Origin of the sequence: Methylocella sp., from assembly GCF_044226135.1 — a bacterium.
Taxonomy (GTDB): Bacteria; Pseudomonadota; Alphaproteobacteria; order Rhizobiales; family Beijerinckiaceae; genus Methylocapsa.
Map to the genome: position 1 here is coordinate 1 of NZ_JBGAHM010000002.1, position 109,069 is coordinate 109,069.

General features: G+C 70.8%; 110 protein-coding genes, 1 tRNA gene, 1 pseudogene and 3 riboswitches (1 of these 115 cut by a window edge). Of the genes and pseudogenes, 34 read left to right on the forward strand and 78 right to left on the reverse strand.

Annotated elements, in window-relative coordinates; all coding sequences use genetic code 11:
- The 3 genes from ACILRB_RS01255 to cobO all read right to left on the reverse strand — a co-directional run.
- Positions 1-618, reverse strand: a 618-nt coding sequence (locus tag ACILRB_RS01255; protein WP_395664488.1) for a cobyric acid synthase, incomplete at its 3' end; no start/stop codon positions are given.
- 3 nt (positions 619-621) lie between these two features.
- A complete protein-coding gene (locus tag ACILRB_RS01260) occupies positions 622-1,509 on the reverse strand; it encodes a DUF1289 domain-containing protein (protein WP_395664489.1) in 888 nt (295 codons plus the stop codon).
- Complete coding sequence (gene cobO, locus ACILRB_RS01265) at positions 1,509-2,117, reverse strand: cob(I)yrinic acid a,c-diamide adenosyltransferase (RefSeq protein WP_395664490.1); 609 nt, start codon at positions 2,115-2,117, stop codon at positions 1,509-1,511. Before cobO ends, ACILRB_RS01260 begins: the two co-directional genes overlap by 1 nt.
- A 196-nt stretch (positions 2,118-2,313) precedes the next feature.
- On the opposite strand from cobO, the gene cobW reads away from it, so the two are divergent.
- From cobW to cobJ, 7 genes and pseudogenes are all read left to right on the forward strand, one after another.
- Positions 2,314-3,369, forward strand: coding sequence for a cobalamin biosynthesis protein CobW (gene cobW, locus ACILRB_RS01270; protein WP_395664491.1), 1,056 nt, complete (start codon positions 2,314-2,316; stop codon positions 3,367-3,369).
- A 131-nt stretch (positions 3,370-3,500) separates the two neighbouring features.
- Complete coding sequence (gene cobN, locus ACILRB_RS01275) at positions 3,501-6,710, forward strand: cobaltochelatase subunit CobN (protein WP_407070196.1); 3,210 nt, start codon at positions 3,501-3,503, stop codon at positions 6,708-6,710.
- Complete coding sequence (locus tag ACILRB_RS01280; RefSeq protein ID WP_395664492.1) at positions 6,707-7,528, forward strand: hypothetical protein; 822 nt, start codon at positions 6,707-6,709, stop codon at positions 7,526-7,528. The genes cobN and ACILRB_RS01280 overlap by 4 nt, the downstream gene beginning before the upstream one ends.
- Positions 7,525-7,902, forward strand: a complete 378-nt coding sequence (locus ACILRB_RS01285) for a hypothetical protein (RefSeq protein ID WP_395664493.1) — start codon at positions 7,525-7,527, stop codon at positions 7,900-7,902. The genes ACILRB_RS01280 and ACILRB_RS01285 overlap by 4 nt, the downstream gene beginning before the upstream one ends.
- Positions 7,886-8,515, forward strand: coding sequence for a precorrin-8X methylmutase (locus ACILRB_RS01290; protein WP_395664494.1), 630 nt, complete (start codon positions 7,886-7,888; stop codon positions 8,513-8,515). The genes ACILRB_RS01285 and ACILRB_RS01290 overlap by 17 nt, the downstream gene beginning before the upstream one ends.
- 32 nt (positions 8,516-8,547) lie before the next feature.
- A pseudogene (locus ACILRB_RS01295) lies at positions 8,548-9,247 on the forward strand (precorrin-2 C(20)-methyltransferase).
- A gap of 4 nt (positions 9,248-9,251) precedes the next feature.
- Positions 9,252-10,004 (forward strand): precorrin-3B C(17)-methyltransferase, encoded by a 753-nt coding sequence (gene cobJ, locus ACILRB_RS01300; RefSeq protein WP_395664495.1) that lies wholly within the window; start codon positions 9,252-9,254, stop codon positions 10,002-10,004.
- Here the strand turns inward: cobJ and ACILRB_RS01305 are convergent.
- Positions 9,977-10,732, reverse strand: a complete 756-nt coding sequence (locus ACILRB_RS01305) for a cobalt-precorrin-6A reductase (RefSeq protein WP_395664496.1) — start codon at positions 10,730-10,732, stop codon at positions 9,977-9,979. The genes cobJ and ACILRB_RS01305 overlap by 28 nt on opposite strands.
- Here ACILRB_RS01305 and cbiE point away from each other — a divergent pair.
- Genes cbiE through cobF form a run of 4 tightly spaced genes read left to right on the forward strand, consistent with a single transcriptional unit; the run spans position 10,731 to position 14,811 of the window.
- On the forward strand, positions 10,731-11,933 hold the full coding sequence (gene cbiE / locus ACILRB_RS01310; RefSeq protein WP_395664497.1) for a precorrin-6y C5,15-methyltransferase (decarboxylating) subunit CbiE: 1,203 nt from the start codon (positions 10,731-10,733) through the stop codon (positions 11,931-11,933). The genes ACILRB_RS01305 and cbiE overlap by 2 nt on opposite strands.
- A gap of 16 nt (positions 11,934-11,949) precedes the next feature.
- Positions 11,950-12,744: a precorrin-4 C(11)-methyltransferase gene (gene cobM / locus ACILRB_RS01315; RefSeq protein ID WP_395664498.1), complete on the forward strand. Its 795-nt coding sequence runs from the start codon at positions 11,950-11,952 to the stop codon at positions 12,742-12,744.
- A gap of 13 nt (positions 12,745-12,757) precedes the next feature.
- Positions 12,758-14,062 (forward strand): cobyrinate a,c-diamide synthase, encoded by a 1,305-nt coding sequence (locus tag ACILRB_RS01320; RefSeq protein WP_395664651.1) that lies wholly within the window; start codon positions 12,758-12,760, stop codon positions 14,060-14,062.
- Entirely contained in the window at positions 14,059-14,811 is a 753-nt protein-coding gene (cobF, locus tag ACILRB_RS01325) for a precorrin-6A synthase (deacetylating) (RefSeq protein WP_395664499.1), read from the forward strand. The genes ACILRB_RS01320 and cobF overlap by 4 nt, the downstream gene beginning before the upstream one ends.
- 67 nt (positions 14,812-14,878) lie before the next feature.
- Here the strand turns inward: cobF and ACILRB_RS01330 are convergent, their stop codons facing one another.
- The 8 genes from ACILRB_RS01330 to ACILRB_RS01365 all read right to left on the reverse strand — a co-directional run bounded on the left by ACILRB_RS01330 (position 14,879) and on the right by ACILRB_RS01365 (position 24,340).
- Entirely contained in the window at positions 14,879-15,619 is a 741-nt protein-coding gene (locus tag ACILRB_RS01330; protein WP_395664500.1) for a CbtA family protein, read from the reverse strand.
- 10 nt (positions 15,620-15,629) lie between these two features.
- The gene (locus ACILRB_RS01335; RefSeq protein WP_395664501.1) at positions 15,630-15,839 is read right to left on the reverse strand and encodes a CbtB-domain containing protein; all 210 of its coding nucleotides are present in this window, start codon (positions 15,837-15,839) and stop codon (positions 15,630-15,632) included.
- Between the two features lie 57 nt (positions 15,840-15,896).
- Positions 15,897-15,969: riboswitch (cobalamin riboswitch) on the reverse strand.
- Positions 15,970-16,030: 61 nt separating this feature from the next.
- Positions 16,031-16,567 carry a copper chaperone PCu(A)C gene (locus tag ACILRB_RS01340; RefSeq protein ID WP_395664502.1) on the reverse strand — a complete coding sequence of 179 codons (537 nt, stop codon included), beginning with the start codon at positions 16,565-16,567 and terminating at the stop codon, positions 16,031-16,033.
- A gap of 109 nt (positions 16,568-16,676) precedes the next feature.
- Positions 16,677-18,881: a TonB-dependent receptor gene (locus ACILRB_RS01345; protein ID WP_395664503.1), complete on the reverse strand. Its 2,205-nt coding sequence runs from the start codon at positions 18,879-18,881 to the stop codon at positions 16,677-16,679.
- Positions 18,882-19,000: 119 nt separating this feature from the next.
- On the reverse strand, positions 19,001-19,369 hold the full coding sequence (locus ACILRB_RS01350) for a hypothetical protein (RefSeq protein ID WP_395664504.1): 369 nt from the start codon (positions 19,367-19,369) through the stop codon (positions 19,001-19,003).
- 117 nt (positions 19,370-19,486) lie between these two features.
- Positions 19,487-20,605, reverse strand: a complete 1,119-nt coding sequence (locus ACILRB_RS01355; RefSeq protein ID WP_395664505.1) for a ribonucleotide-diphosphate reductase subunit beta — start codon at positions 20,603-20,605, stop codon at positions 19,487-19,489.
- 23 nt (positions 20,606-20,628) lie between these two features.
- Complete coding sequence (locus tag ACILRB_RS01360) at positions 20,629-23,463, reverse strand: ribonucleoside-diphosphate reductase subunit alpha (protein ID WP_395664506.1); 2,835 nt, start codon at positions 23,461-23,463, stop codon at positions 20,629-20,631.
- 115 nt (positions 23,464-23,578) lie between these two features.
- Positions 23,579-23,789, reverse strand: a riboswitch (cobalamin riboswitch).
- 38 nt (positions 23,790-23,827) lie between these two features.
- A complete protein-coding gene (locus tag ACILRB_RS01365) occupies positions 23,828-24,340 on the reverse strand; it encodes a methylated-DNA--[protein]-cysteine S-methyltransferase (RefSeq protein WP_395664507.1) in 513 nt (170 codons plus the stop codon).
- Positions 24,341-24,564: 224 nt separating this feature from the next.
- On the opposite strand from ACILRB_RS01365, the gene ACILRB_RS01370 reads away from it, so the two are divergent.
- On the forward strand, positions 24,565-25,377 hold the full coding sequence (locus tag ACILRB_RS01370; RefSeq protein ID WP_395664508.1) for a uridine kinase: 813 nt from the start codon (positions 24,565-24,567) through the stop codon (positions 25,375-25,377).
- An 11-nt stretch (positions 25,378-25,388) separates the two neighbouring features.
- The gene (locus ACILRB_RS01375) at positions 25,389-26,231 is read left to right on the forward strand and encodes a molybdenum storage protein subunit alpha (protein ID WP_395664509.1); all 843 of its coding nucleotides are present in this window, start codon (positions 25,389-25,391) and stop codon (positions 26,229-26,231) included.
- Between the two features lie 127 nt (positions 26,232-26,358).
- Here the strand turns inward: ACILRB_RS01375 and ACILRB_RS01380 are convergent, their stop codons facing one another.
- A complete protein-coding gene (locus ACILRB_RS01380) occupies positions 26,359-26,838 on the reverse strand; it encodes a helix-turn-helix domain-containing protein (protein ID WP_395664510.1) in 480 nt (159 codons plus the stop codon).
- A 106-nt stretch (positions 26,839-26,944) separates the two neighbouring features.
- The gene (locus ACILRB_RS01385; protein ID WP_395664511.1) at positions 26,945-27,163 is read right to left on the reverse strand and encodes a hypothetical protein; all 219 of its coding nucleotides are present in this window, start codon (positions 27,161-27,163) and stop codon (positions 26,945-26,947) included.
- 273 nt (positions 27,164-27,436) lie between these two features.
- Between ACILRB_RS01385 and ACILRB_RS01390 the strand changes: the two genes are divergently transcribed.
- The gene (locus ACILRB_RS01390; RefSeq protein ID WP_395664512.1) at positions 27,437-28,264 is read left to right on the forward strand and encodes a YoaK family protein; all 828 of its coding nucleotides are present in this window, start codon (positions 27,437-27,439) and stop codon (positions 28,262-28,264) included.
- Here ACILRB_RS01390 and ACILRB_RS01395 read toward each other — a convergent pair.
- Entirely contained in the window at positions 28,180-28,995 is an 816-nt protein-coding gene (locus tag ACILRB_RS01395) for a family 1 encapsulin nanocompartment shell protein (protein WP_395664513.1), read from the reverse strand. The genes ACILRB_RS01390 and ACILRB_RS01395 overlap by 85 nt on opposite strands.
- Positions 28,988-30,004, reverse strand: coding sequence for a Dyp-type peroxidase (locus tag ACILRB_RS01400; RefSeq protein WP_395664652.1), 1,017 nt, complete (start codon positions 30,002-30,004; stop codon positions 28,988-28,990). Before ACILRB_RS01400 ends, ACILRB_RS01395 begins: the two co-directional genes overlap by 8 nt.
- A 411-nt stretch (positions 30,005-30,415) precedes the next feature.
- Between ACILRB_RS01400 and ACILRB_RS01405 the strand changes: the two genes are divergently transcribed.
- Complete coding sequence (locus ACILRB_RS01405; protein WP_395664514.1) at positions 30,416-30,646, forward strand: hypothetical protein; 231 nt, start codon at positions 30,416-30,418, stop codon at positions 30,644-30,646.
- A 75-nt stretch (positions 30,647-30,721) separates the two neighbouring features.
- On the opposite strand, the gene ACILRB_RS01410 is transcribed toward ACILRB_RS01405, so the two are convergent.
- From ACILRB_RS01410 to ACILRB_RS01500, 19 genes are all read right to left on the reverse strand, one after another.
- Positions 30,722-31,348, reverse strand: coding sequence for a response regulator (locus ACILRB_RS01410; RefSeq protein WP_395664515.1), 627 nt, complete (start codon positions 31,346-31,348; stop codon positions 30,722-30,724).
- Entirely contained in the window at positions 31,345-32,799 is a 1,455-nt protein-coding gene (locus ACILRB_RS01415) for an ATP-binding protein (protein WP_395664516.1), read from the reverse strand. The genes ACILRB_RS01410 and ACILRB_RS01415 overlap by 4 nt, the downstream gene beginning before the upstream one ends.
- A gap of 22 nt (positions 32,800-32,821) precedes the next feature.
- On the reverse strand, positions 32,822-33,352 hold the full coding sequence (locus ACILRB_RS01420; protein ID WP_395664517.1) for a hypothetical protein: 531 nt from the start codon (positions 33,350-33,352) through the stop codon (positions 32,822-32,824).
- Entirely contained in the window at positions 33,349-34,314 is a 966-nt protein-coding gene (locus ACILRB_RS01425; RefSeq protein ID WP_395664518.1) for a YncE family protein, read from the reverse strand. The genes ACILRB_RS01420 and ACILRB_RS01425 overlap by 4 nt, the downstream gene beginning before the upstream one ends.
- A gap of 7 nt (positions 34,315-34,321) precedes the next feature.
- A complete protein-coding gene (locus ACILRB_RS01430) occupies positions 34,322-34,876 on the reverse strand; it encodes an SRPBCC family protein (RefSeq protein ID WP_395664519.1) in 555 nt (184 codons plus the stop codon).
- A gap of 6 nt (positions 34,877-34,882) precedes the next feature.
- On the reverse strand, positions 34,883-35,923 hold the full coding sequence (locus tag ACILRB_RS01435; protein WP_395664520.1) for a vWA domain-containing protein: 1,041 nt from the start codon (positions 35,921-35,923) through the stop codon (positions 34,883-34,885).
- Positions 35,920-36,513, reverse strand: a complete 594-nt coding sequence (locus ACILRB_RS01440; RefSeq protein WP_395664521.1) for a hypothetical protein — start codon at positions 36,511-36,513, stop codon at positions 35,920-35,922. Before ACILRB_RS01440 ends, ACILRB_RS01435 begins: the two co-directional genes overlap by 4 nt.
- Complete coding sequence (locus tag ACILRB_RS01445; RefSeq protein WP_395664522.1) at positions 36,510-37,541, reverse strand: vWA domain-containing protein; 1,032 nt, start codon at positions 37,539-37,541, stop codon at positions 36,510-36,512. Before ACILRB_RS01445 ends, ACILRB_RS01440 begins: the two co-directional genes overlap by 4 nt.
- Complete coding sequence (locus ACILRB_RS01450) at positions 37,538-38,449, reverse strand: nonribosomal peptide synthetase MxaA (protein WP_395664523.1); 912 nt, start codon at positions 38,447-38,449, stop codon at positions 37,538-37,540. The genes ACILRB_RS01445 and ACILRB_RS01450 overlap by 4 nt, the downstream gene beginning before the upstream one ends.
- A gap of 3 nt (positions 38,450-38,452) precedes the next feature.
- Positions 38,453-39,316, reverse strand: a complete 864-nt coding sequence (locus ACILRB_RS01455; RefSeq protein ID WP_395664524.1) for a DUF58 domain-containing protein — start codon at positions 39,314-39,316, stop codon at positions 38,453-38,455.
- On the reverse strand, positions 39,313-40,290 hold the full coding sequence (locus ACILRB_RS01460; protein WP_395664525.1) for an AAA family ATPase: 978 nt from the start codon (positions 40,288-40,290) through the stop codon (positions 39,313-39,315). The genes ACILRB_RS01455 and ACILRB_RS01460 overlap by 4 nt, the downstream gene beginning before the upstream one ends.
- Before the next feature lie 106 nt (positions 40,291-40,396).
- Positions 40,397-40,699, reverse strand: coding sequence for a methanol dehydrogenase [cytochrome c] subunit (locus ACILRB_RS01465; protein ID WP_395664526.1), 303 nt, complete (start codon positions 40,697-40,699; stop codon positions 40,397-40,399).
- A 107-nt stretch (positions 40,700-40,806) separates the two neighbouring features.
- Positions 40,807-41,466 carry a cytochrome c(L), periplasmic gene (gene moxG, locus ACILRB_RS01470; RefSeq protein WP_395664527.1) on the reverse strand — a complete coding sequence of 220 codons (660 nt, stop codon included), beginning with the start codon at positions 41,464-41,466 and terminating at the stop codon, positions 40,807-40,809.
- Between the two features lie 44 nt (positions 41,467-41,510).
- On the reverse strand, positions 41,511-42,359 hold the full coding sequence (gene moxJ, locus ACILRB_RS01475) for a methanol oxidation system protein MoxJ (protein WP_395664528.1): 849 nt from the start codon (positions 42,357-42,359) through the stop codon (positions 41,511-41,513).
- Between the two features lie 133 nt (positions 42,360-42,492).
- Positions 42,493-44,361 (reverse strand): methanol/ethanol family PQQ-dependent dehydrogenase, encoded by a 1,869-nt coding sequence (locus ACILRB_RS01480; protein ID WP_395664529.1) that lies wholly within the window; start codon positions 44,359-44,361, stop codon positions 42,493-42,495.
- 381 nt (positions 44,362-44,742) lie between these two features.
- Positions 44,743-45,660 (reverse strand): HlyD family secretion protein, encoded by a 918-nt coding sequence (locus ACILRB_RS01485; RefSeq protein WP_395664530.1) that lies wholly within the window; start codon positions 45,658-45,660, stop codon positions 44,743-44,745.
- A gap of 18 nt (positions 45,661-45,678) precedes the next feature.
- The gene (locus ACILRB_RS01490; RefSeq protein WP_395664531.1) at positions 45,679-45,888 is read right to left on the reverse strand and encodes a DUF1656 domain-containing protein; all 210 of its coding nucleotides are present in this window, start codon (positions 45,886-45,888) and stop codon (positions 45,679-45,681) included.
- Positions 45,885-46,967 (reverse strand): FUSC family protein, encoded by a 1,083-nt coding sequence (locus ACILRB_RS01495; protein ID WP_395664532.1) that lies wholly within the window; start codon positions 46,965-46,967, stop codon positions 45,885-45,887. Before ACILRB_RS01495 ends, ACILRB_RS01490 begins: the two co-directional genes overlap by 4 nt.
- 147 nt (positions 46,968-47,114) lie before the next feature.
- A complete protein-coding gene (locus ACILRB_RS01500) occupies positions 47,115-47,528 on the reverse strand; it encodes a hypothetical protein (protein WP_395664533.1) in 414 nt (137 codons plus the stop codon).
- 304 nt (positions 47,529-47,832) lie between these two features.
- Here ACILRB_RS01500 and ACILRB_RS01505 point away from each other — a divergent pair, with 304 nt between their 5' ends.
- From ACILRB_RS01505 to ACILRB_RS01525, 5 genes are all read left to right on the forward strand, one after another.
- Positions 47,833-48,672 (forward strand): hypothetical protein, encoded by an 840-nt coding sequence (locus tag ACILRB_RS01505; protein WP_395664534.1) that lies wholly within the window; start codon positions 47,833-47,835, stop codon positions 48,670-48,672.
- The gene (locus ACILRB_RS01510) at positions 48,669-49,253 is read left to right on the forward strand and encodes a chromate transporter (RefSeq protein WP_395664535.1); all 585 of its coding nucleotides are present in this window, start codon (positions 48,669-48,671) and stop codon (positions 49,251-49,253) included. Before ACILRB_RS01505 ends, ACILRB_RS01510 begins: the two co-directional genes overlap by 4 nt.
- 24 nt (positions 49,254-49,277) lie before the next feature.
- Positions 49,278-49,808: a chromate transporter gene (locus tag ACILRB_RS01515; RefSeq protein ID WP_395664536.1), complete on the forward strand. Its 531-nt coding sequence runs from the start codon at positions 49,278-49,280 to the stop codon at positions 49,806-49,808.
- 64 nt (positions 49,809-49,872) lie between these two features.
- Positions 49,873-50,088, forward strand: a riboswitch (cobalamin riboswitch).
- Positions 50,089-50,199: 111 nt separating this feature from the next.
- Positions 50,200-52,575: a 5-methyltetrahydropteroyltriglutamate--homocysteine S-methyltransferase gene (gene metE / locus ACILRB_RS01520; RefSeq protein WP_395664537.1), complete on the forward strand. Its 2,376-nt coding sequence runs from the start codon at positions 50,200-50,202 to the stop codon at positions 52,573-52,575.
- Positions 52,572-53,357, forward strand: a complete 786-nt coding sequence (locus tag ACILRB_RS01525) for an acyl-CoA thioesterase (protein ID WP_395664538.1) — start codon at positions 52,572-52,574, stop codon at positions 53,355-53,357. The genes metE and ACILRB_RS01525 overlap by 4 nt, the downstream gene beginning before the upstream one ends.
- A gap of 54 nt (positions 53,358-53,411) precedes the next feature.
- On the opposite strand, the gene ACILRB_RS01530 is transcribed toward ACILRB_RS01525, so the two are convergent.
- Positions 53,412-54,758 carry a TAXI family TRAP transporter solute-binding subunit gene (locus ACILRB_RS01530; protein WP_395664539.1) on the reverse strand — a complete coding sequence of 449 codons (1,347 nt, stop codon included), beginning with the start codon at positions 54,756-54,758 and terminating at the stop codon, positions 53,412-53,414.
- A 246-nt stretch (positions 54,759-55,004) separates the two neighbouring features.
- Here ACILRB_RS01530 and ACILRB_RS01535 point away from each other — a divergent pair, with 246 nt between their 5' ends.
- The gene (locus ACILRB_RS01535) at positions 55,005-55,673 is read left to right on the forward strand and encodes a VIT1/CCC1 transporter family protein (RefSeq protein WP_395664540.1); all 669 of its coding nucleotides are present in this window, start codon (positions 55,005-55,007) and stop codon (positions 55,671-55,673) included.
- 45 nt (positions 55,674-55,718) lie between these two features.
- Positions 55,719-56,159: a hypothetical protein gene (locus ACILRB_RS01540; protein ID WP_395664541.1), complete on the forward strand. Its 441-nt coding sequence runs from the start codon at positions 55,719-55,721 to the stop codon at positions 56,157-56,159.
- A gap of 16 nt (positions 56,160-56,175) precedes the next feature.
- Here the strand turns inward: ACILRB_RS01540 and ACILRB_RS01545 are convergent, their stop codons facing one another.
- Complete coding sequence (locus ACILRB_RS01545; protein ID WP_395664542.1) at positions 56,176-57,012, reverse strand: N-acyl homoserine lactonase family protein; 837 nt, start codon at positions 57,010-57,012, stop codon at positions 56,176-56,178.
- Between the two features lie 84 nt (positions 57,013-57,096).
- Here ACILRB_RS01545 and ACILRB_RS01550 point away from each other — a divergent pair, with 84 nt between their 5' ends.
- Entirely contained in the window at positions 57,097-57,708 is a 612-nt protein-coding gene (locus ACILRB_RS01550) for a TetR/AcrR family transcriptional regulator (RefSeq protein WP_395664543.1), read from the forward strand.
- Positions 57,698-58,180, forward strand: coding sequence for a hypothetical protein (locus ACILRB_RS01555; RefSeq protein WP_395664544.1), 483 nt, complete (start codon positions 57,698-57,700; stop codon positions 58,178-58,180). Before ACILRB_RS01550 ends, ACILRB_RS01555 begins: the two co-directional genes overlap by 11 nt.
- A gap of 71 nt (positions 58,181-58,251) precedes the next feature.
- Here the strand turns inward: ACILRB_RS01555 and ACILRB_RS01560 are convergent, their stop codons facing one another.
- The 32 genes from ACILRB_RS01560 to ACILRB_RS01715 form a co-directional block, all read right to left on the reverse strand.
- Positions 58,252-60,237, reverse strand: coding sequence for an alkyl/aryl-sulfatase (locus ACILRB_RS01560; RefSeq protein WP_395664545.1), 1,986 nt, complete (start codon positions 60,235-60,237; stop codon positions 58,252-58,254).
- Positions 60,238-60,972: 735 nt separating this feature from the next.
- A tRNA-Glu gene (locus ACILRB_RS01565) sits at positions 60,973-61,048 on the reverse strand.
- A gap of 262 nt (positions 61,049-61,310) precedes the next feature.
- Positions 61,311-63,110 carry a single-stranded-DNA-specific exonuclease RecJ gene (gene recJ / locus ACILRB_RS01570; protein ID WP_395664546.1) on the reverse strand — a complete coding sequence of 600 codons (1,800 nt, stop codon included), beginning with the start codon at positions 63,108-63,110 and terminating at the stop codon, positions 61,311-61,313.
- 48 nt (positions 63,111-63,158) lie between these two features.
- Entirely contained in the window at positions 63,159-63,614 is a 456-nt protein-coding gene (locus ACILRB_RS01575; protein ID WP_395664547.1) for a low molecular weight phosphatase family protein, read from the reverse strand.
- Between the two features lie 50 nt (positions 63,615-63,664).
- Positions 63,665-64,153, reverse strand: a complete 489-nt coding sequence (locus tag ACILRB_RS01580; protein ID WP_395664548.1) for a UPF0262 family protein — start codon at positions 64,151-64,153, stop codon at positions 63,665-63,667.
- Positions 64,150-65,451: a histidinol dehydrogenase gene (gene hisD / locus ACILRB_RS01585; protein WP_395664549.1), complete on the reverse strand. Its 1,302-nt coding sequence runs from the start codon at positions 65,449-65,451 to the stop codon at positions 64,150-64,152. The genes ACILRB_RS01580 and hisD overlap by 4 nt, the downstream gene beginning before the upstream one ends.
- Before the next feature lie 91 nt (positions 65,452-65,542).
- Positions 65,543-65,842 (reverse strand): hypothetical protein, encoded by a 300-nt coding sequence (locus ACILRB_RS01590; protein WP_395664550.1) that lies wholly within the window; start codon positions 65,840-65,842, stop codon positions 65,543-65,545.
- A 51-nt stretch (positions 65,843-65,893) separates the two neighbouring features.
- Positions 65,894-66,349: a hypothetical protein gene (locus ACILRB_RS01595; protein ID WP_395664551.1), complete on the reverse strand. Its 456-nt coding sequence runs from the start codon at positions 66,347-66,349 to the stop codon at positions 65,894-65,896.
- Positions 66,346-66,711, reverse strand: a complete 366-nt coding sequence (locus ACILRB_RS01600) for a hypothetical protein (protein WP_395664552.1) — start codon at positions 66,709-66,711, stop codon at positions 66,346-66,348. Before ACILRB_RS01600 ends, ACILRB_RS01595 begins: the two co-directional genes overlap by 4 nt.
- Before the next feature lie 24 nt (positions 66,712-66,735).
- The gene (locus tag ACILRB_RS01605; RefSeq protein WP_395664553.1) at positions 66,736-67,458 is read right to left on the reverse strand and encodes a glycoside hydrolase family 108 protein; all 723 of its coding nucleotides are present in this window, start codon (positions 67,456-67,458) and stop codon (positions 66,736-66,738) included.
- Between the two features lie 73 nt (positions 67,459-67,531).
- A complete protein-coding gene (locus tag ACILRB_RS01610; protein ID WP_395664554.1) occupies positions 67,532-68,827 on the reverse strand; it encodes an SGNH/GDSL hydrolase family protein in 1,296 nt (431 codons plus the stop codon).
- 2 nt (positions 68,828-68,829) lie between these two features.
- Positions 68,830-69,594 carry a hypothetical protein gene (locus ACILRB_RS01615; RefSeq protein ID WP_395664555.1) on the reverse strand — a complete coding sequence of 255 codons (765 nt, stop codon included), beginning with the start codon at positions 69,592-69,594 and terminating at the stop codon, positions 68,830-68,832.
- A gap of 19 nt (positions 69,595-69,613) precedes the next feature.
- On the reverse strand, positions 69,614-70,087 hold the full coding sequence (locus ACILRB_RS01620; protein WP_395664556.1) for a hypothetical protein: 474 nt from the start codon (positions 70,085-70,087) through the stop codon (positions 69,614-69,616).
- Positions 70,088-70,148: 61 nt separating this feature from the next.
- Positions 70,149-71,069: a hypothetical protein gene (locus ACILRB_RS01625; RefSeq protein ID WP_395664557.1), complete on the reverse strand. Its 921-nt coding sequence runs from the start codon at positions 71,067-71,069 to the stop codon at positions 70,149-70,151.
- Positions 71,066-73,180, reverse strand: coding sequence for a phage tail protein (locus ACILRB_RS01630; protein WP_395664558.1), 2,115 nt, complete (start codon positions 73,178-73,180; stop codon positions 71,066-71,068). Before ACILRB_RS01630 ends, ACILRB_RS01625 begins: the two co-directional genes overlap by 4 nt.
- On the reverse strand, positions 73,177-73,635 hold the full coding sequence (locus ACILRB_RS01635) for a hypothetical protein (RefSeq protein WP_395664559.1): 459 nt from the start codon (positions 73,633-73,635) through the stop codon (positions 73,177-73,179). Before ACILRB_RS01635 ends, ACILRB_RS01630 begins: the two co-directional genes overlap by 4 nt.
- Positions 73,636-73,637: 2 nt before the next feature.
- Positions 73,638-74,504, reverse strand: a complete 867-nt coding sequence (locus ACILRB_RS01640; RefSeq protein ID WP_395664560.1) for a DUF2163 domain-containing protein — start codon at positions 74,502-74,504, stop codon at positions 73,638-73,640.
- Positions 74,501-75,109 carry a DUF2460 domain-containing protein gene (locus ACILRB_RS01645; RefSeq protein ID WP_395664561.1) on the reverse strand — a complete coding sequence of 203 codons (609 nt, stop codon included), beginning with the start codon at positions 75,107-75,109 and terminating at the stop codon, positions 74,501-74,503. The genes ACILRB_RS01640 and ACILRB_RS01645 overlap by 4 nt, the downstream gene beginning before the upstream one ends.
- Positions 75,106-77,361 (reverse strand): glycoside hydrolase TIM-barrel-like domain-containing protein, encoded by a 2,256-nt coding sequence (locus tag ACILRB_RS01650; RefSeq protein WP_395664562.1) that lies wholly within the window; start codon positions 77,359-77,361, stop codon positions 75,106-75,108. Before ACILRB_RS01650 ends, ACILRB_RS01645 begins: the two co-directional genes overlap by 4 nt.
- A gap of 3 nt (positions 77,362-77,364) precedes the next feature.
- Positions 77,365-78,624, reverse strand: coding sequence for a hypothetical protein (locus tag ACILRB_RS01655; RefSeq protein WP_395664563.1), 1,260 nt, complete (start codon positions 78,622-78,624; stop codon positions 77,365-77,367).
- Between the two features lie 57 nt (positions 78,625-78,681).
- Positions 78,682-78,921 (reverse strand): hypothetical protein, encoded by a 240-nt coding sequence (locus tag ACILRB_RS01660; RefSeq protein ID WP_395664564.1) that lies wholly within the window; start codon positions 78,919-78,921, stop codon positions 78,682-78,684.
- A gap of 59 nt (positions 78,922-78,980) precedes the next feature.
- Positions 78,981-79,283 carry a hypothetical protein gene (locus tag ACILRB_RS01665; RefSeq protein WP_395664653.1) on the reverse strand — a complete coding sequence of 101 codons (303 nt, stop codon included), beginning with the start codon at positions 79,281-79,283 and terminating at the stop codon, positions 78,981-78,983.
- A complete protein-coding gene (locus ACILRB_RS01670) occupies positions 79,283-80,023 on the reverse strand; it encodes a hypothetical protein (RefSeq protein WP_395664565.1) in 741 nt (246 codons plus the stop codon). Before ACILRB_RS01670 ends, ACILRB_RS01665 begins: the two co-directional genes overlap by 1 nt.
- Positions 80,024-80,056: 33 nt before the next feature.
- A complete protein-coding gene (locus tag ACILRB_RS01675) occupies positions 80,057-80,503 on the reverse strand; it encodes a hypothetical protein (RefSeq protein WP_395664566.1) in 447 nt (148 codons plus the stop codon).
- Positions 80,504-80,869: 366 nt separating this feature from the next.
- Positions 80,870-81,658, reverse strand: a complete 789-nt coding sequence (locus ACILRB_RS01680; protein ID WP_395664567.1) for a phage head-tail connector protein — start codon at positions 81,656-81,658, stop codon at positions 80,870-80,872.
- Between the two features lie 89 nt (positions 81,659-81,747).
- Positions 81,748-83,262, reverse strand: coding sequence for a hypothetical protein (locus ACILRB_RS01685; RefSeq protein WP_395664568.1), 1,515 nt, complete (start codon positions 83,260-83,262; stop codon positions 81,748-81,750).
- A 145-nt stretch (positions 83,263-83,407) separates the two neighbouring features.
- Positions 83,408-84,346: a hypothetical protein gene (locus tag ACILRB_RS01690; protein ID WP_395664569.1), complete on the reverse strand. Its 939-nt coding sequence runs from the start codon at positions 84,344-84,346 to the stop codon at positions 83,408-83,410.
- Between the two features lie 37 nt (positions 84,347-84,383).
- Positions 84,384-85,724 carry a phage portal protein gene (locus ACILRB_RS01695; RefSeq protein WP_395664570.1) on the reverse strand — a complete coding sequence of 447 codons (1,341 nt, stop codon included), beginning with the start codon at positions 85,722-85,724 and terminating at the stop codon, positions 84,384-84,386.
- A gap of 33 nt (positions 85,725-85,757) precedes the next feature.
- Positions 85,758-87,008: a phage terminase large subunit gene (locus tag ACILRB_RS01700; RefSeq protein ID WP_395664571.1), complete on the reverse strand. Its 1,251-nt coding sequence runs from the start codon at positions 87,006-87,008 to the stop codon at positions 85,758-85,760.
- A gap of 159 nt (positions 87,009-87,167) precedes the next feature.
- The gene (locus tag ACILRB_RS01705; RefSeq protein WP_395664572.1) at positions 87,168-87,356 is read right to left on the reverse strand and encodes a hypothetical protein; all 189 of its coding nucleotides are present in this window, start codon (positions 87,354-87,356) and stop codon (positions 87,168-87,170) included.
- Between the two features lie 328 nt (positions 87,357-87,684).
- Positions 87,685-88,182: a hypothetical protein gene (locus ACILRB_RS01710; protein ID WP_395664573.1), complete on the reverse strand. Its 498-nt coding sequence runs from the start codon at positions 88,180-88,182 to the stop codon at positions 87,685-87,687.
- Positions 88,183-88,184: 2 nt separating this feature from the next.
- Complete coding sequence (locus ACILRB_RS01715; protein ID WP_395664574.1) at positions 88,185-88,526, reverse strand: hypothetical protein; 342 nt, start codon at positions 88,524-88,526, stop codon at positions 88,185-88,187.
- A gap of 132 nt (positions 88,527-88,658) precedes the next feature.
- On the opposite strand from ACILRB_RS01715, the gene ACILRB_RS01720 reads away from it, so the two are divergent.
- From ACILRB_RS01720 to ACILRB_RS01735, 4 genes are all read left to right on the forward strand, one after another.
- Complete coding sequence (locus ACILRB_RS01720) at positions 88,659-89,348, forward strand: helix-turn-helix transcriptional regulator (RefSeq protein WP_395664575.1); 690 nt, start codon at positions 88,659-88,661, stop codon at positions 89,346-89,348.
- 396 nt (positions 89,349-89,744) lie between these two features.
- Complete coding sequence (gene egtB / locus ACILRB_RS01725; RefSeq protein WP_395664576.1) at positions 89,745-91,040, forward strand: ergothioneine biosynthesis protein EgtB; 1,296 nt, start codon at positions 89,745-89,747, stop codon at positions 91,038-91,040.
- On the forward strand, positions 91,040-92,005 hold the full coding sequence (gene egtD / locus ACILRB_RS01730) for an L-histidine N(alpha)-methyltransferase (protein ID WP_395664577.1): 966 nt from the start codon (positions 91,040-91,042) through the stop codon (positions 92,003-92,005). The genes egtB and egtD overlap by 1 nt, the downstream gene beginning before the upstream one ends.
- Positions 92,006-92,300: 295 nt before the next feature.
- On the forward strand, positions 92,301-92,966 hold the full coding sequence (locus tag ACILRB_RS01735) for a sterol desaturase family protein (RefSeq protein ID WP_395664578.1): 666 nt from the start codon (positions 92,301-92,303) through the stop codon (positions 92,964-92,966).
- 106 nt (positions 92,967-93,072) lie between these two features.
- Here ACILRB_RS01735 and ACILRB_RS01740 read toward each other — a convergent pair whose 3' ends face one another.
- Positions 93,073-94,224 (reverse strand): glycosyltransferase, encoded by a 1,152-nt coding sequence (locus tag ACILRB_RS01740; protein WP_395664579.1) that lies wholly within the window; start codon positions 94,222-94,224, stop codon positions 93,073-93,075.
- Positions 94,225-94,435: 211 nt separating this feature from the next.
- On the opposite strand from ACILRB_RS01740, the gene mutM reads away from it, so the two are divergent.
- Complete coding sequence (mutM, locus tag ACILRB_RS01745; protein WP_395664580.1) at positions 94,436-95,326, forward strand: bifunctional DNA-formamidopyrimidine glycosylase/DNA-(apurinic or apyrimidinic site) lyase; 891 nt, start codon at positions 94,436-94,438, stop codon at positions 95,324-95,326.
- Positions 95,327-95,393: 67 nt separating this feature from the next.
- Here the strand turns inward: mutM and ACILRB_RS01750 are convergent, their stop codons facing one another.
- Positions 95,394-96,158 carry a L,D-transpeptidase gene (locus ACILRB_RS01750; protein ID WP_395664581.1) on the reverse strand — a complete coding sequence of 255 codons (765 nt, stop codon included), beginning with the start codon at positions 96,156-96,158 and terminating at the stop codon, positions 95,394-95,396.
- 195 nt (positions 96,159-96,353) lie between these two features.
- On the opposite strand from ACILRB_RS01750, the gene ACILRB_RS01755 reads away from it, so the two are divergent.
- Complete coding sequence (locus ACILRB_RS01755; protein WP_395664582.1) at positions 96,354-97,016, forward strand: PadR family transcriptional regulator; 663 nt, start codon at positions 96,354-96,356, stop codon at positions 97,014-97,016.
- Between the two features lie 25 nt (positions 97,017-97,041).
- Here the strand turns inward: ACILRB_RS01755 and ACILRB_RS01760 are convergent, their stop codons facing one another.
- The 4 genes from ACILRB_RS01760 to cysG all read right to left on the reverse strand — a co-directional run bounded on the left by ACILRB_RS01760 (position 97,042) and on the right by cysG (position 103,133).
- A complete protein-coding gene (locus ACILRB_RS01760; protein ID WP_395664583.1) occupies positions 97,042-98,034 on the reverse strand; it encodes a phosphoribosylaminoimidazolesuccinocarboxamide synthase in 993 nt (330 codons plus the stop codon).
- A 101-nt stretch (positions 98,035-98,135) separates the two neighbouring features.
- A complete protein-coding gene (typA, locus tag ACILRB_RS01765; protein WP_395664584.1) occupies positions 98,136-99,956 on the reverse strand; it encodes a translational GTPase TypA in 1,821 nt (606 codons plus the stop codon).
- Between the two features lie 208 nt (positions 99,957-100,164).
- On the reverse strand, positions 100,165-101,460 hold the full coding sequence (locus ACILRB_RS01770) for an ABC transporter substrate-binding protein (RefSeq protein ID WP_395664585.1): 1,296 nt from the start codon (positions 101,458-101,460) through the stop codon (positions 100,165-100,167).
- A gap of 161 nt (positions 101,461-101,621) precedes the next feature.
- Entirely contained in the window at positions 101,622-103,133 is a 1,512-nt protein-coding gene (gene cysG, locus ACILRB_RS01775; RefSeq protein ID WP_395664586.1) for a siroheme synthase CysG, read from the reverse strand.
- Here cysG and ACILRB_RS01780 point away from each other — a divergent pair.
- Positions 103,132-104,091: a transporter substrate-binding domain-containing protein gene (locus ACILRB_RS01780; RefSeq protein ID WP_395664587.1), complete on the forward strand. Its 960-nt coding sequence runs from the start codon at positions 103,132-103,134 to the stop codon at positions 104,089-104,091. The two genes, cysG and ACILRB_RS01780, sit on opposite strands and share 2 nt — an antisense overlap.
- Before the next feature lie 12 nt (positions 104,092-104,103).
- On the opposite strand, the gene ACILRB_RS01785 is transcribed toward ACILRB_RS01780, so the two are convergent.
- A complete protein-coding gene (locus ACILRB_RS01785) occupies positions 104,104-104,697 on the reverse strand; it encodes an SCO family protein (RefSeq protein WP_395664588.1) in 594 nt (197 codons plus the stop codon).
- A 283-nt stretch (positions 104,698-104,980) separates the two neighbouring features.
- On the opposite strand from ACILRB_RS01785, the gene ACILRB_RS01790 reads away from it, so the two are divergent.
- Genes ACILRB_RS01790 through ACILRB_RS01800 form a run of 3 tightly spaced genes read left to right on the forward strand, consistent with a single transcriptional unit; the run spans position 104,981 to position 108,330 of the window.
- Complete coding sequence (locus ACILRB_RS01790; RefSeq protein ID WP_395664589.1) at positions 104,981-106,087, forward strand: CobW family GTP-binding protein; 1,107 nt, start codon at positions 104,981-104,983, stop codon at positions 106,085-106,087.
- Between the two features lies 1 nt (position 106,088).
- Complete coding sequence (locus ACILRB_RS01795; RefSeq protein ID WP_395664590.1) at positions 106,089-107,108, forward strand: WD40 repeat domain-containing protein; 1,020 nt, start codon at positions 106,089-106,091, stop codon at positions 107,106-107,108.
- Between the two features lie 55 nt (positions 107,109-107,163).
- The gene (locus ACILRB_RS01800) at positions 107,164-108,330 is read left to right on the forward strand and encodes a patatin-like phospholipase family protein (RefSeq protein ID WP_395664591.1); all 1,167 of its coding nucleotides are present in this window, start codon (positions 107,164-107,166) and stop codon (positions 108,328-108,330) included.
- A gap of 209 nt (positions 108,331-108,539) precedes the next feature.
- Here the strand turns inward: ACILRB_RS01800 and ACILRB_RS01805 are convergent, their stop codons facing one another.
- Together ACILRB_RS01805 and pheT are read right to left on the reverse strand one after the other, a co-directional pair.
- Positions 108,540-108,950: a hypothetical protein gene (locus ACILRB_RS01805; RefSeq protein WP_395664592.1), complete on the reverse strand. Its 411-nt coding sequence runs from the start codon at positions 108,948-108,950 to the stop codon at positions 108,540-108,542.
- Between the two features lie 7 nt (positions 108,951-108,957).
- A protein-coding gene (gene pheT / locus ACILRB_RS01810) for a phenylalanine--tRNA ligase subunit beta (protein WP_395664593.1) crosses the window boundary here: on the reverse strand, positions 108,958-109,069 show its final stretch. It continues 2,321 nt past the right edge of the window; 112 of the gene's 2,433 nt are visible here — the last part of the coding sequence; the start codon falls outside the window, past its right edge; its stop codon occupies positions 108,958-108,960.

A 109,069-nucleotide genomic window follows, 5' to 3' on the forward strand; every position in this document is an offset into this window, starting at 1 on the left:
GGCGAACAAGGCCGGATCGCCCCGGAACTTGTTGACGATGTAGCCGCGCAGGAGGCTGCGCTCCTCGGGCTCCAGCAGCGCCACGGTGCCGACCAGCTGCGCGATCACCCCGCCGCGCTCGATGTCGCCGGCGAGCACGACCGGCACGGCGGCAGCCCGCGCGAAGCCCATGTTGGCGATGTCGCCCCGGCGCAGATTGACCTCGGCGGGGCTGCCCGCACCCTCGACCAGGACGAGATCGGCCGCGGCCGCGAGCCGCGCGAAGCTCTCCAGGACGCGCGGCAGCAGGGAGGGCTTGAGCGCGTGATAGTCGCGTGCAGCGCAGCTCGCGAGCACGCGGCCCTGCACCACCACCTGGGCGCCGGTCTCGCTCTGCGGCTTGAGCAGGACCGGGTTCATGTCGACCAGCGGGTCCACGCCGCAGGCCTGCGCCTGCAGCGCCTGCGCCCGGCCGATCTCGCCGCCGTCCGCCGTCACGGCGGCGTTGTTCGACATGTTCTGCGGCTTGAACGGCGCGACCGAAAACCCGCGCCGCCGCGCCGCGCGGCAGAGCCCCGCGACGAGGACAGATTTGCCGACATTGCTGCCGGTCCCCTGCAGCATCAGGGCGCGGCCCATGGCTCAGGCCGGATAGAAAATGGCGCAGACGGCGTAGCCCTTCGGCAGCGGCAGGGTCGGCGGCGCGTCGAAACCCTGCGCGACATGATCGGGCAGGAGATGGGTGTGCGGCCCCTCGGGCGAGGTCCCGCCGGGGGGCGGGATCGCGGCGTCGATCTCGGCGCGCAGGCCCGCGGTCTCGACGATCCGCACGGGGCTTTCCTCGACCATCGCCGCGCGGATGCGGTCGAGATGGTCGGGCCAGGCTTCCCCCACATGTTCAGCAAGGCGCGCGGCGAGCGGGGCCGGGCAGCGGATCGAGAACCGCGCGGCGCTGCGCCCGAGCCCGACGTCAAAGCGGACCCCGTCGGCGTCGCGCGCGAGCAGCGCGCCGGCGTCTTTCCCGAGCGGCGTCAGCGCGCCGGGGCCGGGCGCGCCGAGGCGCGACTCCGGCACGGCGAAGGCGATCAGCGGCGCATTGCCGGGGCGGACGAGCTCGAAGGCGGCGAGATGGTCGGGCGCCTCGATCCGCATCGCCGCGCGGCCCGTGCGTAGCGTCAGGGCGAGCCCCTCGCGCTGCGCCTCGAACGGCTCGTCAGGGTCGCGCAGCACTTCGGCGACCGCGCCATAGACGCCGACGACGAAGGTCCCGGCGGCCTCCGCAAAACGCCGCTCGACCTCGTCGAGCAGGGTTGCGCCGCGCCAGTCGAGGCGCCGCGCGGCGAGCCCGAGCGCCGCCGCCCGGGCCGGCAGCTCGGCCCAGACGCGGGCGCGAAACGCCTCGTCGGCGCTTCCCCACCGCGCGATCTCGTCGCGCGTGCGGGCGCAGCCGACGCAAAGGCCGCTCGCCTCGTCGAGCGCGCAGGCGCCGACGCAGGGGCTCGCGGGACGGGGGCGTGGCGCGACGCCCATCAGAACTCGACGCCCTTCTGCGCCTTCACGCCGTCCCGGAACGGGTGCTTCACAAGGCTCATCTCGGTCACGAGATCGGCGGCGGCGACGAGCTCGGGCGGGGCGTTGCGGCCGGTCAGGCAGACATGGGTCATGGGCGGCTTTCGGGTGAGAAGAAAATCGACCGTCCCGGCGGCGTCGAGATAGCCGTAGCGCAGCGCGACGTTGATCTCGTCGAGCAGCACGAAGCGGATCTGCGGGTCCAGGATCTGCTCCATGGCGAGGCGCCAGCCGGCCTGCGCCGCCGCGACGTCGCGGTCGCGGTCCTGCGTCTCCCAGGTGAAGCCCTCGCCCGACACGAAGAAGCGGCAGTCTTCGGCGAAGCGCTCGCGCAGCAGGGTCCGCTCGCCGGTCTCCCAGCCGCCCTTGATGAACTGGACCACGGCGCAGGGCATGCCATGGGCGACGCAGCGCAGGATCATGCCGAATCCGGCCGAAGACTTGCCCTTGCCCGCCCCGGTATGGACGATGATCAGGCCCTTCTCGCCGGTCTTCGACTTCATCAACTCGTCGCGCGCGGCTTTCACGACCTTCATCTTGGCGTTATGGCGCGCCGCCAGCTCGTCCATCGACCCTCCACGCTCCGTCCGCCCGTCGCGGCGCTTCGCCCGCCGGCCTTTCCTGTGTAAGCAGATGGCGGGCTCAGGCGCCAGCCCCGGGCGACGCTTACTTGCGTCCGCACGGGCGCCGCGCCAAGCTTGCAGGCGCGCCCCGCGCAAGAATCTCCGCGCGCCGCGCCCCGTTTCGCCAGAAAAGGCAGTCTGAATGGCCAGTCTCGAAAAGCTTCCCGTCACCGTCGTCACGGGCTTCCTCGGCGCCGGCAAGACCACGCTGATCTCGCATCTCATCCGCAATTCGGGCGGGCGGCGGCTCGCCGTGGTGGTCAATGAGTTCGGCGACATCGGCGTTGACGGCGACATCCTCAAGGGCTGCGCCCTGCCCGAATGCCCGGCCGAAAACATCATCGAGCTCGCCAACGGCTGCATCTGCTGCACCGTCGCCGATGATTTCATCCCCGCCATCGAGGCGCTGATGGCGCTCGACCCGCGCCCCGACCATATTCTCATCGAGACGAGCGGCCTCGCCCTGCCGAAGCCGCTGGTCAAAGCCTTCGACTGGCCGGCGATCCGCTCGCGCATCACGGTCGACGGGGTGATCGCGCTGGCCGACGCCGAGGCGGTCGCCGCCGGGCGCTTCGCCCCCGATCTCGCGGCGGTCGAGCGCCAGCGCCTCGCGGATGAAAACATCGACCACGAAACGCCGCTGAGCGAAGTGTTCGAGGACCAGATCGGCTGCGCCGACATCGTGCTTTTGACCAAATGCGACCTCGCCGGCCCCGAGGCCGTGGCGAAGGCGAAAGCCGTCATCGAGGCCGAGGCGCCGCGCCGGCCGCCGATCGTCGAGGTGACCGAGGGCGCGATCGACCCGCGCGTGATCCTCGGCCTCGGCGTCGCGGCCGAGGACGACCTCGCCGCACGGCCGAGCCATCATGACGACGAATCGGGCCATGACCACGATGATTTCGCCAGCGTCGTCGTCGACGCGCCCGAGATCGACGACCCCGCCGAATTCGCCGGACGGATCGCCGAGCTCGCCCGCGCGCGCGACATCCTGCGCGTGAAGGGCCATCTGGCGGTCGCGGGCAAGCCGATGCGCCTGCTCGTCCAGGCGGTCGGCGGGCGCGTGCGCTGGCAATATGACCGGCCATGGCGGCCGGACGAGGCGCGCGCCGGCCGGCTCGTGGTCATCGCCGAGCGCGACGACGTCGACGCCGACGCCATCCGCGCCGCCCTCGCGCCGCAGGCCGCCGCCGCCGGATAAGCCATGCACGTCATCTTCCGCGAGAGCCGCGGGCTCGAAGAAACGGAGACGCCGACCGACCTCGGCCAGAGCCCGGCCGATCTCGCCGTGCTGTCCTTCTCGGATTCGGACCTCGCGGCCTTCATGGCCGGATGGCGCCTCGCCGGCGGGCGCGAGGGCGGCGCGCCGGGGCTGCGCCTCGCCAGTCTCGCGGATCTGCGGCACCCGCTGTCGGTCGACGCCTATCTGGAGCGCACGCTCGGCGCGGCGAAAGGCGTGCTGGTGCGGCTCATCGGCGGCGCCTCCTACTGGCCCTATGGGCTCGGCCAGATCGAGGCGCAGGCGCGCCGGCGCGGCATGGCGCTCGCCGTGCTGCCGGCCGACGGCCGGCCGACGAGCGCCTCGACGCCGCCTCGACCCTGCCCCGCGCGACGCTGCGGCGGCTCGCGCGGCTCTGCGACATGGGCGGCCCCGGCGCGGCCCGGGCCGCGCTCGCCGAACTCGCCCGCGCGGCGGGTTTGCGCGAAGGAGGATTGGGCGAAGGCGGTCCGGGCGCGCCGGCCGGCGCCCTCGCCGACGTCGGCGCCTGGACGCCCGAGGACGGGGTCTGCTGCCCCGCGGCTTGCGCCCTCGACGCGGCCGGACCGCGGGCCGGCGCGCCGCTCGCGCTCATCGTGTTCTACCGGGCCTTCGTGGCGGCCGACGACCTCGCCCCCATGGCGGCGCTGGCTGAGGCGCTGCGGGCGCGGGGCTTTCGCGCGCTCGGCCTGTTCGCGCCCTCGCTCAAGGCGCCGGAGGCGGCGCTCTGGCTCGCCCGCCAGATCGCCGCGCTGAAGCCCGCGACGATCGTCAACGCGACGGCCTTTTCGGGCCGGGGCGAGGGATTCGCCTCGCCGCTCGACGCGACGCGCGCGCCGACGCTCCAGGCCGCGCTTTCGACCTCCACGCGGCGGGCCTGGGACAGCGCCGAGCGCGGCCTTTCGCCGGCCGACCTCGCCATGCATGTCGCCCTGCCCGAGGCCGACGGGCGCCTGTTCGCCGGCGTCGTCTCGTTCAAGGAGCCGCTGGCGCGCGACCCCGATCTCGAATTCGCGCGCTGCGCGCATGTCCCGCATGACGACGGCGTCGCCGCCGTCGCCGACCAGGCGGCGGCGTGGCGCCGGCTCGCGGCGCTTCCGCCCGGCGAGCGGCGGGTCGCGTTCGTGCTCTCGACCTATCCGGGCCGCGGCTGGAACATGGCCCATGCGGTCGGGCTCGACGCGCTCGCCTCGGCCGGGGCGATGCTTGAGGATCTCGCCGCCGAGGGCTATGACGCGCCGGCCGGCGCGGCCCTCGGGCCGGGCCTCGCGACGGCGCGGATCGCCTGGCCGCTCAAAACCTATCGCGCCGCGCTGGCGCGGCTTCCCGCGCCCCTGCGCGACGCGCTCGACGCCGCCTGGGGCCCTCCCGAGGCCGACCCCGACGCCGGGATACAGGGCTTTTCCTTCGCCGCGCTGCGGCGCGGGCGCATGATCGTGGCGCTCCAGCCCGAGCGCGGCCTCCCCGCGCGGCGCGACGGCGACTATCACGACCTCTCGCGCCCGCCGCGCCACGCCTATGTCGCCTTCTATCTCTGGCTGCGCGAAACGGCCGACGCGCTCGTCCATGTCGGCGCCCATGGCACGCTCGAATGGCTGCCGGGCAAGGCCGTGGCCCTGTCGCCGGCGTGCTGGCCGCAGGCGCTTTCGGGCGGCCTGCCGGTCATCTATCCCTTCATCGTCAACGATCCGGGCGAGGCGGCGCAGGCCAAGCGCCGCCTCGGCGCCGTGACCATCGGCCATATTCCGCCGCCGCCGCGCCGCGCCGGCCCGACCGGGCCGCTCGAACGGCTCGAAGCCCTGCTCGACGAATTCTCGAACGCCGACGGGCTCGATCCGAAGCGGCGCCTGCGCCTTGTCGCCGACATCCGCGACGAGGCGCAGGCGCAGGGCGTCGAGCGCGAGCTTGGCGTTTCGGCCGACGCGAGCCACGCCGAGGCGGTGACGCGCATCGACCGCTTCGTGTGCGACGTCAAGGCGAGCCAGTTCGGCGACGGGCTGCATGTGTTCGGCCGCGCGCCCGCCGCCGCCTGCCCGTTCGACGCCGCGGCCTGCGCGCAGGCCGAGCGCCGCGCGCTCATCGACGCGCTCGCCGGCCGGCGGATCGAGCCCGGCCCGTCGGGCTCGCCCTATCGCGGCCGCCCCGACGTGCTGCCCACCGGGCGCAACCTGTTCGCCGTCGATCCGCGCGCGACGCCCTCGCGCGCGGCCTGGCGGCAGGGCGTTCTGCTCGCCGACGAGCTCGTCCGCCGCCATCTGCAGGACGAGGGCGACTGGCCGCGCGCGCTCGTCGTCGATCTGTGGGGCTCGGCCACCATGCGCACGGCGGGCGAGGAATTCGCCATGGCGCTGGCCCTGCTTGGCGCGCGCCCGGTCTGGGACGACGCCTCGAACCGGGTCTGCGGCGTCGAGGCGCTCCCCCTCGCCGAGCTCGACCGGCCGCGCCTCGACGTGACGCTGCGCGTCTCGGGCCTGTTCCGCGACGTGTTCCCGACCCTCCCGGCCCTGTTCCAGCTCGCCGTGCGCACGCTCGCCGGCCGCGACGAGCCGCCCGACCAGAATCCTTTCGTGGGCCGCGACGGGCCGCGCGTCTACGGGCCCGCGCCGGGCCGCTTCGGGCTCGGCCTTGGCGCGAGCCTCGCCGACTATTCCGACGCAGGGCGGCGCGCCGCGGGCGCCGCCTGGATCGAGGCCAGCGCCTTCGCGCAGGAGGGCGGCGGCGCCGCGCGCCGCGACGAAGCGGGCCTGCGCCAGCGGCTCGCGCAGGCCGACGCCTTCGTGCATCTCCAGGACCTGCCCGAAACCGACCTGCTGCTCGCCGAGGACTACGCCAGCCACGAGGCGGGCTTCGCCGCCGCGCAAAAGCTCGCCGGCGGACAGGCCGCGCTCTACCATCTCGACGCCACGGACCCAAAGCTGCCCCGCGCGCGGCCCCTCGCCGAGGAGATCGCGCGCGTCGTGCGGGCGCGCGCCGCGCATCCGGGCTGGATCGCCGGCATGCGCCGCCACGGCTTCCGCGGCGCGGCCGAGATCGCCGCCACGCTCGAAAACATGGCGGCCTTCGCCCATCTCGCCGGCGCCGTGCCGGCGCATCTGTTCGACCTTTATCACGACGCGACCCTCGGCGACCCGGACGTCGCGGCCTTCCTCGAAGACGCCAATCCGCAGGCGCACGCGGCCATGCGCGCCCGCTTCGCCGCGCTTCACGCCGCGGGGCTGTGGCGCTCAAGGCGCAATTCGATCCTCGCCGCGCTCGACGCCGCGGCGCCCGGGCGCGCGTCGTGAGCGCCCCCGTGGTCAAGGGCTGGTGCCCCGGCCCGCGCCGGCCGATGCCGTCGGGCGACGGCCTCGTGGTCCGCGCCCGCGCGCCGCTCGGCGAGCTGACGCCCGGCGCCGCGCGCGGCCTCGCCGGGCTCGCGCAAGCCCATGCGAGCGGCGCGGTCGAGCTCACCAATCGCGGCAACCTCCAGCTGCGCGGCGTGAGCGAGGCCGCCTTTCCGGCGCTGGCGCAGGGGCTCGCCGCGCTCGGCCTCGCCGGCGCCGAGGGCGAGGCCGAGGCGCGCGTGAGCGTCGTGCTCGACCCGTTCCGCGGCCTTGGCGACGCCGACGCGCAGACGCTGTGCGCCGATACGCTGGCCCACGCCCTCGCCGCGCCGGAGTTTTCGGCCCTGCCCGTGAAATTCGGCTTCGTGGTCGACGCCGGCGCGCGGCGACGGCTCGACGGCGTCAGCGGCGACGTGCGCGTCGAGGGCGCGGACGGGGCGTTCGTCGTGCGCGCCGACGGCCTCGCCACGGGCCGGCGCGCGGCCGATGCGGCCGGAGCCGCGGCGCTGGCGCTCGATCTCGCCCGCTGGTTCCTCGCCTCGGGCGGCGTCGGGGCGGACGGGCGCGGCCGCATGCGCGCGCATGTGGCGGCGGGCGCCACGCCGCCGCCGGAGCTGTTTGGCGACGCCCGCCCTTCGCCCGCAGCGGCCAGGCCGCGGCCCGGCCCCGGGGCGCGGGGGTCAATGTCGCGGCGGCGTTCGGCGAGCTTGCCGCCGCCGCCCTGCGTCGCCTCGCCGACGCCGCCGCGACGACGCTGCGGGTCACGCCCTTCCGCATGATTCATCTGCCGGGCGTCGACCCGTCGCGCCTGCGCCCCGCCGCGGCGGCGGGCCTGATCCTCGACGCGAGCGACCCGCTGCTGCGCGTCGTCGCCTGCCCCGGCGCGCCGGCCTGCGCGCAGGCGCGCGCGTCCGTGCGCCCGCTCGCCCGCGCGCTCGCGCCGCGCCTGCCGGCGGGGCGCCTGCTGCATGTCTCCGGCTGCGCCAAGGGCTGCGCCCTGCCGGGGCCCGCCGATCTGACGCTCGTCGGGCGCGACGACGGCGGCTTCGATCTTGTCAGGGACGGCGCGCCATGGGATGAACCGGCGCGCCGCGCGATCCTGACGCGGGGCGACGGCGACCTGCGGCGGCTGACGGATGCCCTATCATTATGAGACCGACGGCGCGGCGATCTACGCCCGCTCCTTCGCCACGATCAGGGCCGAGGCGAGCCTTTCCGGCTTCACGCCCGACGAGGAGCAGGTGGCGGTGCGCATGATCCACGCCGCCGGCATGGTCGGGCTCGAGGCGCATCTGCGCTTCTCGCCCGGCATGGTCGGCGCGGCGCGGGCGGCGCTCGAGGCCGGCGCGCCGATTCTCTGCGACGCGCGCATGGTCGCCGAAGGCGTCACCCGCAGCCGCCTGCCGGCGCGCAACGACGTGATCTGCACGCTCGGCGCGCCAAAAGTCCCCGAGCTCGCCACGCGCCTCAACACCACGCGCTCGGCGGCGGCGGTCGAATTGTGGCGTCCGCATCTTGCGGGCGCGGTCGTCGCGATCGGCAACGCGCCGACCGCGCTGTTCCATCTGCTCGAACTGCTCGAAGCGCCCGACGGCCCGCGCCCGGCGGCGATCGTCGGCTGCCCCGTGGGCTTCGTCGGCGCGCGCGAATCGAAGGCGGCGCTGTGGGCCGCCGCGCCTGCGCCCTGCCTGATCGTCGAGGGGCGCCTTGGCGGCAGCGCGCTCGCCGTCGCCGCGGTCAACGCGATCGCGAGCCGCGCCGAATGAGCGCGGCGGCGGAGACGGCCGCGCGGCCGGCCATGGGCACGATCTATGGCGTCGGCCTCGGCCCGGGCGATCCCGAGCTCATGACCCTGCGCGCCGACCGGCTGGTGCGCGGCGCGGCCCATCTCGCCTATTTCCGCAAGGCCGGCCGCAGGGGCCATGCGCGCCGCATCGTCGACGGGCTCGTGCGCGCCGACGCGCGCGAATACCCCATGGACTATCCGGTCACGACCGAGATTCCGGCGTCCGACCCGCGCTACGGCGCGGCGCTCTCGGCCTTCTACGAACAGGCGACGGCGACGCTGCTCGCCCTCGCCCGGGCCGGCGAGGACGTGGTGGTGCTGTGCGAGGGCGACCCGTTCTTCTACGGCTCCTTCATGCATCTTCACATCCGCCTCAAGGACCATGCGCCGGTCGAGGTCGTGCCGGCCGTCACGTCGGCCGCCTGGACGGCGACGCGCCCCCGTCGCCTGGGGCGACGACACGCTGACGGTGCTCGCCGGCACGCTGCCCGAAGACGAGCTCGCCCGCCGCATGGCCGACGCCGACGCGCTGGTGGTGATGAAGATCGGCCGCAACCTCGGCCGCGTCCGCCGCGCGCTCGAGGCGGCCGGCAAGGCCGACCGCGCGGTCTTCGTCGAATACGCCAGCATGGCGCGGCAGCGCGTCGCGCCGCTGCGCGAGGCCGACGACGCCGACGCGCCCTATTTCTCCATCGTCGTCGTGCATGGCTAGCGCGATGGGCGGATGGCTCGCCGTCGCGGGGCTCGGCCCGGGAGACGAACGGCTCGTCACGCCCGAGGCCGCCGCGGCGATCGCGCGCGCGAGCGACCTCGTCGGCTATGGCCCCTATGTCCGGCGCGTCGCGCCGCGCCCGGGGCTGCGCCTGCATGAGAGCGGCAACGGCGACGAGATCGCGCGGGCGCGCCTTGCGCTCGCGCTCGCGGCCGAAGGGCGGCGGGTGGTGGTGGCGAGCTCGGGCGACCCCGGCGTGTTCGCCATGGCCGCGGCGGTGTTCGAGGCGATCGAGACGGGGGAGCCCGGCTGGCGCGGCCTCGACGTCCGCGTGCTGCCCGGCGTCACCGCCATGCTGGCCGCGGCGGCGCGGGCCGGCGCGCCGCTCGGGCATGATTTCTGCGCCCTCAACCTGTCCGACAATCTGAAGCCCCGGGCGCTGGTCGAGCGGCGGCTGCGGCTCGCGGTCGAGGCCGATTTCGCCATGGCGCTCTACAATCCGCGCTCGAAGGCGCGCCCCGACGGCTTCGCCCGCGCGCTCGAAATCCTGCGCGCGGTCTGCGAGCCCGGCCGGGTGCTGATTTTTGCGCGCGCCGTGTCGACCCCCGACGAAGAGATCGAGGTCGTCGCGCTGTCTGAGGCGCGGCCCGAACAGGCCGACATGCGGACGATCGTGCTCGTCGGCTCCTCCGCGACGCGCGTTCTCGCGCGCGAGGGGCGCCCGTTTGTTTATACGCCGAGGTCGGCGCCCGCATGAGCGGCCCAGTCGAGCGCCGCCGCCGCGTCATGGACCTCGGCCCGCGCCGGACGGGGCGGCCGGTCGATCATGATCACCGGCAGGCCGAGCGCGCGCGCCGCCGCGATCTTGGCGTAGGCGCCGGCGCCGCCCGAATTCTTCGAGACCACGAGCCCGACGCCGCGCGCCTGCATCAGGGCGCGGTCGGCGGCCTCGGTGAACGGGCCGCGGTCGACCACCACCTCATAATCCGGGAAGGGCTGGGGCGCGCGCGCCGGATCGACGAAGCGCAGCAGATAGAAATGCTGCGGATTGGCGGCGAACTCGACGAGCCGCGTGCGCCCGACCGCGAGCATGACGCGGGCGGGCGCGCGCCGCAGCGCCGCGACCGCGCCGGCGACGTCCGCGACCCTGGTCCAGCGGTCGCCCGGCGCCTCCTGCCAGGGGGCCCGCGTCAGCGCGAGCAGCGGGGTGCGCGTGGCGCGGCAGGCGGCGGCGGCGTTGGCGCTCATCTGCGCCGCGAAAGGATGGGTCGCGTCGATCACATGGGTGATTCCGGCCGCGCCCAGATAGGCGGCGAGGCCCGACGCCCCGCCAAAGCCGCCGACGCGCCGCTCGAGCGGATGCTCGGGCAGGCGCTCGACCCGCCCCGCGAAGGAGACGACGCCCGAAAGCCCCGCGCCCTGCGCCGCGCGCGCGAGCGCGAGCGCCTCCGGCGTGCCGGCGAGGATCAGAAGGTTCTGACGCATGGCTGAGGCCCCCTGGCTGACGATCGTCGGGATCGGCGAAGATGGCCTTGAAGGGCTCGCGCCGGCAAGCCGCGCCGCGCTCGAGGCGGCCGAAATCGTCATGGGCCCGGCGCGCCATCTGGCGCTCGCGCGGGGGCTTGCGGCCGAAACGCGCGTCTGGCCGGCGCCTTTTGCCGACGGCCTGCCGATCCTGCTCGGGCTCAGGGGACGCAGGACCGCCGTGCTGGCCTCGGGCGATCCGTTCTGGCATGGCGCGGGCGCGGTGATCGCCCGCGCGCTCGCCCGCAGCGAATGGCGCGCCCTGCCGGGGCCGTCGGCGTTCTCCCTCGCCGCCAGCCGCCTCGGCTGGCCGCTTGAGCGCACGCGCCGCCTCGGCCTCCATGCGGCGCCGCTGACGCGGCTGCGCCCGCATCTTGCGCCCAACGTCCGCATCGTCGCGCTGCTGCGCGACGGCGCGGCGGTCGCCGAGCTCGCCGGCTATCTTTGCGCGCAGGGGTTCGGCGCGAGCCGCCTCTTTGTCATGGAGGCGCTCGGCGGCCCGCGCGAGCGGGTGAGCGAGGCGCGCGCCGACGCCCTTCCGGCGGGCGACTTCGCGCATCCGCTCTGCGTCGCCATGGAGCTTGCCGGCGACGGCCCGGCCGTCCCGCGCGCGTCCGGGATCGACGACGCCTTTTTCGAGCATGACGGGCAGATCACCAAGCGGCCGATGCGCGCCCTCGCCCTGTCGGCGCTGGCGCCGCGGCCGGGCGAACTGCTGTGGGACATCGGCGCGGGCGCGGGCTCGATCGCGATCGAATGGCTGCTGAGCGACGCCGCAACGCAGGCGATCGGCGTCGAGGCGCGCCCCGACCGCGCCGCCCGCATCCGCGCCAACGCCGCGCGGCTCGGCGTCGACCGGCTGCGGGTGGTCGAGGGCGAGGCCCCGGCGGCGCTCGACGGCCTGCCGCCGCCGCAGGCCGTGTTCATCGGCGGCGGCCTCAGCGAGGCGCTGATCGCCGATCTCGAACGCCGCCTCGCGCCGGGGGCGCGCCTCGTCGCCAACGCCGTGACGCTCGAATCGGAAGCCCTGCTCGCGGCCTGTCAGGCGCGGCGCGGCGGCGAGCTGCTGCGCGTCGAGCTCGCCGAAGCTTCCCCGCTCGGCGGCCGGCGCGGCTGGAAGGCCGCCTATCCGGTCACGCAATGGCGCGCGGTCCTGCGATGAGCCGCGGAGTTTCGCCATGACCGTCCATTTCATCGGCGCCGGCCCCGGCGCGCCCGACCTTCTGACGCTGCGCGGGCGCGACCTGATCGCCGCCTGCCCGGTCTGCCTCTATGCCGGCTCGCTCGTGCCGAAGGCGGTGCTGGCGCATTGCCCGCCGGGCGCCCGCCTCGTCGACACCGCGCCGATGGACCTTGACGCGATCATCGCCGAGATCACGCGCGCCCATGCCGCCGGCGCGGACGTGGCGCGGCTGCATTCGGGCGACCTCTCCGTCTGGTCGGCCATGGGCGAGCAGATCCGCCGGCTCAGGGCGCTGAACATCCCCTACGCCGTCACGCCGGGCGTGCCCGCCTTCGCCGCGGCCGCGGCCGCGCTCGGCGTCGAACTGACGCTGCCGGGGATCGCCCAGTCGGTGGTGCTGACGCGCACGCCGGGCCGCGCCTCGGCCATGCCGCAGGGCGAGACGCTCGCGGCCTTCGGCGCGACCGGCGCGACGCTCGCCATTCATCTTTCGGTCCAGAACCTCGCCCGCGTCGTCGCCGACCTCATGCCCCATTACGGCCCCGGCTGCCCGGTCGCGGTGGTTTACCGGGCGAGCTGGCCCGACCAGAAGATCATCCGCTCGACGCTCATGGGCGTCGAGGCGGCGCTCGCGCCCGAAATCTCGCGCACGGCGCTCATTCTGGTCGGGCCGGCGCTCGCCGCCGAAGGCTTCGACGACAGCAGGCTCTACGCCGCCGACTACGACCGCCGCCACCGGCCGCAGTCGGACGCAAGCCCCTGGGCCAACTGGACGCCCGACGATGCGTGAGGCGCTGGGCGTCCTGCCGCCGGGGCTGCTCGTCTCGGCGCCCGCGTCGGGCTCGGGCAAGACCACGGTCGCGCTCGGCCTGCTGCGCGCCTTCGCCGAAGACGGGCTCGCCGTGCAGCCGTTCAAGTCGGGGCCGGACTACATCGACCCCGCCTTCCACCGCGCCGCCTGCGGCCGCGCGTCCTACAATCTCGACAGCTGGGCGATGGGCGAGGGCCTTTTCTCAGCCGTCGCGGCGACCGCGCTCGGCGCCGACCTCTGCGTCGCCGAGGGCTCCATGGGCCTTTACGACGGCGTGGCGACACAAGGGCTTTCGGGTTTCGGCTCGAGCGCCGAGACGGCCCGCGCCATGGGCTGGCCCGTGCTGCTCGTGCTCGACGTGGGCGGACAGGCGCAGTCGGCCGCCGCCGTCGCGCTCGGCTTTGCGGCCTACGCGCCCGACCTTCGCTTCATGGGCGTGATCTTGAACCGCGTCGCGAGCCCGCGCCATGAGCGGCTCGTGCGGCTCGGCATGGAGCGCGCCGGCCTCGCCGTGCTCGGGGCCCTGCCGCGCCGCGGCGAGCTGAAGCTGCCCGAGCGCCATCTGGGCCTCATCCAGGCGGTCGAGCATCCAGACCTCGACGCGGCGATTGCAGGCTACGCCGCCTTTCTGCGCGCCCATGTCGATCTCGCCGCGATCAGGACCGGCGCGCAGGGCGGCGTTCGCGCCCGGCCCGGCGCGCTGGCGCGTCCGCCGGCGCAGCGCGTCGCGCTCGCGCAGGACGAAGCCTTCTCCTTCGCCTATCCGCATCTTCTCGAAGGCTGGCGCGCGGCGGGCGCCGAGATCCTGCCCTTCTCGCCGCTCGCCGACGAGCCGCCCGACGCCGGCGCCGATCTCGTCTGGCTGCCCGGCGGCTATCCCGAACTCCACGCCGGCCGGCTCGCGCAGGCTTCGCGCTTCATGAACGGGCTGCGCGCCCATGCGCGAACCCGCCCCGTCCATGGCGAGTGCGGCGGCTATATGGCGCTCGGCGCGGCGCTCATCGACGCTGGCGGGGTCCGGCACCAGATGGCCGGGCTGCTCGGGCTCGCGACCTCTTATGAAGCGCGCCGGCTGCATCTCGGCTATCGCCGCGCGACGCTCGAACAGGCGATGCCCGGACATGCGGCGGGGACGGCGCTGCGCGGCCATGAATTCCATTATTCGACCATCCTCGAACAGCCCGACGCGCCGCTCGCCCGCGTCGCCGACGCCGACGGCGCGCCGACGCCCGAGACCGGCTCGCGCCGCGGCCATGCGACGGGGACCTTCTTTCACCTGATCGCGGAGGAGCCATGAACGCGACGGCGAAGCCCGTCGACCTCTGGCTGGTCGGCGTCGGCGCGGGCAATCCGGAGCATGTGACGCTCGAGGCGAGGCGCGCCCTGCGCGCGGCCGCGCTGGTGCTCGTGCCGCGCAAGGGGCCCGACAAATCGGACCTCGCCGAACTGCGCCTGTTCATTCTGAAGGCGTGCGAAAGCGCGGCGCGGATCGTCGAATTCGACATGCCCGTGCGCGACGAGCGCCTGCCCTATGAGGAGCGCGTGCGGCGCTGGCACGACGAGATCGCCGCCGTCTGGTCGCGGGAGATCGCGCGGGCCGCGCCCGACGGCCCCGTGGCGCTGATGGTCTGGGGCGACCCGGGGCTCTATGACGGCACGCTGCGCATCGCCGCGCGGCTTGAGCCGCGCCCGCGCCTGCGCGTCGCGCCGGGGATCACCGCCCTGCAGGCGCTGACCGCGGCCCACGCCATCCCGCTGAGCGCGGTCAATGGCGCCGTCACGATCACGACCGGACGCCGCCTGCGCGAATCCGGCTGGCCGCAGGGCGCGGAGACGGTCGCGGTGATGCTCGACGGCGACTGCGGCTTCGCGCGCCTCGACCCGGCGGGGATTCACATCTGGTGGGGCGCCTTCCTCGGCATGCCCGACGAGACGCTCGCCGAAGGGCCGCTCGCCGAGGCCGGCCCGCGCATCGTCGCGCTGCGCGCCGAGGCGCGGGCGCGGCGCGGCTGGATCATGGACATTTATCTGATGCGGCGGACGTAGGCGCGGGCCGTGGGCTCAAGACGCGCAAGGCCCGGACGGACCGGGCCTCGCGTCTTCGGGCCGGCGCTCAGCGCAGGGCGCGGGCGAGCCGGGGCGCCGCCGCGTGGGCGAGGCCGCGCTCCGCGACATAGCCGAAAAGCAGGCCAAGCGTCGTCCACAGGATCGCCTGGATCCCGAATGAAACGAGCCGGAAGCGCCACAGCAGCATCGCCGGAAACTGGTCGGGCACCTCGTTGACGGCCGGCAGGACGGTCTGCGCGACGATCATCAGGACCAGATAGAGCGCGACGCCGAGCAGGGCCGCGTTCCAGGCGCCAAGCCGCGTCCAGAGGCTGCGCGCCAGCGCCACGGCGGCGCCGAGCGAGACGAGCGAGAGCGCGATCATCGAGAAATAGAGCTGCGTCCTGAGCACGATGGTCTCGGGCTCGCCGATCGCCGGCGGATTGGGCGGATATTTCAGCGCCGGCAGCAGGGCGATCGCGACGAAGCCGGCGAGCGCCAGAAGGCCCGCGGTCGCGCGCGGCGACAGCGCGCCGAACCGGCCGAGGCAGAAGGCGAAGGCGAGCGCGAACAGGCCGCCGAGCGCCGCGCCATAGACGACGACGCCGGTGAACAGGCCGACGCCGGCCTGTTCGCCGCGGCTCACGAGTTCGGGCTCCGGGGGCTCGCCCTTCGCCTGGCTCACGGCCTCCTCGAAGGCGATGGCGCGATCGACCGAGGGCTCGCCGAAGACGCGCGCGAAGCCGAACGCGAGCAGCCCCGCGAGCACGCCGACGAGCATGCCGCGCAGCAGAAGTTGACCGACCATGCGGGCCTCCTCAGTGGCAGGGAAAGCCGAGGAGATGGCGTCCGTCATGCACGAATTCGTGGACGTAGGAGCCGGCGATCAGCGACGTCGCGCCTTCTTCGGCGCCCACGAAATAGATCGCGAGCAGGAGAATGAGGCCGCCGAACACGGCCCAGGGCAAAATCTCGCCGACCGGGATGGGGGCCGGCCGGGCGATGGGTTCAAGAACGATATCGGACATCATGCGCTCCCCGGGATGACGCGTCCCGCCAGATGAGACTCGCCGCGCATGGATCAGGTCTGGCTTCCGGCGCCGGGAGCGGCGGTCCGGTTCACAGTGGCGCGACCGCGCCGGATTTCCGCCGGCTTCCGATCCACGGGCGACGCCGTAGCTAGGCGCCGCCCGGCCGTCGTGTCAATGCGCGCGGCGCGTCAAGGCTTCATGTCCATATGGTCCATATGACCGCCCTGCTCCATGTGGCCGGACTGCGCGGCGCCGACGCCTTCGACATGATATTGCACGGAGACCGTCCCGGCTTTCTCGAAGGTGAGCGTGCCGTCGACGACCATGCCCTCCTTCAGCGGCTCCTTGATGTCGACGAACATCACATGATAGGAGCCGGGCTTGAGCGTCGCCGAGCCATGGGCCGGAATGACGAGCCCGCCGGTGACGGGGCGCATGGTCATGACCCCGTCCTTCATCTCGGTTTCATGGATCTCCGTCTTGGCGGAGAGGGTCGAGGTCGCCGCAATCAGCCGGTCCGGCGCGGCGCCCGCGTTCTTGACCTCGAAGAAGCCGGCCGCGACCTTGGAGCCGCCCGGCGTCGCGCGCGACCACGGGTGAAGGATCTCGAGCGCGCCGAGCTTGTATTCATGCGCGCGCGAGGCGCCGGCCGAAAGCCCGAGCGCGGCGAGAGCGCAGGCCGCGGCTGCGAAAAGCCCGCGGCGGCGTGAAAGAGCGTTGAACATGGCGAAGCTCCCGAATGGGCCGCGTTCGACGGCGGCCGGTTGCATGTTGCACGGCGCGGGCGACAGCGTCCTGACGCGCACGCCATTGTGAAGAAGCGCAGGCGTGACGTCAGAATTTCACCGACAGGCGCCCGTTGAAGGAGCGCCCGAGCCCGGCGACGGCGTAGCCATAGGCCGGCGACGTCCCCATCATCGTCGTCGTGGTGTAGTTGACGAGATTGGCGCCGCCGAGCGGCAGGAAATAATTGGCGTTGAGGATGTTGTCGACGCCGAAGTCGATCCGCAGCGCCTCCCATTGATAGCCGAGGCGGAAGTTGAGCAGCGCGTAGCTCGAGGTCGCAAGTTCGTTGCGCACCTGGCTCACCGCCGTTTTTGACCCGACGAGCTGAAGTTCAAGGCTCGAACTCCACGCGCCAAATGTCTGGTCGAGCGCGAGCGTCGCATTGACCGGCATCATGTGATAGAGATTGACGCCGTCGGTCCGCTCGCCCTTCACGAAGCTGAGGTTGCCGCGCACGCGGCCCTGGCCATATTCGCTCGTGTCCCACACGGTCAGTTTGCCGTCGAGATTGACGCCAAACAGCGAGGCGTCATGATTGGCGAACTGAAGATAGACGAAATTGTTCGTCGTCGTCAGATTGTTCGCCAGATTGGCGACGCAGCCGGCGAGGGCGCAGCGGTCGGCGTCGATGTAATCCTCGACATAGCTGTAATAGGGCGTCGCCCTGAGCTCCCACGCGCCCCTGTCGGGATCGCGCCAGGCGGCGGTGAAGCTCACCGTGTTGGCTTTTTCGGGCGCGAGACCGACATTGCCGACATAGCCGTTGCCGTCGCCGAACCAGCCGATCATCTTCATCGCCATGGCGTTGGTCGACCAGGCGTAGCGCTCGTAGAGATTGGGCGAGCGGGTTCTGTGCGCGAACGCCAGTTCGTAGCGGGAGCCGGGGTCGGCGTCGAAGCGGACCAGCGCCGAGCCGTCGAAATTGACGTCCGTGCGCGCGCGGTTGAGCGCGTTGAAGGCCGCGGCCTCCGCGCCATACATCATCGGATCGTAGCCCTGCACCTCGCCGGTGTTCATGGCCACCACGTCGTTGCGGCCGCCGATGACCGTGGTCCAGCCGGCGTCCCAGCGGCGCTCCCATTCGATGAAGGTTCCGACGCGCGTGCGCTGGCCGTTGTTGATGTTCTGGAACGTGTCCGGGCCCATCATCATCGAGCCTGCGACCGGCGGCCACCAGTCGTCGAGCTGGTTGTAGTAGAGCTCGTTGCCGACCCTGAGGAGATCCTGCGCGCTGACCGAGACGGTTCCCTTGACCGAATAGCCGGCGTCGAGGCTCTTCGTCTCCATCGGCATGTCGCCGGTCTTGTCCGGATAGATGAAGCCCATGGTGTGGCGGATGTAATTGCCGAAAGCGGTCGCCTCGAGCGCGCCCCAGTCGAACACGCCCTCATAGCGTCCGTTGAGATAGACGCTGTGATTGTTGGTCATGTCCATATATTGATTGACGAAGCCCTGATAGGGGATCGCCTGCCCGCCGATCTGCAGCGAAAACACGCCGTCCTGCACTTTCCTGGCCAGCGAAAGCGCGTAATTCTGCACATTGTAGAGCGTCGACTTGATCTTCGTGCCGTCGCCGGCCGTATAATCGCCGGCGCGCGCCCAGCCGCCCGTGAAGGCGAGACTGGTGTCATAATTGGCGACCGTCGTATTCATGTTGACGCCATAGGCGAGGCCGTTCGAGCGGATGAAGCCCGAGACCTCGCCGGCGGCGGCGACGGCGTCCCCCTGCGCGAAAACCGGCGGCGCGACTTTCGCGTCGATGCGCGCGCCGGTGAAGTCGCCGCCGACGCTGACCGGCGCCGAGCCCGTGTAGACGCGCGCGCCAGACAGCATGGCCGGATTGACGAAAGAGAGCGGCGGATTCATCTGGTTCGGACAGGCCGGGGCGAAGATCATGCCGTTGATCGACGTCTGCACCCGGTCGGCGCCCATGCCGTTGACGGAAGGAAGGCTCGACACGCCGCCCGCTCCCCAGGCCGCGCCGCCGGGAAGGTCCCTGATCAGCGAGGCGGAGTCGCTTGTCCAGAGCTCGGCGCCGCGCGCCTGCGCGCCAGAGACGGCGGCCGTGGAGGCGGGAAGAAAGGCGCCCGGCGGCGGCGCCTCGACGATGACGGCGGGCAGCGTGTCGGCCGCCTGGCCATACGCCTGCGCCGCGCAGAACGGGCCGAGGCAGATCGCCGGAAACAGCGGGCGGGCGACCGCGGTCGACGCCCGAAGCGCGTCACGGACGCGCGGAGACAACAGGAAGCGCATGAAGACTATCCATCGGCGCGGGCGCGCAGGCAGGCGACGCGGGCGTCGCGCGCGCGGCCTCGGGGCCGTGTTGACTGAAGGCTGAAGCGGATCGGATTCGCCGCAAGGCGGCGACGGCCTCAGGCGGCGGCGGGAGGCCCGCGCGCCCGCACGGGCGAGGCGGACGCGCCCGCATGCAGCGCCGTCCACAGCGCGATCTCGAAATGCAGCTCGATCGCGAAGCGGTCGATCACGGGGGCCGCCGGCGGCGGCGGGAGCGCGGCCGCGTCAAGGCGGCAAAGGCATGACAGGCAGTGCGGCCTTGACGGCGCATGTTCGCCGGAGTCCGCCGGCGCGTCGGCGGCGCACAGGCGCAAGCCCCCGCCCGCGTCCTGCGGCAGGCTGGCGGCGAGCGCGCCCGTGAGCACGATCTGCAGGACGAGCGCATAGGCGGCGGCGAAGGCCGCGACCGTTGCGAAATTTTTCGTCCACCTTGCCAGCCGCGACATGCCGAACCTTCCAGACTGACCGATAACATGACGGCGCGTCCGAAATAAAGGGCGCGCGCGGGCCGGCCGGGGCCGCGCGCGGATTTCGTCTCCCACTGTGGCGAAAACGTCCCGCCGTCAGTCCCAGGCCAGCGCGCCGCCGCTCTGATAGTCGATGACGCGCGTCTCGAAGAAGTTCTTCTCCTTTTTGAGATCCATCGTCTCGCTCATCCACGGGAACGGATTTTCGGCCGGCGCGAACGCCGGCGCGAGGCCGAGCTGGCCGCAGCGGCGGTTGGCGATGAAGCGCATATATTGATCGCACAGGGGCGCGTTGAGGCCGAGCAGGCCGCGCGGCATGACGTCCCGCGCATAGGCCGATTCGAGCGAAGCCGCCTCGCTCACCATGCCGCGCAGCTCGTCCTGGAACGCCTTCGTCCACAGATCGGGATTTTCGATGCGGATCTGGTTGATCACGTCGACGCCGAAATTGAGGTGAAGCGATTCGTCGCGCAGAATATACTGATACTGCTCGGCGACCCCGACCATCTTGTTGCGCCGCCCGAGCGAGAGAATCTGCGCGAAGCCCGTGTAGAACCACATGCCCTCGAACACGACGTAGAAGGCGACGAGATCGCGCAGGAACGCCTGATCGGCCCCGGGCGCGCCGGTCGCGAATGAATCGTCGGCGAGCGCGCGCGTATGCTCCAGCGCCCAGGCGGCCTTGTCGGTGATCGAGGGCGCCTCGCGATACATGTTGAACAGCTCGCCCTCGTCGAGGCCCAGGCTCTCGACGATATACTGGAAGGTGTGCGTATGCACCGCCTCCTCGAACGCCTGCCGCAGCAGATACTGCCGGCACTCCGGATTGGTCAGCCGGCGGTAGATGGCGAGCACGATATTGTTGGCGACGAGGCTTTCGGACGCCGCGAAGAAGCCGAGATTGCGCTTGACCATGCGCCGTTCGTCCTCGCTCAGCCCGTCGCGCGAGCGCCATAGCGCGATGTCGGCCTGCATCGAGACTTCGGTCGGCATCCAGTGGTTGTTGCAGGCGGAAAGATATTTCTCCCACGCCCATTTGTATTTGAGCGGCAGCAGCTGGTTGACGTCGGCGCGGGCGTTGATCATGCGCTTGTCGTCGACGCTGACGCGCGCCGCGCCGCGCTCGATGCGCCCGAGGCCCGAGCCGTCGGCGGACGGAGCGGGCGCGGACAGGGCGCGGCGCGGCGCGGAGTTGAGGTCAGACCAGTCGAGCATGGCCGCGTCTCCCTTTCGCGCAGTCACTGGCAGGCCTCGCAGGCCGGATCGTCGAGCGCGCAGGCCGCCGGCGCGGCGGCGACCGCGTTCAGCTTTCCGTCGACGCCCTTCAGCGTCGATTTCTCCACATGCGTCGCCGAGCGCGAACGCAGGTAATAGGTCGTCTTGAGGCCGCGCCGCCAGGCGAGACGGTAGGTCTCGTCGAGCTTGCGGCCCGAGGGCGTCGCCACATAGAGGTTGAGCGACTGCGCCTGGTCGATCCATTTCTGGCGGCGCGCCGCCGCCTCGATCAGCCACGCCGGCTCGATTTCGAACGCCGTGGCGTAGAGCGCCTTGATCTCGTCGGGAACGCGGTCGATCGCGCCGAGGCCGCCGTCGTAGTATTTGAGGTCCGACACCATCACCTCGTCCCACAGGCCGAGCGCCTTGAGGTCGCGCGCGAGCGCCGCGTTGACGATGGTGAAGTCGCCCGACATGTTGGATTTGACGAACAGGTTCTGGAACGCCGGCTCGATCGACTGCGACACGCCGCAGATGTTGGAGATGGTCGCGGTCGGCGCGATCGCCATGCAGTTGGAGTTGCGCATGCCGACGCGCCTCACCCGCTCGCGCAGGGCGTCCCAGTCGAGCGTCGAGGAGCGGTCGAAGTCGGCGCCGACGCCGGCGCGCTCCTCGCGCAGCAGCTCCTGCGAGTCGAGCGGCAGGATTCCCTGCGACCACAGCGAGCCGTCAAAGCTCGGATAGCGCCCGCGTTCGGCGGCGAGGTCGACCGAGGCCGAAATCGCCTCGAAGCTCAGGGCCTCCATGCTCTCGTCGGCGAAGCGCACGGCGGCGTCGCAGGCGTAGGGAACGCGCATCGCCTGCAGCGCGTCCTGAAAGCCCATGAGCCCGAGCCCGACCGGGCGATGGCGCAGGTTCGAGCGCCGCGCCTCGGGAATCGTGTAGAAATTGACGTCGACCACATTGTCGAGCATGCGCATCGCCGTCTTCACCGTGCGCGCCAGCCGCTCGCGGTCGAGGCCCCGCGCGCCCACATGGGCGGCGAGATTGACCGAGCCGAGATTGCACACCGCGACTTCGTCGTCCGAGGTGTTGAGCGTGATCTCGGCGCACAGGTTCGACGAATGCACGACGCCGGCGTGGCGCTGCGGCGAGCGGATGTTGCAGGCGTCCTTGAAGGCGATCCACGGATGTCCGGTCTCGAACAGCATGGTCAGCATGCGCCGCCACAGATCCGTCGCGCGCAGCTTGCGGAACACCTTGAGCTCGCCGCGCGCGGCCCTGGCCTCGCAGGCCTCATAGGCCTCTTTGAATTCGCGCCCGTAAAGCTCATGCAGATGCGGCGTCTCGTCAGGCGAAAACAGCGTCCACTGCCCGTCCGCCTCGACGCGCTCCATGAACAGGTCGGGAATCCAGTTCGCCGTGTTCATGTCATGCGTGCGGCGGCGGTCGTCGCCGGTGTTCTTGCGCAGGTCGAGAAACTCCTCGATGTCGACATGCCAGGTTTCGAGATAGGCGCAGACGGCGCCCTTGCGCTTGCCGCCCTGGTTGACGGCGATCGCCGTGTCGTTCGCCACTTTCAGGAACGGCACGACGCCCTGGCTCTCGCCGTTGGTGCCCCTGATATGCGCGCCGAGGCCGCGCACCCGCGTCCAGTCGTTGCCGAGGCCGCCGGAATATTTCGCGAGCAGCGCGTTGTCGCGGATCGACTTGAAGATGCCGTCGAGATCGTCCGGCACGGTGGTCAGGAAGCAGGACGAGAGCTGCGCGCGCGGCGTTCCGGCGTTGAACAGCGTCGGCGTCGAGGCCATGAAGTCGAACGACGACAGCAGGCGGTAGAACTCGACGGCGCGGGCCTCGCGGTCGACCTCGCGCAGCGCGATCCCCATGGCGACACGCATGAAGAAGGCCTGCGGCAGCTCGAAGCGCGCGCCGCCGACATGCAGGAAATAGCGGTCATAGAGAGTTTGCAGGCCGAGATAGTCGAAGGCGAGGTCGCGCGCGGGCTCGAGCGCCGCGACGATCCTGTCGACGTCGAAGCGGGCGAGCTCCGGGTCGATCAGCCCGCCGGCGATCCCCGCCTTGAGATAGGCGCGGAAATAATCGGCGTAGCGCGCCGCCATCTCGTCCTGCGTCGCGCCCTCGGGCCGGCCGGCGAGGAAGCTCAGCGCCTCGCGGCGCAGGCGGTCGAGCAGGAGGCGGGCCGAGGCGCGCGCATAGTTCGGCTCGGTCTCGATCAGCGTTCGCGCGGCGAGGATCGGCGCCTGCGACAGCTCGTCGAGCGTGACGCCGTCGTAGAGATTGCGGCGCGTCTCGTCGAGGATCGCCTCCGGGAAGACGCCGTCGAGGCCCTGCGCCGCGCTGCGCACGAGCGCGTCGAGCCGCGCCTCGTCGAGCGGCTCGAGCGCGCCGTCCGCCGTCTTGACGCGCAGCCGCGGCGCCAGCGGCTCGGCCTGCGCCGCGGCGCGCTCGCGCGCCCGCTCCTCGCGATAGAGCACATAGGCGCGCGCGACCTTGTGATGGCCGCCGCGCATCAGCGCGAGCTCGGCGCGGTCCTGGATGTCCTCGATATGGAAGGCGCGGCCGGCGTCGGCGCGGCGCGTCAGGCCGCCGACGATCTCGTCGGTCAGCTCGCGCACGATGTCATGCACGCGGCGCGAGGCGGCCGCGCCGCCGCCCTCGACGGCGAGGAACGCCTTGGTCAGGGCGAGCGCGATCTTGGCGGCGTCGAAGGGGGTGACCGCGCCATTGCGCCGGATCACCTGGCAGCCCGGCTCGGACGGCGCGCCCGCCGGGGCTGCGCGCCCGCCCGCATGGCTCCGGCCGGCCGGCCGTTCGAGCTCCACGATCTGCGACATCGGCTTCAGACTCCAGACGTTGAAGCAGAGGCCGCGCGGACGCATGGAGCAGGGGCGCGGCGGAGCGTCCGCCGGCCCGAAATCCAGACGCTCCGTCGGGACGCCCCGCCCGAGGAAGATTCTTTCAGGTCGCGGCAGGTCTCCTGGCTCGCGGGTCGCCGCCTTCGCCCGGCCTTCCCGAAGCCTTGCGGCTTCAGTGGCGCGAAATGGGCGAAGGCTCGCCGCTCACAGTTGCGGGGACAGCCCCGGAGTCGCCGCAAGGCTCACCGGATTCCCTCTTAGCTTTCGCCCCTGAGGGACGAAAGACCGCGATCTCCAGATATAGTGGGGCGATCGCCCGGCACGGTCAACATATCGCCGGCCGTCATCCACAGCGGGCTTTGCGGCCAGGCGCCGGCAGGACGCCTTCGAGCCCCAGCAGGAACGCCTTCGCCTCAAGGCCGCCCGCGAATCCCGTGAGGCGGCCCGAGGCCCCGACGACGCGATGGCACGGCGCGATGATCGAGATCGGGTTGCGCCCGTTGGCGGCGCCGACCGCGCGCGCGGCGCGCGGATCGCCGAGCGCGCGCGCGAGGTCGCCGTAGCTGCGCGTCTCGCCATGGGGGATGTTCAGAAGCTCGGCCCAGACCCGCTTCTGGAACGCGGTCCCCTGCGGATCGAGCGGAAGGTCGAAGCGCCGCCGCCTCCCGCCGAAATATTCGTCGAGCTGGCGCCTCGTCTCGACCAGCGTCGGGCTGTCAGGGTCGGGGCGGCTCGGGCCGAGCGGCACGCGGCGCGGATCGTCGCCCGGCCACAGCACGGCGACAAGGCCGGCGCGGCCGGCGACAAGGGTCAGCTCGCCGACCGGCGACGCCATCGTCGTCCGCGTCAGATTCATTTCGACTCCTTTCCGGCGGACGCCTCGCCGGCGGCCCGGGCGACGTCAAAACCTCAGGCCGCGTCAGGCCCGGGCCGGCGCGACGCGCGAAATTGCGCGTTTTGCGCCGTTTTTTCCGGGCCATGTAAAAGAAGCATATTTTCCAGTCGTTGCCACGTAGTTGCTTAAGAAGTATTGATCTCCTCGAAACTTAAGCCGCGCGCTCCAACGCAGAAAGGCCCCCCATGAACACCACGACTTCGGAGCTCGAAACGCTCCTCATGCAGAGGTCGCTGACCGACGCGCAGCTGCTCGCCGCGGCCGAGGCCGCGCCGGACTTCAGAATCCTGCCCGACGCGACGGTGATCAAGATCGGCGGCCAGAGCGTGATCGACCGCGGCCGCGCCGCGCTCTATCCGCTGGTCGAGGAGATCGTCGCCGTCCGCAAGAACCACAAGCTCCTGATCGGCACCGGCGCGGGCACGCGGGCGCGGCATCTTTACTCCATCGCCGCCGGGCTCAACCTGCCGGCGGGCGTGCTCTCGCAGCTCGGCGCCTCGGTCGCCGACCAGAACGCGGCCATGCTGGGGCAGCTCCTCGCCAAGCACGGCATCTCGCAGGTCGAGGGCGCGGGCCTCTCGGCGGTGCCGCTCTACCTCGCCGAGGTCAACGCCGTCGTGTTCAGCGGCATGCCGCCTTACGGCCTGTGGATGCGTCCCGCCGCCGACGGCGTCATCCCGCCCTACCGCACCGACGCCGGATGCTTCCTGCTCGCCGAGCAGTTCGGCTGCAAGGCGATGATCTTCGTCAAGGACGAGGACGGGCTGTTCACCGCCAACCCCAAGACCTCGACCGACGCGAAGTTCATTCCGAAGATTTCGGTCGACGAGATGATGGCGCGGGGCCTGCATGATTCGATTCTCGAATTTCCGATGCTCGACCTGCTCAAGGCGGCGCGTCACGTCCGGGAGGTGCAGGTCGTGAACGGCCTCGTCCCCGGCAATCTGACCCGCGCGCTCGCCGGCGAGCACGTCGGCACCATCATCACCGCGAGCTAAGGGAGAATCCAATGTCCGACGCGGACGCCATCAAGCACGTCGCCTCGCCGCTCGCGCGCCAGACGCTCCTCGATTCGAGCCTGACCCGCCCCGTCGCCGGCCGGCGCCCCATCCGGCTCCTGCCCTGGCTGCAGGTCGTCAAGATCGGCGGGCGCTCGATCATGGACCGCGGCGCGGAGGCGATCCTTCCCGTCGTGGAGGAGCTGCGCAGGCTCCTGCCCGAGCATCGCATGCTGATCCTGACCGGCGCCGGCGTGCGCGCGCGCCATCTCTACGGCGTCGGCCTCGACCTCGGCCTGCCGGTCGGCTCGCTCGCCCCGCTCGCCGCGAGCGAGGCCGGCCAGAACGGCCACATCCTCGCCGCGCTGCTCGCGCCCGAGGGCGTCTCCTATGTCGAGCGCCCAACCGTCGCAAACCAGCTCGCGATCCATCTCGCCGCCGCCCGCGCGGTGGTCGGCAGCGCCTTCCCGCCCTATCATCATCACGAGTTTCCGAACTCGCGCATTCCGATCCACCGGGCCGACGCGGGCGCCTTCCTCGTCGCCGACGCGCTTGGCGCGGCGGGCCTCACCATCGTCGAGGACGTCGACGGGATCTATGACGCCGACCCCAGGGGCGAGGGCGGCGACAGGGCGAAGCTCATCTCCAAAACGAGCGCCGCCGACCTCGCCAGAACCACGGGCACGCTGCCGCTCGACCGCGTGCTGCTCGACCTGATGCCGACCGCCCGCCACCTCGAGCATGTGCAGGTGGTGAACGGCCTCGTCCCCGGCCGGATCACCGCCGCCCTGCGCGGCGAGCATGTGGGCACCATCATCCATTCGGGTGCCATGGCCGACGCGAACGCGGCCTGACGTTTTCGCCCGGAGCCCGCGCCAAGCCTCACGCCCCCGACGCCGCCCGCGCCGGGGGCGTTTGCGTAGACGGGCGGCGGCGCGAGAGACGCCGGCGGTTTCCCGAAGCCGCATGACGACGCCCTGTTCAGCGCGCGGCGCGCCGGTTGGCGCAGCGCCAGCGATGCGGCGTCTCGCCGACGAGACGGCGGAACGCCGTGGTGAAATGCGGCTGGGTCTGGAAGCCGACGGCGAGCGCCACATCCACGAGCGGCGCCTGCGTGTCGCGCAGCATCGACTGCGCGCGCTCGATGCGCCGGCGCAGCAGGAAGTCATGCGGACGCAGGCCGGCGGCCCGGCGGAACTGCGCCGCGAAATGCATGCGGCTCAACCCGGCGGCCGAGGCCATGCCGGCGAGCGAAACGCGTCCGCCAAGATTATCCTCGACATAGGCGACGACGCGCCTCATGCGCCATTTCGGCAAGGCCGCCATGGGGCGCTGCGGCGCGGCCTCCCCGCTTTCGGGCGGATCCGGACGACGCGACGCGGCGGGCGCGCGCGCGAGGATTTTCGCGGCGAGACAGCCGTCCGGACAATCGTCGAACGGCGAGACGGACTGGAACGACATGACGAACATCCTGTGGAACGGCGCCGCGGCGACGGCCGCGCGGCTCCCCGGCGATCCGGCGGCGCCCCGACGGGCCGCGCCGGCCCGGCCTGTTGTCCGCACGCGCCTATCGCAGCGCGGCGGCGTCGCCCCAGCCTTCCCTGACGCCATGGACCTCAAGCTCCTCGCGCACGGCGCTCAGCGCCGCCTGCAGCGCGGCGAGGCGGGCCAGCGCGTCGCCGCTCAGCTCCGCGGAGGACGCGCCCGCCGCGAGGCCTTCGACGGCGGCGAGACGCTCGGTTTCGAGCCTGTCGCGCAGGGAATGAATCGGCGCATGATCGGTCATGGAAAGCTCCTGTGGCGGGTTGCGCTTCGGCGCCTCCCGATGACGCGCCGACGCAGGCGAAGTCGTCTTCGCCTTCTCCGATCCTTACCGAACTTCGCGCCGGCGCCGAGCCATACGTTGGTATGGCAAATCCCGCGCCCGTCATACGCATGTATGATTTCGCGCGGTCCGCGCCGCGCCTATGGATGTCGCGTCAATGGCTCGTCGGCTTCCTGCGCCCGGCGCCCGTGCGCGGCGCGCCAGGAGCCGCCGTCCTGCTTCGGGAAGACGACCATGCCTCAGGCGACGAATCCGGCGACGGCCGACAGGACGCGCGGCGACGATCCCCGCGCCTGCGAGAGCCGCGCGCCAGGCCTTTGCGCCAATGTCCGCCGCATCCTCGCGCTCGGGCTCGTCGCGGGCTATGTCGACGCCGTCGGCTTCCTGGACCTCGGCGGCGTCCATATTGCGGCGATGACCGGCGACACCATCGAGCTCGGCATATCCGCCGCGCGCGACGACAGGGCCCGGCTCGTCGGCGTCGCGGCGACGATCGCCGCCTTCTTCGCCGGGGGTCTCGCCGCGGGCTGCCTGCGCCGCCGCGCGCCCTGCCCGGCCGTCGCGCTGACCGTCATGATCGGGCTCATCCTGTCGGCGCAGCTCGTCCGTTCGATCAGGCCCGATCCCGTCGCGGTCGAGCTGCCGCTGCTGGCGCTCGCCATGGCGACGCAGGGCCAGGCCCTGTCGCGTTTTGGCGGCGCGAGGGTCCAGACGGTGGTGGTGACGAGCAATCTGCTCAATTTCGCCGATGCGGCCGTCGGCCGGCGTTTCGCGCCGCGCGCGGCCGGGGCGGCGCGGCCGGACGCGGCCGAGGTCGTGCTGCCCGCCTGCGTCTGGCTCGGCCATGCGTTCGGCGCCGTGGGCGGCGCGCTGGCGGTCATGCGCCTGCCGCTGCCGCTCATTGCGCCCGCGCTCGCGCTGCTCGTCGTCGCCGCCGACTTTTTCCTCGCCGACGGCGCGGGGTCACGGCCGCGCTGTCAGCGCGACGCCGCGCCCGAAGGGGCGAGCGCCACGGCCGCCTCGGCGGTCAGCAGCCGGAAGGTGAAGCTTTCCTCGAGGTAGAGCCGCACGACGTCGTCGGTGTGCCCGAGATAGCCGATCGACACGTCCTGGCCGAGGCTCAGTTCAAAATCGCCGCCGCGCGTCGTCATCACGAAGGCGCCGTCGATGGCCGGGGCCCAGATGATGTCGTCATTGACCAGCCGCCGGACATGGTCGAGCACCGGGAAGCCGTGGTCGCTGGTCTCGGCGAGGGCGGTATAGGCGTCGGCGCCGAACAGCGCCACATAGGGGCCGTTGACGCCGACGAGGCGCAGCTGGCTCAGCGCCTGGGCGATCGCGTCCGGGTAGTCGCGGACGTCGGCCGGAAGCGTCATGACCGGATTGCTCGTCCCCTCGCGCACGCCCTCGATCTTCGCCCCGGCGTAGCCCTCGAAGATCGCCCTGTCTTCGGCGAAGGCGATGGTCTTGGCCGCGTCCTTGGCCGGCTGCCAGTCGGAATCCGTCGCGCCGCGCTCGACGTCGTCGATGGCCTCGCGCGAGAGCTCGAAGGGAACGCGCAGTTCGACCAGCGTCTTCACCTCGCGCCGGCGCGCCAGCACGCCCTCGGCCGGCGCGGCGATGGCGCGCAGATGGCCCGTGCCGACGGCCGAGAGCGCGAGGCCGCCGGCGGGCGGCATGTCGACGACCCGCCGGCCCGCCAGATAGCGTTTCAGCGTGCGGGCGGTCTCTTCTTCGATCTCGGCCCAGGCGGCGTCGGAGACGGGCGCGAGCTCGCGATGAAGATTATTCATGACGGATGTCTCCTTTGAGAGAACCAATGGCGAGCGAGCGGTCGCGCGGCCGCGCGGCGGCCGGATCGGGCGAACCGTCGGGCGCGTCCATGTCGGGCCCGTCCATGTCAGGCGCGGCGTCGAGGAAGCTTGCGGACGGCGCGAAAAACAGGCCGCCGGTGACGGGCGTGGTGAAGTCGAGCAGCCGGTCGTAATTGCCGGGCGGGCGGCCGACGACCATGTTCTCGAGCATCAGCTCGGTGGTCGCGGGCGAGCGGCTGTAGCCGATGAAGTAGGTGCCGGATTCGCCGCGCCCCGGGCGCCCGAACGGCATGTTGGCGCGCAGGATCTTGATCTCCCTTCCGCCCTCCTCGACGATGGTCAGGGCGGCGTGCGCGCAGGTCGGCTTGACCGCGTCGTCGAGCTCGACGTCGGACAGTTTCTTGCGGCCGATGATCAGCTCCTGCGTCTGCGTGGGCACGGCGTTCCAGGCCTTCATGTCGTGCACGTATTTCTGGACGAGGACATAGCTGCCGCCCATGAAGGCGCGGTCCTCGGCGCCGACGAAGACGGCCTCGTCGGCCGCGGCGCCCGCCGGATTCTCGGTTCCGTCGACGAAGCCGGTGAGGTCGCGGTCGTCGAAATAGCGGAAGCCGTGGACTTCGTCGGCCGTCGTGACGAGAGCGCCGAGGCGCTCCATGACGAGCGTGGCGAGCTCGAAGCAGAGATCCATGCGGTTGGCGCGGATGTGAAGCAGGATGTCGCCCGGCGTCGCGATGGCGTGGCGCCCGTCGGCGTGGAATTCGCGGAAGGGGTGCAGTTCGGCCGGGCGCGGCGCGCCAAACAGGACGTCCCAGGCCTGCGACCCGAAGCCGACGACGCAGGACAGGCCGCCCTGGTGGTCGCGGGCGGCGACGGCGCGCACGAGCCCGGCGAGATCGCCGCAGAACGCCCTGAACTCGGCGGCGGCCGCGCCGGGATTGATCGTGGCCACGAGAAAGATCGCGGCGGAGGCCGACGGCGCCGTCACGGGCTGCGGGAGAGGCCCGCGGACGGCTTCGCCCTCGGCCTGCGCGGGCGAAGCGTCCGGCTGACTGTCTTTGAACACGAAGCGCCTTCTCCTCGCGAGGCCGGCCGCGCCGGAACGATCGACCCTCCGGCGGCGCGGCGTCCCCGCCGTCGGCGGCCGCGCGGCAGGATCGGCGCCGGCCGCGTGGCCGGCGGGATCAGTTATTCCCCGACGCCGGCCAAGGTCAAGGCGCGTCCTCGCGCTCCGCCCCGGGCGGTTTTCGAATCCGCACGCCGGCGCGCCCGCCGGGCGTCGCCCGCGGGGCGCGGGCGCGATAGAGTGACGCGGTCTTTCGCGCCCCGTCCCCTCGTGCGCGCGGGCGCGCGAGGTTCATGTCCCGGGCCGGATTTTCCGGCCAAACAGGAGAAGCTGATGAACGCCATGGTCAAGACCGCCGCCGCGGCCAGCATGTTTTCCGCCATGTTCGGCGCCCCCGCATGGGCGGAGGAGAAGAATCGCGACGCCGCGATCGAAAAATGCTGGATGGAGGCCCACAAGGAATATCCGACCGACAGCGGCAACGACGTCAACACCAGCGGCCTGGCCAGGGACGCCTATTTCCATTACGCCGCGTGCATGCAGGACATGGGCTTCAAACCGTAAGGCGCGGGCGCCGGCGGGACGATTTTCGCGTTCCGCCGCCGCCGTCCCGCGCGTCGCCGCGTTCGGCCGGCGCGCCTATTTCAGGTTGCGCACGGCGGCGGCGATGAGTTCGGCGAGACTGCCGACGCCGAGCTTGCGGCGCAGCAGCGACGTCACATTGACCACCGTCTTGTAGCTGACGTTCATCTGCTCCGCGATCGCGCGGTACGAATGGCCTTCGGCCAGCAGGGAGAGCGTCTGGATCTCGCGCCGCGACAGGTCGGCGAGCGGGTTGGGCGCGACATGCGCGGCGAGCAGCGCGACCTGGGTGGCGACCGCGCCGCTGAGATAGGGCCTGCCCGCGCACACCGTCTTCACCGCCTCGACGAATTCCTCGACGCCGGCGTCCTTGACCACATAGCCGACCGCGCCGGCCTCGAGCGAACGGCGGATGATGACCGGGTCGGCGTGCATGCTGAAGACGAGGATGCGCACGCCGGGATCGCGGCGGCTCATGCGCCGGATGAGGTCGAGCCCGGCGAGCCCCGACCCCTTCAGCACGAGGTCGACCACGACGAGCTGGGGCTTCGTCTTGAGAAAAAGCCGGTAGGCCGAGACGATGTCGCTCGCCGCCGCGACCTCCGCCACGCCAAGCTCCTCGAGCAGGCGGCGCGAGGCCTGCAGCAGGATCGGATGGTCTTCGATGATGAGCGCGGTCTTCATGGCTGCTGCTTCCGTTCGGCGCCGTCCGGCGGCGCGGCGCCCGGCCCGACCGGCAGGGTCATGCTCAGGCGCGCCCCGCCGCCCTCGCGCGCGCCGATCGACCAGACGCCGCCCAGGGCCTCGATGCGCTCCTTCATGCCCCTGAGGCCGAAGCCCGCCTGCGCGTCGACCGGGACGCCCCTGCCCTCATCCTCGACGACGAGGCGAAGCCGGCGCCCGCCCGCGCCGTCCTCCTCGCCGACGCGAAGCCGGATCGCCGCCGCGCCTGAATGCCGCACCGCGTTGGTGAGGCTTTCCTGGACGCAGCGATAGACCGTCAAATCGACCGCCTCGCCATAGCCGGGGCCGAGCGCCTCGGCCTCGAGCGATATCGACACCGCCGGATTGAGCCGCGAAAAATCCCGCGCCAGCAGCAGCAGGATCTCGGCCAGCGGCACATGCCCCATGGCCATGGGGCGCAGGCTGTGCAGCATGGCGCGGTTGGCGACGCGCATGCGCTCGACGATCTCCTCGACGAGCCCGACCTGCTCGGCGGCCCGCGCCAGGGCGGCGGGATCGTCGCGCGCGATCCCGGCGAGCGCCCCCCTGAGGCCGCGCAGGCTCGCGTTGAGGCCGAAGAAGCAGGGCCCGAACTCGTCATGCAGGTCGAGCGCGATGCGCCGGCGCTCCTCGTCCTGGAGGCCGACGAGACGCTGGCCGAGCCTCCTGTTCTCGGCGTAGGCCTCGCCGAGCGTCGCGGCGAGATGGTTGAAGCGGTCGACGATCTCGGCGAACTCGCGCGCCGGCGGGGCGGCGATCCGCGTCGAGAAATCGCCGCGCTCGAGCTCGCCGAAGCCGTCGGCGAGGCGGGTCAGCGGCTTCAGGATGCGGCCGAAGGCGAAATACAGCGTCGCGATGACCGCGAGATTGGCGAGAAGCGCGATGCTGGCGAGCGCCAGCGTGTCCTCCCAGACCTCGGCGACCTCGTCCTGCGGCGCGCCGACGATGTGCACCGCGCCGATCTTGCGGCGGCGCGCGATGACCGGCATGGCGCTGCGCTCGGGGTTTGGCGCGACGAGCGCCATGAACCAGCCGGGCGCGGCCTCGCGCTCGAAAAGCTCGTCCATCAGCGGGCGGCGCGTCTCGATCGCGCGGCCCGCCTCGTCATAGACGGCGAAGCGGACGTGACGCACGAAGCCGAGCTGCTGCGCGAGCGTCGCGAGCAGGACGTCGGGCGGGGTTCGCGGCTCGTTGAGGCGGATCGTCTCGCCGACCAGCGTCTCGGCGAGGCGCATCGACCCCTTCATTTCGACGAGGGCGGCGCGGCGCGCCTTGACGATGACGACGGCGGCGCAGACCGCCGCCGCGGCGATGTCGATCGCCACGAAGCCGACGATGAGCTGCGCGCGCAGCGACGACATCCATCGCGGGCGCGCGAGGAGCGTCGGCCTTCCGTCTGCGGCGGCGTTCATGCGCGGCGGGTCTTCCGGCGTTTCAGGGATGCGGATAGGCGCGGCGGAGGTCTTCGAGCGCCTGCGCCCGCGTTTCGCCCCGCTGTCGCAGATTGAGGTAGTGTTGGCAAATCTGGCCGAAGATCATCTTGCGGCCGCTGAAGTCGGCGAGGCTCGTGAAGCCGTCGAGAATCGAGTCGTAGGTCTCCGGCTCGCCGCGCTCGGCCAGCGCCTGCGCGGTCTGGTCGACGCGGTTGGCGATCATGCGCCGGTCCTCCTGGAACTGCCGCTCGGCCTGGACGAGAAAGGCCCGGTAGATCTCGATCATGTGGTCGTCCTTCGGCGCGGGAGCGCCGACGCGGCGGCTCGCGAGCCACCAGGCGGGGTCGATCGCCGTCCCCAGCGGGAGCCAGTCCGGAACCTCCCCGGGCGTCTGCGTATCGAGCTTGCGGCGCGCGGGCTGCGGGGCCTCGTCGCAGCCCGAAAGCGTCGCCGCCAGCGCCAGCGCCAGCCCGGCGAGCGCCGCCGCCGCGATTTTTGCGCGCGTGTCGCGCTTTCCGCCCGCGCGGCTCATGCGGGAACGCCGAGGCAGAGGCCGGCGCGCGGCCCGCCGCCGACCCTGATGCGGCCGACCTCGGCGAAAGCTTCAAGATCGATCACCGAAATGTCGCCGGAGAACCAGTTCATGACATAGGCCCGGGCCGTGTGCGGCGCGACGACGACGCCTTCCGGGTAGCGCCCGACGCGGATGCGGCGCGCCGTGTCGAGACGCCCCGCAGCCAGCCGGGTGAGCGCGCCGCTCTGCTGGCTCGCCACGAGCAGCGCCCGGCCGTCAGGGGTCGCGGCGAGGCCGTAGGGCGCGCCGCCGCAGGCGGCCTCGCCGACCCGCTCGAGCCGCTCCGCGTCGAGGATCGAGACGGTTCCGGCGCGCACGCTCGCGACATAGACCGTCGCGCCGTCGGGCGAGGCGGCGATCGCGAACGGCCCCTCGCCGACGGCGATCCCCGCGACGCGGGTCATGCCGTCGAGATCGACGACGCCGACGGTCGCGTCGTCGCGCTCCACGACATAGAGCCGCCGCCGCGCCAAGTCGCGCAGCAGCGCCGGCGCGGCCGACGGCGATCTTGCCGCGCGGCGCGCCGTCGGCGCGGCCAAGGCGCGCGTCAGCGCCGCGCCGCTCCAGTCGCCGAGGATCACCTCGTCCTCCGTGACGGCGAGGCCGAACGGCTCGCCCCCGGCATAGAGCGGTTCGAGAAGCCTGCCCGCCGCGACGTCGAACACGGCGGCCTGCCCGGTCTCGGGCAGGCTCATGTAAATCGTCCGGCCGTCCGGCGAGGCGGCGAGCGCCGCCGGCCCCGAGGGCAGCTCATAGGCCGCCGCAACGGTCTCGCGCTCTATGTCGATCTTCAGGAGGCGGGCGCCGCCCTGGTCGACGACGAACAGCGCGAAGCGGCCCTCGGCGCGCGCCGGCCGCGCGAAAGGGCCGCAGGCGGCGGCGGCGAGCGAAGCTGCGACCAGGGCGCGACGCGTCAGCATGGCGGCGCTATTTCGCCTCGGTCTTGTTCGCCTCGACCCTGGCCTTGAGCCCGGCGAGGCCCGTCTTCATAAAGGCGGTCATGGCCTTGACGGCGGCTTCGTCGTTGAGTTCGTCGGGCGGGAAATTGCCGGTGTCGCCGCGATAGAAGCGGCCGAACCATTCGACCGTCGACCCGCCGTCGGCGCCGGGCTTCACGTCGATGGTGGCGGAATAGAAGCTCACCGGCAGCACGTCGAGTTTGGCGTCCTTGAGGCGGTAGGAATAGGTCATGTTGGCGTCGTCATGCTCGTCGAGGCTTTCCTCGAGCTCGCCCCCCTTGCGGAAGACGAGGGTGCGGATCGCGTCGGACTTGTCGCCGTCGCTCGATTTGCTCGACGCGAGCTCGGGATGCCAGGCGGCGATGTCGCCGAAGGATTTGAGCGCGTCCCAGACCCGCGCCGGAGGCGCCGCGATCGCGACGGTCTCCTCGACCTTCTGCGGGGTCGGCCCATGCGCCGCGGCGGCGGTCGCGAGGAAGGCGAGCGGGATGAACAGGGCTTTCAGGACGGCGATCGATTTCATGGGCTTTTACTGGCTCCGGCGCGTGAAGATGGGGAAAGGTCCGAGCGCCGCCGCCCGGCGCGCCGCAGGCGCCGCATAGGCGAGGACGAGCAGCGCGAGGGCGAGGGCGATCGTGAACGGGCGAAGATCCTGCGGCCGCGCCGCCGGACGCGGGCGGCTCGCGGCGCGGATCGCGGCCTCGAGCGAGGCCGCGTCGGTCAGGCGCGCATAGGAGAGGCCGGTCTTCGCCGCGAGCGCCCTGAGATAGGTCTCGCGCAGCGACGACAGATGCTCCTCGCCCGAGGCGGCCGCCGCGCCGAAGGGGGCGTTGCGCGGATTGTAGCCTTCGCGGCTCTCGGCGTCGGCGGGCGGCGGGCCGAAGCGGTTCTCCTGCGTCACGTCGCTCATGCCGAGGAAGCCGATCTCGCGCCCGTCGTCGTCATATTTCGGGATGGGCGAGAGCGACAGCCCGCCGACGCCCATGACGACGCCGTGGCTGGCGTTCGGGTCGCCCTCGAAGGGCGGCCCGCCCGAGGCCGGCAGCGGCGGCGCCTCCTGCCCGTCGGTGAAGAAGACGAGGTCGGCGTCGAGGCTGTTCGCCAGGTCGATCGAGCGGTCAAGGCCCGCCGCGATATGGCTGTCGCCCTCCCAGGCCATGCGCCAGTCGAGCGCCGCGATCGCGCCGTCGACCGCGGCGAAAGCCGCGCAGACGTCGATCGGCTCGAACAGCAGGAACGGGCGCCGTTCGGAAAAGATGGCGAGCCCCACGCGGGCGGGGCACGGCAGCCGCGGAAGCGTCGCGCGCAAATCCGCCTTGACCGCGTCGAGCCGCGCCTGCGGAACGCCGCCGCTCGCATAGTCGCGCACGTTCATGCTGCCGGTGACGTCGACGACGGCGAGCAGGGTCACGCCGTTCGTCTCGGCGGCGCGGCGCAGCGGCAGAAAGCTCGCCGCGAGCGCCAGCGCCGCGCCGGCGAGGAGCCAGACGCGCCGGTCGCCCCGGACGGCCTTTTCGCGCGCCGCCAGGGCGGCGGCGAGAGACGCGGCGAAAGACCGGGCGCGGCTCATGGCAGGCCCTTGGGGCGCCCGGGCGCGTCGGACCACATCCGCTCGCGCCCCTGCGGCGCGTCGTCGCCGCGCGTCTCGCCAAGGGAAGGAAAATCGCGCACGAGCCGCGACGCGACGTCGAGATTGTAGCGCGCGTCCCACAGCTCCGGGTCGAGCGTCAGCGCCGCGCGATAGTCGGCGCGGGCGAGGTTGACCAGGGGCCCGGCCTCTTCGAGCCTGCCGGCCTCGAGCATCGTGAAGGCGGCGCGCATGCGGGCGTTGGCGAGGGCGTCGCGCGCCGGCGCGAGGAGGGGCGAGCCGCGCCGGTCGAGCGCTTCGACGAGCGCCTGCGCCTCGTCGACGCGGCCGCGCTTCGCAAAGAACAGCACGCGGGCCATGACCCGCGCGTCGGCCGCGTCGGGCGGAATCGCGAGGTCGCGGCCGGCGTTCAGCGCGGCGACGGCGCGCGCGTCGGCCGCGGCCAGGATCCAGCGCGCGGCGAACAGGGCGCAGGCGGCGAGCGCAAGCGCGAGCAGCGCGACGAGGAGCGGCGACTTCGCCCGCAGGGCGAGGCGCCGCAGCGCCGCGAGGGACTGGCCCGCGCGCGTCACGCCGCGGTCTCCGGCCGGCGGGTCCGCGCGCCCGGCGCGGCCCGCGCCGTTCTGGCGAGATCGGTTTCGGCGAGCTTCGCGCCAAGAAGCAGCAGCACGCAGGTCAGGGCGACGGCGAGGGCGCGCCCGGTCTCGTCGCGCACGGGCAGGCGCTCCTGATAGACGACGGGCCGCGTCTCGAGCCGGCCGATGGCCGCGACGGCGGCTTCGACCGCGCCCGGATTTTCGACCTCGAAAGCGCGATAGGGAACGCCGAGGCTCTTGAAGAACAGGTCGAGGTGGCGCTCGGGCATCGCCTGCGGCGTGTCGGCGCCGGCCTTCGGGAGGTCATGAAGGCCCGGCGCATTGGCCGTGCGCAGGAACAGCCAGTAGAGGTTGACCGGCGAGCGGGCGATCGCCATGCGCAGGCGGTCCTGCACCTTGGGATCGATCACGGCGGCGCCGTCCGACACGAGCAGCAGCACGCGCGCGTCGCGCGCCTCGCCCTCGAGCAGGGAGAGCGCGGCGGCGAGGCCGCGGCCGATGTCCGTATAGGCGAGGCCCGGACGGTCGATGGCGGCGACCGCCGCCGCGGCCGCCTCGACGTCGCCGGTCATCGGCAGCATGGGCATGGGCGAGGTCGAGAAGCCGATGACGCCGAAGCGGTCGTGCGGGCGCCGGCGCAGATAGTCCTGAAGCACATGGCGCGCCGCCTGCGCCTTCGATTCCTCGCCGCCGCTCGGCTCAGCGCCGGCGAAGGTGTCGTTCATGCTCGCGCTGCGGTCGATGAGCAGCGCGGTCTCGGCCCCCTCGCCGACGCGCGTCACGGAGCCGCCGCCGCTGCGCGGCCCGGCGAGCGCGAGGATCGTGGCGGCGACGGCGAAGGCGCCGGCGAGCCGGATCGCGCCCGAGACGAGCCGCGACAGGGGATCGGCCGGCGCGCCGGCGAGCGACGGATAGGCGCGCCGCCGCGTCAGCCCCGAAAACAGCGGCAGAAGGGCGAGCGGCAGCAGCCACAGGGCCCAGGGCCTCGCAAGGACGTCCGTCATGGCGACGTCCTTTCGAGGCGCGCCAGACGGCCCGCGAAGGCGCCGAGCTCGGCCGGCGGGAACAGCCCGCGCGCGGCCTCCGCGTCGCCCGCGTAGAACAGCCGCCGCGACGCCGCGAAGAAGCGGCGGAAATCGGCCCCCTCGGGCGCAAAGGCGGTTCGGACGCCGAGGAAGCCGTCAAGATCCTCCTCGAAAACCCGGCCGCCTGCGGTCTCGTCGATCGCCTGATGCAGCCGCCTGAAGGCGGCCGACGGGTCGCCCTGCGCCGCGCCGCGCGCCAGCGCCGGGCTGCGCGCGGCCTTCGAGAACGGGCGCGCGCGGCGCGTGTGGAACGGCGGCCAGGCGCGGTCATGGGCGAGAAGGGCGAGCGCCAGCGCCGCCGCCGCGAGCGCGCCGAGAAAGGCGCGGCGCGGCGACGCGACGTCGGGCGCGGGCGCTATGGGGTCGGGACGCAGGAAATCGGCCGGATCGTCGGCCGTGGGCTGGATCTCGCGCAGCGCCGAGACGCCGAAGGAGAACGGCGGGATCTGCGCCGTCACGCGCCTGTCGTCGCCCGCGCGAAAGATCAGGTCGAAGCCCGGGATGACCAGCTGGCGCGCGTCGAGCGCGGCGTAGAAATTCTGGTACGACAGGCGCAGGCGCAGGCGGCGCGGGTCGCCGCCGAGATCGTCGACCGCGACCGAGCGCAGGTCGAGCCAGTAGGCGACGGGCCCCGGCCGCGGCGTCGAGGCGGGATCGAGCCTGAACGCCGGATCGACCGAGACGAGCACGTCGAAATCGAGCACGTCGCCGAGGAAATGGCCGTAGGGGCGCGGCTCGGCCCGCTCGATCGAGACGATCTGGGCCGGCGCCGGCGTCGCCGCGAAAGCCAGCGCGAGAGCGACGAAAACGGGGGCGCGCCGGCGCATGGCTCAGCGCTCCGTCAGCGCGCGGGAGAGCTCTTCGAGATCGAGCCTGTCGACGACGCGCACGGGCGCCGCGCCATGGCGCAGGAACAGCCGGTCGAGCGCCGCGTCATGCGCCCGCGCCTCGTCGAGCCAGCGCCGCCGCAGCGAGGGCCGCATGAAATAAAGGCGGCCGCGGCCGGTTTCGAGGTCGCGCAGCTCGATCAGGCCGAACGTCGGCAGGCCCTCCTCGCTCGCCGTGTCCCTGAACACGATCGGCGTGACGTCATGCGCGGCGAGGCTCGTCATCAGCGCCTCGGCCCTGTCGAGAGAAAAAAGGAAGTCCGACAGCACGAACACGAGCTTGCGCCGGCCGCCGAGCCGCGCCGCCGCCTCGATGAGGCCGTCGCCGCCGGCGCCGTCGGGCTTGTGGCGCGCGAACAGCGCGTCGACGTCCTGCTCGACGCCGCGCCGCCGCGTCGCGCGGATGTAAAAGTCCTCGCGCGGACGCTCGCCCGCGCCGACGATCCCGAAGGCGTCGCCGTAGCGGGCGGCGGCGCGGGCGAGCGCCGTCGCGACGCGGCGCGAAAGCGCGAAGGCCGAGCCCGCGCCCTGAAACCCGAGCGAGGCCGAAAGATCGACGAGCGCATAGACGTCGACCGCGCCCGGCGGCTCGAAGCGCCGCACCTGGAGTTCGCCGAACACGTCCTTCAGCGTGGCGCGCAGGTCGATGTGGCGCGGCTCGGGATGGCGCGAGAACGGCGCGTGGGCGCGAAAATGGCCGAGCCCGCCGTCCTCGCGGCTGCGGTGCGCGCCGGGCCGCCCGCCGCGCGGGCGAAGGCGCGGGCGATAGGCGATCAGCGCCCCGTCGTCGATCGGGCGCTCGCTCACGGCGCGGGAACGACGTCGAAGGCGCGGCGGCACAGTTCGGCCACGAGCGGCTCGCGCCGCAGCTCATAGATCGGATCAAGGAAGATGCGGTGCGCCATGACGGGGACGAACATGTCGCGGATGTCTTCGGGCGCAAGAAAATCGCGCGCCGCGAGAAAGGCGCGCACGCGCGCCGCGCGGATGAGATAGCTGAGGCCGCGCGCGCTGCCGCCGCCCTGCACGAGGCGCGTCATGTCGACGCCCTCGATCTCGATGCCGGCCGAACGCGGGTCGGTCACGGCCTGCGCCAGCGCCGCGACATAGGCTTCGATCGCGTCGCTCGCGCGCACATGCTCCTGAATCGCGACCGCCGTCGCATTGAGGCCGCGGAAGTCGACGAGCCCCTCGGGGAGGGTCTCGATCAGCGCGTCGACGTCGTGGAAGCGGGTGTCGAAGATGAGCCTGCGGCGCGTCGCGGCGTCGGCCGGCGGCGCGATGGCGATCTCCATGAAGAAACGGTCGCGGGCCGCCGCCGGCAGCTCGAACGTTTCTTCGCGCTCGACGCGGTTGCGGTCGGCGAACACCTGCAGATGCGGAAAGGCGTAGTCGCGGTTGAAGGCCTTGAGCCTGCGCTCGGCCATCAGGCGCAACAGCAGCGCATGGGCCTGCGGCCGCGCCCTGTTGATCTCGTTGAAGAAGAACACGGCGAGATCCTCGCCGTGGCGCAGCGCCGGCCCCGGATCGACGCGCGGGCGCCCGTCCTCGTCGACATAGGCGCTGTAGACGAGATCGCCCGGCGCGAGGTCGATCGCGCCCTCGACGCGCTCGAACGGGCCGCCGACCGCGCGCGCGACGGCGCGCAGCAGCGTGGTCTTGCCCGAGCCGACGTCGCCTTCGAGCAGCACATGCCCACGTGCGAAAACGGCGATGACGAGGAGCGCGACGGCGCGCTCCTGTCCGAGCACGACCTTGCCGATCGCCTCCTGCATCAACATCGCCGAGCTTCGGGCGGCGGAGAGAGACGGCGCTGTTGTTGTCATTTTTTTGCTGTCGTCTTCATGGACCGGGCGAGAGGCCGCGGCCGCCGCCCTGCTCACGCGTTCAGTTCGAAATCTTGTCGATTTCGTAGACGAATTTGCCGCTCTTCTTGAAATTGGCGACGCGCTTGGCGTTGCGCTCCTCCATCATCTTGATGGAGTCGCCCTGCTTGGCGAGCTCCTTGGGCTCGTGCTTGGGGTCAAACTTCGTGCCGGCGATTTTCGCCGGAAAGCCCGGCTTCGGCTCCCAGCAATTGCCGGGCGCGACGCAGGTCTGTCCGTCATAGGCGAAGGCCGGCGCGAGCGCGCAGACGATGAACGCGCCCGCGGCCAGGGCCGGAAGCGTGAAGGCGATCTTCTTAAGCATTATTTCCTCCTGCCTTATCCTCGCGCCTGGCGCGACTGGTTTGGGCGCCGGGGCGCCTGACGGAGACGGCGGCCTGCCTCAGCCCGCCTCCGCATCTCTCGAAATTCTCATTCCTCGGGCTTCCCGGCGTCGATCGCGACCTGCTTCTTGATGGCGGCGGTCGCCGCCTCGGTCGCCGCCGCGGCGGTCTTCGGATTGCACATGCCGGGCGAATCCTCGGGCAGGGGCGGCTCGTTGTGGTCATAGGGCTTGAAGGTCGTCTTCTGCGCGTCGGTCAGCCACACCGCGCCGCTGGCGCCGTCCTTGTAGAGATAGCGCACCCAGGCCATGATCTGGAGAAGCTCGTCGAGCGTCAGCTCGCCGCTGTGCGGCCCCATCTGCGCCTGCGCGCCGCCGAAGATCGTCTCGAACAGGCCCTGGTCGTGCTGGTTCTTCGGATAGGTCCAGTAGTCGTCGTTGAGGCCGGGGCCGATCTTGCCTTCGCCGAGATGGCCGTGACAGCCCGAGCAGGCGGTCAGGAACAGCGAGCCCCCCTTGGCGAGGCAGCTCTTGTCATTGTTGTAGGGATTGTGGCCTGTCGAGAGGAACAGCTTGACCCCGGGCGTGTCGCGCCCTTCGGGCAGCGCGTCGGCGAGGGAAAGCGGCTCTCCAGTGACCGTGCTGCGCAGATCGAGCGTGGTGGCGGGGGTCTGCGCGATTGCGGCGCCGCCCAGCGCGGCCGCGAAAAGGCCGAACACGACGTTCCGGCGAAAACCGTTGAACTTCATATCTTGTCCCAAACCGTGTTGTAGATCGAAAAAGCCGCCCGGCCTCACATGCCCTTGTCGAGCACGGCGACGCCTTCCTGCTTGAGGATCGCCGCGATCTGGCCGCGGGCCTTGACGAGCCCTTCGTCGACCTGCTTGAGAAGCGCCGGATCGTCCTTGCGGACGCCGACCGACTGGTCGAAGTGCATCGGCGTCGCCCGCCCGTCGGACCGCTTCACGTCGTCGTCGATGACGGTCATGCGCAGCGGCACGGTCGAGGCCGCGACATAGCGGGCGACTTCGGGCGCGAAGCCGACGCCGAGGCCGGCGCGGCCCGAGGCGACCTCGTCGACGATGCGTTCCGGCGGAATCTGTGTGTACTGGTTGCGCGGCGCCTTGAAGTTCACAAGCGAGTAGAGATAGGCCATGTTGTCTTCGTAAAGGCCCTTCTCCTTCAGCATCTGCTCGCCCGGCGTGCCGAAGCCGACGACGACATGCCCGAGGCCGGCGATGCGCGGATCGCTCCAGGACCTGACGTCGAGATTCTGGTCGGCGCGCGTGATGAACACATAGGCCGAGCGATAATAGGGCGCGCTGGCGAGGACGCGGTCGTCGCCCTTGTCGAGGCCGATCACGACGTCGCACCGGTTCTTGTCGAGATAGTCGCGCACGAGATAGATCGCGGGCTTCTCGGACCACACGAAGACCGGCTTGCGGCCCATGCCCTCGGCGAGCGCGACGCCGATCCTGTTCTCGAAGCCGGAGCCGTCCTTCATCGAGAACGGCGGCTCGTTCTGCGCGGCGCAGATCCTGAGATCCTGGGCTCCCGCCTCCGCGGCCGGCGCGGATTTCGCGCCCGAGGCGCCCATGCACAGGAGGAGCGAAGCGGACAGCAGCGCGGCTTGATGGCGCATGAGTTTGGTCCTTGCGGAAATCGGAAAAAAGCGCGGAGCGCCGCAGCCGCCGGTCCGGGAGGGACGACGCTCCGCCCTGCCCGCTTCGCGGCCGGTCGGGGCGGCCGCGAAGCGCAGGTTCACAAAGGCCGGCTCAGTGCGCCGAGACGAACTCGCCGACGTTCGGATCGTCGTAGGGGCCCTTGCCGTCGAGCGAGAACACCATGGTCCCGCCGCCCATCTGGGTGTAGTTCGCGAGCTTCTTGAAGGCGCCGACGGCGCCGAGGCCGGCAGTCGGATCCTGCAGGTCGAACACGAGGCCGACGCCCGGCCAGCCGCCGACGCCATAGTTGATGGCGACGTACTGCGTGCCCTTGTGAGTGTAGGTGATCGGGTAGCCGATCACGCCGGACGGCAGCTTGAACTTCCAGAGAAGCTCGCCGGTGTCACTGTTGCGGGCCTTGATGAAGCCGTCAAGCGTGCCGTAGAACACCACGTCGCCGGCCGTCGCGAGCGTGCCGCCCCAGACGGCGAAGCGCTCCATCTTCTCCCACTTGAACTTGCCGGTGATGGCGTTGTAGGCCTTGACTTGGCCAAGGCCCTCGTAGTTCTGCCGGTCGCCCTTGGGTCCGGGATACATGTTCAGCGTCGCGCCGACGAAGAACTGGCCCGCCCGGTAGGGCAGCATGAAGGGCTCCCAGTCCATGCAGATGTGGTTGATGCCCATGTAGAACAGCTGGCGCTGCGGATCGTAGGAGTCATGGCCCTGGTTGTGGTAGCCCATGGCCGACGGGCAGACGTCGCGCGCCAGATGGTCCATCCGGGTGCCGAACTCCGGATCGCGCACGGGCGTGCCGGACTTCAGGTTGACTTCCTTGAACACATTGACCGTGTCGTCGATCTTGTCGGCGCTGACGAGGTCGCCGTTGGTCCGGTCGAGCGTGTAGACGATGCCGTTGCGGTCAGGATGGGTCAGAAGCTTGCGCATCTTGCCCTCCTTGTCCTTCTGCTCGGAGAGCATCATGACGTTGACGCCGGCGAAGTCCCATTCGTCGTGCGGGGTCTTCTGGTAGCCGAAATGCGCCTTGCCGGTGTCGGCGTCGCGCCCGAAGATGGTCATCGTCCACTTGTTGTCGCCCGGGCGCATGGTCTCGTTCCACGGCGCCGGGTTGCCGGTGCCGAAGTAGATCATGTTCACGTCGGGGTCATAGGCGTACCAGCCCCAGTTCGTGCCGCCGCCGATCTTCCAGGCGTCGCCTTCCCAGGTCGAGGTGCCGAGGCCCTTCTGGCCATATTGGGGGTTCTTGATGTTGAAGTCGTCGGCGAGCAGCAGGTCGCTGTCCGGGCCGGTCGCGTAGGCGCGCCATTTCTGCTCGCCGGTGCGCACGTCGTAGCCGGTCACGTAGCCGCGCACGCCGAGCTCGGCGCCCGACGAGCCGATGATGACGAGGTCCTTCACGACATAAGGGGCGATCGTCAGGGTCGAGCCGACCTTGATGTCCGAGTTCTCGATCTTCCAGTAGCTCTCGCCCGTGTCGGCGTTGAGCGCCTCGACATGGCCGTCGAGCAGCGTCTTGAAGATCAGGGGCGGGGTTTTGCCGTCGCCCGGCCAGTAGGCGAGGCCGCGGTTGACGACGTCGCAGCAGGCCACGGCGCGGGCCGCCGGATTCTGCTTGGGCTTCGACTGCCACAGGATGCGGCCCGGGTCGTCGAGGCCGAGGGCGAAGGTGGTGTTGGGGAACGGCGTCGAGATGTACATCTTGCCGTCGACGACGAGGGGGGCGCCCTCATGGCCGTTCAGCACGCCGGTCGAGAAGGACCACGCCGGACGCAGGCGCTTGACGTTCTCCGCGTTGATCTGGGTGAGCTTGCTGTAATTGTCGGAGTGGTAGTTCTTGCCGGGCATCACCCAGTTTTCGTCGCTTTTCGACAGCTCGTTCAGTTTGTCGTTGGCGAGAGTGAGACTGGGCGCCGCGGTGCAGATGAGCGCGGCCGTGGATACAGACGTCAATAATTTACGCATGCTCGCCTTCCCTGATTTCCCGCCCGTTCGGGCTTCGCCATGTCCTCCGGCGAGCGCCCGTCGCGTATGCATCCGTCTTCGGATGTTGTTTTGTTGAGCGCGTGCAGCGCCGAATTGCGTAGTCGTCCGCGTCGTCCGGGCGCCGCATGCGGTGGTATTAAGCACTCCATTGGTATTAGCGGAAGTGGGACAAGTGCCATTTCGCTCGGGACAAAATGGCAAACGCTTTGAGCGGATCGCCCCGTTCTGCTCGGGCGCAAGGCGCGCGAGACGTCGCCCGCGGCGCAAATGTGAATGAGGCGCCGGCGTCTCACGCCCCAAAACGCGCCTTTTGCGCCGGATGAGCGCAGCGATTCGCGCGGCCGAGCTGTTGATTCGGCGTCAGGGCAGGACGCGCACCGTGGCCGTCATGCCGGCGACGAGGCGCACGCCGGCGGGGCGCGCGCCGATCGCGACGCGCACCGGGATGCGCTGCGCGAGGCGCACCCAGGTGAACACCGGGTTGACCGACGGCAGCCCGGCGACGCCCGGCGCGGCGTTCGGGTCCATCACGCCATGGGCGAGGCTTTCGACCCGGCCCCCGATGGGCTGGTCGGGATAGCCCATGAGGATGATCTCGACCGCGTCGCCGATGCGGATGCGCCGCAGCTGCGTCTCCTCGAAATAGGCCGTGACCCAGTAGCTGTCCGAATCGACGAGCGTCATCGCCGCGCGTCCGGTCAGGGCGTAGGTTCCGGCCTGGAGCAGGAGATTGGCCACGAAGCCGTTGACGGGCGAGCGGACTTCGGTCCTCCCGAGATTGAGCTTCGCGTCGTCGAGGCTGACGAGCGCGCCGTCATAGGCGGCCTTTGCGATCGCGGCCCGGCTTTCGAAGCTCTGGCGGCTTTCCGGGCTGACCGCGTCGTCGCCGAGCGATTCGCGCCGCGCGGCCTCCGCCTGCGCGTTGGCGAGCTGGGCCTGCGCCTGGGCGAGCGCCGCCTGCGCCCGCCGCACGGCGATGACATAGTCGCGGTCGTCGATGCGGAACAGGAGATCGCCCTTGCGGACCTGCTGGTTGTCGGCGACGAGCACCGCCGTGACCTCGCCCGAAACCTGCGGCGCGACCTGGGCCGTATAGACGCGCACGGTTCCGTCGCGCGTCCATGGCGTGCCGAGATAATAGCCCCAGGCGAGCCAGGCGAGCGCAAGCGATCCGGCGAAGACCGCAAGCGTCGTGAACAGGCCGAAGGCCGAGGGCCCGGCCGGCGCGGCGGCCGGCGCGGCGGGGGCGGAAGCGGCGTGTGATGCCTCGTTCGTCATGCGTGCGGCGTCCAACAATCAGCGTCCGAGCAGAAGGGTCAGGCCCGACAGCAGCGCGACGAACAGGCCGAGTTCGAGCGCGGGCGTGCGCGCGGCGACGGCGAGGCCCGGCGCGCGGCGCAGGAGCGCGAGCGCGGCGCATGTCGCCGCAAAGGCGATCGGCAGGCAGAGCGCGAAGGGCGCGACATAGACGCCGAGAAGGTCGACTTCGCGCAGGGGAAAACTCATGGCGCGCTCCGCCACACGAGCCGGGGCAGGATGAAGCGGTAGGCCGCGATCCCGCCGGCGACGCCGGCGAAGATGGCGAAGGTCTCGTTGATCGACGCGACCGGGTCGAACTGCATCGGGTTGGCGGGATCGGCCGCCAGCAGGAAGGAAAGATTGAAGCCGATCGCCGTGTCGGCGCTGCGCGGGTCCTTCATGCCGGCCGCGCCGACGAAGATGAAGGGCGCGAGCGTCGCGGCGAGCATGGGGAAGGAGGTCGGCGCGGCGAGCAGGACGAATTTGACGAACAGCCCGAGCCCCTGGCCGATGGCGACGCCGCGCAGATAGGCGGGCGTGCGGCGGTCGGCGTCGGGCGCGGCGCCGAACACGACCACGATGACGGCGACGAAGACGACGAAGACCCCGCCGTCGGTCCAGGCCGTCGCCAGCCACAGGGCCCAGGAGAGGGCGACCGCGACGAAGGCGCGGACGCCGCCGGCGGCGACCTCGGCCGGCCCGGGCCGCGGCCCCGCCGCAACGTTCGCCGGCTGCTGGGCGCTCAGGAATTCGGAGAGCGCGCTCGCGACATAGGCGCAGGCGACGCCGAGAAAGATGTCGGCGCCGCGCGCGGTCGCGACCGAGAAGGCCGACAGCGGATCGGGCGCGCTCAGGATCACGAGCAGGCTCGCCGTCAGCGCGGCGAGCGCCGCGCCATAGGCGGCGTTGCCCGAGAACCGTCCGCCGCACCAGGCGCAGAACGCGCACCACGCGGCGAGAAAAAGCCCCATCGCGACCGGGCTCTGCGCCAGCAGCGCCACCCCGGCCATGCCCGCCACAAGGCCGAGAACGGTGCCCCCCGCCCGCCACGCGCCTTTCGTCGCCACGAGGCCGTGGGTCGGCAGGGAGAGCGACATGACGGTCCACGCCGCCCAGCGCGGCGTTTCGAACTGAAGCTGCATGGCGAGCCAGAGCGCGGCCAGGGTCGCGGCCGTCGCGCGCAGGCCAAACAGCGCGCCCGAGGCGTCGAGCGGCGACAGCCGGCGCGCCGCCGCCGCCGGCGCCGCGGCAATGAGTCGGACGCCGGAGCGGGGCGCGGCTGGCATCTTCCGGTTCTCCTGGCTCGGGTTCCTCTGGCGTCAGAGGGGCGCCCGGCGCGCGAAGCGGGCGCCGCCAGACTATCGCCGATCCGGCCGCTCACGCCAATCATACGAAGGCATGCGGGCGCCCGCGCGGCGCGGCCCCCGAGAGGGTCAGTCGACGCACAGGCAGCGCGCGTCCTCGCGGCACCGGCCCCGGCGCGCCGCGTCGCGAACGGCGGGGAGGCACGCCGCGCGCTCGTCCGGCGCGCAGGCGACGCGGCAGCCGCGGCAGGGACCGTCGTCGGGCGTCGAGCAGGCGTTTCGACCGGGCGCGCCGCCGGCGCCGCGCCGGCGCGCCGGCGGCTTTTGCGGCGCCGTTTCAAGGACGACGCATTCGCACAGATTGGGCGCCCAACAAGTCGCCCCGGTCTGTTCGCCTTCCTGGCAGAACGCCTGCCGTCCCTCGGGACAAATGACGGAGCAGCCCGGGCAGACCATGTCGCCCTTCACGCCGCAGGCGGTTTCGGACCGCGCCGGCGACGCGCACAGGATCAGGAGGGCGAGGGCGATTCGTCGATGGGGCATGGCGGCCTGTCGTCTCGCGGCGCGGCGTCGGGGCGCCGGCGCCTCGATCAAACCGCGTTTTTCGCGGCGCGGCAATTTTCTGAAGGCGCCGGCTTGTGAAAGAATCGGACGCGTTTCAGGAAGAACCTGGCCTCGATGGCGCTTTGAAGATCCCGCCTCGGGCGCGGGCGCGCCCGCGCAGGTTTCAACGCAGGATTGCAGCCTCGCCGAAAGCGCCGCGACAGGCCCAAAAAACGGCGCGGCGCGCTTGCCTCGCCCGCGCCCGCCGGCCATGATCGCGCGCCAGTCAGACGGCGGAGCCGCCATGGACGACGTCCATTACCGCGAATACAAGATCCTGCTGCGGCCCGAACGCTTCTTCGCCCCAAGCCAGTTCGAAGCCTTCTGGAAGAAGGTCCGCGCCGTCGCCGAAAAGACCGGCGTCGACGTCGAAACGGCGAAGCGCGCCTTCGACCGCGAGGTGCGCGAGATCCAGTTCTACGACACTGACGGCGCCGACCTCTACCGCAACGCCTTCATCCTGCGCAAACGCACGTTCTATGTCGACGGCTGGCCCGCCGCCGAGCATGAGCTCACGCTGAAATTCCGCCATCCGGAGCTTCCCGTCGCCGCCGCGACGGACGTGACGCCGCATCTCGCCGTCGACGCCGACATCAAGTTCAAGGAAGAGATCCTGCCGCTCAAGGCCAGCGTCGGCGGCCTGCGGCGGCTCTATTCGCACAATTGCGTCCTCGCCACGCCGCAGCTCGAGATCGAGCAGGGCCTCGCCCATATCGCCAGCGTGTTTCCCTGCCTCGACGCGCTCGTGAAATCCTCGAACGGGGCGCCGCTGCGCCTCGTCAACGACCTTCCCGTCGAGGAGATCATGGTCGAGCCCGGCCGCCTCGACTTCGGCCACAGGCTCGACGCCAAGGCGACCATCGCGCTGTGGCGCAACCGCTCGACCGAAACCTCGCTCATCGGCGAATTCGCCTTCCAGGCGAAGTTCGAGAGCTATGACGGGCTGAGCGACAAGGCGAAGGCGCGCTCGGAGGCGTTCTTCATGGAGCTGCAGCGCGACGCGCCCGAATGGGTCGCGCTCGGGACCACCAAGACGGCCGTCGTCTACCAGTTCGGCGGCCGCCCGGAGTGCGGCCGCGAATGACGGACCGCCCCGCCCCGGCCCCCGCTCGCGCCGCGCCGCCCGCCGCCGCGCCCTCGCTTGGAAAAATCTTCGCGGTCTTTTTCGTGATCGGCGCGACGAGCTTCGGCGGCGGCGTCGTCGCCTATCTGCGCGCGGCGCTGGTCGAGCGCGAAGGCTGGCTCGACGACGAAAGCTTCCTCGCCGCGCTCGAGGTCGCGCAGGCGCTGCCGGGCCTCAACGCCACCAACATGAGCGTCATCGTCGGCGAGCGGCTGCGCGGCGTCCCCGGCGCGGCGGCGGCCTTCGCCGGCATGACCCTGCCGGGCGCGACGCTGCTCATGACGCTCGGCGCGCTCTACGCCGCGCATATGGGAAATCCGGTGGTGAACGCCGCGCTCGCCGGAATCGGCGCCGCCGCCGTCGGCCTGCTCGCGGCGACCACGCTGCAGATCGGCCGCAAGCAGCTTTCGGGCGCGCTCGACGTGGCCATCGCGCTCCTCACCCTGTTCATGGTGAGCGGCCTGCATCTCTCCCTGATGATCGTCATCCTTACGGTCGGGCCCCTCGCCGTGCTGCTGCGCCGGCCGCGCGGCGGGGCGTGACGCGAAGGCCCCCGGAAAGCAGCCATGAACTTCGGACTGAATTTCGCTGTGCTCAGCGTGTTCTCGCTGCTCTCGGTGCTCGCCGTCGGCGGCGGCGCGGCCGTGCTGCCCGAGATGAAGACGCTCATCGTCGAGCAGCGCCACTGGCTGACGGAAAGCGAATTCCGCGACGTGTTCGGCCTCGGCCAGATGGCGCCGGGGCCGAACATGCTGATGGTGCTCGTCATCGGCTATCGCGTGTCGGGCCTTTTCGGCGCGCTTCTCGCCTTCGTCGGCTTCTTTTTGCCGGCGAGCGTCATCGCCTTCTGCGCCTCGCGCCTGTGGGACCGTTTCGAGGGCTCGCCCTGGCGCGCCGCGCTGCAGAAGGGCATGGCCCCGCTCGTCGTCGGGCTGATGGCCGCGGGCGTCGTCTCGATCGGCCGCACGGCGGTCACGGACGCGACCCAGGCGGCGCTGGCGTCTGCGACCTGCGCCGCCATGCTGCTCCTGACGCGCGTCAACCCCGCCCTGTTCGTGCTCGCCGGCGGCGTGATCTGCGTGCTCCTCAGGCCGTGACGCATATTCGGCATGGCGACATAAAGATATCGTTATATCGACTTGACGCGGCCGCGTTTTACGGCCAGTCTTGCGCCGTCGTGGTTCTCCGGGCCTGCCTCAGGCGCCGGAGCTAAGAGGGAATCCGGTGAGCCGCAAGGCGAGGCCGGAGCTGCCCCCGCAACTGTAAGCGGCGAGCCTGTCGTCCATCTCGCGCCACTGAAGCCGCACGGCTTCGGGAAGGCCGGACGCAGGCCGTGACCCGTGAGCCAGGAGACCTGCCGCGACAGCATAGTCGTCCCTGGGCGGGGTGTCCCAGCGGCGCGCTTGCGCGTCCGCCGGCGGCCCGCCGCGCGGAATCTCGCCTGCGTCCGCTCGGTCTTCGCCCCCAATGTTCATTGGGGTTGAGCCGATGTCTTCCGTTTCTCCTGTCTCCGTTTCTTCCGTCGCCGAACGTCTTCTGCCCGTGAGCGCGCTCGGCGCGCCGCGGATCGGCCCGCGCCGCGAGCTCAAGGCCGCGCTCGAAGCCTACTGGTCCGGCAAATCCGGCGCCGACGCCCTGCTCGCGGCCGCGGCCGGGCTTCGCGCCGCGAACTGGGCGCGCCAGCAGGCGCTCGGCGTCGACGTCATTCCGTCGAACGACTTCTCGCTCTACGACCATGTGCTCGACGTCAGCGCCATGGTCGGCGCCGTGCCCGAGGCCTATGGCTGGACCGGCGGGCCGGTGCCGCTCGACGTCTATTTCGCCATGGCGCGCGGCCGCGGCGAGAGCGCCTGCGGCCATGGCGCGCACGCCCATGGGCCGGGCGCGCCGGCGCTCGAAATGACCAAATGGTTCGACACCAACTATCATTATCTCGCGCCGGAATTTTCGCGCGGGCAGGCGTTCGCGCTGACCTCGGCGAAGCCCGTCGACGAATATCTCGAGGCGAAGGCGCTCGGCGTCGAGACCCGGCCCGTGCTGCTCGGGCCCGTGACCTATCTCAAGCTCGGCAAGTCGAAGGACGCCGCGCTCGATCCGCTGTCGCTGCTCGACGGGCTTCTGCCGGTTTACGCCGAAATCCTGCGCCGCCTCGAGGACGCCGGCGCGCGCTGGGTCCAGATCGACGAGCCCTGTCTCGTGCTCGACCTCGACGACGCGACGCGGGCCGCGTTCGCCCGCGCCTATGAAACCCTCGCCGCCGCCGCGCCGACGCTGAAGATCATGCTCGCGACCTATTTCGGCGGCCTTGGCGACAATCTCGACCTCGCCCTCGGCCTGCCCGTCGCCGGGCTGCATCTCGATCTCGTCCGCGCGCCCGAGCAGCTCGCGCCGGCGCTGGAGAAGGCCCCGCCCGCGCTCACGCTTTCGCTCGGCGCGATCGACGGGCGCAACGTGTGGCGCGCCAGCCTGCCGAACATCCTCGACCTGATCGAGCCCGCGGTCGCCGCGCGCGGCGCGGACCGGCTTGAGATCGCGCCCTCCTGCTCGCTGCTGCATGTTCCGCTCGACCTCGAGCTTGAGGCCGACCTCGACCGCGACCTCAAGGAGTGGCTCGCCTTCGCGATCCAGAAGATGGCGGAGCTTTGCGTGCTGCGCCTCGCGCTGGTCGAAGGCCGCGCCGCCGCGGTCCGGCCGCTCGCCGAATCGGCCGCCGCCGTCGCCCGCCGCGCGGCGTCGGGCAAGGTTCACGACCGCGACGTGCAGAGGCGCGCGGCGGCGGCCGACGCCGCCATGACGCGCCGGCGCGGCGCGTTTGCGGCGCGCAAGCCGGTCCAGGACGCGACGCTCGGCCTGCCGCTCTTCCCGACGACGACGATCGGCTCCTTCCCGCAGACGGTCGAGGTGCGCAAGGCCCGGGCGGCCCATGCGAAGGGGACGCTCGATGACGCCGGCTACGAGGCCTTCCTGCGCGAGGAGACGGCGCGCGCGGTCGCCCTCCAGGAAGAGCTCGGCCTCGACGTGCTGGTCCATGGCGAGTTCGAACGCAACGACATGGTGCAGTATTTCGGAGAGCGGCTCTCGGGCTTCGCCTTCACGAAGCATGGCTGGGTGCAGAGCTACGGCTCGCGCTGCGTGCGCCCGCCGATCCTTTTCGGCGACGTCTCGCGCCCGAAGCCGATGACGGTCGAATGGTGGAGCTACGCCCAGTCGCTCACGAAAAAGCCGATGAAGGGCATGCTGACGGGGCCCGTCACGATCCTCAACTGGTCCTTCGTGCGCGACGACGTTCCGCGCGCCGAGGCCTGCCGGCAGATCGCGCTCGCGATCCGCGACGAGGTTCTGGACCTTGAGGCCGCCGGCGCGAAAATGATCCAGATCGACGAGGCCGCCCTGCGCGAGGGGCTGCCGCTGCGCCAGGCCGACCGGGCGGCCTATCTCGAGTGGGCCGTCGAATGTTTCCGGCTTGCGGCCTCGGGCGTCGCCGACGCGACTCAGATCCACACCCACATGTGCTACTCGGAGTTCAACGACGTCATCGACTCGATCGCGCGGATGGACGCCGACGTCATCTCGATCGAAACCTCGCGCTCGAAGATGGAGCTGCTCGACGCCTTCAAGACTTTTCGCTATCCAAACGAGATCGGCCCCGGCGTCTATGACATCCATTCGCCGCGCGTTCCCGAGGCCGACGAGATGACGCGCCTCCTTGCGCTCGCGCGCGAGCGGCTCTCCGACGGCCAGCTCTGGGTCAACCCGGACTGCGGCCTCAAGACCCGCGGCTGGGCCGAGGCGAAGCCCGCGCTCGCCAACATGGTCGAGGCCGCGCGCCGGCTGCGCGCGCTCGCCGCGGAGGCCGCGGAATGAGCGCGGCGCAGGCCGCGAAGGGGTCTGTGACGCGGCTCGTCGACATCGTCTTTCCGGGCGACGCGAACCATCACGGCACGCTGTTTGGCGGCGCCGGCCTCGCCCATATGGACAAGCTCGCCTTCATCGTCGCCTCGCGCCACGGCCATGTCGATTTCGTCACCGCCTCCTGCGAGCGGATCGACTTCAAGGCGCCGGCGCATATCGGCGAGATTGTCGAGCTTTCGGGTCGCGTGACGCGGGTCGGGATGCGCTCGCTCGCCGTCGAGGTCGCGCTCGTCGCGGAGGCCCCGCTGTCGGGCGAGCGGCGCCTTTGCGCGCGCGGCGCCTTCAACATGGTCGCGGTCGGCGAAGGCGTCGAGCGGATCTGCGGCCGCCTGCCGCCGCTCGCGCCGGCGACGGAGGACGAAGACGACGCCCTGCGCATGACGGAGCTCGTCTTTCCGGGCGACACGAGCCATTACGGCAGCCTCTATGGCGGCGTCGCCCTCGCCGCGATGGGCCGCGCCGCCTTCGTGGCGGCGACGCGCCATTGCCGCAAGGCGGTGGTCATGGCCTCGTCGCGGCGGGTCGACTTTGAAAGCCAGGTGGCGACCGGCGAGATCGTCGAGCTCGTGGCGCGGATCGTCGCCACGGGGCGCAGCTCCATGACGGCGGAGATCGATCTCTTCGCCGAAAGCCTGCGTTCGGGCGAACGGCGCCGGTGCGCGCGCGGCGCCTTCGTCATGGTGGCGGTCGACGCGCGCCAGCGGCCGGTCGGGCTCGGCGCCTCGGCCGCCTGACGCGCCCTGCGGACGCGCCCGGGGTCCCGCCTTCCCCGGGCGCCGACGCCAAAATCAGGCCAGCGCGGCGCTTCTGGCCGACGTCTCGCCGGGCGGGGCGTGGCCCGGCCCCTCGCCGGGCCCTCCCGGGCGCAGCATCTGGCGGCGGATGTCGATCGCGTGGCGCGCATGGGAGATGGCGATCTCGAAAGCGGCGGCGTTGGAGGCGTCGACCGACTGCGTCGTGACGAACCAGGCGACGACGCCCTTGAGGTCCGTTTCGAGCGTCTTGAGATCCTCCTCCTGCGCCGACAGCGCGTCGTCGGCGAGCTGCAGCAGACGGTCGATCTGGCGGCGCTCGCCCAGCGACTTGCGGCGGTTGAGGCTCGACACGAGCACCGCGGCGAGCGAGCCGGCGATGCTGAGGCCGAGGCCGCCGAGATAGAGATATTGCTGGATTTCGTCGAAAAAGCTCTGGTCGCCTTCGTTCAGATAGGAGGCGACGCCCGGGTGCACCGGCAGCACGGGATTCTTGGCGTCGGGATCGGGCGCCTCGATCTGCGCCGCGAGCGGCGTCATCGCCTCGAGCCGCGCCTTGGTGCGGAACAGGGAGCGCGCGATCGCCCCGGCGACGGCGTCGGGCATCACGTCGGGCGAGACGAGGCGATAGGTGACGGCGAGCGTCGTCACCGTGTCGCCCGGCACTTCGGGCCGGCCGCGGAAGGCGCCGGCCGGGGCGTCGAGCGATTCGAAGCCCGGGAACCGCTGGTTGATGGCGTCGGCCTCGTCGATCGCGAGCAGCGTCGGCGCGCCGCCGCCCCTGGCCGTCATCGACCGCACGACGTCGACCACGGGGCCCGGGCCGACCGGGCCCACGGCGAAGGCGGCCGCCGCATGATGCGCGCGAATGGCCTCGCCGATCTCGTTCGCCGGCAGAAAGATCCGCTTCACCGAGGCCGGCGACACGTCGAAATAGCTGAGAATCGTGTCGAGCGCCTGCGAATCGAAGCTTTCGAGCGGGCCTGCCGGAATGGCGACCGTGCGCCCCGAAAGGGCGCCGACCGAATCGACCGGCGATTTCGGCGGCGTCAGGAAGGCGACGGCGTCGCGGCGCAGGATGGCGATGGTTTCGCCGTTCGACGGCGTCGCCGCGTCGCTGCGCACGATGGCGAGCTCCGCCGTGCCGGTCTCGACCGCCTTTGAGGACGCCGCGAGATCCGCGACCGGCACGAGCTCGACGCGCACGCGCGGGTGATCCTTTTGCGCGAGCTCGGCGAAAGCCTCCATGAAGCGGTAGGCGACCGAGCCCTTCGGCCCCGTCGCGACGCGCAGGTCGGCCTTCAGCGACCAGAAATGAAACGCCGCGAGAACCGCCAGCGCCACAACGGCGAGACCGATCGCCCAAAGCCATGTCCTGCGCATCTGGAGCTTCTCCGGCATCCTCCTGCGGCCGCCTCGCGAGACTCATGACATGATTTCAGACCGCGCGACAGGCCGCGTGTCGTCGCGGGCCGACGCCTAGCATGACGGCGGCGGACGGACTTGACCGCAGCGGACGGGATCTTGACGATGGGCGGGCGCAGGGCGCCGCTTGCCCGGATTTTTGAGATGTCCGGCCTGCGGCCCAAGGCGCCCTGAAGAACGAGACCTTCCAAAGGACGAGATGGCATGTCTGCGGCCGCGCGTGTTCTGTCGTCGTTCAGGGCCTCGATCGGCGACGTGGTGTTCGGCATGGAGGATGGAGCCGTCTCCATCTTCGGCCTCGTGTTCGGCGTCGCCGTCAGCACCGACGACCCGCGCACGGTGCTGATCGCCGGCGCGACCGGCGCGGCCGCCGCCGCCGTCTCGATGATGGCCGGAAGCTATCTCGACGCGGAATCGGTGCGCGACGCCCGGCGGGCGCGGCGCGACGGGCCGGCCGACCCGGCGGCGGCGCGGCGCGAGGCCGAAGCCGTCGCGGCGGCGCTCGCGCGCGGCGGCATGGCCGAACAGGACGTGCGCCAGGTGGCCGACGCGCTCGCCCGCGCGCCGCGCGCCGCGGCGGGGCTGCGCGCCGAACTCGCCGACGCCGAGGGCGCGAGCCCCGTCGCGCAGGCGTCATGGATGTTCGCCTCAGACCTCGTCGCGGGCTTCACGCCGGTGCTGCCCTTCGCGTTTTTGCCCATGGCGAGCGCCCGCCTCGTCTCGCTCGCCCTGACCGCGACGCTGCTGGCGGCGCTCGGCGTCGGCCGCGGCCTCGTGGCGAAGCGCTCCACGCCGCGCGCCGTGGCCGAGACCATGGCCATCGCCGTCTCGGCCGCCCTCGCCGGCGTGGTCATGGGCCGGCTTTTGTCATGAGGCGAGGGCTGGCGCGCGCGCCGGCGGGCGTGGTAGATCGGCGCGATGCGTCAGATGCAGGCGAACGAGCGCGCGGACGGGACGGGCCGGCCCGCGACCAACTGGCGCGAGATCGGCTGGATTACGGCCGCGCTCGCAGGGTTCTTCGTCGCCGACCGCTGGTTCGACGTCCCGGTGGTCATCTCGGCGCCGATCGCCTTTCTGGGGGCGATCGTCTACGGCTATTTCGCGCATGAGCGCTCGGCGCGCCGCAGGGCCGAACTGACCGAGGCCGCCGCGGCGGCCTGGGCCGAGGTCGAGGCCGCGGGACAAAGCCTGCGCGAGGCCGAGCTTGGCGGCGCGCCCGCCGCGCTGGTCGCCACGCGCGGCGAAGCCTACGCCGCCGCGCTCGACCGCTCCGCCATCGTCGCGAAGCTGCTCGCCGACCACGCCGCGCTGCATGGCGAAGGCGCCCGGCGCGGGCGGGCCTGGCGCCTTGGCCGCTGACCGCGCGGTCCGGCGCTCAGACGAACGCCTCTTTCGCCGCCAGCCGGCGAACGCCGTCCGGGTCGTGCGCCGGCAGGATGACGGTCGGCCGCAGCGCCGCGAACGCCCTGACGGCGCGCAGCGTCGCGAGCGAGGTCGCGGGATCGTTGGTGACGCCGTCGACGCGCCCGGCGCGCAGGTCGTCCTGCGAATAGGTCGCGTCCCCCGCGATGAAATAAGAGACGTCGTCGTCGCGCACGATCACCGAGCAATGTCCCGTCACATGGCCGGGCGTCGGCACGAGCGCGATCCGCCCGTCGCGGGTGAGCGGATACGAGCCCTCGAACGGGCCGATCGGCGGGCCGTCCGTCGTGACCAGCTCGGGCTTCAGCCAGACGGGCCAGCGCTGCGGCAGGCAGCCCGTCATCATGCCCCTGAGACCCGTCGAGACGGCGTAGTTCTCGCGCGGGCCGATGATCCGGTTATGCGGAAAATGGTCGAGCCCGCCGGTGTGGTCGTGATGGAAATGGGTGAGGACCACCGCCGCGAGATCGCGCGCGGGATCAAGCCCCATGGCGCTCAGGCGCGGCCCGACTTCCTCTCCGGGCGCGACGCGGATCGACACCTGTCTGTAGAACGGGTTCCAGCGCGGCAGATAGCCCGGCGCCGAATTGCGCCAGGTGTCGCCCGTGTCGATGAGGAAACGCCCCTCCGGATGCTCGATCAGGAAGCAGAGAATCGGCAGCGGCGCGACCCAGTTCGGATCGCGGAAGATGTCGATCTTGCGGCCAAGGGCGCCGCGCCCGTCGCGGCCGACGCGCTGCGCGGTCTTCATGCGGGCCTTGCCGGTTTCGATGGCGGTGACCTTGATCATGGCGGCCTCCATAAAACGAATATTCATTCTTTTAACGTCGCCGCCCGCCCTTGTAAAGAACGGATATTCGTTTTATTAAAAAGCATGCCGAAAATTTCCGACGAGAAGCGCGCCGCCCGCAGGACGCAGATCCTCGAAGCCGCCTGGAGCTGCTTCCAGGCGCAGGGCCTGCACGCCACGACGATGGACGACATCATCAAGGCGTCCGGGCTCTCCGCCGGCGCGGTCTATTCCTATTTTTCGGGCAAGGACGCGCTCATTCTCGCGGCGGTGAAGACGTCCCTCGGCGATTTGCAGGCGCTGCTCGAACCGCTCCTGCGGGAGCCGCCGCCCTCGCCCGGCGTGTTCGTCGAGCGGGTCGCGGCGGCGGTCGCGCGCTTTTCCGCGCGGGACGGCTACGATCTGAGGCGCGTCGCCCTGCTCGGCTGGAGCGAGGCGCAGCGCAATGCGCAGCTGCGCGAGACGATGCGGGGCTTCTATCTGGCGTTTCGCGACAGGCTCGCCGACGCCGCGGCGCTCTGGAAAAAGGCGGGCGCATTGGGAGCGGACGCGTCGGCGCGCGACGTCGCCAAGACCCTGCTGTCGGCGATTCTGGGCTTCGTCGTCCAGTCCGCGATCATGGACGACGTCGAGCCGAAGGATCTCGCGCGGGGCCTGCGGGATCTTGGAAAAGGGGGGAACGCCGATGCGGGGTGAGGCCGGCGCGCCGCGCCTGAGAGTCTACGCCGTCCTGCTCGGGCTCCAGACGATCGCCTCCGGCGCGCTGGTCGCCGTGGTCTTTCCCCTGTTCCAGCAGATCGTTTCGCAGTCCGGTCAGCCCCAGTCGCTCGAAACGTCGACCGTGGTCGCGGCCCTCTGCGCGGCGCTGGCGATGCAGGCCTGCTACTGGACGCGGTACCGCCGCACGCCGATCCGGGCGCCGTTCCACAACGCGCTGGCCGGCCACGCGCTGATGTTCGCAAGCCGCGTCAGCTTCTTTTTCTCGGCCGCGCTGTTTTCGGCGATCTTCTTCCGCCATGTGCCGCAGCTCGAGGCCCTGCCCCCGCCCGGGCAGGGCTTCGCCAAGGCCGTCGGCGTCATGATCCTTCTGTTCGCGTCCTTCTGCTATGCGCTGGAGCTGGAGCGCCTCGGCCGCGCCGTCGAAGAGCCCGCGCCGCACGCGAAATGACGCCGGGGCCGACGGCGGGGGACAGGGACCGAGGCGGCCCGCCGGCTACAGACGCCGTCGCCCACGCACGGCTAGGGCGTCACGATATTGAACCAGAACTCGAAAGTGTCCAGATTCGACACGACGCTCTGGAGCTTCGCCCGGTCTCCCGCGATCTTCACGTCGCCCGCGGCGATCGCGTCCTGCAGCCTGACCTGCTGGAGGATGATGTTGTTCAGCGTGTCCCGTGAAAGCGTCACCGTCGCGTCGGCGTCGGCCGCCTTCCTGCCGGCCGTATGATTGAGGACGCCGTTCTCAAGCTCGACGAAGTAGAGTCCGTCCTTGCCGAGATCGAAATTGAGCTTCGCCTTCGCATCGCCGGCCTTTTGCGCGTTGAGGCGGACGCCGAGGTAGTCGAGGAACATCTCCACCGACATCGCCCGGACTGTGTCGGGGCTCGCGGTGTTGGGCGTCGGCAGCTTCGCCACGCCCTTCCTCAGCTCCTGCGCGCCGGTGAGATAGAAATTGCGCCACGGGCCGGATTCGGCCTGATAGCCGAGCTGTTCAAGAGCGTCGGCCTCAAGGTTCCTGGCGGCCTGATTGCCCGGGTCGGCGAACACGACATGGTAGGCGACTTGCGCGACCCAGCGATAATCGCCCTTGTCGTAGGAGCTTCTGGCTTTCTTCAGAACCTCGTCCGCGCCGCCCATGAACTCGACATATTTCTTGCTCGCCTCGACCGGCGGCAATTCGTGCAGCGTCGCCGGGTTGCCGTCGAACCAGCCGAGATAGAGGACATAGGTCGCCGCCACGTCGTGATAGACAGAGCCGTAATAGCCGCGGTTCGCCCAGACGTTGGCGAGGCTGTCGGGCATCTTGAACGCGTCGGCGATCTCGCGCATCGTCATGCCCTGATTGAGCATGCGCAAGGTCTCGTCGTTGATGAAGCGGTAGAGGTCGCGCTGGCTCTTCAGCAGGGCGACGGCCTTGCCGTTGCTCCACGTCGGCCAGTGGTGCTGCGCGAAGACGACATCGACCCTGTCGCCCCACATCGACAGCGCCTCGTTCAGATATTTCGACCACGGAAGCGGTTCGCGGATCTTGGCGCCGCGCAGCGAATACGTGTTGTGCAGGGTGTGGGTCGCGTCTTCGGCGGCCTCCATCGCCTTTTTTTCCTCGATGAACCACATCATCTCGGCCGGCGCCTCGGAGCCCGGCGCCATCAGGAATTCATAGGTCAGCCCGTCGATGACATGCGTCTCGCCGGTCCGGGTCACCGTGTCGGTCGGCGGAATGAGCGTGACCGTGCCGGCCGAAGTCGTCGTGCCGAGGCCGGCGCCGACCTGCCCTTTCGGGTCCGGCGGCAGCAGATTGCCGTACATGTAGCTCGCTCGGCGGCTCATGGCGTTGCCGGCCATGACGTTCTCGGCCACCGCGGCCTCGAGGAAGCCTTCGGGAGCGTAAATCTTGACCTTTCCGGCCGCCACGTCCGCTTCGTCGACGACGCCCTTGACGCCGCCGTAATGGTCGACGTGACTGTGGGTGTAGATCACCGCCTTGACCGGCTTCGCGCCGCGGTTGGCGTAGTAAAGATCCATCCCCGCCTTGGCGGTTTCGGCGGAAATGAGAGGATCGACGACCGTTATCCCCTCGGCGCCCTCGATGATCGTCATGTTGGACAGATCGGCGTTGCGCACCTGATAGATGCCGGGAACGACTTCGAACAGGCCGCTCAGGGTGATGAGCTGCGCCTGGCGCCACAGGCTGGGGTTGACCGTGTCGGGCGCGGCGGCGTCCTGCCTGATGAAGTCATATTGGCGCGGATTCCAGATCATGTTTCCGGACGCGCCCTTGATCGCCTCCTGGGGCAGCGGGGCGATCAAGCCGCGGCGCGCGTCGTCGAAATCGGATTTGTCCGAGAACGGCAGCACGCGGAGCAGCGCGTCGTTCGCCGCTTTCGTGGCGGGCGTCGCGTCCTTTCGCGCGTCCTGGCTTTGCGCAGGAGAGGTCGACGCCAGAAACGCGCCGACGAGAAACGCGGAGGCGGAGAACGGGAGATTGGCAAAAGCTGTTCTCATGAAGTCCCTGCCCCCATGCGCTCCGCGGCCGAAAGCGGCCCGCGACGTCCTGGCCGACGCGCTGGCGCAATCTTGGGCCAGTGCGCTGTGTTAATCGCGACAGCCCATATCCGTTCCCGTCGCGTCCTGACAAGACCGGCCGGGCCACGCGCGCGGAAAGCCGGCGCGGCGCCCGTCGTCCGTCCTTCCGGCCGTCGCCCGCCTGTTGACGAGCTTCGCCGTCCGGCTCTCGACCGGCGCGGTCTTCATCTGGTTCGGCCCCCCCCCCCCGGCGCGGGCGCGGCGCGCAGGCGGCTTCGAGGTTTGCGGCCCTGGCGTCGGGCGCCTCGATCTTTTCGTCGAGATCGGCGGGCCGCAGGGTGTGGCGCTCGTCCGGCCCGTCTTCGGGCGCGACCCTGACGGCTTCGGGCCACGCCGGCCGTGGCTTGCGGCGGGCGGCGTTTTACGCGTCGAGAGGGTCGAGGAGGCGCGGCAGGAGGCGCGTCTGAATTTGCGCGCCAAGGCCAATCGCGGGACGACGGCCGCCGCTCTCTTGACCGTGAGCCGCCGCCGTTCGGCGCGGCGGCGAAACGACGGCGCAGCCCTGCCAGACGGACAGGCGCCGCGATGCGGCGCGCCTTGGCGACGAGGGCGCCACCCCGCAAAACTGCGTGGAAACCCACGGCGCTTCAGACCGATATATTGGCCAAAACTTGGACAGGGATGCGCGCCAGCCGTCCAACGCATTGATTTTATTGGCGCGCCCAAGGGGAATCGAACCCCTGTTTTCGCCGTGAAAGGGCGACGTCCTGGACCGCTAGACGATGGGCGCGGCCTGGCGTGCTTTGGAGCGGACGCCAGCGGCGCGAGATATAATCGGGGATTTCCCGGCTGGCAAGCGCGGCGCGCGGGGCGCCGGGCGCAAAAGGCGGAACCCCAGCCCGAAACGTCCGCCAGCCCAAGACCTGGCTTCGCCAAAAGACCCGGATTCGCCAAAGCCTTGCGTTCGCCAAAGCCTTGGAGTCGTCCAGGACTTCCGTTCATCCAGGACTTCCGTTCATCCAGGACTTCCGTTCGTCCAGGACTTGCGTCGTCTAAGGCGCCCGCCCGCCCGCCGGGGCGAGATCGACGAGGCGCAGCTTGACGCGCTCGCGCCCGCCCCAGCGGTCGAGCGTCAGGCAGCCGGCGAGATGGGCCGGGCGCCCTTCTTCGCGCGTCATGGCCGCGCCGAGCGGCTGTCCGGCCGCGCGAAACGCGATCCCGTCGAGCCGCGAGCCGTCGCCCGCCTCGGCGCAGAAGCGCAGATGCCCGGCGCCGACCTCGGCGACGCGGGTCAGGCGATGCGCCGGAAAGGCGAAGACGGGCTCGGGATTGCCCGCGCCGAACGGACCGGCCCGCTCGAGCGACTTCAACATTTCGACGCTCGCTCCGGACGCCGTCGTCGCCGCGTCGATGAGCAGCGCGCGCGCGGCGCGGCGCGCCGACACCTGCTGCGCCAGATCGTTTTCGAGAAAGGCCCGGAAGTCGTCGATCCGGTCGGCGGCGAGGGTGACGCCCGCCGCCATCGCATGGCCGCCGCCCTTGACGATCAGGCCGGCCTCCGCCGCGGCCCGCACCGCCGCGCCAAGATCGACGCCGGGGATCGAGCGCCCCGACCCCGTGCCCGTCGCGCCCGCGAGCGCGACGGCGAAGGCCGGAAGGCCGAGCCGCTCCTTGAGCCTTGACGCGATCAGGCCGACGACGCCGGGGTGCCAGTCCCGCCCGGCGACGACCACGACCCCCTGCGCGTTCTCCTGCGCGAGGGCGAGCGCCTCGGCCTCTTCAAGCGTCGCGCTTTCGATCGCCTGACGCTCGCGGTTCAGCCGGTCGAGCTCCTGCGCGAGCCGCGCCGCCTCGACCGGATCGGCGAGGCTCAAAAGACGCGCCCCGAGCGCGGCGTCGCCGATGCGCCCGCCGGCGTTGACGCGCGGGCCGATCAGAAAGCCAAGATGATAGGGGGACGGCGGCCCGTCGAGCTTTGCCGCGTCGAACAGGGCGTTGAGGCCGGGGCGCAGCCGCGCGCGCATCAGGGCGAGGCCCTTGACCGTCAGGGCGCGGTTGAGGCCGACGAGCGGGGCGACGTCGGCGATCGTGGCGAGCGCCACGAGATCGAGCCCGGCGAGGAGGTCTGGCTCCGGGCGGGCCGAAAAGAAGCCGCGCCGCCGCAGCGTGCGCTGGAGCGCGACGAGGGCCAGAAAGACGACGCCGGCGGCGCAGAGCGCGCCGAGGCCTGAAAGGTCGTCCTGCCGGTTGGGATTGACGACGATCGCCGGCGGCAGGTCCGCGCCGGTCTGGTGGTGGTCGAGGACGATCGGGTCGAGCCCGAGCCGCGCCGCCTCCCCGAGCGCCTCATGGCTCGTCGTGCCGCAGTCGACGGCGACGAAGAGCCGGCATCCGGCTTCGGCGAGCGCCCTGATCGCCGCGACATTGGGGCCATAGCCCTCGAAGATCCGGTCGGGAATATGCACGACGGCCTCGCCGCCGCAGGCCCTGACATAGTCGAAAAGCAGGGCCGACGACGCCGCGCCGTCGACGTCGTAATCGCCGAAGACGGCGATTTTCTCGCCGCGCCCGATCGCGTCGGCGAGCCGCGCGGCGGCGGCCTCCATGTCGGTCAGCCGGCCCGGATCGGGCATGAGGCGGCGCAGCGTGGGGTCGAGATAGTCGTCGCAGTCCTGCGGCCCGAGGCCGCGTCCGGCGAGCACGCGCGACAGCGCGTCGCCATGGCCGCGCGTCTGGGCGATCGCCAGCGCGCGCGCCTGCCCCGCCGCGTCGAGCCGGTCGCGCCAGGGGGTTCCGAGCGCGGAGCGCTCGACGCCGAGAAAGGCGCGGGGCGCCGGGGCTGGCTGCGTCATGAAAGGGCCGGGCGGCGAGAGGGAGGGCGGCGCGGGAGCGGGCGGCGGCTAGAGATTGCCCATGGGCCTGTAGTCGAGCAGCTTCTCGATGCGGTCGAGCAGGCCGTCGCGCACGCCGCGATAGGCGTCGAGGCGGCGCTCGCGCGAGCCTTCGACCGCGGACGGGTCGATCGTCGGCCAGTAGAGCACTTCGATCGCAAGGGTGCGCGTGAGCTCCAGCGCCTTGTGATGGGCTTCGGGCGAGAGGGTGACGATGAGGTCGAAGGCGAGATCCTCGAGGTCCTCGAACGTATGGGGCTTGTGCTTCGAGATGTCGGCGCCGAGCTCCTCGAGCGCGGCGATGGCGAAGCCGTCAGGCTCGCCCTGCTTGAGCCCGGCGGAGGCGAAATAGATCTCCTTGCCGAAATAATGTTTCCCCAGCCCTTCCGCCATGGGGGAGCGCACCGAGTTCTGCGTGCAGGCGAAGAGGATCGATTGCGGGCGGTCCTTGACCCATGCCTTCATCCCGTCGGCGCCGTGACGCCCCCTCTCGCCGGTTGCGCGCGCATCGACGCCTAGCCTTTCCAGTGGAGGGCGGCGACCAGCGTGAAGATGCGCCGGGCGGTGTCGATGTCGCAGTCGATCTTGCCCTTGAGCCGCTCGATCAGCATCTGCGCGCCTTCGTTATGCAGGGCGCGCCGCCCCATGTCGATGGCTTCGATCTGCCCCGGCATGGCGGTGCGGATCGCGGCGTAATAGCTTTCGCAGACGAAGAAATAATCCTTGAGCAGGCCGCGCAGCGGCGTCAGCGACAGGATATGGGTGATGAGCGGGGCGCTGCGCTCGTCGAGGATCTCGAGCACGAGCTTGGCGTCCTGCAGCGCGATCTTGAGCCCATAGGGGCCGGCGTCGTGCCCCGGCACGCCAAAAGTGTTTTCCTCGATGAGGTCATAGATCGCGATCTGCCGCTCGTGCTCCTTGTCGGGCGTGGAGCGGCCGATCGAGGCTTCGTCGAGCGTGACGGAGACGAGCCGATTGCGGGCGACGGGATCCGTTCCGCTCATGGCGTTCCTTTTTCGAGGCGAAGCGCGACCGAGCGCGCGTGGGCGTCAAGGCCTTCCGCGCGGCCGAGCGCGATCGCCGCGGGTCCGAGCGCCGCGACGCTTTCCGGCGCGCATTTCAGGATGGACGTCTTCTTCATGAAATCCAGCACGTTGAGGCCCGACGAGAACCGCGCCGAGCGCGCCGTCGGCAGCACGTGGTTCGAGCCGCCGACATAGTCGCCGATCGCCTCCGGCGTGTAGCCGCCGAGGAAGATCGCCCCGGCGTTGCGAATCCGCGCGGCGAGGGCGTCTTCGTCCCGCGCCGCGATCTCAAGATGCTCGGCCGCGAGCCGGTCGGCAAGAGGAATGGCGTCGGCGAGGCTCTTCACGAGGATCACGGCGCCGAAGTCGCGCCAGCTCGCGGCGGCGATGTCGCGGCGCGACAGCGTTTCGAGCTGGGTCTCGACCGCCGCGACGACGGCGTCGGCGAAACCTGCGTCGTCGGTGACGAGAATCGACTGCGCCGCCGCGTCATGCTCGGCCTGGGCGAGGAGATCGGCCGCGACCCAGGCCGGATTGGCGCTGGAGTCGGCGAGAATCAGCACTTCCGACGGGCCGGCGATCATGTCGATGCCGACCGCGCCGAACACGCGGCGCTTGGCGGCGGCGACATAGGCGTTGCCAGGCCCGACGATCTTGGCCACCGGCCGGATCGTCTTCGTGCCATAGGCGAGAGCCGCGATCGCCTGCGCGCCGCCGACGCGGTAAACCTCGTCGACGCCCGCGAGCGCGGCCGCCGCGAGAACCAGCGGATTGAGCTTTCCGTCGGGCGCCGGCGCGACCATCACGACGCGCTCGACGCCCGCGACCTTGGCCGGGGCGGCGTTCATCAGCACGGAGGATGGATAGCTCGCCGTGCCGCCCGGCACATAGAGGCCGACCGACTGGATCGGCGTCCAGCGCCAGCCGAGCCTGACGCCGAGCGCGTCGACGAACAGCTCGTCCTGCGGAAACTGGCGTTCATGGAAGCGCACGATCCGCTCATGGGCGAACCTCAAAGCGTCGAGCGCGCCGGGGTCGCAGGCGGCGGCGGCGGCGGCGATCTCCTCCTGAGAGACGCGCAGGCCGAGCGCGTCGAGGTCGACGCGGTCGAACCGCTTCGAGGCGCGAACGAGCGCCGCGTCGCCGTCGGCGACGACTTCGGCGATGATCGCGCGGACCGCCTGGTCGACGTCCTCGGCGGTTTCCCTCTTCGCGCCGAGCAGCGCCTCGAAGGCGGCGCTGAACCCGGCGTCCGTCGCATCCAGCCGCAGGGGCATGGCCGTCTCCACCATCGGGCGAGGCGCAAGCCTCTCCGGCCAGGCCCCAGAATCGAACCCTGTAACGGTCCGCGCCCCGGGTGGCAATCTTTCAGGCGGCCGGCGGCGGAACGAAGGCCGAACCGCCGGGCGCCTTCCGCTTCGCGGCGGCGTCGAGCTCCTTCTTCAGCACGTCGACGCGCGTCTCGAGCCGGGCGATCTGCCCGCGCAGGTCGCCGATATGGCGCTCATAGCTTTCGATCAGGGTGCGGATGCGGGCGTCGACGAGCGCGGCCATCGGCGGCTGGCGGTTCACGAGGGCGACGAGGACCGTCCCGACGACGCCGAGCGCGGCGCCAAGGCCGCCGGCGAGCGCCTGCGGCCAGAATTCCGCGGATTCAGAAACGGCCATGCGCGTCGTCCCCGGCGCTGCGAAAAGGAGAAGCTTCAGCTCTCGACATCCTCATGCGCCCTTTCGGCCGAGCCAGGCCGTGACGTTCGAGACGCCGAGCGAGGCCGCATGGACAAGGAAGAAGCTCGACACGATCGCCCATTCAAACGTGTCATAGGGCCGCGGCAGGCGCGGGACGCCGAGCGGCCCGGGCGCGCCGAACAGGAATCGCGACGCCAGGATGGTGTCGAGGAAAACGAGCCCGAAATGGACCGCCGGCGGCACGCCGGCGACGAGCATGATCAGCCGGTTCAGCGGCTCGCCGCGGCTCTCCGCCTTCAGCGCGTTGACGGCGGCGTCATTGGCGAAGGCCGCCTGCATGATTTTCGCGTCCGCCTCGGCCGCGGCCGAAAACCCTTCGACGTTCGCGGCGAGCTTCGCCCGCTCGAAATCCGTCCAGGCTTTCACGAAAGGACGGATGAGGCCGCCAAACAGCGCGTTCAGCGCCGGAAGCAGGAGCGCGATCATTCGTCCTCCTTCCTCGGCTCGATCCGGGCGGCGTCGACGAGCCCGAGAATATGGGTGACCGTCATCGCCAGCATGATCGCGCTCGAGATCTTCAGCGCCGTGTCGGCCGAAAAGAAGGCGCTGAAATCGACGAGCCGGAGCTGTTCGAGCGCCCCGGGCAGAGCGGCGGTCAGCACGCCCGCGGCGCCGAACAGGCAGGTCTTGAGGCCAAGAAGCCGCAGACGCAGCCGCGCCCAGCCGGAGGAAGCGGCCGACGCCGCCTCGGCGACGCCCGCCGTCGCCCGGAATTCGCGCAGCTTCGGGCGAATGACAAACATATAGACGGCGACGCCCGCCGCCAGAACGAGAGCGAACCAGGTCATGGACAAACCCCTGTGCGGAAAGGTTCAGGCGGCGGCCGCGCCCGCGCCGGCCCGCGTCGCCTCCTCGAGCGCGGCGGCGCGCTGGCGCTGGCGACAGGCGCGATAGGCGGCGAGCAGGGCCAGCGTCAGCAGCGCCGCCGCCGCGAGACCCGCCCCTGCGCCGCCGAAGCCGTGATGCGCGGAGAGCCCGCCGGCAGAGGCGGCGAGCGCGCCGCCCTTCGCCTGCGCGGCCGCGGCGCGGCCCCGCGCCGCGGCGGCCTTCGCCGCCGCGGCGACCGGCGCGCCGGCCATCCTGAGGCTCGCCGCCTCGATCCGGGCGACGCGCGCCCCCCAGCCGCGCCCGAAGGCGCGCCAGGTCGAAAGGCCGTGCAGGAAACCGAGCCGCCGCTCGGCGACGCGCGAGATCGCCTGCGCCGGCGAGAGGCCCGCCGCCTGCGCGAGCGCCTTTTTCGCCCGCGCGGGGCCGGAGTTGACCGCGAAATCGAACACCGAGAGATCGACGCCGGCGGGCAGCGACTCCGCGCCGACGGCGTTCCAGTAGCCAAGACGATAGATCGCGCTCACCTCGCCTTCGGCGATGTCGCGCACGTCGCGCGGCGCGGCGCCGGCGCGGCGCCGGAGCTCGTCATAGGTCTTCTGCGTGATCCCGCGCATGGTGCGTCCGCCGGGATCGCGCGGATCGTTTGAAAAGCCGCCTTCTTCTTTCAGCGTGTACGGCAGACAGGCGGAAAAGCGTCCAACGGCCATGGGCCGGCCTCCCCAAAAGGAAAAGGCCCGCGCGAGGCGGGCCGTCATGACGCGCGTCGCGCGGAAGGGCGGGTCAGGCCTTGCCGGCGATCGCGGCGAGCGCGCCGGCGGCGAGCCTCAGGCCGATATGCTGATGGCCCTTTGTGTTGGGATGCGGTCCGGCCTGATCGTAGAGAACGTCCCGGTTGCCGTTGTTGGCGAGCGCCGTCGAATTGCCGGAGCCTGCGACCCACGGCGCTTCGCTGGTCGTGATCGGGACGTAGAACAGGTTCGGATCGCTCTGAGCGAACGCCTGAACGTCGGCCTTCTGCGCCGTCTCATAGGGCACGGCATAAGTGTCCAGGGCCGAATTGTAGCTCGCCAGAACGCCGATCTGGAAGATCGGCACGGTCGGCCGCCACGCCCTGATCTGGCTATAGACGCTGAGAAAGCCCGGCCGCGCGACATTGGCCCAGCTCAGCGCGCCTGTGGCCGCCTGCTGGTAGCTGTTGACATTGTGGGTCAGGAACACAACGTCGGGCTGGCAGTTCTGGGTGATGTCGAAAACATGGGCTTCAGCCGCGTAGCTCGTGTTGGCGACGCCGACGCCATAGCCGGTCGAGCCGACGCCGATCTGCCAGTTGTCCGGAATGCCGAGCGCGTCGCCGCAGACATGGGCGAAGCAGTCCCCGACGTAGGTCGCCGCCGTCCCCGTGGTGATCGAATCTCCATAATAGGCCGCGCGGATCGGATCGGCCCAGCTCTTCTTCTCAAACGAGTCGACCGGCTTCAGCCAAACGCCGTAGAAAGAGGACGCCGCCCACATTTCGATGGCGACGTCGCGCATGGCGCGGCCGCCGACGCTCGAAAAATCAAGCGTGGCGAAGGCCGGCGTCGAAGCGCCCATCGTCGACGACGCCAGGCTCACATACTGGCCGTTGACGAGCAGCCGGAACGGCGTGTTTCCCACCGCCGCGATGACGACGATCGGCGCGTCGGTGCGGAAATGGACGCGCCAGGCCATCGCGTTGAGCGGCGGATTGTTGGCCGCAGACCCGTTGCCGGTCGAATATTGCGTCACGCTCGGCACACGGACATAGGACGACGCGTAGACGATCGGCCAGCCGCCCGTGTAGGCGAATTTGGAGCTGACGACGCCCGACGACGCAGCCGGAATCGCCTGGCTATAGCCCGCAGCCACGACCGCCGCCGTATTGGCGTAGCCGGGCGCGAGATTGATCGTCGGCGCCTGCGCGGCCGGCAGAAGCGCCGGCAGCCCGGTGGTCGGGTCGATGAGATGCGGGTTGCCCCGCCGCGCGTCCGCCGCCATGCGGCGAAGCTTCGCGTAAATGGTTTCGCCGGCTTTCGCCGCCGGGACGAAATCGCCCATGTTCAGCCCTCCCAGATCGTGAAGAGCTGGAACGCGGCCTGCCCGATCACGCTCGCCGCGTTGCTCGGCACGCGCGCGCCGGCCCATTCATAGCCGCCCCCGCCGGGTGCGAAGCTCGCCGTCCCGGCGACGCCGAGCGAGGCCGTCCCGGTGAGGGAAAGGCCGAGCGCCTGCGCCGCGCTCTCGTTGCGCACGGCGAGATATTGGCGCGAAGCGTTGGCCGCCGCGGCCTGGGTCGCGAGCGCCGCGAAGACGAGCGACACGGTCGCCCCGGTCCCCGCGCCCGAAGTCGACGCCGGCGCCACGGGATTTGCCGGCGCGGCCGAATAGTCGCCGCCGTTCTGCACCGAAAGCGCCGTGATCGCGCCCGCCGAAACGGCGGTCACGACGAGCGTGGCGGGCGTCGTCACATTGGCGCCGCCCGGAAGGGTGACCACGTCGTTGACGGCGTAGCCAGTTCCGCCCGCAGAAACCGACGCGCTCGAAACGGTCCCATGGACCGCCCCCGATTTGCTGACGACGACGAACGCCGCGTCCGCCGTCTGGATCGCGGCGAGGATCGCCGCGAGCGCCGTCAATTCCTGCGCCTGGTTGGCGGCGGAGGCTGCGCCGGCCGGCAGCGGCAGCGCGCTCGCGCTGACGGGGACCGCGGCGTGGTCGGTGGCGAGCGCCACGGCGACGCTGTTCGCGGTCGGCTGCGGGGCGTTGGGCAGCGTGTTGATCGTCGCGCCGGCGCCAGGCGTGACGGAAAGAGTCGGCAAGGCCATTCATGTCCTCCTTGAAAGTTCAGGCGGCGAGCGCCGCGACGAGCCCGCTGTTTGCGGGGTCGCTGAAGTCCATCGCGCCGCCGGCGCTTCCGCCGCCGCCGACCACGAAGACGCCGGCGGTTTCGTCGATCTCCACGCTGAAGCCGTGCGCGCCCGGCGAAAGCGCGCCGGTCGCGATCGACCAGGCGCCGCCGGCGTCGGTCGTCGCGACGCCCGCGGGCGTCCCCGCGCCGTCGAGGTAAAGCCGCACGCCGAGCCCCGCCGCGCCGCCCGGCGCGAAGACGACGCCGCTCACCACGCCCGACGCGTAGACGGCCGTGCTGGCGGGGGCCGGCGGCGCGGCGAGTATGGCCCAGCCGTTCGCCTCGAGCACGGGCGCGTCGAAATCGGGAATGTGAAGGGCGTCGCCAGGCGCGCCCTCATAGACGCGTCCATGAATCGCGAGAAAGGCCCGCCCCGCCTCGCCGGGAGGCGACATCAGGACCGTTTTCATACGCAATCTCCTGTATGTTTCATGACGTCGGTCATGACATGTCGGCCGTCGCCCTGCGCGTCTAGTTCAGAGCCTCGACGACGAGCTGGCTCAGCCGCGCCTCGACGCCCGGCGCCGCCGCGCCCCAGAGCGTCGCGACCCGGAGCGTCAGACCGCCGTTCGTCGCCGCCGACACGGGCATGGCGAGCGCGTTCTGGGAGGCCTGCGCGCCAAGGCCCGCCGAGGCCGCGACGACCGCGCATTCGAGGCCGCTCGCCGCGCCCGGCGGATCGAGCGCCTGCAGCGTCCAGGTCACGCACATCTGCTGGTTGGCGAGAGAGGCGGCCGGCGCCGCCGGCGCATGGGCGGCGAGCGTCGCCGCGCCGAGCTTCAGCTTGGTGACGAGCGTCGGCGGCGCGGCTCCGGTCGCGAGCCGCAACGCCGCGGTGACCCGCAACGCCTGTCCGGCGCTCAGGAAACCGGCCGGCAGCGACAGCGACAGCGTGTGGTCATGATCGGCGCCGGCGCCGGACGACGCGGAATTGACGTCGCCCCCGGCAAGGACGCAGAGGGTCCGCTGCACGAGGCCGTCGACCCAGGACGCGCCGTCGGCCGACGTCTTCAAATGGAACCTGTCGTCGCCGCAAAGCCCCGCCTCGGCCCGGCCCGAATAGCCCGTCTGGTAGAGAAGCGAGGCGGTGTCGGCGGCGCCCGCCTTGTTGACCTTGAGCTGCACGCCCGCGCCCGTGTGGTCGAACAGCGCCGCCGCCGATTTGACGGCCACTCTGTTGACGGCGTCATATGTCGTCATGACGCCGAGGCCCGCGACCGACTGCAGCGAGGGCGCGTCGGAGGCGAGCGCCACAGCGTGGCCGCCGGGCGTCACGCCGTCGTGGACCTGCAGGCGCCAGGCGGTGGAGTCGACGAGCAGTTCGCCCGCCGCCCCGACATAGGTCGAAAGAAATTGCGCCGTGTCGCGGCGCTGCTTGACTTGAACGCTCATGTGGAGACGCCTCCGAGGTCGATCGTCGTGACATAGGGGTCGGACGCCGCCCCGAAATCCTCGGCCTCGTTCGCGGCCACGCTCGCGAGGCCGTAGTCGAGACCGGATCCGATCGCGAGCGCGCGGGCGATCGGGCCGAAGGCGCCGCCGCCGCGCGGCGTGTAGCTGTAGGCGACGCAGTCCGCGAGGTCCTGGGCCTGTTCGCCGAAGATGTTGAAGCTCTGGAATTTCAGATAGAGCGGCCGGCCGACGTAGGACGCGGGCAGGTCGTATCTGAACGTCGCGTCGTCAAGCCGCGCGAAGCGCTCCCCGGCGGCATGGGCCCCGGCCGCCGAACCGTGGAGCCCGCGCCGCAGGGGCGCGAGCGCATAGGCGTCGGGGCCGGTCAGCGTCGCGCCGGCGTAGGCGACAAGCTCGTCGCCGGCGAGGCACAGCGTGAGGCCCGCCTCGGCCTCCGCCTCGCTCGCCGAGACGAGCGCGCCCCGGCTCATCGCCATGTCGACGGCAAGCGCGGACGCGTCCGGGGCGGCCGCGAGCGGCGCCGCCAGCACGCCCTGCCGCGCCGGCCCGTCGACCTGTCCGATCTCGCCATAGCTGACGTCGTCGAGCGAGGCGTGGACGATCGCGCCGCCCCAGTTCGGGTCGGCCGCACCGCCGCTCCCGCCCGACACGATCGCCCAGATCTGCGGCGCGCCGGCCGTCAAAGCCGGCGGCGGCTCGAAGACGATCGGCGGATTGACCGGAGACGGCGCCACGTTGCGGTTGACGGAGCGGCCGGCGCCCGCCTGCGTCGGATAGGCCGCGGCGACGCCCGAGCCGCCTGAAATCTCCTCGGCCGTGACGCTGAGGAGCCCGTCCTCGTCCTCCTCGATCGCGACGACGCGCACAAGCGTGCGGTCGAGGCCGAGCAGCGGGTCGGTCAGCTCGACGAGGTCCATCGGTTCGAGCAGGCAATATTCGAACGACAGCCTGAAGGCGTAGCTGTTGCGCGCATAGAGCCCGCGCTGCAACAGGAGCTGCGCGGAACGCTGCGCGACCTCGCGGTCGCAGATCTCATGCGCCGTGACCGGGCTCGCCTTGCGCAGGCCGAAGGCTTCGATCTGGCTCTGGTCGAAAACCTCGACCGGCGTCGCGTCATAATTGTTGGAGCGGTCGAGGATCTCGATCGACAGCCAGTTCTTGAGGTCGCTCGGATCGACGCGCGAGGCCTCGACGGGATCGCGGTCGGCGTGGGCCACGAAATCATCGTCGTCGAGGCTGTAGACGGGCGTAAGGTCCGGCATGAAGGACACGCCGCCGGGCCCATTGAGCCAGCCATAGACGGGCGCGTCGGCGTAGGGCGTGATCTTCAGCCGGCCGCCCGACCACACCGCGGCGGCGTTGGTGAGCTGCAGCCAGCGCGTCAGAATCGCCGCCGCGCTTTCCTGGTTCGACAACACCGGCGAGAGCGCGAGCCCGGCGGCCTTGCAATAGGCCTGGTAGGACGCGCCGCCGGACGGCCCGAACATCGACGCGGCGTCGAGGCTTTCGGCCGGAAAGCCGACGCCATATTGCGGATTGGTCAGAAAATCCTGCGCCACAAGCGCCGGATCGCAGTCAAAGGGCGTCACCCCCGAATGAAAATCGAGCCGCCCATAGACCTCGAACGAGAGCGCCGGCAGGCTCGCGCCCGAGCCGAGGTCGAACGCCGGCGCCGCCGCATAGGCGAGGCCGCCATAGGGCAAAGACTCGTCCGGATAGGCCGCCGCGACATAGCCCCACGGCGCCTGCGGGCTCGACCCATACATGAGGCCGAGGCCGAGCCAGCCGAGATCGGTCTGGCCCTGTCCCTGCCACACGCGCTCGACCGCATGGATCGGCCCTTCGCACAGGCCAAGGATGAAGGCCGCGCGATATTCATAGCCGCTGAGGCTTTTGCCGCCGCCCTTGCCGGCTTTTTTCGTATATTGCGGAATCGACTGGAAGCCGCCGGTCCATACGATGTTGGGCGCAAGCCTGTTGACGCCCCACATCACCTGGATCGGCACCGAGCTCGACGAGGTCTGCACCTGCAGGCCGGTGTAATTCGGAATCGCGGCCGCCGCGGCCGTCTTCGATCGAAGCAGGCTCAAGACGTCTCCTCCGGCCACAGACTGTAGAATTTCGCGCGCCGTCGCGGGCGCGCGAGCTCGGCGTTCGCAGCGACAGGCTCCTCGAACACGATCGAGGCCGGCTGGAACGCGTGAACGATCGTCAGCGGGTCCGCCGCCGTCACGATGCCGCCGTGGCTGTAGCATCGCCCGTAGCGGAACACCGCGACGTCGCCCGGCCGCGGACGCTCCACCTCGACGCAGCGCGCCGCGACGAAGGACAGATAGCGCTCCTCGCCGCGATGCAGATGCCAGTCCTCGGGATAGGGGCGCGGATCGAACGGCGCCAGAAGCCCGAGGTCGACGAAGACGCGCACGAGCAGCATGCCGCAGTCGACGCCGGCGCCGCGCACGTCGGCGCAGCTGTGATAAGGCGTGCCGATCCAGCGGCGCGCCTCGGCGACGACGCGCGCCCGGTCGAAATCCGCGCGGCCCATGTTCAAAGCGCCGTCGTCGGCGCGGGCACATACGGAAAGCCGCGAAACCGCGCGAGATTGCCGAATTTCGCCTGGCACGTCTCGCGCGTGTGGTCGCAGCCCTGATAGACCGTGAACAGATCGCCCTCGGCCGGGGCGCGCTCAAGCGGCGCCGAGAGCGTCAGGGCGCCGCCTCCCGCGGCCTTCACATTCGCGCGCGCGCCCGTGTTGACGCCCGACGCGAAGGCGATCACCCCCTGGGCGAAACGCGCGTCGGCGCCGCTCCACATGACGACGAGGCTCGTCGAGCCGGCGCCCGCCGCGCCCTCGGCGCCGAAGGCGTTCCTGACGAGGCCGCACCCCGAGTCGTAAAGCACATGCTGGCAACTCGGCGCGTAGAGATTGCGCGGCATGTCGGCGTCGAGCAGGATCATGTCCGAATTCACCGTGATCTGCGCGCGCGTGCGCCCCACTCCGTCGATCGAACCGACGCGCCCTTTGAACAAAACCACCGAGCCGACCGGCGGCTCGTCCCATGACGCCAGAAAGGCCCGCTCCCGCGTCACCCGCGCGCCGTCGAGCAGGCCGTTGCGGACGGCGTGCAGAAAGGGAACGCCGCCGATCGTGTCGGTCGGCCTCGCCGCGATCGTGATCTGCTGCTGGTCGACGTCGAGGCCCGTTTCGCAGCGGAACCGCAATCCGTCGACGAGAACCGAATCGGCGGAAAACAACACGCCGTTCAATCGGACCGGCCGCTCCGCGCTGGTGTAGGCGAGCGTCAGGCCGCTGCGCAGCGCGAAGGAGAAGCAGTCGGCGACAAGCGCCTTCGCGTCGCGCTGCGCGCGCAACGCCGCGAGATGGGCGACGAGCGCGGGAGACGCCGGCCTCATGGCTTCACCGACTGGAACTTGACGGACTGCGCGCGCCACAGCCCGGCCATGAAATTCTCAAACTCCGCCTGGTCGTCGCTGAAGCGGCATTCATAGGCGAAGGCGAAATCGGCGCAGACGGCGACGCCAGCCGCGGGCGGCGTCGTGAAGACGAGGCGGTTCGGCGCCTCGAGCGTCCAGCCGGCGGGCTGCGCCGCTCCGTCGAGATAGACGGCGGACACGCTCGTCGCCCAGTTCACGGGCTCGGCGTAGCCGCCGATGGCGCGCGTCAGGACGAAGCTTGTGGTCTCCCCGTCCCCGGCGCCGACCGGTTCGGCGACGGCGTCATGATCGCCCGGGTCGACATAGAGAAAGGTGCCGTGGCGGCCCTGACACTGCAGATAAAGCCCGAGCAGGCTCTGCAGCGATCCGGCGCCAACGCCCGGCGCCGAGCCGTCCGAGCACAAGGCGTCGAAGGTCGCCTCGAACTCATAGACCGGCGCGGCATAGAGCGCGAGACGCGCCTCCCGCCCCGAGACATGCGTCGCGACGCGCGTCGAGAAGGTCGGGCGCTTGTAGACCGACCAGCCCTGTCCGGGCAGCGACGGAAACATGAGCGCCGTCATGGCTTGACCGAAACGAGCGTGAGCGGTTCGGCCTTCCAGAGCCTCGTCATGAATTCCTCCAGATCCAGCCTGTCGTCGGCGAAGCGGCACAACAGCTCGCTCCCCACGCCAAGCGCCTCGGGGACGGGAAAAAGAAAGACGCCGGCGCGGGCGCGCATGGCGTCGAAGAAGCCGGCGAGCGCGGCGAGCCCGCGCTCGCCGTCTCCCGCGAGCCGATCGTAGACGAGTTCGATTTCAAGGCGCGGCGCGGAAAAGCGCGCGAGGCTGCTCGCGCGGCCCGAAACATGCTCCGCAAGCGCGGTCTCGAATCCCGGCCTGTAGCGAACCGACCAGGCCGTCGCGTCGAGCTCAGGAAAGCGCGGCGCGGGCTCGGCCGGCGCAGGCGGATCGGGCTGCGCCGGCGCGATGAACGGCCCCTTGCCGCCAATCCAGTTGCCGGCCGACCAATTGCCAGCGTCTCCCCACACGTCGCCGCGCGACGGAAACGTGGGAAAGGGGCGCGCGTCCCAGCACCACGCCGACATGAAAGCCGGTTCGATCAGACGCACGCCCTGACCCGAGGTTTCATTATGTGCGTCCGTCATCCAGTATTCATGCACGGCCTGGAGCGCGAGCAGCGCCAGCCCGGCGTCTTCGACAGGCGCGTATCCGCCGCCCTCGACCGGTCTCCAGCGCGACCAGTAAGGCGTCGCGCTTTCGCTCGATTTCGCGTCGAAGAAGACGTTCGGCTGATTGGTCGCGCGATCGCAGGTCGGAAACCCATATTCCGTGAACGTCACGGATTTCGACTTCGGCGCCCATGCCGTCGCCGCGCCCTGCGGGGTCCAGCCGCGCCCGTCGCCGGCGTCATAGACGGCGCGATGCGCGTTCTTCCACCACCAGCGCGCCTGCTTCTGCGCGAGAATTTCCTGACCGGCGTAATAGGGCTTTCGCGCCTGCGCCAGGCGATCGCCCTGCGGGCGCGAGACGACGAGCCCCGTGCCGCCCGGGTCCGCGCCGCGTGTCGCCGCGCCATCTTCATAATACCAGTGGAAACGTTCTCCGCCCTCGATGTTCGCCTTGAAATAATCCTTGGAACGCAGCGTCGGCTCGCCCGGAAGGCCAAGGCCCGCCGGAAGGGCCGGCGGCCACGCCGAAGGCGCCGGAGCCGACCAGTCGAGCGCGTCCTGCCCGCCGCTCGCCTCCGTCGTCCAGTCGCTGAGCGGCAGATAATTGTCGAAGCACACGAGATCGACGTTGGCGTCGCCCCACAGCGCGTCGAGATGCGGCCAGAATCCGGCGTCGTCCGCGTGCCCGGCGCCGGTCCAGCTCGACCAGTCGGCGGCGTAGGAGACGAGATTCCTGAGCGCGCCCGTATCCCGCGCGAGCCCGGCGCCGTCGAAGATCGACCGCACGTCGGCCGCGAGCGTCCTGAGGCCCGCGACGAACGGATAATCCCACGTCGCCGCGCCGGAGACGTCCGTCGTTCCGGCTCTCGTCCATGCCGGGCCGCGGATCGCCTCGAGCCCGCGCAGCTCCGAGCCGAGAAGAAACAGGTCGACGCCGCCAGCGACCACGCACAGATGCGCGTAATGCAGGATCATGCGACGATAGCTGAAGTCGTCTGTCGCGCCCGCATAGTCGACGCGCAGCGCCTGAGCGTCGCGCGAGAAAGCCGAAGGCGCAGCCCCGCCGAAAAACCGCGCGACCGCGTCAGCCGCCGCCTGAGACTTGTCGGCGCCCGAAAATCCGATGCGTCCGCGCCAGGGAAAGCCCGGCGCGTCCATCAGCAGGAACGGATAGAACACCACCCTGAAGCCGCGCGCCTTGAGCGCCGTCAGGCAGCGCGCGATCGACGCGTCGGACGGCGTGCCGCCATAGACATAGGCGCCGCCCGACGAGCTGATCGGGACGACGTCAGGCGAAAGCTGCGTCAGGCCTGAGCAGCGCCATTCGTCGGCGGCCCAGCCGGAGCCGTCCCAGCTTTCAAAGGCGCCGCCGACATAGGTCGTCGACGGATAGACGCGGCAGCTCCCGGCGTCGGTCGAATCCGCGAACCAGGCGACGACCAGAGCGATCGTGCCGCAGCCGGGAAAGCGCGCCTGAAGCTGGTCGATCGAGAATTCGAGATCGGTCTTTCGCCCCTGCGGCGCGAAATAGAGATTGAGCGGCGAGAATTCCGCCTCCTCGACTCGCCGGCCACGATGGGCGACGACGTCATAGGTCCATTCTCCCGTGGCGGGAAGAAGGTTCACGCCCTGTATATATGTCATATGTCAGATGTTCCGGCCAAGCTTGCTGAGGCCGAGATGCGAGCCCGTGCGCACGCCGTCGTTGATCGTGCGCAGGATCTGCCGGCCGTGGGTTCTGAAGAACTGCTTCACGCCCGACGCGTCGAGCGCCTGCACGGTGAAATTGGTCGAATGGCTGATCTGCGCCGAGGCGCCCGGGGCCGCGCCCTGCGAAAACGCCGAGCGCACCGCGGCCGCCGGTCCCGCGGGAATGATCATCTCGCCCTGGTGCACCTGCGCCACCATGTCTGAGGGCAGATTCCACGCGCCGACCGCAAATGAGGCGAGCCCCGAAGCGACGCCGAGCACGGTCGCCTGGCCGGCCGCGGCGGGCCCCGCCGCGGCCGGGCCCATCACCGGCGACAGAAAGCCGAAGATGCCGGCGAAGGTCTCGCCGGCCGACGCCATGATGCTTTTCATGACGCCAGACATGACGCTCGCGCTCGACGCCGCGGCCGCGCTTGTCTGCACGCTTGAGCGCATGGCGGCGCCCGCGGTCACGGCGCCGGTCTGCGCGGTCTCGGCGGCGGTCGTCGCCGCCGTGTTCGTCGCAAGCCCCGCGAGCCAGTCGGCCACAAGGCGCACGCGCGCGGCGACGAAGGCCTGCACGATCGACAGGGCGATGCGCTGCGCCGCCTGCGCCAGCGTCTGCTGGCCGGTGACGAGGCCCATCATCGACGAGGTGACGCTCGACCCGATCTGCTGGAACGAGCGGCGATAGTCGAGGAAGATCTGCTGGTTGACCTCGCGTTCGATCTCCTGGCGACGCAGCGCGGACTGGCTCGCGATCTCTTCGAGCTCGCGCTGCGCCCGCGCGAAGCCGAGCGTGCCTTGCGCATAGAGCTCCTGCACGGACCTGAAATGCCGCGTCTCGGCGTCTTCCTTTTCACGCTCGTTGGCGATGAGGGCGGCGAGTTCCTCCTGACGCGACATGCGCCCCGTCTGCGCCTCTTCGCGGATCAGGCTCGCCTGCGCCTTGAGCCCGTTCTGGGCGACGGCGTAGCGCGCCTCCTCGCCCTGCCGCGCGATGGCGATCTGCGTTTCGTTCGCGGCTCTCGCCGAGGCGGCCGCGCCCGCGCTCGCGCCCTGCGCCGCCTGCGACATGACGGCGAAGGAGGCGCTGACCTGCTGCGCGCCAGCGCCAAAGGCGCCGACCGTCGCGGAGAAGGCGTCCGCCGCCTCGCGCAGCCCCCGCTGGAGCTCGGAGGCGTCGGCCGAAAGGCGGATCGTCACGTCGTCGGGCATCGCCGCTCCTCATTGCATGATGATAATCACTCGATTGGCGCGGCGCGACGCCATTTGTCATCCGCCGGGCCCGCCGCCGGCGCGCACATGGCCGTCCGGCCAGCGCGCGATCAGCCCGCCGACGCCCGAAGGATCGTCGCCGTTCACGGCCGCCGGCGGCGGCTTGCGCTCGACGCCATGGACGCATTTGAGAATTTCATGCGTCGGCGGGCAGTCGCGCCAATAGGCGTAAAGCCCCGCGACGTCATGGAGCGTCATCTCGTCGATTTGCGCGGGCGTGTAGCCGCAGCCGGCCATCAGGCGCGCATAGACCGTGGAGAAGTCGAGGCGGGCGTCCGGCGAGCCGGGGCGCCCGCTCAGGATTCCCCCGGCGCGGCGTCTCCCGCGGGCAGAAAACCGCCAAGCCTCAGCACAACCTCCATGGCGGCCGCGGCCTCGGGCGCGGTGGCCTCGATCTCGCCAAGCGTCTCGGCCGCCTGCGGGTCGTCGCGGCGCAGCGCCACGACGAGGATGGCGAGCGCCGCCGCCACATGCCCGCCCGTCTCGCCGCCTGAGGCGCCGAGCAGGATCGGCTCGATCTCCTGCACCTGGCGCAGCGTCAGAGGCCGCACCGTGAACGTCCGTCCGCCAAGGACGATGGATCGCGCCGAAGGCCGCATCACGAGGCCTCCGCGAAGGACCAGGTCATCACATTGCCCGCGGCGTCGGCGAAGCACGAGAAGTCGAATTCAGGCGTCACGAAATCCTCGAGCTTGGTGTGGAAACTGAGTTTGTTCGATGTGCAGTTGTTGAGCTTCAGCGTCACCGCCTGCCCCTGAAAAGTTGTGTAGAACATCGCCTGAAAGGTCGGCGTCACGCCGAGGAGCTGGTTCGAGACGGTGAATTTCTGGCCGGCCCCCGCAAGCTGATAGCTGTAGCTGACGAGCGTCTTCTTGCCGGCGTCGGCGGCGGCGAAGGTCATGACGCCCGCGGCCGAGACCGCATATTGCCCGGCCGACGGATTGGCCGCGACCTTGATCAGCGGCAGGCCGGTCGCGGCATAGATCACGCCCTGGTCGTCGACATAGCTCGCGGCGTTGGCGAGCGTCGCCGTATAGGGCGCGCCCGTCGGGACGACGACCTCTTCGGCAAAGGCGGTCGCCACCTGGCCCGCCGTCGGCGCCACGCCGTAGAACAGACTCGCGAAGGCGAGGCCCGAGATGCGCGCCATCTTGGCCTTGCCGGTGGTCTTGATGGTCCCGCGCGCGATGGCGACGGGCCGCTGATACTGGCCGACGAGCTCCTTGATCGTCGCCGTCTCCTCGATGGTCACTTCCTGCACGAGGCCGAAATTGACCGGCGTGGCGTTGGCGACGTCCGTGCGCGTCCCGATCAGGACGCCCGACCCGAAACTGTACATGCGTGACCTCACGTTTGTCGGCGTAACGCCGCTTTAGGGAAGAATGACGCTGACCGGCGCGATCAACAGCGCGTCGCCGTCGAGGTCGCCCGGGTCCTTCAGCGTCTTGCCGTCGATGCGGCAGGAGTGGACAAGGCCGCCGAGGGTGTTGCGGCCGAGCGCGAGATCGGCGCCGCGCGGCTTCAGCGCCGCCTCAAGCGCGTCCATCGCCTCGTTCAACAGGGCGGCGCCGACGGCCGCCGGATCCTTCGCGTTGAGATAGACGAAGATCCTGACCTCCATCGTCCGCCTCGGCGCGGCGCTCTCGCTCCAGGAGACCGTCTCCTGTCCTCCCTCGAAGATGAAGCAGGCCGGGCGCATCGCGGCCGGCACGTCGCTCCAGAGTTTGAGACGCCGCGCCGGCCCAAGCTTCCATGGGAGGGCGCCGGCAAGCGCGCCTTGCAGCGCGCCGATCGCGGCTTCGCGAACAGCTTCGCTCATCTCGTCAAGCTTTCCGCAGCGCGTCGAGCGCCGCCTGTTTGAGGCCCCGCGCCAATGCCTTCGCGGCCTCGCGCGCTGGCCCGTCCGAAGCGGCGCGCGCCGGGGACGACGAACCGGAGCGGCGCGTTAACTCTGAAAAGCGTCCTCCGCCTGGGGCGAAAGCCTTCGCGCCGCCGGCCACGATGTCCCGCGCCGCGGTCTTGCCGCCGGGCGTCTCGATCGCCGCGCCGGCGACGCTTCGGCCCGACGCCGAAATCTTGCGCGCGAGGCGGGCCTCGAGCGTCTCCCGCGCCGCGTCAGTCCGGGCCCTGAATGCGCCGGGCAGCGCGTCCGCGTCGAACGGGGCGCCGTTCATGATGACGTTCGTCATGGCGTAATCCGTCGATAGGGCTGCAGCGCGCCGCGCACGAAATCCGGCATGTCGGCGACGATAAAGGCGATCGTCTCCTGCCCGCCGAGCGATTTGGAGCTCTGGCCGATCCGGCCGCGATAGGCGTAGCGCTCCGCCGTCCAGTCCATGCAGCAGAGGGCGACATCGGCCGGCACATAGCCGTAGGAGAGCTCGACCGCGGCGCCGGCCTCGGCGGCGGAGAACTGATAGACGCCGCCGTCGACGGCGTATTCGCCGGCGCCGGGATCTTCGGCGACGCGCCGCAGCAGGGCGCCGTCGGCAAGGCGCGCGCCGCCGTCGCAGGCCCATGCGCCATAGGGCGCGGCGGCCGTGACGGAGAACGGCGCCTGCGCCGGCGCGGTCGCCGCCTCGCCCGACACCTCATAGCCCGCCCTGTAGGTCGCCTCGATCCGCGCGCCGCAGGGAAAGCGCCCGGCCTTGAGGGACAGGCGCTGCGGACGGCCGGGCGGCGCCTCGTCGGCGGGCTCGAGCGCAAAGTCGTCAGGAGAAAGCGGCGCGCCGTCGATCGAACAGGCGAGGATTGCGGCCACAGGCCAGCGCGCCAGCGTCAGCGCCGTTTCGCCGCCGCCGAGAAACTGCTCGACATGGGCGGACGGCAGGATCGACGAACGCCCGAGATAGGACAAAATCGCCCGGCTGACGGCGCCGACGAGCCGTCCGAGAAGCGCGTCGTCGGCGTCGCCCGAGACATCGAGCCAGGCCTTGACGTCGTCGAGATGAGCAAGATCATAAGAAATGGCCATGGGCCGACGTCTCCTGCGGGCGACGCGATGGGCTGCGCCCCGCCGCCGCGCGGGCGACGGGGCCGTTTGATCGGCGCGACGCGCCGGGCTCAGGCCGAGCCGATGTTGACGATCATCGCCATCGACGGCGGGAAGAAGTTCTGCAGCACCTGGTCGGAATAGACGCCGAACTCGTATTTGCGGGTGCGCAGCGGCCATTCGATCTGATAATAGTCTTGCCGCGCCCTGATCTGCATGACGTTGCCCACGCCGGCCAGCGGATAGGGCAGCGCCTTGCTCGTCATCAGGATCGAGCCCGCCGGCATGTTGGGATGCACGCGGATGTCGATCACATTGCCGCCCTGCATGGAGAAGCGGTTCAGATAGCTTCGCACCATGACGCCGCCGCCGATGAGATCGTGCGCGGCCTCGAACACGAAGCGCTGCGCCGAATTCGACGCGGCCGACACCACGCATTTCGAGATGCTGAGCGCCTCCTGGGCGTTGACCCACATGGTGTCGGGCGAAAGCCTGTAGTTCTCCCACATCGAGCGCAGCACCCCGTCGATCTCGACGACGCCGCCGGCCGAATCCGCGGTGAGCTTCGAGCCCACGCCGAGCGTCCCGGTCGGCATGGCGTAGACCGTCGCGCCCGAGCCCGGCTTCAGCGCCTGATAGATCAGCCCGTCGAAGGCGAGCGGATTGGCCGAATTGTCGGCGCCTCCGAGCGAGGCCGCGGTCTGCGGCCCGGTCGCGGCGGCGGCGATGACGACCGAATTGATCGAGGTGATCGCGCCGAGTTTTTCGGCGCCGGCCGCGCCCCAGAACCAGGCGTAGCCCATGGCCCCCGAAACCGGCGTGACGCTCGCCTTGACGACGCTCGCCGAACCGGTCGTCGAGATTGCGGCCGCCGCGCTTTTCATCGCGACGCCGCCGCCGAAGCTGTCGGTCGAGCCGTCGGCGTTGACGCGCGAGATCTGGCCCTGAACGCCGCCGGCGACGGAGCCGTTCATGACGCCGTCGAGCGTCAGCGCGGCGCAGATCACGGACCAGCTCTGCGCGGCGAGCGCGCCGCCCGCGGCCTCGGTCGCAAGCGTCGGCGTCGGGGTCGCGCCGATCCCGCTCGAACAGCCGCCGAGGATCATCGCCTCCTCGCCGATCATCAGCGCTTCGAGGCCGGTCTTGGCGGCGATCGCCCGCACGTCGTCGAAGCCCTGGCCCGCGAACTGCTCCTCGAAATCGACGCTGGTCTCGACGCCGATGCTCTTGTAGGTCGCGGTGTAGTCCTGCATCGCCACGGCGAGCGTGCCGCCCCTGTTGGCGGCCGAGACGCCGAAGCGGAGATTAGAGGCGTTGACCGCGGTGATCGCGCGCCAGGCCGCCTGCACGCCGCCCTTGCCCGAGACGCGCGGGATCATGTTGCGCAGCGGCGTCATGACCGGATAGAGGAATTTCGCGCCGAGCTCGAGATCATAGAAAGTCAGCCCCGAGGTCGGGCTGGCGCTCTGCGAGAAGGTGCTTTTTTCGAGGCCCAAGAGCCCCCTGAAGCGAGGATCGCCCAGAGGCCTCGACTGCGCCGACTTGAGACGGTCGAGAACGTCCTGGACCTCGTTGCTGCTGGTCATGATCTGCTCCTGGCGAGAAACCGCGTCGCGCGGACTTTTCGTTCACGCGCGACAATCCTGCCCGTCCGCGCGACGCGGCGGGATGATTTCATGATGATGATGCTTTTAATGGCCGTCCCGGCGCGCCGTCCGGCCGCGGCGGGCTCTAGCCGAAGGGCGCGCGGCCGTTGCGGTGCGCGAGCTTGATGGCGAGCACCGAAAGCTGGGCCGGGTCGCTGAGCAGCTTCTGCACGGGGTCGGCCTCCGGCGCGCCGTCCTCGTGCTTCTCGATCGCGCGAAGCGGGCCGGCGAAGGGCGCGGGCAGGGGCTGCGCCTCGATCCGGCGCACCCGCTCCAGCATGTCGTCGAGCGTCGCCGCGAGCGCGTCGAAGCGCTTTTCGAGCCCGACCGGCCGCGTCGTCGCTTCGCCCGGAGCGGCGCGCGCGAGCTCCTGCGTTCCGCGCGGAGCGCGAAGCGCGCGCGCCGCGTCGCGACACAGCGCGATCAGCTCCGCGCGGGACAAAGGCTCGCCGTCGTCGTCCGCGAGCGCGGCCTCGGCGGCTTCGAGGCGCCCAACGACGTCCTGCGCCGGGTCGGACTTCGCGTCGGCCCTGAAGCGGCGCAGCTCTCGCGTGCCGTCGGTCTTGACGAGCTCGAACCTGGCCTGCGGCAGGCAGGGCAGGTCGACGAGAGAAATCTCGCTCGGCTCCGCCGTATAGCGCGTGAGCCCGTCGTCATCGGTCCAGCGCGCCACATAGGCGCCGCCCTGCGAAAATCCGGTGTAGACGCCCTCGGCCACTTTGGCCCATTCGGCGTCGTCGACCACCTTGGCGCAGATTTCGATCTGGCGCGCGTCGTCGTTGAAATGAATCTCGACGATCTTGCCCGCCGCGACCTTGCCGTGCATGGCGCGCAGATTGCCGAACGACCTGCCGCCGCTCGAGCGCTCGATCTCCTGCGACCATTTCTCGTAAAGCGGCTTGGTCGTGGCGTAATCGCAGATTTCGCCGGAGCGGTCTTCGATCTCCGCCGTGGCGAGGCCGTAGACGAGCCGTCGCGCGGCGTCGACCTTGTTGATGGGAATAAACATGCGCAGCGCGGACATGGGCGCTCCCTGGCTGTTGACGAGATGAGGGCCGGCGCTACCCCGGCAGCGGCGTGTAGCCCGACGCGGTGAGCGCCATCGGCCGGTTGGCGGCCGGGTCTTCGAGAGGCGGGCGCCCAAGCGCGGCGCGCGCCTCGTTGATCGTCAGCACGCCCTTCGACACGAAATTCGACAGGATCGTCTCCTGCGTCAGCGGGTCGGCCTCATGGCTCGTCGTCCAGACGAATTCGAGATCGGGCGCGTCGAATTCCGAAGCGAGCACATCGTCGATCAGCGCCTTGGCCCAGGCGAGGATGGGCCCGAGCCCCTCCTCGATGGCGAGCTCGCGCTGCGTCTCGGCGGTGGCCCGGTTCATGCTCTGGGCAAGCGCCTGCGGCGAGATCGAGAAGGCGAAGCAGACGATGCGCGCGAGCCATTCGTCGAACGGGCTCTTGAGCTCCGGCTCCTTGGTCTGGATGAAGGTTCTGGCGACGCCGCCCGGCACGAATTTGGCCCTGCGCCGGCGTCCCGCCTCGCCGTCGAAATAGGCGTCCCAATATTTCTGATAGGCGCCGATCTGGTCGGGCGTCCAGCTTTCCGGCACGCCGATCAGGCTGTCGGGAATGTTGCCTTCCGTGAAATAGTCGACGAGATAGGCCTGGCGGCGCAAGGCGATGCCGACGGTGGTCGCCACCTGCTCGACCGGGCTCATGCCGTAGACGCGGTTGACGCGCAGGTTTCGCGGCCGGTAGATCAGGTCGCGCGTCGTGTAGTCGACCGCGGGCAGTCCTTTCAGCGTCTGTTGATAGGCGGTCGGATAAACAAGCCGGCCGCCCGCGAAACAGGGCTCCGGCGTGCGTCCATAAGCGTCGATCACCGGCTTGATCGTGGCGCCGTCGATCGGCGTCAGGCCGATCAGCCGGCCGCCGCGGTCGCGCCGCAGATAGAGCGCGGCGGCGTCGGTCACGAACACTTCCTCGAGCACCATGCGCAGCCAGTCGGAGAAGCAGCGAACCCCGTCGGGCCGCGAGAAGAATCGCGTGGCGGCGGCGATCCGGTCCGCGCTCACGAGCGCGTCCGCGCTCTTGTCGCGCGCGGCGATGGTCCAGGTCTGGCGCGCCGCCTGGTCCTTGCGCGTCTCAATCACGAGGCGCAACAGGTCGTAGCCGTCGGCAAGCCCGCGCAAGGCCGCAAAGCTCATCGGCTCGGGCGCGCGCGGCGTGGTCTGGAGATTGAACCCTTGCGGAAAATCCCACTGGCGCCCGGCCGTCTCGGGCGGGGCGCAGGGCGCCATGGGGGCCGACGGCCCGAACCATCCGTCGTCCGCCCCGGCGAAGCTCACCTTGACGTCATATGGGGCGAGCGACCATCTTCGCATCCCCGCGCCGCGTTCGGCCATGGCCCCTCCTCCGTCGGTTCGCGTCGCGCGCGCTCACGCGCCGCGCCCGCCCGCCGCCTCGCGGCGATAGAATTCTATGATGCCCGTTCCTTCGTCGCGGGCGAAAAGATGCGTCAGCGCCCAGATCGCCGCGTCGGCGTGGTCGGGGCTGCCCTCGCCGCCATAGCCCGCGCCGGTGAAGGCGCAGAGCTGGTCCTCGAGCTTGGCGAAGCGTCCGGCGTGGCGCACCTTGCCCTGCGCGTAGCGCACCGAGATCGGCTCGGCGCGCACCGCCTTGCCGCGGCTCGCCGTCACGAGCCGCACCGGCACGTCGGGGTCGGCCGCCTGAATCGTCGCGCGCACCATCTCGCCGCCAAAATTGCCCTCGGCGACGATGCAGTCGGCCTGATGCGCGTGAAAGGCCATGACCGCGCGCCGGCCCCAGGCGGCCGGCGCCTCCCGGCAGGAGAGGTCGGCCAGAACATAGGCGCAGCCGTCGTCGCCGCGCGCGGCGACGACCGCGACCACCACCGCCGTGCGCCGCTCGGCCGGAATCTCGGCGGGCGAGCAGCGCGCGGCGTCGATCGCCGCAAGCGTCCACAGCGCGCCGTCGACGTCATCGACATAGACGCCCTCATAGAAGCGGCGGCGCTGGCGCTCCGGCAGGTTTTCGAGGCTCTCCAGAAACTCGCGCGACAGATTGCCGGCGTTGTCCGGCGGGTTCAGAAAGGCGCGCGCATAGGCGTCGGGGCCGGCGAGCGCGCGGCGCGAAACGGGATCGCGCCTTTCGCCGAACAGCTCATTGGTCCAATGCGTCCTGCCGACCGGATTGAGGTCGACGAACGCCTTCTGGCCGATCCCCGGCGCGTGCTGCGCAAGCCGCGTGAAGGCGATCAGCGCCGACGAATAGGGGATCTGCGAGGCCTCGTTGAGAAACACGGTCGCATATTCGAGGCCCAGAATCTTCTCGACCCGCTCCTTGTCGTCGAGCCCGCCGATGAAGATGCGCGAGCCGTTCTCGAATTCGAAATAGCCGTCCTGCCGCTTTTCGCGCAGGGCGACGCCCGGAAAGCACAGCCGCATCACGCGCGGCAGCGTGTCGAGCGCGATCGAGGCGCGCGCGGCGTTGGCGTGGAAGCGCAGCGCCGCGTGGCGCGTCTCGCCCACGGCGAGCGCGCGCCGCACGATGGCGCGCAGAATGAGGAAGGTCTTGCCGGAGCGGGTTCCTCCGGCGAGGCAGACATATCGATGCGGGCCCTCCAGAAGACGGCGCGCCGCCTCCTGGCCCGGGCTGAAGGTCACCATGCGCGGGTCCGTCTTGATCGATGAAAAACCGCGACGCGGCGAACCGCGCCGTATTCAGCGGCGCGCCGCGGGGACGCAGTTTCGGCCCGGCATGCGCGCATAATGGCCTCACATTCTCTCTCGGGTCAACGGCGCGGCGGCCACGCCGAAACGCCGATCTTACATGATCATCATCATTGATATGGCGGCGTGAGCGGACAGGACGACGCGCGTCCGCGCGCCGCCGCGACGGCGGCCGTGAGACAAGATGTCGAATGTCATGAAGGTTCGGGTCAGGGCGCGCTGTTTGGCGACGCAGTTGTGGCCCGGCATGCGCGCATATTGCGCTTGCATTTCATCGCCGGTCAACAGGCCGGGCCGGGCTCCGGAGGGCGCATCTTACATGATTTTCATCATGTTTATACCGCCCAGACGCGCCGCAAGGCCGCGACGACGTTCGGCGCGGCCTTGCGGGTTCTGGACGACGCCTTGCGGGTTCTGGACGACGATCGGGAAAGGGCGGGCGAAGGCGCCGCGAAAGCGGCGCAATTCGGCCCCGGCATGCGCGCATGTTACGCTTGCAATTCTTCGCCGGTCAATGGGCCGGGCGCGGCTCCCGAACGCGCATCTTACCGCCTCGCCTCGGCTTCGCCGCAGGCGCCGGGCCGGCGGCCCGGCGCCCTTTCGAACGCGACGCTCAGAACACCGCCGCCCCGCGCGCGTTGAGCGCGCGCGCGATGAACTCCAGCGCTTTCGCCCGCTTGCGGTAGAAGGTGTGCGGCGCCCAGCTTTTTTCCCGCATCAGCGCCGTGACGGAGTGCCCGCGCGCGGCGCGCAGCGCCCACAGCGTCGTCACCAGCGCGAGTCCGGCGTCGGCGGCGCGCAAGTCGCGCAGCCATTCGAGCGCCGTGTCCATCCGCGAGATTTCCGCGCCCGTCGGACGAAGCAGCGCGCGGCGCGCCCGCTCCTCGCGTTCGCGGCGCTCGGCCTCGTCAAGCTCGGCCGCGGCGAGCTCGTCGCCCCATTCGCGGGCATGCCGCGGCCAATGGCCGCCCGGCTCGCGCGGGCCGCGCGCGCGCGGCAGGCGGTCGAGCGTGACAAACGCCTTCACCAGCGCCCGCGCCACGCGCTCGGACGTCCAGCCTTCGATCTCGGGCGCGGCCGGGGGCGGCGCGAAACGGTCCTGCGTCGTCATGCTCAAAATCCGTCGTCGAGAATGTTGTCGATCAGGGCGGGGTCGGCGGCGACGACGAGCAGCAGCACGCGGATCATCGCCTCGCGGGTCAGGCTGCGCCGCGCCGCGGCGGCGTCGAAGCGCGCCGTGGCGTCGGGCGGCAGGCGCAGGGCGAGCGCGGCCGCGGCGGCGCGGAAGGCGAGCCCGAAGCGCTGCGCCTGGCGGTGCACATTATTGGGGGTGGAGGAGATCAGGGGATCGTCGGCGATGCGCTTTGCGTCCCAGCCCATGCCGAGCAGAAAGCCGAGGCGCGCGATGCGCTCTCCGGTCCAGCGCGATTTGCGGATTTCAGTGCGAACGGTCATCCCCTTCAGTCCTTCCCTCGTCCCGCCCTGTTCAAGTGCGGCGGACGCGACTCGGTGTAAGGTAAAATTACCTTATCGTCAAGGCAACTTTACCGCGTGCAATTTGCGCGGGACACGGTTATTCTACCGGGCATGGAGCTCGAAGACGTCCTCGCCCGCATCGAAGCCCGCCTGGAAGCGGTGGGGCTTTCCGCGCACGCCGCCTCCATGGCGGCGAAGAAGCCGGACGCCATCCGCAATCTGAAGCGGGCGGTGAAGAGCGGCGACCGGCGCGGCGTCACCACCGAGACGCTGGCCGCGCTCGCCCCCGTGCTCAGGACCACCGCCGCCTGGCTCGTCGGCGGCGCGGGCGATCCCGCCCCGCAGAACCGCGTGCGCGTGGTCGGCAAGATCGGCGCGGGCGCGGAGATTCTTCCCGAATTCGAGCAGACCCCCGAGGACGGGCTTTGCGAGATCGAAGTCCCCTTCCCCATTCCCGCCGACGCCGTCGCCTTCCTGATCGAGGGCGACAGCATGTGGCCGCGCTATGATTCGGGCGACGTCGTCATCTGCCGCTCCGAACCCTCCGGCGCCGAGGAGGTGATCGGGGCCGAGGCCGCGGTGCGCACGAGCGACGGCCGGCGCTTCCTGAAACGGCTGCAGCGCAGCGCCAGGAGCGGCGCCTTCGACCTCGAGAGCCACAACGCGCCGCCGATTCGCGGCGTCAGGATCGAATGGGCGGCGGCGATCCAGGGCGTGGTCCGGGCCGGCCAATGGCGCAGGGCGACGGTCGGCGAGCGCGCGCTTGCTGGCGAAGAGACCGGTAGGATTGCACAACTATAGGTAATATTACCGTATAAGTGGTAAAAATACCTGCTCGCTCGGCCGCACGCCCCATGCCGCGCCCGCGCCGCATGCCGCGCTCACCGCGCCCCCTGCGCGGCCACGCGCCGGAACCCGCGCCGCGCCTGAGCCGTTTCGCAGCAAGCGCGGCGCAAACGCGCAGTCTGACGGACGAGACCCGCGACACACGAATGGCGGCCCACGACAGACTTGAACGCAAGGAATGTCGCCCCCAAATGACTTGGCCACGAGCCAGATCGCTCGCCCACAAGTAAATGACCCGGCGACAGCAACGGATCTCGCCACAGGAACGGATTTCGCCACAACGCCATGGCCGCGACAAAACCGGCCAGAAGGACAACGGGCCAGAAGGACACCGGGCCAGAAGGACATGGCATGAACGCGCCGACCGCCTTTCGCGACGCCACGCGCCACGGCGCCCCGGCCCCAACCCTCGCCGCGGCGCTTTTTTCGACGCGAAAGCGCACCGCCGCGCTCGCCGCGCCGCTCTCGCCCGAAGACCAGACGACCCAGGCGCATGAAGACGCGAGCCCGACGAAATGGCATCTCGGCCATACGAGCTGGTTCTTCGAGACCTTCGTGCTGACGCCCTTCGCGCCGGGCTATCGGCCGTTCGACGACCGTTTCTCGTTTCTGTTCAACTCCTATTATGAGAGCGTCGGCGCGCGTCAGCCGCGTCCCAAGCGCGGCCTGCTGTCGCGCCCCGCGGCGGCCGAGGTCCTGGCCTATCGCGCCCATGTCGACGCCGCGCTCGAAGCGTTGGCCGGCGCGGGCGAGGGGCTTGAAAACCCCGAGGTCGCGGCCCGCGTCGAACTTGGCGTCAACCATGAGGAGCAGCATCAGGAGCTGCTCCTCACCGACATTCTGGCCCTGTTCGCGCAGAATCCGCTGCGCCCGGCCTATCGCGCGGCGGCGCGCCGCGAGCCTGTCGCCGGCCGCGGCGACGACGCGCGCCTGCTCGATTTTCCGGGCGGGATCGTCGACGTCGGCCATGCCGGCGAAAGCTTCTCCTTCGACAATGAGCGCCCGCGCCATCAGGCGCTGCTGCGGCCCTATCGCCTCGCCGACCGCCTTGTCTCCAACGCCGACTGGCTCGAGTTCATGGCCGACGGCGGCTATGAGACGCCCGCGCTCTGGCTCGCCGACGGCTGGGCCCGCGCGCAGGCGGAGCGCTGGCGCGCCCCGCTCTATTTCGAGCAGGCGGACGGCGCATGGCTGCAAATGGGCCTTGGCGGCCTGAGCGCGCCAGACCCGGCGGCGCCTGTCGCCCATGTCAGCTATTACGAGGCCGACGCGTTCGCGCGCTGGGCCGGCAAAAGGCTGCCGACCGAGGCCGAATGGGAGGCCGCGGCCGGCGCGCCCGAAGGCGCGGGCTTTCTTGAGGGCGACGCGCTTTCGCCGCGCGCGCCGGGCGCCCCCGGCCCGGCGCCGCGCCAGATGTTCGGCGAGGTCTGGCAATGGACGCAAAGCGCCTATTCGCCCTATCCGGGCTACCGCGCGGAGGCCGGCGCGCTCGGCGAATACAACGGCAAGTTCATGTGCTCGCAACAGGTTCTGCGCGGCGCCTCCTGCGTCACGCCGCGCCGGCACGCGCGCGCAAGCTATCGCAATTTCTTCTACCCCTGGCAGCGCTGGCAGTTCTGCGGCCTGCGGCTCGCGGATGAGGCCTGATGCTCGACCTTCTCGAAAACGACGGCCCCGGCCGGGCCGCAATCCCCGACGCCGACGCAAGCGAAGCGCTCGCCGGCCTTTCGGCCCCGCGCAAGTGGCTGCCGAGCCGGCTGTTCTATGACGCGCGCGGCAGCGCCCTGTTCGAGGAGATCACGCGGCTGCCGGAATATTATCTGACGCGCGTCGAGACCCGCATTCTCGAAGACGCCGCGCCCGAGATCGCGCAGGCGACGCCGCCGGGCGCGCTGCTCGTCGAATATGGCTCGGGCTCGAGCCGCAAGACCGAGATTTTGATCGAGGCGCTGCCCAAGCTTCTGGCCTATGCGCCGATCGACGTCTCGCCCGACGCGCTCGCCGACGCCGCGGCGCGGCTCAAGGCGCGCTTTCCGGCGCTGCGCGTCGCGCCGGCCGCAGGCGATTTTCACGCGGCCCTGCGCCTGCCGGCCGATCTTGAAAACGCGCCGCGGCTCGGCTTCTTTCCGGGCTCGACCATCGGCAATTTCGCGCCGGACGACGCCAAAACCCTGCTCGCCCATATGCGCCGCGGGCTCGGCGCCGGGGGCCGCCTCATCCTCGGCGTCGACCTCATGAAGGACGCCAAAATCCTCATTCCGGCCTATGACGACGCGCAGGGCGTCACGGCCGCCTTCAACCTCAATATTCTCGCCAGGCTCAACCGCGATTTCGGCGCCGACTTCGACCTCGGCGGCTTCCGCCACGAGGCGCGCCTCAACGCGCGCGAAAGCCGGATGGAGATGCATCTCGTCAGCCTCCGGCCGCAGCGGGCGCGCCTCCTTGGCCATGTCTTCGATTTTGCGGCGGGCGAGACGATCCACACCGAAAACTCCTACAAATACGCCGCGGCCGATTTCGCGGCGCTGGCGCGGGCGGCCGGCTGGACGCCGCTGCGCCAGTGGAGCGACCCCCAGGCGCTGTTCAGCGTGCATGAGCTCGTCGCCGCCTGAACGCGGCGCCGGCGCCTTAAAATCCCGGCGCCGCCAAATCTTGACGCCTCCAAGCATTGCGCCAGATCAATTTCAGGCTTCGGCGTCGCGCATCGCGCGGCGCCGGCCCTGGTAAAATTTTGTTTCAGTCTTCGCGAACGAACTGCGCCCGCCCAACTTTCGCAAGGGGGGTTCGCCCCGCTTCGCTCGCGGCGCGCCGGCATGCCGGGGCATGGCTTTGCTCGGCCGATCTTTTGCGAAAGCCAGGATTGCTTTAAGACGAACCCGACAAAATCCACGCGCAACGGAACGGGCCATGGCGGAGACCAGGAGCAACCTCGACTATTCGATCCCCGAGCAGGTCGACCGGCTGCGCGCCTCGCCGCGCCTGTTCGACAATGACCTGCTCGACAAGCTCTCGCGCGTGCACTGGTCGACGCCGCTGTTCGTCTATGCGCCCGTCGTCGCGCTGCTCGCCTGGGTCAGCGTCCGGTCGCTCGGCCCGGCGGCCGCGCTGGCGGCCGCGGCGGGCGGCTATCTGATCTGGACGCTGACCGAATATTTCGGCCACCGCTTCCCGTTCCACTACAAGCATCCGAGCACGTTCGGGCGGCGCATCCATTTTCTGGTCCATGGCGTGCACCATGACCATCCCAACGATCCGCTGCGCCTCGTCATGCCGGTCCTGCTCAGCGGCCCGATCATGCTCATCGCGCTCGGCGTCGTCACGCTGCTGTTCGGCCTGCCGCTCGGCTATGCGGTGCTGACGGGCTTCATGATCGGCTATCTCGCCTATGACATGGTGCATTACTACACCCACCACGCCACGCCCACGACGAAGCTCGGCCAGACGCTGCGGCGGCTGCATCTGATGCATCATTTCCGCGACCCGACGCGAGGGTTCGGCGTCGCGGCGCCATGGTGGGATTATGTGTTCGGCACGGCGCACCAGAAGCAGCGCCGGCGCGAGGCGGCCGAGTAGTTTTGCGCGCAAAGGGAGTTTCTTGAAGAAACCCCACAAAAAGAAGGGCGGCCCGCGACGGCCGCCCTTCTTTTTGGCGTCGGAGGGACGGAAAGGCCGTCCCGCCTCAGGGCTTGCCCGGCGCCGCGGGGCGCTGCGGCCCGACCCTCGCGTCGAAACGGCTGTCGGCCCAGATCACCTGATGCGTGGCGAAGCCGCGCGCCCAGGCCGCGAGCGCCAGAATCTCGCGCCCCAGATAGGCGGGCGCCGACCAGCGCGAAATCTCCCAGCCCTTGAGCGCGGCAAAGCCGGTCTCAAGGGCGAACCAGCCGATCAGCGTCACGGCGAAGGCCGCGCCCGCGCCGACGCCGACGAGCGGCGCGGCGAGCGCGGCGGCGAGCGCGGCCGGCAGCGGGCTCGCCAGCGGCTCGAGCGCATAGGCCGGGGCGGCCCCGCCGCGACGGATGACGGCCCAGCGCGCCTGCCGCTCGAACACGTCGCGCAGCCGGCGCGCGCCGATCTCCTGACGCAGGCTCTCGGGGGCGAAGACGGTCCTGAGCCCCAGCGCCGCAAGCGCCTCGCACAGCGCCGTGTCCTCGGCGAGCGTGTCGGCGAGCGCGCGCACGCCGCCGGCGCGGGCGAGGTCGGAGCGGCGGAACATCATCGCCTTGCCGACGCCGAAGCCGAAGCCCAGCGTCGAGGCCGAGAGCAGCAGCCGCGCATGGGCGTTGAGCACGCTCGCCTCGATCCAGCCGGCGTAGCTCTTCGCCCCACAGGCGACGGGAACGCCGACGACGAGCCCGACGCCCGGCGTCATGCAGGCGGCGAAGGCGGCCATGGCCCGGGGCGACAGGCCGACGTTGGAGTCCTTGGTCATCACGAGGTCGTGCCGCGCGGCGGCGAGCGGGGCCGCGAGATTGTCGAGCTTCGGGCTCACCGCGAAGGAGCCGGTCCGCGGATAGAAGCGGAAGGCCCGCGCGGGATAGGCCGAGGCGACGTCCTGCAGGGCCGCGACCGCGTCGGACCGGCCCTCGGCCGCGCCGGCCAGAACCTCATAATCCGGATAGTCCTGCGCAAACATCGAGGCCTGCGTCCGCACGAATTCCGCGTCGACATGCTTGACCGGCAGGATGGCCGACACCGGCGGCCGGGCGGCGGCTTTGGCGCGGCGGCGCTGGACGAACGGCTGGAGCAGGCCGCAGGCCAGCGTGACCGCCAGAAGCCCCACGGCGAGGCACCACCAGACGGCGGCGAGAGAGCTGAACGCCACTAAAACCATGAACCCTCGAAATCCGCGCCGCGCGCCTCCGGCCGAAGCCCGCGTTCCTGCGTGACCCGCTTTAGAACATCCGCGCGAAAAATTGCACGTCGCCGGATCAGTCCAATACATCAAAACAGTATAATAAAGTGAAACTCTGGTTCACTCTGACCGGATGTCGCTTTAAGCTTGGCGGCGCCGCCGCGCGTCGCACGCGGGGCCGCAAAGATCCATGCCCGAACTGCCCGAAGTCGAAACCGTCCGCCGCGGCCTCGCGCCCGTCATGGTCGGCGCGCGCATCCTCGCCGTCGACCAGCGCCGGCCGAACCTGCGCTTTCCGTTTCCCGAGCGCTTCACTGAGCGGCTTTCGGGGCGCGGCGTCGTCGCGCTGCGGCGGCGCGCGAAATATCTTCTGGCCGATCTCGACGACGGCGCGGCGCTCGTCATGCACCTCGGCATGTCGGGATCGTTCCGGATCGAGGGCCACGTCGACGCCTTGAACGCGGAGGCGCAAAAACTCGCGCCCTGCGGCGCGCCCAAAGACGCCGCGCATGACCATGCGGCCTTCAGCCTCTCGAACGGGGCGCGCGTCGTCTACAATGACCCGCGCCGCTTCGGCTTCATGCAGCTTGCCGCGCAGGCCGGGCTCGACGCCCATCCGCTGTTTCGCGGCCTCGGCCTCGAGCCGCTCGACGGCGCGCTCGACGGGGCGGCGCTGGCGCGGCTGTTTACGGGAAAATCGACGTCGCTCAAGGCCGCGCTGCTCGACCAGCGGCTCGTCGCCGGGCTTGGCAACATCTATGTCTGCGAGGCGCTGCACCGCGCGGGGCTGTCGCCGCGCCGCGCGGCGGGGACGCTCGCGCGCCAGTCGGGCGGGCCGACGGCGGGCGCGCGCCGGCTCGCGGAGGCGATCAGAACCGTGCTCGAGGAGGCGGTCGCGGCCGGCGGCTCGTCGCTGCGCGACCATCGCCAGGCCGACGGCTCGCTCGGCTATTTCCAGCACAGCTTTCGCGCCTATGGGCGCGAGGGCGCGCCCTGCCCGACGCCCGGCTGCGACGGATTGATCCGGCGCGCGGCGCAGGGCGGGCGCTCGACCTTTTATTGCGCCGCCTGCCAGAAATAGCCGCCTGCCAGAAATGGCGGCGCGCCCGCCCGAACGAGCGTGGTCCGGGCGGCGTCGCTGGCCCGCGTCAGTGCGCGGCGGCGGCGACCTTGACCGGCGCCGGCTGGGCCGAGCCCAGCACCACCACCTTGGAGCCGAGCGAGGTGCGGTTATAAAGATCCATCACGTCCTGATTGACCATGCGGATGCAGCCCGAGGAGACGCTCTGGCCGATGGTCCAGGGCTCGTTGGTGCCGTGGATGCGATAGAGCGTGTCGACCTTGCCCTGGTAGAGATAATGGGCGCGCGCGCCGAGCGGGTTGCTCGCGCCGCCGGCCATGCCGAGGCCGCTCTGGAGCTGGCTCATCTGCTTGGCGAGCTCGGGCCGGCGCGCCAGCATCTCCTTCGGCGGATACCAGTCCGGCCATTCCTGCTTGCTGTTGACCGTGGCGTCGCCCGACCAGGCGAAGCCCTCGCGGCCCACGCCCACGCCATAGCGCATGGCCGTGCCGCCGTTCTCGACAAGATAGAGATAATGGGCGGCCGGATCGATCACGACCGTGCCCGGCGCCTCCTTGCCGGCGTAGGCGACGCGCGTGCGGCGGAAGGCCGGCGAAAGATCGGACTGCTTGACCGCCGGGACCGTGAATTTCCCGTCCTTCATCTCTCCATACATGGAGGCGAAATCGCCGGGCGCGCCGACAGGGGCGCCGACGGCCGCAGTCTGCGCGGCGGGAACGGCTGCGGGCGCGGCGGCGACGACCGGCGCGTCGCGGCCGACGCAGCCGCCAAGGCCGAGCGCGGACGCCGAAGCGGCCAGAGCAAGAAGGAAACGACGATCGAGCTGCGTCATGGGACGTTCACAATGGTTGGCTGCGGGCGAGCCGTCACATTAGCGCGCGCCCTGGCGGGCCGATATGGCGCCGGGGCCACGGTCAGAATTTCTTTACCCTCTTTTCGCCGCAAATTTTCGGCCCGCGCCGCCTGTTGACGCATCTTAGATATATCTCTATATCAGATATATCGAAACACAAACGGAATAGCTCCCATGAGACGCCATCCCTTCTTTCATTTCTTCGCCCGCGACGACGAGCCCGGCCGCCATGGCCCGCGCGGCCATGGCGGATTTTCCGCGCGCGGCCGCGACCCGTTCGCCGACGAGGCGTTCGACGAAGCGCCGCACGGCCATGGCCATGGGCGCGGCCCCCTGGGGCCGTTCGCGCGGCGCGGCGGCCCGCGCCGGCGCCTGTTCGACCAGGGCGACCTGCGGCTCGTGGCGCTGAAGCTGATCGCCGAGAAGCCGTCCTACGGCTATGAGATCATCAAGCGCGTCGAGGAGCGCGTCGGCGGCGCCTATGCGCCGAGCCCCGGCGTGGTCTATCCGACGCTGACCCTGCTCGAGGAGCTTGGCGCGATCGCCGTGCGCGAGACCGACGGGCCGCGCAAGCTCTTTGCGGCGACGCCCGAGGGCGAGGCGATGCTGGAGCAGAACGCCGCGGCCGTGGCGTCGATTTTCGCGCGCATGGACGAGCAGGGCGCCCGCCACGGCGGCGGCAGGGCGCCGCAGATCGTGCGGGCGATCGAGAATCTGCGCATGGCGCTGCGGCTGCGGCTCGAGGCCGGCCCGCTCGGCGCGCAGGAGGTGGAGCGCGTCGCCGCCGCCCTCGACCGCGCGGCGCAGGAGATCGCGCGGCGCGACGACGGCGCCTGAGCGCGCTGGGGCGCGACGCCCGCAGTCAGCGCGCGAACAGATGCGCGAGATTGGCGCGGATGCGCTCGAGCGGCGTCTCGCCGGGCGCCGGCAGGACGAAGTCGCGGCCGGTGATCGTCTCGAAGATGCGGAGATAGGTCGCCGCCGCCTCGAGCACGACGTTTTGCGGGATCTCGGGGATCGCGTCGCGATAGGGGTCGCAGCGCGCGGCGACCCAGTTGCGGATGAAATCCTTGTCGAGACTGTCGGGGGCCGCGCCGGCCGCAAGGCGCGCCTCATAGGTCTCGGCGAGCCAGAACCGGCTCGAATCCGGCGTATGGATCTCGTCGGCGAGGATCAGATGGCCCTCGGCGTTGAAGCCGAACTCATATTTGGTGTCGGCGAGAATCAGCCCGCGCGCCGCCGCGATCTCGCGGCCGCGCGCAAAAAGCGCGAGCGCCTTTTGCGAGACGTCCTCCCACTGGCGCGGCGTCAGGAGGCCGAGGTCGAGAATCTCGTCGGCGCCGAGCGGCGCGTCATGGGCGCCATGCCCCGCCTTGGTGGTCGGGGTCAGGATGGTCTGCGGCAGCTTCTCGTTGGCGCGCATCCCGTCGGGAAAGGCGAGGCCGTACATGCGGCGCGCGCCGCTCCTGTACATGGTCAGGATCGAGGTGTTGGTCGTCCCCGCGAGATAGTCGCGCACGACGATCTCGACGGGCGCCATCTCGAGCCGCTCGACGATCATGACGTTGGGGTCGGGATCGGCCCTGACGTGGTTCGGGCAGAGGTCGCCCGTCGCCTCGAACCAGAAACGCGCGATCTCGGTCAGGACCCGCCCCTTGAACGGGATGGCGGCGAGATTGCGGTCGAAGGCGCTGACCCGGTCGGTCGCGATCAGCACGCGCTCGCCATGGGCGAGGTCGTAATTGTCGCGCACCTTGCCGCGGTAGAAATTCGGCAGTTCGGGAATGAAGGCGTCGGCGAGCACATGGTCGGCGTAGGGCGCAAGCGCCTGCGCGTTCAGCCTCTGGCGCTCCATCTGGCGCTCCCTGTCCTTTGCGTGAAACGGGCTCGTGCGGAAAACGGGCGCGGCCGCGGCGCCTGACGCCGGATTTCTGCGTCAGGCGCCCGGTTTTGGCCTCAGGCGCTTTCCTTGGCCCGCTCGGCGCGCTTGCGGTCGTTCGGGTCGAGATGGACCTTGCGCAGGCGGATCGACTTCGGCGTCACCTCGACGAGTTCGTCTTCCTCGATATAGGCCAGCGCGCGCTCGAGCGTCATGCGGATCGGCGGGGTCAGGCGCACCGCCTCGTCCTTGCCGGCGGCGCGGATGTTGGTCAGCTGCTTGCCCTTGAGCACGTTGATCTCGAGGTCGTTCTCGCGGGTGTGCTCGCCGACGATCATGCCGCGATAGACCTTCCAGCCGGGCTCGATCATCATCGGCCCGCGGTCTTCGAGCTTCCACATGGCGTAGGCGACGGATTCGCCGTTGTCGTTCGAGATCAGCACGCCGTTGCGCCGCCCGGCGATCTCGCCCTTGTAGGCGGCGTAGCCGTGGAACAGGCGGTTCATGATCGCCGTGCCGCGCGTGTCGGTCAAAAGTTCGCCCTGATAGCCGATCAGGCCGCGCGTCGGCGCGTGGAACACGAGGCGCTGGCGATTGCCGCCCGAGGGGCGCATCTCGATCATCTCGGCCTTGCGCTCGGCCATCTTCTGCACCACGACGCCGGAATATTCCTCGTCGACGTCGATCACCACCTCCTCGATCGGCTCGAGCAGGGCCTTGCCGTCCTCGGTCTTCTGCAGCACCACCTTGGGCCGCGAGACGGAGAGTTCAAAACCCTCGCGGCGCATGGTCTCGATCAGGATCGCGAGCTGAAGCTCGCCGCGGCCCGAGACGATATAGGAATCCGAACCCGGCGAATCCTCGATCTTGAGCGCGACATTGCCCTCGGCCTCCTTGTAGAGGCGGGCGCGGATGACGCGGCTCGTCACCTTGTCGCCCTCGGTGCCGGCGAGCGGGGAGTCGTTGACCGAGAAGGTCATGGACAGCGTCGGCGGGTCGATCGGCTGGGCCTGCAGCGGCTCGGAGACTTCGGGCGCGCACAGCGTGTCGGCGACGTTGAATTTCTCGAACCCGGCGATGGCCACGATGTCGCCGGCCTCGGCCTCCTCGATCGGCGCGCGCTCGATGCCGCGGAAGGCGAGGATTTTCGACACGCGGCCCTGTTCGAGCACCTTGCCGTCGCGGTCGAGCACTTTCACCGCCTGGTTCGGCTTGACGCTGCCCGAGAAGACGCGGCCGGTGACCAGGCGCCCGAGATAGGGGTTCGCCTCAAGCAGCGTGCCGAGCATGCGGAAGCCGCCCTCCTCGACCTTCGGCTCGGGCACATGCTTCAGCACGAGGTCGAACAGCGGGCCCATGCCGTCCTTGGGGCCTTCGGGGTCCTCGGCCATCCAGCCCTGCTTGGCCGAACCGTAGAGGATCGGGAAGTCGAGCTGCTCGTCGGTGGCGTCGAGCGCGGCGAACAGGTCGAACACCTCGTTGACCACCTCGGTCACGCGGGCGTCGGGCTTGTCGACCTTGTTGACGGCGACGATCGGCTTCAGCCCGATCTTGAGCGCCTTGCCGACCACGAATTTGGTCTGCGGCATCGGCCCTTCGGCGGCGTCGACCAGCACGATGGCGCCGTCGACCATCGACAGGATGCGCTCCACCTCGCCGCCGAAGTCGGCGTGGCCGGGCGTGTCGACGATGTTGATGCGCGCATCCTTCCAGGCGATCGAGGTCGCCTTGGCCATGATGGTGATGCCGCGCTCTTTTTCGAGGTCGTTCGAATCCATCACGCGTTCGGCGACGCGCTGGTTCTCGCGGAAGGCGCCGGACTGCTGGAGCAGCCGGTCGACGAGCGTCGTCTTGCCGTGGTCGACGTGGGCGATGATGGCGATGTTGCGCAGCTTCATACGGTGTGCCGTGTCTTCTGGTCGGGCCGCGTGCAGGGCCGAGCCGGCGCCAAAAGGCGCGCCGCCGCGCCCGATCGCGTTCGGGCCGGCCTGCAGCGTCTGTCAAAGGAAATTTCGCGTCGCAGCATCCCATATACGAAATGCGGCCTTTTGGAAACCCGCGCCGCGCGACGGGCTTTGCGCGCCCGCGCGACGCGGTCCGGCGCGCCTATTTGGCGATTCCGGCGAGGGCGCGGCGGCGGTCGGCGATGGCCTGGCGCGCCTCGGCCAGCGCGAGCCCCGTCGCCGCCGCCCGCCCCGGCGCAGCCGCATGGGCCCAGTCATGGGCGAGCGCCTGCGCCAGCGCGCCGTCGGCCTCTTGTTCGAGCATGGCCAGCGCCGGCAGGGTCTCGGCCGCGCGCGCGGCGCGCATGACCTCGGTCAGGCGCAGCAGCACGCCGTCGAGGCCGGCGTCGCGCCGCGCCCCGAGCCGCGCCGCGAGCGTCGCCGCCGCGGTGCCCAGAAAGCTCGCGAGCATCGCGCCTATGTAGATGAAATCGCTGTATTTGTCGAAAAAGGTCTGCTCGTCGTCGTCGAGATAGGCGAGCGCGCCCGGATGCGCCGGCGGCGTCGCGCCCCTGTCGGTCGAGGGCGGCTCGATGCGGGCGGCGAGCGGCTCGCGCAGGGCGAGCGCCGGGCGCGCCGACAGAAACTGCTCGGTCAGCGCGGCGACCACGTCGTCGGACAGGCTGCGCCGCGCGACGAGCCGGGTCGCGACGCCGAGCGTGTCGAAATTGGACGCGGGTTTCGGCGGCGCCCCGCCAAAGGCGCCGCGCAGCACCTCGACCTCCTCGAAGTCGGGCCGGCGCTGCGCGATCGCCGCCGCGTCCTCGATGGGGATGAACGCCGGCGGCCCCTCGCCCGCCCGCGTCACCGCGCCGACGGCGGCGTCCATGGTGTCCGACCCCGGCGTGTCGACGATCAGCGCCGCGTCGGCGACGCCCCCCGACAGCGCCGCGGCAAGGTCGCGCGGCGCGATCTCCACGCGACGCACGGCCGAGGGCTTCACGTCGGCCTGCTCCAGCGCGGCGTCGAGCAGGGCGCCGGAGCCGCGCCCGGCGTGCGCCGTCTCGACCACGGCGACGCGCTTGCCGGCGAGGTCCCTGACCTCCTTCAGCGGCGAGCCCGCCGGCGCGGCGAGCACGGCGGCGTTGCGGCGCAGGATCAGCACGGTCTGGCCCTCGGCCGGCGCGGCGACGTCGGCGCGCACCACGGCGAGGTCGACCTTGCCCTCCTCGAACAGGGCCGCGCTCTGCGCCAGCGTGTCCGCCGGAACGAGCTTGAGGCGGACGCCAAGCTCCCCTTGCGAGAAATTATGCGCGGCGGCGGCGAGGATGTCGCGGTCGTCGCCCTCGCGCGTCACGGCGACCCGCAGATGGGTCGGCCGCTCGAAGAAATAAAGGCAAAGGCCGGCCGCGGCGAAGACCAGGGCGAAGATCGCGACGATCACGGCGATGCGGCGCACGCGCTCCTCCTGGTTTCCCGTTTTCGCCCGGCCGGCGTTGTTCCGGACGACCGGCTTTCCGCGCGCAAACGGTGGGGCGACAAGTACGCGCATTGTCGTCAACGCGCGGCCGCGCGCAAGCGGCGCCGTTTGACGCGCGCCGCGCGCCCCAAAACGGCGCGTCAGACCTGCGCGGCCGCAGCCTCCGCGGCCTGCGCCGCCCCGGCCCCGGCCGCCGCCTCGCCGAAGGGCGCGCCGATCAGGATGAGGCAGGGCCCGTCCGGCGCCAGCGCCGCGGCCCGTTCCGGCAAAGCGTCGATCGTCGCGCCCATGCGCCGCTCGTCGGGGCAGGTCGCGCGCTCCACGATCATGACCGGCGTCGCCGGGTCGGCGCCGGCGCCAAGCAGCTTCTCGCGCAGCGCGCCGGCCATGCGCGCGCCCATGTAAACCACGCTCGACGCGCCGGGATCGGCGAGCGCGCGCCAGTCCATGTCGTCGGGCAGGCGCCCGTCATGGGCGTGGGCGGTGACGAACTGCGTGCGCCGCGCGCGCCGGCGCTCGGTCAGAGAGACCTGCAGCGCGGCGGCGGCGCCGAGCGCCGCGGTGACGCCCGCGACGACCTCGACCGGCACGCCGGCGGCCCGCAGCGCCGCGATCTCCTCGGCGGCGCGGCCGAAGATCATCGGATCGCCGCCCTTGAGCCGCACCACCCTCTTGCCCTCCCGGGCGAGGCGGATCATCTGCGCGACGATCGCGTCCTGCTTGCAGGAGGGCCGATAGCCGCGCTTGCCGACGGGAATCTTCTCCGCCTCCCTGCGCCCCATGTCGAGGATCGCCGGCGCGACGAGATCGTCATAGAGAATCGCGTCGGCCCCCTGCAGCATGCGCAGGGCCTTGAGGGTGATGAGCTCCGGGTCGCCCGGCCCCGCGCCGACGAGCGCGACCGAGCCGCGCCGCGCCTCCGTTTCGCCGGCCCGCGCCGCGCCGATGAGCGCGTCGAACTCGTTTTCGCGCGGCGGGCGGCCCGAAAAGGCGCCGTCGTTGAACAGCTCCCAGAAGCGCCGGCGCAGCTTCGGGCCGAGGTCGAGCGCCTTCAGCGGCGCGCGAAACGCCTTCGCCGCCTGCGCCCAGGCGCGGATCGGCTGCGGCAGCAGCGCCTCGATGCGCCCGCGCAGGGCCTGGCCGAGGATCGGCGAGGCCCCGGCGGTCGAGACCGCGACGACGAGCGGCGAGCGCTCGACGATCGCGCCGAACTGGAAATCGGACGCCGCCGGCTTGTCGATCACGTTGAGAGGAACGCCGCGCGCCCGCGCCAGCGCCTGAAGCGCCAGCGCCGCGTCGAGCGTCGCGCAGTCGGCGACGACGAGCGCCGCGCCGTCGATGTCTTCGGCGCGCAGGGCGCGGCGCGCGAGGCGCAGGCGGTCAGGCCGCAGCCGCGCGAGCCTTTCAAGCGCGGCGCAGGGGTGCGGCGCGAGCGCCAGAACCTCGGCGCCTGCGGCCTGCAGCAGCTCGGCCTTCCAGGACGCGGCCTCGGAGCCGCCGGCGAGCAGGACGCGCCGCCCGCGCAGCGCGAAAAACGCCGGCAGCAAATCGAGATCGCCCATCGCCGCGCGCGCCGGCGCGGACGAGCCGGCGCGAGGCCCTTCGCCGCCTTTGCCGTCCGCCCCGTCGTCGTTATAGTCCCTGTCCAGCATGCCGGCCCGCGTCCCTTTCTCCCCGCCGCGCGAAAGCGCCCGCCCCGTCTCCGTCCGCCCCGTCTCCAGGGCGCGCCCGGCCTCAAGGTCAGGCGCGGCCCGTCGCCCGGGCGCGCCCTCAGGCCCGCTTCTCGCCCTGCTCGTCGCCCTGCTCCCGGCCCTGCCCGGCCTGCCCGCCGCAACGGCGCATGCGGACCCGTTCACGCCGAATTTCTTCGATCCCAACGCGCGGCCCGACAAGCCCGACCTCGGCGCCGTGCAGTCGCTGCGCTTCCTGACCGACCGCGACTTTCCGCCGTTCCATTATGAGGCCGAGGACGGAACGCTCAAGGGCTTCGACGTCGACCTCGCCCGCGCGCTCTGCGACTCGCTGAAGCTCACTTGCACGATTCAGGCCCGCCGCTACGACACGCTGGCCGACGCGCTCGACAAGGGCGAGGGCGACGCCATTCTAGGCTCGCTCCGGATCGACGCCAAATCGCGCGAAAAATTCGATTTCTCCGCGCCCTACGCCAAAACCCCGGCCCGCTTCGCGCGCCGCCGCGAAAACCTCCTTGGCGAGGCGACGCCCGAGACGCTGCGCGGCAAATTCGTCGGCGTCGTCGCGAAAAGCGCGCATGAAGCCTATCTCGACGCCTTTTTTCCCGGCGCGACGCGCAAGGCCTATGACTCGCCGAAGGCCCTGACCGAGGCGCTCAAGGCCGGCGAGGTCGACGCCATCTTCATGGACGGCGTCGCGCTCAGCTTCTGGCTGCGCGGGCCCGAGGCCGAAGGCTGCTGCGCCTTTTCGGGCGGCCCCTACATGGAGTCGCGCTTCTTCGGCGAAGGGCTCGGGATCGCGCTGAAAAAGGGCGATCCGGCGCTGCGCGAGGCGCTCGACCATGCGCTCGCCTCGCTGTTCGCCAAGGGCGTCGCGGCCGACCTCTACCTCAAATATTTTCCGCTCGGCTATTATTGAGAGGCGGCCGCCTCAAAGATAAGGCCTGAGCTCGGCCGCCGCCGCCCCCGCCGGACGGTCGAGGTTGAAGGCGCTCACGAAGCGCCCGTTGCGGTCCATGAGATAGACCACGCCGGTGTGGTCGACCACATAGTCGCCCGACGCGTCGGGCTCGTGCAGCTTGTAATAGGCGCGAAACGCCTTCGCCGCCGCGCGGATCTGCGCCTCGCTCCCGGTCAGCCCGACGATGCGCGGATCGAAGCTCGACAGATAGTCCTTCAGCGTCTTCGCGTCGTCGCGCGCCGGATCGACGCTCACGAACAGGCCGCCGATGCGGGCGTCGGGCCCGAGCGCCGCGAGCGTGGCCGACATCTGCGCGAGCGCCGTCGGGCACACGTCGGGGCAATGGGTGTAGCCGAAGAAGACGAGATGCGGACGGCCCCTGAGGTCGGCGTCCGAGAAGGGCGCGCCGTCCGTCGTCTTGAGGCTGAAGGGCGCGCCGATGGCGGCGTGGCTCTGGCCCGCGCCGCGCTTTTCGAGGTCGCGGAAGGCGAACACGCCGAAGCCGACGAGGCCGAGCGCCAGCAGCGCGAGGATGGGAAGCAGGGAGCGGGAAGCCTTGGTCACGGGCCCGGCCTAGCAGATCCCGCCGGCGTCTTCAAATTTTCGCCCGGCCCCCGCCAGCCCCGACTTGGCGGCCCGACTTGGCGGCCCGACTTGGCGGCCCCGACTTGGCGGCCCCGACTTGGCGGCCCCGACTTGGCGACGCCGCCGCGCGCGCCTATCTTGAGGCCCGAAAGCCGCCCCGCCCCGGGAGGCGCCGGCGCCGGGCCTGCCCCTGGGCGGGGTCCGGCGCCTCCGACGGCCTTTGGGCGCGCCCGCGTCGAGCATCAGCCGTCAAGGACCCGCAATGACCGATAAAATTCCCGTCACCGTGCTCACCGGCTATCTCGGCGCCGGCAAGACGACGCTCCTGAACCGCATCCTGACCGAGGACCACGGCCATAAATTCGCGGTCATCGTCAATGAATTCGGCGAGATCGGCATCGACAACGACCTTATCGTCGGCGCCGACGAGGAAGTCTTCGAGATGAACAACGGCTGCGTCTGCTGCACCGTGCGCGGCGACCTCATCCGCATCATCGAGGGGCTCCTGAAGCGCAAGGGCCGGTTCGACGCGATCATCGTCGAGACCACCGGCCTCGCCGACCCCGCGCCCGTGGCCCAGACCTTCTTCGTCGACGAGGACGTGCGCGCGGCGGCCCGCCTCGACGCGGTGGTCACCGTCGCCGACGCCAAGTTCCTGCTGTCGCGGCTCGACGACTCGCCCGAGGCGAAGAACCAGATCGCCTTCGCCGACGTGATCGTCCTGAACAAGATCGACCTCGTGCCGCCGGACGAGGCGCGCTTCGTCGAAGAGCGCATCCACGCGATCAACCCTTACGCAAAAATTCACAAGGCCAGAAACTGCGCCGTGCCGATCGGCGACGTGCTGAACCGCAACGCCTTCGACCTCGACCGCATTCTGTCGATCGAGCCGCAGTTCCTCGAAACCGGGGAGGCGCACGGCGACGGCCATCATCACGGCCACGACCATCATCATGAGCACGGGCATGGTCATGAGCACGGACACGACCATGCGCATGACCACGACTGCGTCGGCGAGGGCTGCGAAAACCCCGCCCACCATCAGGGCGGCGGCCTGAAGCACTACCACGACGAGGACGTGCAGTCGGTTTCGCTGGCCATCGAGGGCGACGTCGACGCCGACAAATTCATGCCCTGGATCAACGCGCTGGTACAGAAGGAAGGCCCCTCGATCCTGCGCTCCAAAGGCATCCTCGCCTTTCGCGGCGAGCCGAAGCGCTTCGTCTTCCAGGGCGTGCACATGATCATGGACGGCGACCTGCAGCGCGACTGGAAGCCCGGCGAGGCGCGCCGCAGCCGCATCGTGTTCATCGGCCGCAACCTCAGGGAAGACGAGATCCGCGACGGCTTCCTCGCCTGCGCCGCCTGACATGAGCGTGACCGGAGAAGCCGCAAGGCCGTCGCTCGCCAGCTTCGTCGCGGCCTTCGACGCCGGCGCCGAGGCCGTCGCCGCCGCCTTCCTGAAGGGCGCGCCGGCGCTCGCCCTCGCCGACGGGACGATTGTGCTCGACGGCGCGGGCGCGGCGCGGCGCGTCGTCGCCCATGAGAACGGCGTGATCCTCGCCGCCAGCGCGGCGGCCGGGCGCCTCGTGACCGGGGGCGACGACGGGCGCGTCGTCGAGACCGCGGCCGACGGCGCGACGCGCGAGCTCCACGCCGCGCCCGGCAAATGGATCGACGCCGTCGCGGCGCGCGGCGACGGGGCCTGCGCCTGGTCGAGCGGCCGGACCGTGTTCGCGCGCGCCGCCAAGGGCGAGGTCAAGAGCTTCTCGGCCCCCTCGACCGTGCGCGGCCTCGCCTTCATGCCCAAGGGGTACCGGCTCGTCGTGTCGCATTACAACGGCGCGAGCCTGTGGTTTCCAAACGTCGCGGGGCCTGCGGAGGAGCTCTACTGGAAGGGCTCGCACCTCGAGGCGACCGTCTCGCCCGACGGGCGCTTCGTCGTCACCGCCATGCAGGAGAACGCGCTGCACGCCTGGCGCCTCTCCGACGCCAGGGACCTGCGGCTCGCGGGCTATCCGGCGAAGCCCCGCTCGCTGTCATGGTCGGCCGACGGCGACTGGCTTGCGACCTCGGGCGCGGAGGCCGCCATCGTCTGGCCGTTCAGCGCCAAGGACGGGCCGCTCAACAAGACGCCGCGCGAATTCGGCATGATGGCGACGCGCGTCTGCGCCGTCGCCTTCCACCCCAAAAGCCCGATTCTGGCGCAGGGCCATGAGGACGGGACGATCCTGCTCTGCCGTTTCGCCGACGGCGCCGAGCTTTTCGTGCGCGCGGCGCAGGCGGGGCCGGAGGCGGCGATCTCGGCGCTGGCCTGGGACGAGGCCGGCAAGCGCCTGCTGTTTGGCGCGAAGGACGGCGCGGCCGGCCTGCTGACCATGCCGGTCTGAGGCGCCTTCACGCCTTTGTCATGATCGCCGGCTAGATCGCCGCGGAGGCTTTCGCGTGAACGACTCAAGACCCCTTCACGGCCGGACGGCCCGGGACGACCTTCGCAGGATCGTCGCGGACTATGACCGCGTCGCGCTGGCGCTGCAGGGCGGCGGCGCGCTCGGCGCCTATCAGATCGGCGTGTTCGAGGCGCTGTCTGAGGCCGGCGTCGAGCCGGACTGGATCTCCGGCGTCTCGATCGGCGCGATCAACGGCGCGATCATCGCCGGCAATCCGGTCGAACGGCGCCTCGCCCGCCTCGAGGAGTTCTGGAACACCGTCTCCGGGCGCAGGATCTGGGCCTATACGCCGGACGGGGATTATTTCCGCGACCTGCGCAACCGCTCGAGCTCGCTCGTCACCGTCATGTTCGGCCAGCCCGGATTCTTCCGGCCGCGCCGCGTCAGCCCCTGGATGCAGCCTGAGGGCTCGGAAGCGGCGACGAGCTATTATGACGCCTCGGAGCTGCGCGAGACGCTCGAGCGTCTCGTCGACTTCGACATTCTGAACGACGGCCGCCAGCGCCTCAGCGTCGGGGCGGTCAATGTGCGCACCGGCAATTTCCTGTATTTCGACACGCAGCGCCAGCGCGTCGGGCCGGAGCATGTCATGGCCTCGGCGGCGCTGCCGCCCTCCATGGCCGCCGTGCGCATCGACGGCGAATATTACTGGGACGGCGGCCTCGTCTCGAACACGCCGCTGCAATATCTGCTCGAACAGGAGGAGCGCCAGTCGGCCCTCGCCTTCCAGGTCGATCTTTACAGCGCGCGCGGCGGCCTGCCGCGCAACATGTCCGACGTCATGACCCGGCGCAAGGACATCATGTTCTCGAGCCGCACGCGCCAGAACACCGACGCCTTCGCGCGCGTCCATAACCTCAGGACCCAGCTCGTCGAGGCGCTGAAGCGCGTGCCCCCGGACAGGCTCGAGCCGTTCGAGCGCAAGATGATCCTCGACGCCGAGACCCCCGCCGTCGTCAACATCGTGCATCTCATCTACCAGCACAAAAGCTATGAGGGCCACGCGCGCGACTATGAGTTCTCGGGCACCTCGATGCGCGAGCATCGCGCGGCGGGCTATGAGGACACGCGGCGCACGCTGCGCCACAAGGACTGGCTGCGGCGCGACTCGCTCACCCAGATCGTGACGGTGCACGACATGCACCGCGAAGACCCGACCTGAGCGCGAGACGAGGGGACGCCGGCGCCGGTCCGTCGACACGCTCCTTCCCACTGTTCACGCGCGTGTTCTTGGGTTCACGCGCGTGTTCCTGGGTTCACGCGCGTGTTCTTGGAGCGCGTTCGGACTTCATCGAGTCGCGAACGCGCTCCAACATCTTGTTTTCACGGATTTTCCTAACGCAAAAGTCTTCGATTTTTACTGAACCCGCCCTAACGCGCCCGGCGGCCCGAGACCGTCGCGAAGGCCACGCGCTGCCTGGCGCCGCCCTGCGCCGCCGCGGCGTGGCGGCTGGCGCGGCCCGCATGGGCGGCGTGGCGCGAGGCATGGCCGCGCGCGGCGTGGCGCGCGTGGCGGCCGTCGTGGCGGCCATGGCGCGCCGCTTTCTGCGGCGCGGGCTCGGCGGCCGGACCCGCGTCGACGCCTTCGGCGGCGTCGAAGGCCTTCTCGGACATGATCACGTTCTTGGCCGGCGGCCCGAAGCGGGCGAGGCAGCGGTTGTAGGCGTCCGCCGCCTCGATCTTCTCGCAGTCGTCGATGCTGTCGGCGCGCGCCGGCGCGACGGCGTGAAGCGCGAGGCCGAGCAGGGCGCACAGGAGCAGGGCGGCGGAACGGCGTCTCACCTGTTCGTCATCCTCTGAGGGTCGCTCCGGTCTTCTGCGCGACCTCGGCGACGATTTTGCCCGCGGCCGCGTCGATCTCGGCGTCGGTCAGGGTTTTTTCGCGCGGCTGCAGCGTGACG

Coding starts and splice junctions, on each gene's coding strand:
- ACILRB_RS01260 (WP_395664489.1), bottom strand. CDS start 1,509: ATGGGCGTCGCGCCACGCCCCCGTCCCGCGAGCCCCTGCGTCGGCGCC.
- cobO (WP_395664490.1), bottom strand. CDS start 2,117: ATGGACGAGCTGGCGGCGCGCCATAACGCCAAGATGAAGGTCGTGAAA.
- cobW (WP_395664491.1), top strand. CDS start 2,314: ATGGCCAGTCTCGAAAAGCTTCCCGTCACCGTCGTCACGGGCTTCCTC.
- cobN (WP_407070196.1), top strand. CDS start 3,501: ATGGCGCCTCGCCGGCGGGCGCGAGGGCGGCGCGCCGGGGCTGCGCCT.
- ACILRB_RS01285 (WP_395664493.1), top strand. CDS start 7,525: ATGATTCATCTGCCGGGCGTCGACCCGTCGCGCCTGCGCCCCGCCGCG.
- ACILRB_RS01290 (WP_395664494.1), top strand. CDS start 7,886: ATGCCCTATCATTATGAGACCGACGGCGCGGCGATCTACGCCCGCTCC.
- cobJ (WP_395664495.1), top strand. CDS start 9,252: ATGGGCGGATGGCTCGCCGTCGCGGGGCTCGGCCCGGGAGACGAACGG.
- cbiE (WP_395664497.1), top strand. CDS start 10,731: ATGGCTGAGGCCCCCTGGCTGACGATCGTCGGGATCGGCGAAGATGGC.
- ACILRB_RS01305 (WP_395664496.1), bottom strand. CDS start 10,732: ATGCGTCAGAACCTTCTGATCCTCGCCGGCACGCCGGAGGCGCTCGCG.
- cobM (WP_395664498.1), top strand. CDS start 11,950: ATGACCGTCCATTTCATCGGCGCCGGCCCCGGCGCGCCCGACCTTCTG.
- cobF (WP_395664499.1), top strand. CDS start 14,059: ATGAACGCGACGGCGAAGCCCGTCGACCTCTGGCTGGTCGGCGTCGGC.
- ACILRB_RS01330 (WP_395664500.1), bottom strand. CDS start 15,619: ATGGTCGGTCAACTTCTGCTGCGCGGCATGCTCGTCGGCGTGCTCGCG.
- ACILRB_RS01335 (WP_395664501.1), bottom strand. CDS start 15,839: ATGTCCGATATCGTTCTTGAACCCATCGCCCGGCCGGCCCCCATCCCG.
- ACILRB_RS01340 (WP_395664502.1), bottom strand. CDS start 16,567: ATGTTCAACGCTCTTTCACGCCGCCGCGGGCTTTTCGCAGCCGCGGCC.
- ACILRB_RS01345 (WP_395664503.1), bottom strand. CDS start 18,881: ATGCGCTTCCTGTTGTCTCCGCGCGTCCGTGACGCGCTTCGGGCGTCG.
- ACILRB_RS01350 (WP_395664504.1), bottom strand. CDS start 19,369: ATGTCGCGGCTGGCAAGGTGGACGAAAAATTTCGCAACGGTCGCGGCC.
- ACILRB_RS01355 (WP_395664505.1), bottom strand. CDS start 20,605: ATGCTCGACTGGTCTGACCTCAACTCCGCGCCGCGCCGCGCCCTGTCC.
- ACILRB_RS01360 (WP_395664506.1), bottom strand. CDS start 23,463: ATGTCGCAGATCGTGGAGCTCGAACGGCCGGCCGGCCGGAGCCATGCG.
- ACILRB_RS01365 (WP_395664507.1), bottom strand. CDS start 24,340: ATGAATCTGACGCGGACGACGATGGCGTCGCCGGTCGGCGAGCTGACC.
- ACILRB_RS01370 (WP_395664508.1), top strand. CDS start 24,565: ATGAACACCACGACTTCGGAGCTCGAAACGCTCCTCATGCAGAGGTCG.
- ACILRB_RS01375 (WP_395664509.1), top strand. CDS start 25,389: ATGTCCGACGCGGACGCCATCAAGCACGTCGCCTCGCCGCTCGCGCGC.
- ACILRB_RS01380 (WP_395664510.1), bottom strand. CDS start 26,838: ATGTCGTTCCAGTCCGTCTCGCCGTTCGACGATTGTCCGGACGGCTGT.
- ACILRB_RS01385 (WP_395664511.1), bottom strand. CDS start 27,163: ATGACCGATCATGCGCCGATTCATTCCCTGCGCGACAGGCTCGAAACC.
- ACILRB_RS01390 (WP_395664512.1), top strand. CDS start 27,437: ATGCCTCAGGCGACGAATCCGGCGACGGCCGACAGGACGCGCGGCGAC.
- ACILRB_RS01395 (WP_395664513.1), bottom strand. CDS start 28,995: ATGAATAATCTTCATCGCGAGCTCGCGCCCGTCTCCGACGCCGCCTGG.
- ACILRB_RS01405 (WP_395664514.1), top strand. CDS start 30,416: ATGAACGCCATGGTCAAGACCGCCGCCGCGGCCAGCATGTTTTCCGCC.
- ACILRB_RS01410 (WP_395664515.1), bottom strand. CDS start 31,348: ATGAAGACCGCGCTCATCATCGAAGACCATCCGATCCTGCTGCAGGCC.
- ACILRB_RS01415 (WP_395664516.1), bottom strand. CDS start 32,799: ATGAACGCCGCCGCAGACGGAAGGCCGACGCTCCTCGCGCGCCCGCGA.
- ACILRB_RS01420 (WP_395664517.1), bottom strand. CDS start 33,352: ATGAGCCGCGCGGGCGGAAAGCGCGACACGCGCGCAAAAATCGCGGCG.
- ACILRB_RS01425 (WP_395664518.1), bottom strand. CDS start 34,314: ATGCTGACGCGTCGCGCCCTGGTCGCAGCTTCGCTCGCCGCCGCCGCC.
- ACILRB_RS01430 (WP_395664519.1), bottom strand. CDS start 34,876: ATGAAATCGATCGCCGTCCTGAAAGCCCTGTTCATCCCGCTCGCCTTC.
- ACILRB_RS01435 (WP_395664520.1), bottom strand. CDS start 35,923: ATGAGCCGCGCCCGGTCTTTCGCCGCGTCTCTCGCCGCCGCCCTGGCG.
- ACILRB_RS01445 (WP_395664522.1), bottom strand. CDS start 37,541: ATGACGGACGTCCTTGCGAGGCCCTGGGCCCTGTGGCTGCTGCCGCTC.
- ACILRB_RS01450 (WP_395664523.1), bottom strand. CDS start 38,449: ATGCGCCGGCGCGCCCCCGTTTTCGTCGCTCTCGCGCTGGCTTTCGCG.
- ACILRB_RS01460 (WP_395664525.1), bottom strand. CDS start 40,290: ATGTTGATGCAGGAGGCGATCGGCAAGGTCGTGCTCGGACAGGAGCGC.
- ACILRB_RS01465 (WP_395664526.1), bottom strand. CDS start 40,699: ATGCTTAAGAAGATCGCCTTCACGCTTCCGGCCCTGGCCGCGGGCGCG.
- moxG (WP_395664527.1), bottom strand. CDS start 41,466: ATGAAGTTCAACGGTTTTCGCCGGAACGTCGTGTTCGGCCTTTTCGCG.
- moxJ (WP_395664528.1), bottom strand. CDS start 42,359: ATGCGCCATCAAGCCGCGCTGCTGTCCGCTTCGCTCCTCCTGTGCATG.
- ACILRB_RS01480 (WP_395664529.1), bottom strand. CDS start 44,361: ATGCGTAAATTATTGACGTCTGTATCCACGGCCGCGCTCATCTGCACC.
- ACILRB_RS01485 (WP_395664530.1), bottom strand. CDS start 45,660: ATGACGAACGAGGCATCACACGCCGCTTCCGCCCCCGCCGCGCCGGCC.
- ACILRB_RS01490 (WP_395664531.1), bottom strand. CDS start 45,888: ATGAGTTTTCCCCTGCGCGAAGTCGACCTTCTCGGCGTCTATGTCGCG.
- ACILRB_RS01495 (WP_395664532.1), bottom strand. CDS start 46,967: ATGCCAGCCGCGCCCCGCTCCGGCGTCCGACTCATTGCCGCGGCGCCG.
- ACILRB_RS01500 (WP_395664533.1), bottom strand. CDS start 47,528: ATGCCCCATCGACGAATCGCCCTCGCCCTCCTGATCCTGTGCGCGTCG.
- ACILRB_RS01505 (WP_395664534.1), top strand. CDS start 47,833: ATGGACGACGTCCATTACCGCGAATACAAGATCCTGCTGCGGCCCGAA.
- ACILRB_RS01510 (WP_395664535.1), top strand. CDS start 48,669: ATGACGGACCGCCCCGCCCCGGCCCCCGCTCGCGCCGCGCCGCCCGCC.
- ACILRB_RS01515 (WP_395664536.1), top strand. CDS start 49,278: ATGAACTTCGGACTGAATTTCGCTGTGCTCAGCGTGTTCTCGCTGCTC.
- metE (WP_395664537.1), top strand. CDS start 50,200: ATGTCTTCCGTTTCTCCTGTCTCCGTTTCTTCCGTCGCCGAACGTCTT.
- ACILRB_RS01525 (WP_395664538.1), top strand. CDS start 52,572: ATGAGCGCGGCGCAGGCCGCGAAGGGGTCTGTGACGCGGCTCGTCGAC.
- ACILRB_RS01530 (WP_395664539.1), bottom strand. CDS start 54,758: ATGCGCAGGACATGGCTTTGGGCGATCGGTCTCGCCGTTGTGGCGCTG.
- ACILRB_RS01535 (WP_395664540.1), top strand. CDS start 55,005: ATGTCTGCGGCCGCGCGTGTTCTGTCGTCGTTCAGGGCCTCGATCGGC.
- ACILRB_RS01540 (WP_395664541.1), top strand. CDS start 55,719: ATGCGTCAGATGCAGGCGAACGAGCGCGCGGACGGGACGGGCCGGCCC.
- ACILRB_RS01545 (WP_395664542.1), bottom strand. CDS start 57,012: ATGATCAAGGTCACCGCCATCGAAACCGGCAAGGCCCGCATGAAGACC.
- ACILRB_RS01550 (WP_395664543.1), top strand. CDS start 57,097: ATGCCGAAAATTTCCGACGAGAAGCGCGCCGCCCGCAGGACGCAGATC.
- ACILRB_RS01555 (WP_395664544.1), top strand. CDS start 57,698: ATGCGGGGTGAGGCCGGCGCGCCGCGCCTGAGAGTCTACGCCGTCCTG.
- ACILRB_RS01560 (WP_395664545.1), bottom strand. CDS start 60,237: ATGAGAACAGCTTTTGCCAATCTCCCGTTCTCCGCCTCCGCGTTTCTC.
- recJ (WP_395664546.1), bottom strand. CDS start 63,110: ATGACGCAGCCAGCCCCGGCGCCCCGCGCCTTTCTCGGCGTCGAGCGC.
- ACILRB_RS01575 (WP_395664547.1), bottom strand. CDS start 63,614: ATGAAGGCATGGGTCAAGGACCGCCCGCAATCGATCCTCTTCGCCTGC.
- ACILRB_RS01580 (WP_395664548.1), bottom strand. CDS start 64,153: ATGAGCGGAACGGATCCCGTCGCCCGCAATCGGCTCGTCTCCGTCACG.
- hisD (WP_395664549.1), bottom strand. CDS start 65,451: ATGCCCCTGCGGCTGGATGCGACGGACGCCGGGTTCAGCGCCGCCTTC.
- ACILRB_RS01590 (WP_395664550.1), bottom strand. CDS start 65,842: ATGGCCGTTTCTGAATCCGCGGAATTCTGGCCGCAGGCGCTCGCCGGC.
- ACILRB_RS01595 (WP_395664551.1), bottom strand. CDS start 66,349: ATGATCGCGCTCCTGCTTCCGGCGCTGAACGCGCTGTTTGGCGGCCTC.
- ACILRB_RS01600 (WP_395664552.1), bottom strand. CDS start 66,711: ATGACCTGGTTCGCTCTCGTTCTGGCGGCGGGCGTCGCCGTCTATATG.
- ACILRB_RS01605 (WP_395664553.1), bottom strand. CDS start 67,458: ATGGCCGTTGGACGCTTTTCCGCCTGTCTGCCGTACACGCTGAAAGAA.
- ACILRB_RS01610 (WP_395664554.1), bottom strand. CDS start 68,827: ATGGGCGATTTCGTCCCGGCGGCGAAAGCCGGCGAAACCATTTACGCG.
- ACILRB_RS01615 (WP_395664555.1), bottom strand. CDS start 69,594: ATGGCCTTGCCGACTCTTTCCGTCACGCCTGGCGCCGGCGCGACGATC.
- ACILRB_RS01620 (WP_395664556.1), bottom strand. CDS start 70,087: ATGAAAACGGTCCTGATGTCGCCTCCCGGCGAGGCGGGGCGGGCCTTT.
- ACILRB_RS01625 (WP_395664557.1), bottom strand. CDS start 71,069: ATGAGCGTTCAAGTCAAGCAGCGCCGCGACACGGCGCAATTTCTTTCG.
- ACILRB_RS01635 (WP_395664559.1), bottom strand. CDS start 73,635: ATGGGCCGCGCGGATTTCGACCGGGCGCGCGTCGTCGCCGAGGCGCGC.
- ACILRB_RS01640 (WP_395664560.1), bottom strand. CDS start 74,504: ATGAGGCCGGCGTCTCCCGCGCTCGTCGCCCATCTCGCGGCGTTGCGC.
- ACILRB_RS01645 (WP_395664561.1), bottom strand. CDS start 75,109: ATGACGGCGCTCATGTTTCCGTCGCTGCCCGGACAGGGCTGGTCGGTC.
- ACILRB_RS01650 (WP_395664562.1), bottom strand. CDS start 77,361: ATGACATATATACAGGGCGTGAACCTTCTTCCCGCCACGGGAGAATGG.
- ACILRB_RS01655 (WP_395664563.1), bottom strand. CDS start 78,624: ATGCCCGACGACGTGACGATCCGCCTTTCGGCCGACGCCTCCGAGCTC.
- ACILRB_RS01660 (WP_395664564.1), bottom strand. CDS start 78,921: ATGGCCGGCTGCGGCTACACGCCCGCGCAAATCGACGAGATGACGCTC.
- ACILRB_RS01665 (WP_395664653.1), bottom strand. CDS start 79,283: ATGCGGCCTTCGGCGCGATCCATCGTCCTTGGCGGACGGACGTTCACG.
- ACILRB_RS01670 (WP_395664565.1), bottom strand. CDS start 80,023: ATGTACAGTTTCGGGTCGGGCGTCCTGATCGGGACGCGCACGGACGTC.
- ACILRB_RS01675 (WP_395664566.1), bottom strand. CDS start 80,503: ATGAGCGAAGCTGTTCGCGAAGCCGCGATCGGCGCGCTGCAAGGCGCG.
- ACILRB_RS01680 (WP_395664567.1), bottom strand. CDS start 81,658: ATGGCCATTTCTTATGATCTTGCTCATCTCGACGACGTCAAGGCCTGG.
- ACILRB_RS01685 (WP_395664568.1), bottom strand. CDS start 83,262: ATGACCAGCAGCAACGAGGTCCAGGACGTTCTCGACCGTCTCAAGTCG.
- ACILRB_RS01690 (WP_395664569.1), bottom strand. CDS start 84,346: ATGTCCGCGCTGCGCATGTTTATTCCCATCAACAAGGTCGACGCCGCG.
- ACILRB_RS01695 (WP_395664570.1), bottom strand. CDS start 85,724: ATGGCCGAACGCGGCGCGGGGATGCGAAGATGGTCGCTCGCCCCATAT.
- ACILRB_RS01700 (WP_395664571.1), bottom strand. CDS start 87,008: ATGGTGACCTTCAGCCCGGGCCAGGAGGCGGCGCGCCGTCTTCTGGAG.
- ACILRB_RS01710 (WP_395664573.1), bottom strand. CDS start 88,182: ATGACGACGCAGGACCGTTTCGCGCCGCCCCCGGCCGCGCCCGAGATC.
- ACILRB_RS01715 (WP_395664574.1), bottom strand. CDS start 88,526: ATGACCGTTCGCACTGAAATCCGCAAATCGCGCTGGACCGGAGAGCGC.
- ACILRB_RS01720 (WP_395664575.1), top strand. CDS start 88,659: ATGGAGCTCGAAGACGTCCTCGCCCGCATCGAAGCCCGCCTGGAAGCG.
- egtB (WP_395664576.1), top strand. CDS start 89,745: ATGAACGCGCCGACCGCCTTTCGCGACGCCACGCGCCACGGCGCCCCG.
- egtD (WP_395664577.1), top strand. CDS start 91,040: ATGCTCGACCTTCTCGAAAACGACGGCCCCGGCCGGGCCGCAATCCCC.
- ACILRB_RS01735 (WP_395664578.1), top strand. CDS start 92,301: ATGGCGGAGACCAGGAGCAACCTCGACTATTCGATCCCCGAGCAGGTC.
- ACILRB_RS01740 (WP_395664579.1), bottom strand. CDS start 94,224: ATGGTTTTAGTGGCGTTCAGCTCTCTCGCCGCCGTCTGGTGGTGCCTC.
- mutM (WP_395664580.1), top strand. CDS start 94,436: ATGCCCGAACTGCCCGAAGTCGAAACCGTCCGCCGCGGCCTCGCGCCC.
- ACILRB_RS01750 (WP_395664581.1), bottom strand. CDS start 96,158: ATGACGCAGCTCGATCGTCGTTTCCTTCTTGCTCTGGCCGCTTCGGCG.
- ACILRB_RS01755 (WP_395664582.1), top strand. CDS start 96,354: ATGAGACGCCATCCCTTCTTTCATTTCTTCGCCCGCGACGACGAGCCC.
- ACILRB_RS01760 (WP_395664583.1), bottom strand. CDS start 98,034: ATGGAGCGCCAGAGGCTGAACGCGCAGGCGCTTGCGCCCTACGCCGAC.
- typA (WP_395664584.1), bottom strand. CDS start 99,956: ATGAAGCTGCGCAACATCGCCATCATCGCCCACGTCGACCACGGCAAG.
- ACILRB_RS01780 (WP_395664587.1), top strand. CDS start 103,132: ATGCCGGCCCGCGTCCCTTTCTCCCCGCCGCGCGAAAGCGCCCGCCCC.
- cysG (WP_395664586.1), bottom strand. CDS start 103,133: ATGCTGGACAGGGACTATAACGACGACGGGGCGGACGGCAAAGGCGGC.
- ACILRB_RS01790 (WP_395664589.1), top strand. CDS start 104,981: ATGACCGATAAAATTCCCGTCACCGTGCTCACCGGCTATCTCGGCGCC.
- ACILRB_RS01795 (WP_395664590.1), top strand. CDS start 106,089: ATGAGCGTGACCGGAGAAGCCGCAAGGCCGTCGCTCGCCAGCTTCGTC.